This is a genomic window from Umezawaea tangerina (assembly GCF_003002815.1).
Lineage (GTDB): Bacteria > Actinomycetota > Actinomycetes > Mycobacteriales > Pseudonocardiaceae > Umezawaea > Umezawaea tangerina.
The window spans coordinates 228,204-343,546 of the sequence record NZ_PVTF01000012.1 but is presented as its reverse complement, the minus strand read 5'-3'; the positions used below and the strand labels follow the sequence as shown (position 1 = coordinate 343,546).

Annotated in this window: 93 protein-coding genes, 3 tRNA genes and 1 pseudogene (1 of these 97 only partly in view); 45 read left to right on the top strand and 52 right to left on the bottom strand. The window is 72.1% G+C overall.

Translation table 11 applies throughout. The annotated features are described in order from the left end of the window. Window positions 1-1,637, bottom strand: the 5' portion of a protein-coding gene (locus tag CLV43_RS35510) for an AfsR/SARP family transcriptional regulator (RefSeq protein ID WP_146175027.1). 1,375 nt of this gene lie to the left of the window's left edge; only the first 1,637 of its 3,012 coding nucleotides appear in the window; it begins with the start codon at window positions 1,635-1,637; its stop codon lies off the left edge, out of view. A gap of 367 nt (window positions 1,638-2,004) precedes the next feature. Between CLV43_RS35510 and CLV43_RS35505 the strand changes: the two genes are divergently transcribed. Next, window positions 2,005-3,042 (top strand): hypothetical protein, encoded by a 1,038-nt coding sequence (locus tag CLV43_RS35505; protein WP_146175026.1) that lies wholly within the window; start codon window positions 2,005-2,007, stop codon window positions 3,040-3,042. Between the two features lie 332 nt (window positions 3,043-3,374). Here the strand turns inward: CLV43_RS35505 and CLV43_RS35500 are convergent, their stop codons facing one another. Next, window positions 3,375-5,264 carry an ATP-binding protein gene (locus CLV43_RS35500; protein WP_245887196.1) on the bottom strand — a complete coding sequence of 630 codons (1,890 nt, stop codon included), beginning with the start codon at window positions 5,262-5,264 and terminating at the stop codon, window positions 3,375-3,377. A 66-nt stretch (window positions 5,265-5,330) separates the two neighbouring features. Between CLV43_RS35500 and CLV43_RS48120 the strand changes: the two genes are divergently transcribed. Then, window positions 5,331-5,507: a hypothetical protein gene (locus CLV43_RS48120; protein WP_170156157.1), complete on the top strand. Its 177-nt coding sequence runs from the start codon at window positions 5,331-5,333 to the stop codon at window positions 5,505-5,507. 346 nt (window positions 5,508-5,853) lie between these two features. Here CLV43_RS48120 and CLV43_RS35495 read toward each other — a convergent pair. Further along, a tRNA-Lys gene (locus CLV43_RS35495) sits at window positions 5,854-5,927 on the bottom strand. 321 nt (window positions 5,928-6,248) lie between these two features. On the opposite strand from CLV43_RS35495, the gene CLV43_RS35490 reads away from it, so the two are divergent. Further along, entirely contained in the window at window positions 6,249-7,379 is a 1,131-nt protein-coding gene (locus tag CLV43_RS35490; RefSeq protein WP_245887195.1) for a L,D-transpeptidase, read from the top strand. Window positions 7,380-7,460: 81 nt separating this feature from the next. On the opposite strand, the gene CLV43_RS35485 is transcribed toward CLV43_RS35490, so the two are convergent. From CLV43_RS35485 to orn, 3 genes are all read right to left on the bottom strand, one after another. Beyond that, window positions 7,461-9,098, bottom strand: coding sequence for an ABC-F family ATP-binding cassette domain-containing protein (locus tag CLV43_RS35485; protein ID WP_106192954.1), 1,638 nt, complete (start codon window positions 9,096-9,098; stop codon window positions 7,461-7,463). A 57-nt stretch (window positions 9,099-9,155) separates the two neighbouring features. Continuing rightward, window positions 9,156-9,231, bottom strand: a tRNA-His gene (locus CLV43_RS35480). Between the two features lie 64 nt (window positions 9,232-9,295). Beyond that, window positions 9,296-9,907, bottom strand: coding sequence for an oligoribonuclease (orn, locus tag CLV43_RS35475; protein WP_106192953.1), 612 nt, complete (start codon window positions 9,905-9,907; stop codon window positions 9,296-9,298). An 84-nt stretch (window positions 9,908-9,991) separates the two neighbouring features. Here orn and CLV43_RS35470 point away from each other — a divergent pair, with 84 nt between their 5' ends. Then, on the top strand, window positions 9,992-11,521 hold the full coding sequence (locus tag CLV43_RS35470) for a helicase HerA-like domain-containing protein (RefSeq protein ID WP_106192951.1): 1,530 nt from the start codon (window positions 9,992-9,994) through the stop codon (window positions 11,519-11,521). Here CLV43_RS35470 and CLV43_RS35465 read toward each other — a convergent pair. Beyond that, complete coding sequence (locus CLV43_RS35465) at window positions 11,453-12,820, bottom strand: MFS transporter (RefSeq protein WP_106192949.1); 1,368 nt, start codon at window positions 12,818-12,820, stop codon at window positions 11,453-11,455. The genes CLV43_RS35470 and CLV43_RS35465 overlap by 69 nt on opposite strands. Before the next feature lie 19 nt (window positions 12,821-12,839). Here CLV43_RS35465 and CLV43_RS35460 point away from each other — a divergent pair, with 19 nt between their 5' ends. Then, window positions 12,840-13,805, top strand: coding sequence for a GlxA family transcriptional regulator (locus CLV43_RS35460; protein WP_245887194.1), 966 nt, complete (start codon window positions 12,840-12,842; stop codon window positions 13,803-13,805). A gap of 2 nt (window positions 13,806-13,807) precedes the next feature. Here CLV43_RS35460 and CLV43_RS35455 read toward each other — a convergent pair whose 3' ends face one another. The 9 genes from CLV43_RS35455 to CLV43_RS49675 form a co-directional block, all read right to left on the bottom strand. Continuing rightward, window positions 13,808-14,401 carry a hypothetical protein gene (locus CLV43_RS35455; protein ID WP_146175025.1) on the bottom strand — a complete coding sequence of 198 codons (594 nt, stop codon included), beginning with the start codon at window positions 14,399-14,401 and terminating at the stop codon, window positions 13,808-13,810. Between the two features lie 126 nt (window positions 14,402-14,527). Then, entirely contained in the window at window positions 14,528-16,033 is a 1,506-nt protein-coding gene (locus tag CLV43_RS35450; protein WP_106193061.1) for a PH domain-containing protein, read from the bottom strand. A 17-nt stretch (window positions 16,034-16,050) separates the two neighbouring features. Beyond that, on the bottom strand, window positions 16,051-16,581 hold the full coding sequence (locus CLV43_RS35445; RefSeq protein WP_211304704.1) for a PH domain-containing protein: 531 nt from the start codon (window positions 16,579-16,581) through the stop codon (window positions 16,051-16,053). Between the two features lie 24 nt (window positions 16,582-16,605). Further along, the gene (locus tag CLV43_RS48115; protein WP_170156156.1) at window positions 16,606-16,755 is read right to left on the bottom strand and encodes a hypothetical protein; all 150 of its coding nucleotides are present in this window, start codon (window positions 16,753-16,755) and stop codon (window positions 16,606-16,608) included. A gap of 390 nt (window positions 16,756-17,145) precedes the next feature. Next, a complete protein-coding gene (locus CLV43_RS49680) occupies window positions 17,146-18,396 on the bottom strand; it encodes a helix-turn-helix domain-containing protein (RefSeq protein ID WP_245887193.1) in 1,251 nt (416 codons plus the stop codon). Window positions 18,397-18,431: 35 nt separating this feature from the next. Further along, complete coding sequence (locus tag CLV43_RS35435) at window positions 18,432-19,919, bottom strand: AMP-binding protein (protein WP_211304710.1); 1,488 nt, start codon at window positions 19,917-19,919, stop codon at window positions 18,432-18,434. Between the two features lie 50 nt (window positions 19,920-19,969). Beyond that, window positions 19,970-21,814, bottom strand: a complete 1,845-nt coding sequence (locus CLV43_RS35430) for an SDR family oxidoreductase (protein ID WP_106192940.1) — start codon at window positions 21,812-21,814, stop codon at window positions 19,970-19,972. 52 nt (window positions 21,815-21,866) lie between these two features. After that, window positions 21,867-22,361 carry a GNAT family N-acetyltransferase gene (locus tag CLV43_RS35425; RefSeq protein ID WP_106192938.1) on the bottom strand — a complete coding sequence of 165 codons (495 nt, stop codon included), beginning with the start codon at window positions 22,359-22,361 and terminating at the stop codon, window positions 21,867-21,869. Further along, on the bottom strand, window positions 22,358-22,561 hold the full coding sequence (locus tag CLV43_RS49675) for a hypothetical protein (protein ID WP_106192937.1): 204 nt from the start codon (window positions 22,559-22,561) through the stop codon (window positions 22,358-22,360). The genes CLV43_RS35425 and CLV43_RS49675 overlap by 4 nt, the downstream gene beginning before the upstream one ends. Window positions 22,562-23,038: 477 nt before the next feature. On the opposite strand from CLV43_RS49675, the gene CLV43_RS35415 reads away from it, so the two are divergent. The 4 genes from CLV43_RS35415 to CLV43_RS35400 all read left to right on the top strand — a co-directional run bounded on the left by CLV43_RS35415 (window position 23,039) and on the right by CLV43_RS35400 (window position 28,644). Beyond that, window positions 23,039-24,064 carry a tetratricopeptide repeat protein gene (locus CLV43_RS35415; protein WP_106192935.1) on the top strand — a complete coding sequence of 342 codons (1,026 nt, stop codon included), beginning with the start codon at window positions 23,039-23,041 and terminating at the stop codon, window positions 24,062-24,064. Between the two features lie 661 nt (window positions 24,065-24,725). Then, window positions 24,726-25,031 carry a hypothetical protein gene (locus tag CLV43_RS35410; RefSeq protein WP_106192934.1) on the top strand — a complete coding sequence of 102 codons (306 nt, stop codon included), beginning with the start codon at window positions 24,726-24,728 and terminating at the stop codon, window positions 25,029-25,031. A 45-nt stretch (window positions 25,032-25,076) separates the two neighbouring features. Next, complete coding sequence (secD, locus tag CLV43_RS35405) at window positions 25,077-27,365, top strand: protein translocase subunit SecD (RefSeq protein WP_106192933.1); 2,289 nt, start codon at window positions 25,077-25,079, stop codon at window positions 27,363-27,365. A 91-nt stretch (window positions 27,366-27,456) separates the two neighbouring features. Beyond that, window positions 27,457-28,644, top strand: coding sequence for a cation:proton antiporter (locus CLV43_RS35400; protein ID WP_106192931.1), 1,188 nt, complete (start codon window positions 27,457-27,459; stop codon window positions 28,642-28,644). Between the two features lie 46 nt (window positions 28,645-28,690). On the opposite strand, the gene CLV43_RS35395 is transcribed toward CLV43_RS35400, so the two are convergent. After that, window positions 28,691-30,214 (bottom strand): glycosyltransferase family 39 protein, encoded by a 1,524-nt coding sequence (locus tag CLV43_RS35395; protein ID WP_146175023.1) that lies wholly within the window; start codon window positions 30,212-30,214, stop codon window positions 28,691-28,693. A gap of 112 nt (window positions 30,215-30,326) precedes the next feature. Here CLV43_RS35395 and CLV43_RS35390 point away from each other — a divergent pair, with 112 nt between their 5' ends. Beyond that, the gene (locus tag CLV43_RS35390) at window positions 30,327-31,487 is read left to right on the top strand and encodes a lactate 2-monooxygenase (protein WP_106192928.1); all 1,161 of its coding nucleotides are present in this window, start codon (window positions 30,327-30,329) and stop codon (window positions 31,485-31,487) included. 30 nt (window positions 31,488-31,517) lie between these two features. On the opposite strand, the gene CLV43_RS35385 is transcribed toward CLV43_RS35390, so the two are convergent. The 5 genes from CLV43_RS35385 to CLV43_RS35365 form a co-directional block, all read right to left on the bottom strand. Then, complete coding sequence (locus CLV43_RS35385) at window positions 31,518-32,198, bottom strand: helix-turn-helix transcriptional regulator (RefSeq protein WP_106192926.1); 681 nt, start codon at window positions 32,196-32,198, stop codon at window positions 31,518-31,520. 72 nt (window positions 32,199-32,270) lie between these two features. Continuing rightward, window positions 32,271-33,668 (bottom strand): carbohydrate-binding protein, encoded by a 1,398-nt coding sequence (locus CLV43_RS35380; RefSeq protein ID WP_106192924.1) that lies wholly within the window; start codon window positions 33,666-33,668, stop codon window positions 32,271-32,273. Window positions 33,669-33,760: 92 nt separating this feature from the next. Then, entirely contained in the window at window positions 33,761-35,434 is a 1,674-nt protein-coding gene (locus CLV43_RS35375) for a bifunctional 3'-5' exonuclease/DNA polymerase (protein WP_106192922.1), read from the bottom strand. Between the two features lie 167 nt (window positions 35,435-35,601). Next, window positions 35,602-37,410, bottom strand: a complete 1,809-nt coding sequence (locus CLV43_RS35370) for a S9 family peptidase (RefSeq protein ID WP_106192921.1) — start codon at window positions 37,408-37,410, stop codon at window positions 35,602-35,604. After that, window positions 37,403-37,990: an ArsR/SmtB family transcription factor gene (locus tag CLV43_RS35365; RefSeq protein ID WP_106192919.1), complete on the bottom strand. Its 588-nt coding sequence runs from the start codon at window positions 37,988-37,990 to the stop codon at window positions 37,403-37,405. Before CLV43_RS35365 ends, CLV43_RS35370 begins: the two co-directional genes overlap by 8 nt. A gap of 92 nt (window positions 37,991-38,082) precedes the next feature. Between CLV43_RS35365 and CLV43_RS35360 the strand changes: the two genes are divergently transcribed. Further along, entirely contained in the window at window positions 38,083-40,683 is a 2,601-nt protein-coding gene (locus tag CLV43_RS35360; RefSeq protein WP_106192917.1) for a tetratricopeptide repeat protein, read from the top strand. A 33-nt stretch (window positions 40,684-40,716) separates the two neighbouring features. On the opposite strand, the gene CLV43_RS35355 is transcribed toward CLV43_RS35360, so the two are convergent. Then, window positions 40,717-41,334 (bottom strand): TetR/AcrR family transcriptional regulator, encoded by a 618-nt coding sequence (locus tag CLV43_RS35355; protein ID WP_106193058.1) that lies wholly within the window; start codon window positions 41,332-41,334, stop codon window positions 40,717-40,719. Between the two features lie 129 nt (window positions 41,335-41,463). On the opposite strand from CLV43_RS35355, the gene CLV43_RS35350 reads away from it, so the two are divergent. Next, window positions 41,464-42,375: an alpha/beta hydrolase gene (locus CLV43_RS35350; RefSeq protein WP_106192916.1), complete on the top strand. Its 912-nt coding sequence runs from the start codon at window positions 41,464-41,466 to the stop codon at window positions 42,373-42,375. Between the two features lie 293 nt (window positions 42,376-42,668). Here the strand turns inward: CLV43_RS35350 and CLV43_RS35345 are convergent, their stop codons facing one another. Continuing rightward, window positions 42,669-43,592, bottom strand: coding sequence for a proline dehydrogenase family protein (locus CLV43_RS35345; protein ID WP_106193056.1), 924 nt, complete (start codon window positions 43,590-43,592; stop codon window positions 42,669-42,671). A 25-nt stretch (window positions 43,593-43,617) separates the two neighbouring features. Further along, window positions 43,618-45,243, bottom strand: a complete 1,626-nt coding sequence (pruA, locus tag CLV43_RS35340) for an L-glutamate gamma-semialdehyde dehydrogenase (RefSeq protein WP_106193054.1) — start codon at window positions 45,241-45,243, stop codon at window positions 43,618-43,620. Window positions 45,244-45,355: 112 nt separating this feature from the next. Between pruA and CLV43_RS35335 the strand changes: the two genes are divergently transcribed. Continuing rightward, entirely contained in the window at window positions 45,356-46,882 is a 1,527-nt protein-coding gene (locus tag CLV43_RS35335) for a PucR family transcriptional regulator (protein ID WP_106192914.1), read from the top strand. Window positions 46,883-46,960: 78 nt separating this feature from the next. After that, a complete protein-coding gene (locus CLV43_RS35330; protein ID WP_425445790.1) occupies window positions 46,961-48,007 on the top strand; it encodes a fatty acid desaturase family protein in 1,047 nt (348 codons plus the stop codon). On the opposite strand, the gene CLV43_RS35325 is transcribed toward CLV43_RS35330, so the two are convergent. Genes CLV43_RS35325 through CLV43_RS35310 form a run of 4 tightly spaced genes read right to left on the bottom strand, consistent with a single transcriptional unit; the run spans window position 47,916 to window position 50,150 of the window. After that, the gene (locus CLV43_RS35325; RefSeq protein WP_106192912.1) at window positions 47,916-48,584 is read right to left on the bottom strand and encodes a YidC/Oxa1 family membrane protein insertase; all 669 of its coding nucleotides are present in this window, start codon (window positions 48,582-48,584) and stop codon (window positions 47,916-47,918) included. The genes CLV43_RS35330 and CLV43_RS35325 overlap by 92 nt on opposite strands. A gap of 38 nt (window positions 48,585-48,622) precedes the next feature. Beyond that, window positions 48,623-48,910 carry a DUF6412 domain-containing protein gene (locus tag CLV43_RS35320; protein ID WP_106192911.1) on the bottom strand — a complete coding sequence of 96 codons (288 nt, stop codon included), beginning with the start codon at window positions 48,908-48,910 and terminating at the stop codon, window positions 48,623-48,625. A 38-nt stretch (window positions 48,911-48,948) separates the two neighbouring features. Further along, the gene (locus CLV43_RS35315; protein ID WP_106192909.1) at window positions 48,949-49,554 is read right to left on the bottom strand and encodes a nucleoside/nucleotide kinase family protein; all 606 of its coding nucleotides are present in this window, start codon (window positions 49,552-49,554) and stop codon (window positions 48,949-48,951) included. After that, window positions 49,551-50,150: a ribonuclease FAU-1 family protein gene (locus CLV43_RS35310; protein ID WP_106192908.1), complete on the bottom strand. Its 600-nt coding sequence runs from the start codon at window positions 50,148-50,150 to the stop codon at window positions 49,551-49,553. The genes CLV43_RS35315 and CLV43_RS35310 overlap by 4 nt, the downstream gene beginning before the upstream one ends. Window positions 50,151-50,279: 129 nt before the next feature. Between CLV43_RS35310 and CLV43_RS35305 the strand changes: the two genes are divergently transcribed. Continuing rightward, window positions 50,280-50,912, top strand: coding sequence for a lytic polysaccharide monooxygenase auxiliary activity family 9 protein (locus CLV43_RS35305; RefSeq protein ID WP_245887190.1), 633 nt, complete (start codon window positions 50,280-50,282; stop codon window positions 50,910-50,912). A 64-nt stretch (window positions 50,913-50,976) separates the two neighbouring features. On the opposite strand, the gene CLV43_RS35300 is transcribed toward CLV43_RS35305, so the two are convergent. Further along, complete coding sequence (locus tag CLV43_RS35300; RefSeq protein WP_106192904.1) at window positions 50,977-52,443, bottom strand: helix-turn-helix domain-containing protein; 1,467 nt, start codon at window positions 52,441-52,443, stop codon at window positions 50,977-50,979. 136 nt (window positions 52,444-52,579) lie between these two features. Here CLV43_RS35300 and CLV43_RS35295 point away from each other — a divergent pair, with 136 nt between their 5' ends. Beyond that, a complete protein-coding gene (locus CLV43_RS35295) occupies window positions 52,580-53,962 on the top strand; it encodes an aldehyde dehydrogenase family protein (protein ID WP_106192902.1) in 1,383 nt (460 codons plus the stop codon). 7 nt (window positions 53,963-53,969) lie between these two features. On the opposite strand, the gene CLV43_RS35290 is transcribed toward CLV43_RS35295, so the two are convergent. Beyond that, window positions 53,970-55,427 (bottom strand): GAF domain-containing protein, encoded by a 1,458-nt coding sequence (locus CLV43_RS35290; RefSeq protein ID WP_106192900.1) that lies wholly within the window; start codon window positions 55,425-55,427, stop codon window positions 53,970-53,972. A gap of 145 nt (window positions 55,428-55,572) precedes the next feature. On the opposite strand from CLV43_RS35290, the gene exaC reads away from it, so the two are divergent. The 3 genes from exaC to CLV43_RS35275 all read left to right on the top strand — a co-directional run bounded on the left by exaC (window position 55,573) and on the right by CLV43_RS35275 (window position 58,393). After that, window positions 55,573-57,096, top strand: coding sequence for an acetaldehyde dehydrogenase ExaC (gene exaC / locus CLV43_RS35285; protein ID WP_106192898.1), 1,524 nt, complete (start codon window positions 55,573-55,575; stop codon window positions 57,094-57,096). Then, entirely contained in the window at window positions 57,096-57,461 is a 366-nt protein-coding gene (locus tag CLV43_RS35280) for a DUF779 domain-containing protein (RefSeq protein ID WP_425445788.1), read from the top strand. Before exaC ends, CLV43_RS35280 begins: the two co-directional genes overlap by 1 nt. Window positions 57,462-57,526: 65 nt before the next feature. Continuing rightward, window positions 57,527-58,393: a nucleoside hydrolase gene (locus CLV43_RS35275; protein ID WP_106192897.1), complete on the top strand. Its 867-nt coding sequence runs from the start codon at window positions 57,527-57,529 to the stop codon at window positions 58,391-58,393. Here CLV43_RS35275 and CLV43_RS35270 read toward each other — a convergent pair. After that, window positions 58,360-59,931: a beta-N-acetylhexosaminidase gene (locus CLV43_RS35270; RefSeq protein WP_106192895.1), complete on the bottom strand. Its 1,572-nt coding sequence runs from the start codon at window positions 59,929-59,931 to the stop codon at window positions 58,360-58,362. The two genes, CLV43_RS35275 and CLV43_RS35270, sit on opposite strands and share 34 nt — an antisense overlap. 119 nt (window positions 59,932-60,050) lie before the next feature. Continuing rightward, on the bottom strand, window positions 60,051-61,559 hold the full coding sequence (locus CLV43_RS35265) for a CYTH and CHAD domain-containing protein (protein ID WP_106192893.1): 1,509 nt from the start codon (window positions 61,557-61,559) through the stop codon (window positions 60,051-60,053). 161 nt (window positions 61,560-61,720) lie between these two features. On the opposite strand from CLV43_RS35265, the gene CLV43_RS35260 reads away from it, so the two are divergent. Beyond that, window positions 61,721-62,521 (top strand): hypothetical protein, encoded by an 801-nt coding sequence (locus CLV43_RS35260; RefSeq protein WP_245887189.1) that lies wholly within the window; start codon window positions 61,721-61,723, stop codon window positions 62,519-62,521. A 160-nt stretch (window positions 62,522-62,681) separates the two neighbouring features. Here CLV43_RS35260 and CLV43_RS35255 read toward each other — a convergent pair whose 3' ends face one another. Both CLV43_RS35255 and CLV43_RS35250 read right to left on the bottom strand, forming a co-directional pair. Beyond that, the gene (locus tag CLV43_RS35255) at window positions 62,682-63,332 is read right to left on the bottom strand and encodes an HNH endonuclease family protein (protein WP_106192890.1); all 651 of its coding nucleotides are present in this window, start codon (window positions 63,330-63,332) and stop codon (window positions 62,682-62,684) included. 78 nt (window positions 63,333-63,410) lie between these two features. Beyond that, window positions 63,411-64,358, bottom strand: a complete 948-nt coding sequence (locus CLV43_RS35250; RefSeq protein ID WP_106192888.1) for a methionyl-tRNA formyltransferase — start codon at window positions 64,356-64,358, stop codon at window positions 63,411-63,413. 94 nt (window positions 64,359-64,452) lie between these two features. On the opposite strand from CLV43_RS35250, the gene CLV43_RS35245 reads away from it, so the two are divergent. Then, window positions 64,453-66,051 (top strand): amidohydrolase, encoded by a 1,599-nt coding sequence (locus tag CLV43_RS35245; protein ID WP_211304703.1) that lies wholly within the window; start codon window positions 64,453-64,455, stop codon window positions 66,049-66,051. A gap of 141 nt (window positions 66,052-66,192) precedes the next feature. On the opposite strand, the gene CLV43_RS35240 is transcribed toward CLV43_RS35245, so the two are convergent. Further along, a complete protein-coding gene (locus CLV43_RS35240; RefSeq protein WP_106192887.1) occupies window positions 66,193-66,813 on the bottom strand; it encodes a hypothetical protein in 621 nt (206 codons plus the stop codon). 119 nt (window positions 66,814-66,932) lie between these two features. Here CLV43_RS35240 and CLV43_RS35235 point away from each other — a divergent pair, with 119 nt between their 5' ends. Then, the gene (locus CLV43_RS35235; protein WP_106192885.1) at window positions 66,933-67,481 is read left to right on the top strand and encodes a class I SAM-dependent methyltransferase; all 549 of its coding nucleotides are present in this window, start codon (window positions 66,933-66,935) and stop codon (window positions 67,479-67,481) included. A 34-nt stretch (window positions 67,482-67,515) separates the two neighbouring features. Next, entirely contained in the window at window positions 67,516-69,396 is a 1,881-nt protein-coding gene (locus CLV43_RS35230; RefSeq protein WP_106192884.1) for a Xaa-Pro dipeptidyl-peptidase, read from the top strand. On the opposite strand, the gene CLV43_RS35225 is transcribed toward CLV43_RS35230, so the two are convergent. Then, a complete protein-coding gene (locus CLV43_RS35225; protein ID WP_245887188.1) occupies window positions 69,393-70,256 on the bottom strand; it encodes an NAD(P)H-binding protein in 864 nt (287 codons plus the stop codon). The genes CLV43_RS35230 and CLV43_RS35225 overlap by 4 nt on opposite strands. A 34-nt stretch (window positions 70,257-70,290) precedes the next feature. Between CLV43_RS35225 and CLV43_RS35220 the strand changes: the two genes are divergently transcribed. Beyond that, the gene (locus tag CLV43_RS35220; protein WP_211304702.1) at window positions 70,291-70,995 is read left to right on the top strand and encodes an AraC family transcriptional regulator; all 705 of its coding nucleotides are present in this window, start codon (window positions 70,291-70,293) and stop codon (window positions 70,993-70,995) included. A 297-nt stretch (window positions 70,996-71,292) separates the two neighbouring features. Here the strand turns inward: CLV43_RS35220 and CLV43_RS35215 are convergent. Together CLV43_RS35215 and CLV43_RS35210 are read right to left on the bottom strand one after the other, a co-directional pair. Further along, window positions 71,293-71,365, bottom strand: a tRNA-Arg gene (locus CLV43_RS35215). 127 nt (window positions 71,366-71,492) lie between these two features. Further along, window positions 71,493-72,560, bottom strand: coding sequence for a LacI family DNA-binding transcriptional regulator (locus CLV43_RS35210; protein ID WP_106192880.1), 1,068 nt, complete (start codon window positions 72,558-72,560; stop codon window positions 71,493-71,495). Window positions 72,561-72,654: 94 nt separating this feature from the next. On the opposite strand from CLV43_RS35210, the gene CLV43_RS35205 reads away from it, so the two are divergent. Next, a complete protein-coding gene (locus tag CLV43_RS35205) occupies window positions 72,655-73,854 on the top strand; it encodes an MFS transporter (protein ID WP_106192879.1) in 1,200 nt (399 codons plus the stop codon). Here CLV43_RS35205 and CLV43_RS35200 read toward each other — a convergent pair. Further along, the gene (locus CLV43_RS35200) at window positions 73,820-74,425 is read right to left on the bottom strand and encodes a DUF3558 family protein (RefSeq protein ID WP_146175022.1); all 606 of its coding nucleotides are present in this window, start codon (window positions 74,423-74,425) and stop codon (window positions 73,820-73,822) included. The genes CLV43_RS35205 and CLV43_RS35200 overlap by 35 nt on opposite strands. A gap of 78 nt (window positions 74,426-74,503) precedes the next feature. Between CLV43_RS35200 and CLV43_RS35195 the strand changes: the two genes are divergently transcribed. Continuing rightward, on the top strand, window positions 74,504-76,513 hold the full coding sequence (locus CLV43_RS35195; protein ID WP_106192877.1) for a bifunctional copper resistance protein CopD/cytochrome c oxidase assembly protein: 2,010 nt from the start codon (window positions 74,504-74,506) through the stop codon (window positions 76,511-76,513). Here CLV43_RS35195 and CLV43_RS35190 read toward each other — a convergent pair. The 3 genes from CLV43_RS35190 to CLV43_RS35180 are packed head-to-tail and all read right to left on the bottom strand — an operon-like array spanning window position 76,510 to window position 78,913. Beyond that, window positions 76,510-77,334, bottom strand: a complete 825-nt coding sequence (locus tag CLV43_RS35190; protein ID WP_106192876.1) for an ABC transporter permease — start codon at window positions 77,332-77,334, stop codon at window positions 76,510-76,512. The two genes, CLV43_RS35195 and CLV43_RS35190, sit on opposite strands and share 4 nt — an antisense overlap. A 14-nt stretch (window positions 77,335-77,348) precedes the next feature. Then, entirely contained in the window at window positions 77,349-78,287 is a 939-nt protein-coding gene (locus CLV43_RS35185) for an ATP-binding cassette domain-containing protein (protein ID WP_245887187.1), read from the bottom strand. Continuing rightward, window positions 78,284-78,913: a TetR/AcrR family transcriptional regulator gene (locus CLV43_RS35180; protein WP_106192874.1), complete on the bottom strand. Its 630-nt coding sequence runs from the start codon at window positions 78,911-78,913 to the stop codon at window positions 78,284-78,286. The genes CLV43_RS35185 and CLV43_RS35180 overlap by 4 nt, the downstream gene beginning before the upstream one ends. Window positions 78,914-79,135: 222 nt before the next feature. On the opposite strand from CLV43_RS35180, the gene CLV43_RS35175 reads away from it, so the two are divergent. The 11 genes and pseudogenes from CLV43_RS35175 (at window position 79,136) to CLV43_RS49665 (ending at window position 97,431) form a co-directional block, all read left to right on the top strand. Continuing rightward, on the top strand, window positions 79,136-79,588 hold the full coding sequence (locus tag CLV43_RS35175; RefSeq protein WP_106192872.1) for a single-stranded DNA-binding protein: 453 nt from the start codon (window positions 79,136-79,138) through the stop codon (window positions 79,586-79,588). 57 nt (window positions 79,589-79,645) lie between these two features. Continuing rightward, on the top strand, window positions 79,646-79,903 hold the full coding sequence (locus CLV43_RS35170; RefSeq protein ID WP_106193042.1) for a DUF7218 family protein: 258 nt from the start codon (window positions 79,646-79,648) through the stop codon (window positions 79,901-79,903). A gap of 129 nt (window positions 79,904-80,032) precedes the next feature. Continuing rightward, entirely contained in the window at window positions 80,033-81,709 is a 1,677-nt protein-coding gene (gene ettA, locus CLV43_RS35165; protein WP_106192870.1) for an energy-dependent translational throttle protein EttA, read from the top strand. A gap of 10 nt (window positions 81,710-81,719) precedes the next feature. Further along, window positions 81,720-86,150: a hypothetical protein gene (locus CLV43_RS48110; RefSeq protein WP_106192869.1), complete on the top strand. Its 4,431-nt coding sequence runs from the start codon at window positions 81,720-81,722 to the stop codon at window positions 86,148-86,150. Between the two features lie 216 nt (window positions 86,151-86,366). Continuing rightward, window positions 86,367-91,349, top strand: coding sequence for an NAD-glutamate dehydrogenase (locus CLV43_RS35155; protein WP_106192867.1), 4,983 nt, complete (start codon window positions 86,367-86,369; stop codon window positions 91,347-91,349). 305 nt (window positions 91,350-91,654) lie between these two features. Beyond that, on the top strand, window positions 91,655-92,611 hold the full coding sequence (locus CLV43_RS35150; RefSeq protein WP_146175021.1) for a DNA glycosylase AlkZ-like family protein: 957 nt from the start codon (window positions 91,655-91,657) through the stop codon (window positions 92,609-92,611). Window positions 92,612-92,650: 39 nt separating this feature from the next. Next, window positions 92,651-93,082 carry an acyl-CoA thioesterase gene (locus CLV43_RS35145; RefSeq protein WP_106192864.1) on the top strand — a complete coding sequence of 144 codons (432 nt, stop codon included), beginning with the start codon at window positions 92,651-92,653 and terminating at the stop codon, window positions 93,080-93,082. Next, on the top strand, window positions 93,075-93,710 hold the full coding sequence (locus CLV43_RS35140) for a DUF8010 domain-containing protein (protein WP_106192863.1): 636 nt from the start codon (window positions 93,075-93,077) through the stop codon (window positions 93,708-93,710). Before CLV43_RS35145 ends, CLV43_RS35140 begins: the two co-directional genes overlap by 8 nt. Window positions 93,711-93,776: 66 nt before the next feature. Beyond that, on the top strand, window positions 93,777-96,815 hold the full coding sequence (locus tag CLV43_RS35135) for an AfsR/SARP family transcriptional regulator (protein ID WP_106193040.1): 3,039 nt from the start codon (window positions 93,777-93,779) through the stop codon (window positions 96,813-96,815). Between the two features lie 222 nt (window positions 96,816-97,037). Beyond that, window positions 97,038-97,091 (top strand): annotated as a pseudogene (locus CLV43_RS49670) (hypothetical protein); the annotation flags it as partial. 196 nt (window positions 97,092-97,287) lie between these two features. Beyond that, the gene (locus tag CLV43_RS49665) at window positions 97,288-97,431 is read left to right on the top strand and encodes a hypothetical protein (RefSeq protein WP_245887212.1); all 144 of its coding nucleotides are present in this window, start codon (window positions 97,288-97,290) and stop codon (window positions 97,429-97,431) included. A gap of 10 nt (window positions 97,432-97,441) precedes the next feature. Here the strand turns inward: CLV43_RS49665 and CLV43_RS35125 are convergent, their stop codons facing one another. The 4 genes from CLV43_RS35125 to CLV43_RS35110 all read right to left on the bottom strand — a co-directional run bounded on the left by CLV43_RS35125 (window position 97,442) and on the right by CLV43_RS35110 (window position 102,597). Beyond that, a complete protein-coding gene (locus tag CLV43_RS35125) occupies window positions 97,442-99,037 on the bottom strand; it encodes a glycoside hydrolase family 13 protein (RefSeq protein WP_106192861.1) in 1,596 nt (531 codons plus the stop codon). 71 nt (window positions 99,038-99,108) lie between these two features. Further along, window positions 99,109-99,492 carry a globin gene (locus CLV43_RS35120; RefSeq protein WP_106192859.1) on the bottom strand — a complete coding sequence of 128 codons (384 nt, stop codon included), beginning with the start codon at window positions 99,490-99,492 and terminating at the stop codon, window positions 99,109-99,111. A gap of 98 nt (window positions 99,493-99,590) precedes the next feature. After that, window positions 99,591-100,490, bottom strand: a complete 900-nt coding sequence (locus tag CLV43_RS35115; protein WP_106192858.1) for a mechanosensitive ion channel family protein — start codon at window positions 100,488-100,490, stop codon at window positions 99,591-99,593. Between the two features lie 13 nt (window positions 100,491-100,503). Further along, window positions 100,504-102,597 (bottom strand): prolyl oligopeptidase family serine peptidase, encoded by a 2,094-nt coding sequence (locus CLV43_RS35110; protein ID WP_342749837.1) that lies wholly within the window; start codon window positions 102,595-102,597, stop codon window positions 100,504-100,506. A gap of 139 nt (window positions 102,598-102,736) precedes the next feature. Between CLV43_RS35110 and CLV43_RS35105 the strand changes: the two genes are divergently transcribed. Continuing rightward, window positions 102,737-103,408: an HNH endonuclease gene (locus CLV43_RS35105; protein ID WP_211304701.1), complete on the top strand. Its 672-nt coding sequence runs from the start codon at window positions 102,737-102,739 to the stop codon at window positions 103,406-103,408. A 58-nt stretch (window positions 103,409-103,466) separates the two neighbouring features. On the opposite strand, the gene CLV43_RS35100 is transcribed toward CLV43_RS35105, so the two are convergent. Further along, window positions 103,467-104,132 carry a DUF2345 domain-containing protein gene (locus tag CLV43_RS35100; RefSeq protein WP_106192854.1) on the bottom strand — a complete coding sequence of 222 codons (666 nt, stop codon included), beginning with the start codon at window positions 104,130-104,132 and terminating at the stop codon, window positions 103,467-103,469. 265 nt (window positions 104,133-104,397) lie between these two features. Between CLV43_RS35100 and CLV43_RS35095 the strand changes: the two genes are divergently transcribed. Genes CLV43_RS35095 through CLV43_RS35085 form a run of 3 tightly spaced genes read left to right on the top strand, consistent with a single transcriptional unit; the run spans window position 104,398 to window position 106,374 of the window. Next, window positions 104,398-105,597 (top strand): MFS transporter, encoded by a 1,200-nt coding sequence (locus CLV43_RS35095; RefSeq protein WP_170156154.1) that lies wholly within the window; start codon window positions 104,398-104,400, stop codon window positions 105,595-105,597. A 38-nt stretch (window positions 105,598-105,635) separates the two neighbouring features. After that, window positions 105,636-105,893: an aa3-type cytochrome oxidase subunit CtaJ gene (gene ctaJ, locus CLV43_RS35090; protein ID WP_106192850.1), complete on the top strand. Its 258-nt coding sequence runs from the start codon at window positions 105,636-105,638 to the stop codon at window positions 105,891-105,893. Further along, on the top strand, window positions 105,880-106,374 hold the full coding sequence (locus tag CLV43_RS35085; RefSeq protein WP_106192849.1) for a DUF5130 family protein: 495 nt from the start codon (window positions 105,880-105,882) through the stop codon (window positions 106,372-106,374). The genes ctaJ and CLV43_RS35085 overlap by 14 nt, the downstream gene beginning before the upstream one ends. Before the next feature lie 152 nt (window positions 106,375-106,526). Here the strand turns inward: CLV43_RS35085 and pepN are convergent, their stop codons facing one another. After that, window positions 106,527-109,091 carry an aminopeptidase N gene (gene pepN / locus CLV43_RS35080; protein WP_106192847.1) on the bottom strand — a complete coding sequence of 855 codons (2,565 nt, stop codon included), beginning with the start codon at window positions 109,089-109,091 and terminating at the stop codon, window positions 106,527-106,529. Between the two features lie 218 nt (window positions 109,092-109,309). On the opposite strand from pepN, the gene CLV43_RS35075 reads away from it, so the two are divergent. Continuing rightward, window positions 109,310-109,924, top strand: a complete 615-nt coding sequence (locus CLV43_RS35075) for a mycothiol-dependent nitroreductase Rv2466c family protein (protein ID WP_106192845.1) — start codon at window positions 109,310-109,312, stop codon at window positions 109,922-109,924. 91 nt (window positions 109,925-110,015) lie between these two features. Here CLV43_RS35075 and CLV43_RS35070 read toward each other — a convergent pair whose 3' ends face one another. Next, window positions 110,016-110,732, bottom strand: a complete 717-nt coding sequence (locus tag CLV43_RS35070) for a 2-phosphosulfolactate phosphatase (RefSeq protein ID WP_106192844.1) — start codon at window positions 110,730-110,732, stop codon at window positions 110,016-110,018. 40 nt (window positions 110,733-110,772) lie between these two features. Here CLV43_RS35070 and CLV43_RS35065 point away from each other — a divergent pair, with 40 nt between their 5' ends. Together CLV43_RS35065 and CLV43_RS35060 are read left to right on the top strand one after the other, a co-directional pair. After that, entirely contained in the window at window positions 110,773-111,240 is a 468-nt protein-coding gene (locus tag CLV43_RS35065) for a ribose-5-phosphate isomerase (RefSeq protein ID WP_211304700.1), read from the top strand. Between the two features lies 1 nt (window position 111,241). Further along, a complete protein-coding gene (locus tag CLV43_RS35060; RefSeq protein WP_106192840.1) occupies window positions 111,242-112,051 on the top strand; it encodes an Fpg/Nei family DNA glycosylase in 810 nt (269 codons plus the stop codon). Window positions 112,052-112,211: 160 nt separating this feature from the next. Here the strand turns inward: CLV43_RS35060 and CLV43_RS35055 are convergent, their stop codons facing one another. Next, window positions 112,212-112,997, bottom strand: a complete 786-nt coding sequence (locus CLV43_RS35055) for a hypothetical protein (protein WP_106192839.1) — start codon at window positions 112,995-112,997, stop codon at window positions 112,212-112,214. 56 nt (window positions 112,998-113,053) lie between these two features. Next, the gene (locus CLV43_RS35050) at window positions 113,054-114,259 is read right to left on the bottom strand and encodes a GNAT family N-acetyltransferase (protein ID WP_106192837.1); all 1,206 of its coding nucleotides are present in this window, start codon (window positions 114,257-114,259) and stop codon (window positions 113,054-113,056) included. 93 nt (window positions 114,260-114,352) lie between these two features. On the opposite strand from CLV43_RS35050, the gene CLV43_RS35045 reads away from it, so the two are divergent. After that, complete coding sequence (locus tag CLV43_RS35045; protein WP_170156153.1) at window positions 114,353-115,072, top strand: maleylpyruvate isomerase family mycothiol-dependent enzyme; 720 nt, start codon at window positions 114,353-114,355, stop codon at window positions 115,070-115,072. Window positions 115,073-115,343: the final 271 nt, after the last annotated feature.

Genomic DNA, 115,343 nt, shown 5'->3' with positions numbered 1-115,343 from the left:
CCGAATTCTGTGGTCGGGTGCAGGCCGAGCAACCGGAACGCACGAGCCGTCGTCGGTGCCAACGCTCGATAAGACCATGAGAAGGCCGCCGGCAGCGTCACGTCCTCGTCGTCGCTGTCGGCTGATGATCCCAGAATGCCGAGGCCTTCCTGTCCCTTGAACTCCTCGACCAGATCGGCAACCGCGGTTTCCGGTCGGTGTGCAACATGCTGCGCGATGATCCGAAGTCCCAGCGGGTGGCCGTTGGTGCGGGCAGCGAGCTCCTGCAGCGCTCCGGAGAAACCGGCCGTTCGGATGTTCCCTATCTCGTTGCGAAGCAACTTGACTGACTCGGTCGGGGATAACGGCGGCACGATGATGACGTGGGCGTTGTCGCGGATCGGCAGCCCCCAGGGGCGTGTTCGGCTCGTTACGATGGTGAAGCAGTTCGTCATTGCCTGTAACAGCGGGTGCACCTGGCTGCTGTCCTTGGCATTGTCGAGGATGATCAGCAGCCGTTGTTGGCCCAGAACCTTGTGGAGTTCGAGTCTCCGATCGCTGCCGGTCGCCGGGGTGTGGTCCGGTGATGACCGCATCGAAGACAGCAGAATCCCGAGTGCGTCGTGCGGGGCAAGTGGAGTGCCAGGCCCGTGCCCGCTCAGGTCGAGGAACAGTTCGCCGTCCGGGAATCGATCGCGGCTCAGGTTCGCCCAATGGGCGGCGAGACTTGTTTTGCCAACTCCTGGCATTCCGTGCAGCACGACGACTTGGCCGTAACCGTCGTCCATGGAGTCCGCCAGTGCGTCCAGCTCGGCAAGGATGTCCTCGCGTCCCACGAACCTGCGCCCCACTCTGGGCAGCTGGTGCGGTCGTGACAGACCAGCCGCAGGTTGCTCCACAGGCGCCACGCCGGTGCCCGCCTGCCTGCGCAACACGTCCTGGTAGAGGTCGCGCAACTCGGGGCCCGGCTCGGCGCCCATCTCGTCGAACAGTCGTTCACTGAAGTGTGTGTGGAATTCCAATGCGTGCGGGTACTTGCCCAAGCCTCTGAGGGACTGCATGTGCTGGCGGGCGAAGATTTCGTCGAACTCGTGGTCCTGTCTGATCTTGCCAGTCCCGCTCATGACCTGCAGGTGTTCCTCCAGCTCCAGTTGGCTGTTGAAGAGGGTGTAGTAGGCGGGGAGCCGGTCGAAGTTCTCCATCTGGTACCGGCAGTGCTCCGCCCAGGGGCCGGACAGGTCCTCCAAAGGGCGGCCATGCCAGAGTGAAAGAGCACGGAGGAGCAGCGACTTGGCCAACGCGTGGTTCCCATTGGCCGCTGCAGCTTCTCCTTCTTCCGCAAGTTTGCGGAACAGGTGGTAGTCGATCAAAAGTGGGTCGATCTGGAGCCTGTAAGCATCGCCTTCTTTTGGCACGGTGCCACCGGATCCGGAATCCGAGAGGACCCTTCGCAGCCTGCTGATCAATACCTGGAGGTTGCCTCGCACCTTCTCGGCCGGGCTGCCGTGCCACAGGGTCTGCGCGATCCGTTCCACCAGGACGGGTTTGTCGACCTCGTACAGCAGCAGCGCCAGGAGGCCGCGCTGCTTCGCTGGCCCCAGGCTGAGATCATTCCCATCGACCCGTAATCGTGTCTTGCCCAGTATCCTGAATTCCACCAGCGCCACCCTTCGCTGGCACGGCGTGCCCTTACCGCATTCTGCGCTCAGTTTTGATGCTTTTGCAGCCGAACCGGGCGCATTGCTCCGACTTGGTGAACCGGTCCACACGATTGCCTTGGCAAGTTCTCTGCAAGTCTGTTGGCAAGTGGGGGCATCAGGCTGTGGTCCATGAGGTTTCGCATGGCCTGGTGAGGGGGAGTTCGTGGCATACGCGGAGTGGTCGCAGGTGCCGATCGGACCGGATGCGGCGCAGTGGGTGACGCGTGGTGGGTGCAGGTCGGTGTTGGCTGTGGTCCACACGGTGACCAGTGGTCAGCGGTTGTTGGAAGCAGTGGGGTTGATCGAGTCCGATTCGCAGGTGCAAATGGTATTCACCCAGGCTCCCGATGTGTTCGGCAACGGGGTGGCGGACTTCCTGCGGTCGACCGAGGGGTTGGTGCTGCCGTGGGAGCAGGCGGTGCACGAGCGGTTCGACCTCGGGTTGGCGGCGGCCTATGGTGGGCTGGGCCAGCTGCACGCGCCGTTGGTCGTGATGCCGCACGGGGCTGGGTACGGCAAGTCATATGGTGACGACGGTGCCCGATTCGCCTACGGACTGGACGCGCAGCGGTTGACGCACAACGGAAAGGTGATCGCGAGCGCGCTCGTGCTCGCGCATTACGACGAGCTCGACGTGCTTCGGAGGCAATGTCCGAGGGCGGTCGGCAACGCGGTCGTCGCGGGTGACCCGTGTTACGACCGCGTGGTCGCCAGCCTGCCGCATCGGCCCGCTTACCGGCAGGCGTTGGGGGTGGGGCTCGACGGGCGACTGCTGGTGGTCAGCTCGACCTGGGGGAGCGGCTCGTTGTTCGGGAGGTCCGCGGAGCTGCTGCCGAGGATCCTGGCTGAGCTGACCCCGCTGGGGTACACCGTCGCTGCGCTCCTGCACCCGGCGGTGTGGTTCGGGCACAGTCCACGACAGATCAAGGCCTGGTTGGCCGATTGCCGTGATGCAGGGCTTGTCCTCGTCACCCCCGATGTGGACTGGCGTGCCGCTGTGGTGGCCGCCGACCAGGTGATCGCCGACCACGGTTCGGTGGGCGTCTACGCGGCGGCGATCGGCCGTCCGCTGATCCTGACGGAGCCTTCGGTCCGTTCGGTCTCCACCGCCGGTTCGGCGCAGGACCTGTTGCAGGACAAGGCGCCGAGGCTGGTGGCGGACATACCGATCGAGGAGCAGTTCCGCGCTGCCCGGTCGGGCGCGGAGCTGCTGGCGGGTCGCATCAGTGAGAGGCTCACGTCCTGCCCCGGACGTTCCGCCGCAGAGCTCCGGCGTGCGATGTACCGACTGCTGGAGTTACCCGAGCCCGGTCGACACAGGGCTGTGACGCCTGTTCCCGTGCCGCCGAGGGAGATGTGGTGACCATGCCCGACACCGTCGTCCGCTGGGCGTCGCCGACCGCGTGGGCGGAGGACGTGAGCCTGGCCGACGTCATCGTCTGCACGCGGGATGGGGAGGGCAGGGCCGCTGAGCTGTGCGACTGGATGCTGCGGACGCACCCCGGCGCGGCCGTGGTGCTGCTCGCGCCGGTGGATGTGTCCGAGTCGTTCACGTGCTTCAGCTGGCCTGACGCCCTGCACGTCGCGGCCTGCTCGGCTCACGATTGGTTCAGCCTCGGTGTGGAACCGCCCGCGCGACAGGACCTGTGGTTGTGGTGCCAGGGTCATCGTTCGCGCGCCGCACCGTGCGGACGGCTATGCCTCGTTTCCATCGCGCGCCAGGGCGTTCGCCAAGGCCTGGAGGCGGTTCCGGACCGAGGTGGCTCGGGATGAGCCCAGATGGGTGAGCAGGTTCAAGGACTGCTCGAGGTGTTCGATCGCCAGGGTCGTGTTCCCACGTCGGTCCGCGACCTCGGCGAGCACCTCGTGCGCCTCGGCCATGCCTTGGCCCGAGCCGAGCGAGCCCATCAGGTCGAGCACCTGTTCGCCGGTGTCGCTTGCGTGGTCGACCTCGCCCGCGAGGAGTTGGACGTGGGCGTCGGCCAGGCTCACCCGCGCCTTGTTGTAGGGATCGGGGGTGTCCAGTCCGTCGAAGGTGGTGGCGGCGTCGGCCAGCGACCGTGCGGCCTCGTCGACTCGACCCAGCGCGGTGTAGGTCTTGCCCAGGTTCACCAACGTGAGGCCGAGGCTCCGGTCCGCGTGCAACACGCGGTTCTCCTCGACGAGCGCCTCGAACTCGGCCAGTGCCTCCTCGGGACGGCCGAGGTCCAGGTACAAAAGGCCCAGTGCCTCCCGCGCGTCGGCGATGCCACGGCGGTCGTCGATGGACGACGCTCGTTCGATCGACGCCCGCAGGTACCGGTCGGCGTCGTCGAAGCGCTTCAACGTCGCGGACACTCGGCCGAGGCGCTTCAACATGTCGGCCTCGGCGAAGGCGTTGCCCCACCGCCTTGCCGCCGCCACTCCGCGTTCGTCGATCCCAACTCGGTCGTTGTAGTGCTTGCGGTGCAACAACAAGGGCCACATCACGTCGCAGAGGTGCCAGGCGAGCTCCGCCCACCCCTGGCTCAGGGCGATCTGCCCGGCGCCGATCAGGTTGACCCGTTCCCGGTCCAGCCAGTCCAGCGCATCCTGCCGCGCGTCGAACACCGGCAACTCGGCGGGTTCCGCGATGAACGCGTAGGGCAGTCGTCGTCGGTGCGGCGTTACCACCATGTCGGCGATCGCAGCGGCGGCGAGGTACCACTCGAGCATCCTCCGCTGCGCCAGCTGCTGGTCCTCGGGCGCGTCGTCCGTCCCCGCCTTTTCCCGCGCGTGCAATCGCAGCAGGTCGTGGAACCGATAACGGTCCTCACCGATCTCTTCCACAAGACTCGCCTCCACCAGTTCCTCCAGCACGGCTTCCGCATCGTTGTCGAGCAGCGACGAGGCCAATTCCGGGCCGAACTCCCGACCGGGGTGCAGGGCGAGCCTCCGGTAGAGCACCGCCGTGGTGTCCGACAACGTCCGGTAGGAGAGGTCGAAGGTCGTCTGCACGGACAACTCGGCCTTCCTGGACAGCTGTGCCAAGCGGACTTGTTCGTCGCTCAGTTCGGCGACCACCCGTCGCACGGGCCATCGTGGCCGGGCCACCAACCGGGCTGCCGCCACCCGCACCGCGATCGGCAATCCGCCGCACATACCCACCAGCGTCCTGGCCGGGGCGTCCTCCTGGGCGACCCGGTCGTCTCCGACGCTTTTGGCGAGCAGTCGCACCGCCGAGGTCATCCCCAGCGGTCCGACGTCGAGTAATCGGGCTCCGTCCGCGACGAGTCCGGTCAGCCGCGTGCGACTGGTGACCAAGGCCGCGCAACCGGGAGAACTCGGTATGAGAGTGCGCACTTGGCCCGCCGAGTAGGCGTTGTCGAGCACCACCAGCACAGACCGCCCGGCCAGCAGGGAGCGGTACAGGGAGGCCTGCTCGGCAAGTTCGACCGGGACCCGTTGCGGGGAGACCCCGAGGCTCCTGAGGAACATCCCCAGCGCCTCGCCGGGAAGCACGGGTGTGGTTCCGCTGAACCCCGCGAGATCCACGTACAGCTGACCGCCGGTGAACCGGTCGTGCACGCTGTGCGCCCACTGCAGGGCGAGTGCGGTCTTGCCCATTCCACCGGGACCACTCAGCACCCCCAGCATTCGAGTTCGCTCGTCCGCGCAGCGTTGGAGTTCGGCGTGCAACAAGGAGAGTTCTGTCATCCGATCGGTGAAGTGCGCAGGCGCGGCCAACAACTGGTGCGGAATCGGGGACCTGGGTTCGGGAACACCGCTGTGGAAGTGGACGTCACCGTGGACGACACCCGCCTGAAGAATGTCGCCGACGACAACTCCGGAAACTTCGTTGGCAACTGATCCGGACCTGTCCATCGCACCCCCGCGCGTGCTCTCCCCGACCGAGCAACATCACGACGGTACCCGTGGAAGTACCGCTGACGTGGGAAAACCACCCGACTGCGGTAGGCCGATCGTGGTTTTGGCCACCGGGACAAGCGCGATCACGGCAACCGGACGACCGCTCTTGGCTGGTTCGGCCCAGTCGATCGCGGCCGTTGTGACACCGGCCGCTCGTCCGATCGCGGTAGGCAAGTCGACGGCATCAGTGCGCGGCATCCTGTTGTCGCTCTTAGCACGTAAAAGATTAAGCGCACAAAAAAGGACTGCCGGGCCACCTTAAGGTGGCCCGGCAGTCCTACCAGAGTGCGCCGCCAGGGACTCGAACCCCGGACCCGCTGATTAAGAGTCAGCTGCTCTAACCAACTGAGCTAGCGGCGCTGGCACTTCATCTTCTTGCTTGTCTGGACCGCCTTGCTCCGTCCGACGAGAAGAACATTAGCACAGCGGTTCGCGCACTTCCCAATCGGCTGGTCAGAGAGGGTTTGGTGGGGGTTGGAGGGGAGAACTTCGCGTCGGTAACGATCCGGCATCCGTGGCAACGTCCGTGCAGACCGAGGCGTCTCCTAGTACTGGGACGGCAGTGGTAGTACCTGCTTGGGCTGTGTCTCGTTGTACGGGGACCGGGTCGATGGATGGGGCGCGATGGGGATCACTGGTAGGCGTGGGGCGCTGGGGCTGGTCGCTGTCGGTGTGGTTGCGATGTTGATCACAGGGTGCTCGTCGGGGCCCGAGGTGCCGGTGCAGGCGAACGCGTCGTCGACCAGTGCGACACCTCCGCCGCCGCCGGTGACGCTCACGCTGCCGACCGCCGAGGGGGCTACGGGGGTGGCGCCGGGGTTGCCGGTGATCGCCACGGCGGCCGACGGGAAGCTGACCGAGGTGGCCCTGACGGCCTCCGACGGTGTCGTGATCCCCGGTCAGATCAGCCCGGACGGGCTGCAGTGGGCGAACAGCGTGCCGCTCGCCTACGACAAGGGGTACTCCTTGTCGGTGACGGGGCAGGGCAGCGACGGCAAGCCGGTGACGAAGGTGTCGTCGTTCACGACGGTGAAGCCGCGGACGTTGACCTACCTGGAGTCCAACCCGCAGGACGGCACGACGGTGGGCGTGGGGCAGCCGTTGGCGTTCTACTTCGACGAGCCGATCGTGGACAAGCTGTCGGCCGAGGCCGCGATCCAGATCACGACGGAGCCCAAGGTCGAGGGCGCGTTCTACTGGTTCAACGACAAGGAAGTGCACTGGCGGCCGCAGGCCTTCTGGGCCGCGGGCACCAAGGTCACCATCAACGCCAAGATCTACGGCAAGAGCATGGGCAACGGCGTGTACGGCCAGGAGGACCGGACGATCACCACGACCATCGGTGACGCGGTCGTCCACGAGGCCGACGGCGGGACGCACCAGGTCGTGACGAAGGTCAACGGGCAGGTCGTGCGGACCGTGCCGACGTCGATGGGCAACGCCGCGAACACCACGCCGGTCGGCACGTACGTGCTCACCGAGAAGCGCGACCACATGATCATGGACTCCACGACCTACGGCCTGGCGCTGGACGCGGGCGGCTACAAGACGCCGGTCGACTGGGCGACGCGCATGTCCAACAGCGGCATCTTCGTCCACTCGGCACCGTGGTCGGTCGGCGACCAGGGCGTGCGCAACGTGAGCCACGGCTGCCTGAACATGTCGCCCGAGGACGCGAAGTGGTTCTTCGACAACGCGAAGCCCGGTGACGTCGTGATCGTCACGAACTCCGGCGGCCCGCCGCTCGAGTCGTGGGACGGTTTCGGCGACTGGCAGGTCGCCTGGCCCGAGTGGGTCGCGGGCAACCGCTAGGCACAGACCTCACCCCATCCGCGCGGTGGTCGCCCAACCGGCGGCCACCGCGCGTGGCATGTCCACAGGGGACGGTAGGCGCTACCGGTCGCGGACGTGCCCGTCCTCGACGACCAGCCGCCGGGTGGTGTGCACGGCGTCGAGCATCCGCCGGTCGTGCGTGACCAGCAGCAGCGTGCCGGTGTAGCTCTCCAGTGCCGACTCCAGCTGCTCGATCGCGGGCAGGTCGAGGTGGTTGGTCGGCTCGTCGAGCACGAGCAGGTTCACGCCGCGCGCCTGGAGCAGCGCCAGCGCGGCACGGGTGCGCTCGCCGGGTGACAGCGAGGCCGCGGTGCGGAGCACGTGGGCGGCCTTGAGCCCGAACTTGGCCAGCAGGGTGCGCACGTCTGCGGGCGCCAGCTCCGGCACCTCCAGCTCGAACGCCTCCGACAGCGGACGCTCGCCCAGGAACAGGCCGCGCGCCTGGTCGATCTCGCCCACGACCACACCGGACCCCAGCGTCGCGTGGCCCTCGTCCAGCGGGACGCGGCCCAGCAGCGCGCCGAGCAGCGTCGACTTGCCCGCGCCGTTCGCGCCGGTGATCGCGACCCGGTCGGCCCAGTCGATCTGCGTGGTGACCGGGCCGAGCGTGAACGAGCCGCGCTTGACCACGGCGCTCCGCAACGCCGCGACGATGGCGCCCGCGCGCGGTGCCGGGGCGATCTCCATCCGCAGCTCCCACTCCTTGCGGGGCTCCTCGACGACCTCCAGGCGTTCGATCATCCGGTCGGTCTGCCGGGCCTTGGACGCCTGCTTCTCGGTGGCCTCGGTGCGGGACGCGCGGCCCTTCTTGTCGTTGTCGGTCTGCTTGCGGCGGGCGTTCTTCACGCCCTTCTCCATCCACGCGCGCTGCATCCGCCCACGCGCCTCCAGCGCCGCCTTGGTGTCCGCGAACTCCTCGAACTCCTCGCGGGCGTGCCTGCGGGCGACCTCGCGCTCCTCCAGGTACGCCGCGTAGCCGCCGCCGTAGGTGCGGACCTGCTGCTGGGCGAGGTCCAGCTCGACGACCCTGGTCACGGTGCGGGCGAGGAACTCGCGGTCGTGGCTGACCACGACGGTGCCCGCGCGCAGGTCGCCGACGAACCGCTCCAGCCGTTCCAGGCCGTCCAGGTCGAGGTCGTTGGTCGGCTCGTCGAGCAGGAAGATGTCGTACCGGCTGAGCAGCAGCGACGCCATGCCCGCACGGGCCGCCTGACCGCCGGACAGGGCCGTCATCGGCTGGTCGAGGCTCACGGTGAGGCCCAGGTCGGCGACGACCTCGACCGACCGCTCCTCCAGGTCCGCGCCGCCGAGCGCGAGCCAGTGCTCCAGCGCGTCGCCGTACTCGTCGTCGGAGCCGGACGTGCCCATGCTCAGCGCCTCGGTCGCCGCGTCGAGCACGCGCTGGGCGAAGTCGACGCCGGTGCGCCGGGCCAGGAACTCGCGCAGGGTCTCGCCGGGACGCCGTTCGGGCTCCTGCGGGAGGTGGCCGACCGACGCGGACGGCGGGCTGAGCCGGATGGTGCCCTGCTCGGCCGGGATCAGTCCCGCCAGCGTCTTGAGCAGCGTCGACTTGCCCGCGCCGTTCACGCCGACGAGCCCGATCACGTCACCCGGTGCGACGACCAGCTGGAGGTCGGAGAACAGCACCCGGTCACCGTGTCCGGCGGCGAGGTCCTTGGCGACGAGGGTGGCGCTCATGCGGGGGCTCCAGACGTGAAAACGCCCCCTGACCTGGTGGGTCAGGGGGCGTTCGCTTGGGGTGAGTGACGGGACTTGAACCCGCGACACCTGGGATCACAACCCAGTGCTCTGCCAGCTGAGCTACACCCACCAAGACCGTTTGACCGGCGGGAAGAAGCATAGCGTGCCGACCGGTCAGGGCTGAAATCGGGTGGTCAGCCCAGTCCGTCCGCGCGAAGCAGCTCGGCCGCCACGGCCTGGGCCTGCTCCGAGTTCGGGCCGGGAGGGGCGACGAACGCGGTGCGCCGGTAGTAGGCCAGCTCGCGGATGGACTCGCGGATGTCGGCGAGCGCCCGGTGCGCGAGGCCCTTCTCCGGCTGCGCGTAGTAGATGCGCGGGTACCAGCGCCTGCACAGCTCCTTGATCGACGACACGTCGATCATCCGGTAGTGCAGGTGGTCGTCGAGCGCGGGCATGTCGCGGGCGATGAAGCCGCGGTCCGTCGCGATCGAGTTGCCCGCCAGTGGTGCGGTGCGCGGGTCCGGCACCCACTCCTTGATGTAGGCGAGGACCAGCGCCTCGGCCTCCTCGATGGTGACCGCCGACCGGCGGACCTCCTCGGTCAGGCCGGACTTCGCGTGCATCTCGACGACCACTTCGGGCATCCCGGCGAGCGCCTGCTCGTCCGCGTGGATCACCACGTCGACGCCGTCGCCGAGCACGTTCAGGTCCGCGTCGGTGACCAGCGCGGCGATCTCGATCAAGGCGTCCTTGCCGAGCTCGAGGCCGGTCATCTCACAGTCGATCCACACCAGACGATCCATCACCCGCGAGAGCCTAGTCGCTCATGACCTTGGGCGACGGTCACGCTTCGGGTGGCGCGTCCCGCGGATGTGCCCGACCCTGGGCGGATGACGGAGCAGCAGTCCGCGGCGGCCGTGATCGCGGCCGGGTACGCCTCCGAGGGCGCGGCGGTCGAACTCGGCTCGGTCCTCGTCGACGGCGTCGTCGAGCCGACCGCGCACGTCCGGCTGCCGCTGGCGACGATGAACCGGCACGGCCTCGTCGCGGGTGCCACGGGCACCGGCAAGACGAAGACCCTCCAGCTGATGGCCGAGCAGCTGTCCGCGGCCGGGGTGCCGGTCGTGATGGCGGACGTGAAGGGCGACCTCTCGGGACTGTCGCGAGCGGGCTCGACGAGCGACCGGATCACCGGTCGTGCCACCGACACCGGTGACGACTGGCGGCCGGAGGAGTGTCCGGTCCGGTTCCTGTCGCTCGGCACCGGCGGCGCGGGCGTCCCGGTGCGCGCGACGATCACCGGCTTCGGCCCGATCCTGCTGTCGAAGGTGTTGGGGCTCAACGACACCCAGGAGTCGACGCTCGGGCTGATCTTCCACTGGGCCGACACCCGAGGCCTGCCGCTGCTGGACACCAAGGACCTCCGCTCGGTGATCACGCACCTCACGAGCGACGAGGGCAAGGACGACCTCAAGGGCATCGGCGGCGTGTCGTCCGCGACCGCCGGGGTGATCCTGCGGTCGTTGGTGAACCTGGAGGCGCAGGGCGGCGACACGTTCTTCGGCGAGCCCGAGCTGGACCCGGCGGACCTGATGCGCCAGGTCGACGGCAGGGGCGTGATCACGCTGCTGGAGCTGGCCGAGCTCCAGTCCAGGCCCGCGCTGTTCTCCACGTTCCTCATGTGGCTGCTGGCCGAGCTGTTCCAGGAGCTGCCCGAGGAGGGCGACCTGGACAAGCCGAAGCTGGTGTTCTTCTTCGACGAGGCGCACCTGCTGTTCGCCGACGCGTCGAAGGCGTTCCTGGAGCAGATCACCCGGACCGTGAAGCTCATCCGCTCCAAGGGCGTCGGCGTCTTCTTCTGCACGCAGCTGCCCACCGACATCCCGAACGACGTCCTGTCGCAGCTCGGCGCCCGCGTGCAGCACGCGTTGCGCGCGTTCACCCCGGACGACCAGAAAGCCTTGTCCCGCACGGTGAGGACGTACCCGACGTCGAAGGACTACGACCTGGAGAAGGCGCTCACCTCGTTGGGCACCGGCGAGGCGATCGTGACCGTGCTCAGCGAGAAGGGCGCGCCCACCCCGGTCGCGTGGACCAGGCTGCGCGCGCCCCGTTCGCTCATGGACACCATCGGGCAGGACGCCATCCGGCAGGCCGCGGCGTCCTCGGATCTGCACGGCAAGTACGCCGAGACGATCGACCGCGAGTCGGCCTACGAGAAGCTGTCCGCGCGGGTCGTTCCGCCGTCGGGGGAGTCGGAGGAGAAGGACGGGGAGAGGACGGCCGAGCGCCACGAGCCCGGTGTGGTGGAGAAGGTCCTCGGCAGCTCCGCGGTGAAGTCGTTCCTCCGCTCAGCGGCCAGTGCCCTCGGGCGCGAGATCACCCGCGGGCTCTTCGGCACGGCCCGCAAGCGCCGGTGACCGCTTGACCCTCAACGACAGCACCGCCGCCCCGATGCTCAGCCCGCCCGCCACGAAGAACGTCAGCGCGTAGTCGCCGAAGTGGTCGCGGGCCAGTCCCGCCGCCGTGGCCGCGATGGCCGCGCCGATCTGGTGCGACGCGAACACCCAGCCGAACACGACCGGTCCCGACTCGCCGAAGATCTCCCGGCACAGCGCGACGGTCGGCGGCACGGTCGCGACCCAGTCCAGGCCGTAGAAGATGATGAACACCAGCATGCTCGGGTGCACGGAGGCGGCGAACAGCTGCGTCAGCAGCAGGAGCGACACGCCGCGCAGGAAGTAGTACGCCGCCAGCAGGACGCGCGAGTCGACCCGGTCGGTCAGCCAGCCGGAGAAGATCGTGCCGACGATGTCGAACAGGCCGACCAGCGCGAGCAGCCCGGCGGCCGTGGTGGACGGCATGCCGTGGTCGTGCGCTGCTGGGATGAAGTGCGTGCCCACGAGCCCGTTGGTGGTCATCCCGCAGATCGCGAAGCCGCCCGCCAGGTACCAGAACGACCTCGTGCGCGCGGCCGTGCGCAGGGTGTCGACCGCGTTGCGCGCGGCGCTCCCGGCCTGCCGCGGGGGAGCGGGCACGATCTCGGTGCCGCCGTAGAGCGGGAGGCCCAGGTCGGCTGGGTGCTCCTTGAGCAGGAAGTACGCCAGCGGCACGACCAGCAGCGCCGCACCGGCGATGACCAGCGACGAGTACCGCCAGCCCGACGACTCGGCGAGCCCGGCGATGACCGGCAGGAACACCAGCTGACCGGTCGCGCCGCCCGCCGTGAGCACGCCCGTCACCAGTCCGCGGTGCTTGACGAACCAGCGGCCGGTGATGGTCGCGACGAACGCGAGCGCCATCGACCCGGTGCCCAGGCCGACCAGGACGCCCCACAGCAGGACGAGCTGCCAGCTCGCCGTCATGAACACCGTCAGCCCGCTGCCGCACGCGACCAGCAGCAGCGCCAGGCTGACCACCCGGCGGACGCCGAAGCGCGTCATCAACGCGGCCGCGAACGGCGCGGTGAGCCCGTAGAGCAGCAGGTTCACCGAGACGGCGAACGAGATCGTGGCGCGTGACCAGCCGAACTCCCGCTGCAACGGCTCGATCAGCGCCCCCGGTGCCGACCGGAACCCGGCCGCGCCGATCAGCGCGATGAACGACACGGCGGCGACTACCCATGCCCAGTGGAGTGTGCGGACCTTCCGGCCCTCGATCTGCGTCACCGGCAGAGCATCCGCCAGCCGGTCGTCCGCCACCAGTGGCCGGAAGGCCATCATGTGCAAGAATCGGGCCATGAGACGGCACGAGGTGGCGGTGCTCGCACTCGACCAGGTCACCGGCTTCGACCTGGGCACGCCCACCCAGGTCCTGGGAACCGCCCGCGACGAGCGGGAACGGCCGTACTACCGGGTCCGCGTCTGCACGCCCGGCAACCTGCCGGTGCGCAGCTCGGCCGGGTACTCCGTGCAGGGCGACCACGGCCTCGAGCTGCTGGCCGAGGTCGACACGATCATCGTGTCCGGCCAGTACCGGGCCGACGTCCTGCACCGCGACCCGCTCTCCGACGACGTCCTGCGCGCCCTGGTCGCCGCCGCGCCCACCACCCGGATCGTGTCGATCTGCACCGGCGCGTTCGTGCTCGCCGCGGCGGGGCTCCTGGACGGCCGCCGCGCCACCACGCACTGGTGGTACGCCGACGCGTTCCGGGAGATGTTCCCGCACGTCGACCTCGACCCGGACGTGCTGTTCGTCGACGAGGGCGACGTCCTCACCTCGGCGGGCGTCGGCGCGGGCATCGACCTCTGCCTGCACCTGGTGCGCAAGGACTTCGGCACCGAGGCCGCCAACCGCACCGCCCGCCGCTGCGTGGTCCCGCCCTGGCGGTCCGGCGGCCAGTCGCAGTACGTCGAACGCCCGGTCCCGCCGGTCGAGACCACCTCGACCGCCCCCGCCCGCGAATGGGCGCTGGGCAGGCTCGACGAGGCCTTGGACCTGCGCACGCTGGCCGAGCACGTCCGGATGAGCGTCCGCACCTTCACCCGCCGCTTCCGCGAGGAGACCGGCCTCAGCCCCGGCAAGTGGCTCACCCAGCAGCGCGTCGAACGCGCCCGCCACCTGCTGGAGTCCACCGACCTGCCGGTCGACGAGGTCGCCCGGCGCTCCGGCTTCGGCACGGGCGCCGCGCTGCGCCAGCAGATGAGCGCCGCGCTCGGCGTCGCCCCCAGCGTCTACCGCAACACCTTCCGCGCCAGCGCCTAGACCTAGACCTCCACGCCCTGCTCCAGGCAGGCCTGCCGGAGGCTCCAGCGGGGCGGCGGCTCGCACGTGACCGCGAAACGCAGGCGCGCGCCCGAGTGGTGGGCGTGCGAGAGGCGGCACCGGATCGTGCCGCGCCCGCCCGCCGAGGCGAACGCCCGGTGCGCCGAGGCGAGGACGCCGTCGCGCAGGTCGGTCAGCCGGGACCACGGGGCGAACGCCTCGCAGGTCTCGGTGCCGCGTTCCGCCCGCGGGTCGTCCTGCTGCCTGCCCGCCGCGACCCCGCCGTGCCGCCGCACGAGCCTGCCCACCCGCGACCGCTGCCTCCTGACCTGCCACCGCGATCCCTCGAACCCGATGGACGCCCGGCACACCCGGTCGGCCCGGTAGCCGTAGACGCGCCCGAGGTAGGCCGCGAGCCGTTCGGGTGGCATGTCGGCGGTCGGGTGGAAGGCCGTCTCGGCCGGGTCGCGGAGCACCAACGACGGCAGGGTCGCCTCGGACGTGGCGATCGCGGCCAGCGCCGCGACGCCGCTCGTCCAGTCCGGGAAGTAGTAGCCGAGCACGAGCGGTGGTCGCGAGAAAGCGCTTACCCGCATGGCCACTTCTCCCGTCCGTCGCCCCGCACGGCAACGTTTTCACGGTGGAGCAGCAGATCGTACGGTCAGCCCGCCGACCGGAATCCCAAGTGAGACGCGGCTAGGGGTGTGCTCGGGGTCACGACCTCACTCGGGGACGACGAGGAACGGGCGCAGCAGGTCCGGCACGGCCTCGTCGGCCAGCAGCAGTCCGGTCCGCGCGTCCACGTCGATCACGTGGTACACCCCGTCACCGGCCGCCGTGGTCGCCGACACCGTCGCCAACCCGGCCCTGCGCTGGAAGAACGACTGCGAGATCCGCCACCCGATGATCCCGCTCCGTTGCAGCGCCACCGTCTCCCGCACCGCGGATCCGCTGCGCGCCACCAGGTACCGGTCGGTGAGCGCGTGCCCCAGCGCCCGGTAGCGGTCCCACCCCATCAGTGCCGCGAACGGCACCAGCGCGAGCGCGGCCTGCCACGTCCACGACGGCGCGACCAGCGCGAGCACACCCGCCAGCACCAGCACCGGCAGCACCGCCCGGACGACCCGCCGCCGCAGCGCCACCAGCGGGTGCCGCAGCAACCCGGTCCTGGTGGGCGACTTCTCGATGAGCAGCACCTCGCTCGCCACCCGGTGGGCCTCGGCGATCGGCGCGGGCGGCAGGAGCAGGCTGCTCTCGCCCTTGGTGCCGAGCCCAGTGGCGACCGCGGTCGCCCGCGCGCCCCGACCGAGCCGCAGCAGCAGCGGTTCCTGCACCTCGACACCGCGCAGCCGGTCCTCGTCCACCGACACCGAGCGGGTGGTCAGCAGGCCGCGCCGCACCCGCAGCGTGCCGTCGTCCTCCCTGGTGAGCCGGTAGCCCCAGAACTGCACGACGTACACCAGCAGCGACGCGACCACGGCCAGCACCAGCACGACGCCCAGCAGGACCGCGATGGTGAGCGCGATCGGCGCGTCCATCACCCGGTCGACCACGGCGTGCAGACCGCCGAACGCCGACGGGCGCAGGTCGAACTCCTGCGCGTAGTTCATCAGCACGCCGAACGTGCCGCCGACCGCGACCAGTCCGGACAGCGTCAGCGGCGCGAAGCGCAGCCACCGCGGGTCGAACGCGGCCAGCGGCGTGCTCACCGGCGCCGCGGGGGCGTCGCCGTTCGCGACGGCCGCCGCGGTCCGCGCCGGTGCCCGGTCGAGCAGCAGCTGGCGCAGCCGTTCCGCCTCCTGCGAGGACACGGCGTCCAGCGTGACGCCGCCGTTCTCGCCCGCCTTCTCGTGCTGCCCCGTGCCGACCCGGATCGCGGACAGCCCGAACAGCCGGTGGCCGAGCTTGGCGGTGAGGTCGACGGTCCGGATGCGGTCCCTCGGCACCGCCAACCGCTTGCGCACCAGCAGTCCGGTGTGCAGCTCGACCTGGTCGTCGGTGATCCGGTAGCGGGTCGTGAACCAGCTCAGCAGGCCGAACAGCACCACGAGCACGATCACGCCGCCGCTCATGGCGATCCGCCAGACGTCGCCGCCGCCGAGCACGACCAGTCCGACGAGCACCGGGATGAGACCCAGGAGCTCGTTGAGCGGTCGGACGATCAGCATCCGCAGGTCCAGCCGGTGCCAGTCGAGGACGGGTGGTTCCTCGACGAGCTCGGGCGCCATCGGCAGTTCCGGTGGGGTCACGTCGCGTCACCGGGGGTGGCGTCGGTCGTGGTGGTCAGCTCGTCGGCCAACCGCACCGCGGCCTCGTGGTCGAGACCCTCGATGTGCACGGGGCCCGCCGCCGACGCGGTCGTCACGGTCACCGTGGACAGCCCGAGGAGTTGTTGCAGCGGCCCGCGCTTGGTGTCCACGGTCTGGATCCGCGAGACCGGCGCGATCCGCCACTCCTGGCTCAGCCAGCCGGTCAGCGTGTACACCGCGATCGGGGTGGACTCCCAGCGGTGCACCCGGAAGCGCCAGCGCGGCATCACCAGCGTGTGCGCGACCGCCAGGACGCCGGTCGTCACGGCCGCGGCCAGCTGCCACGTCGGCGGCGAGTCGACGAACAGCAGGACGACGAGCTGCGGCAGCAGCACGACCGTCCACCCGATCACGGCGTGCAGGGTCCACAACGTGATCGACTTCCGGCTTACCTGGTGCCTCGGCGCCCGCAGCCGCACCTGCTCAGTGGTCACCCCGACACTCTGCCTCAAGACCGGGCCGCCCATCGGCCCGGTCCGCGACACGAGGGGTCAGCCCGCTTGGTAGGGCGGGGTGAAGGGACCGGACGGGTCGGTGGTGACCGGGGTCGTGTCGGCGACGGCGATGCCGCCGGCGACACCGGTGACGCTGAGGCACAACACCACCGCGACCATGACCCGGCGGATCGAGTTCACAACCATCTTCGTGCTCCGTTCGATTGGCGGCGGACTTGAACGAACGCGAGGGGGCGGGCGCGGCTTCCGGGGTGCCGTCGCGCGGCAGCACCCCGACCCGGTCGCGGGGCGGCGCCACCGCGGCGGCCGTCGACGTGGCACGGGGCGTGCGACGCGGGTGCTGCCCCTCCGCCGCCCGCCCGTCCGCGTTCCCGCATGGCCGTACCGCCGATCCGCTCACCGGACGCGTCGCGCACACGTCCAAGCGGAGCATGACACATCGCGGTCACCCGTTTCATCACCCAGTTATGCCGCACTTCGGTGGGCATTCGACCCAACACCGCTGGTCCGGCGGTCGAGGCAAGCCGCTGTCCGGGTAACGACGTGCGGAAGTCGATCAAGACTTGTCGTTTCCGGTCATCCCACTGGTTGGCGCGGCGCTCCGACGGCTTCGGGGTCGAGGTCGATCCACCACACGACGGCACCCGCGCGGTCGTGCACGCCGAGGGTCCGGTAGATCCGCTGGAGGTGGTTCTGGACGGTCTTCGGCGACAGGGCGAGCCGGTCCGCGATGGTGTTCGTGCCCGCGCCCGAGACCAGCAGCTGCAACACCTCGATGCCGCGCTTGGTGAGTCCGGCGCGCAACGCCCGCGCGATCCGGCTGTCCGTCCGCTCGGCCGTCACGTGGCCGGGGCGCACCGGTTCCCGGCCCGCCGGGCCGAAGCTGAGCCGGGCGAGCCCCGCGGTCAGGTCGTGCTCGCGCATCCGCAGCAGGTCGACGCCGTCCTGCCGGTCCCGCAACCGGTGCTGCTCCAACTGGGCGCGCGCGTGCCGCAGCGCGGGCCCGAGCTGGCCCGCCCGTTCGTAGGCCGCGCTCAGCTCCCCGTGCGCCCGCACGGCCACTTCGCGTGCCCGGCAGCCCGCGGCGATCTCGGCCGCCCGGCCCAGCCGCGCGACCTGCTCGCCGACGCGGTCGCGGGCACCGCTCACCCTGGCCTGCGCCAGCAGCAGCTCGGCCTGGGCGACCGGGCGGTCCTGCCCGGCCAGCAGCTCCTCGGCGCGGCGGCACGAGCGCCGGGCCCGTTCGACCTCGCCCAGGTCCAGCCGCACGTGGGCGAGCAGCACCGTGACGCGGGCCTGCCGGACCACGTCGTCGAGCTGCCGCCACCGGTCGCGGACCTGCGCGCACAACGCCTCCGCGCGCCGCAGGTCCCGTTCGCCCGAACCCGCCCCGCGCAGGACCTTGGCCTGTTCGAACAGGATCGAGCCGATCAGCTCCGGGTCACCGCTGAGCTCGGCCGGGCCGAGCGCGCGGGCCAGCGAGCGCAGCGACCGTTCGGGGGAGTCCAGCCGCAGCTCCACGACCGCGCGCGAGTACCCGCACCACGACTGGAGCCGCACCCGCCGGTTCGCCACGGCGATCCGCCGCACCTGGTCGATGGTGTCGAGCGCTCCGGACAGCAGCCCGCGGCCGCCCAACGCGACGGACTGGGCCAGCAGGCACTCCGCGGCGCCCTCGGCGTCCTCCAGCCAGGAGTAGGCGGCAAGCGCTTTCTCCGCGAACTCCAAAGCGTCGCCCGCGCGGTCCTCGTCCAGGGCGATGCGGGCCTCCCGGAGACCGGCTCCCGGATCGGCGGCGTGCTCGGTGCGAGGCAGGGGAATCGTCATGCGTCCGCCCTTGGAACATTCGTCTTCCGTCGCCCTCAGCCAGAATACGGAGGCAGATCACCTTTCAGCACCTTGCCCGTGGCATTGCGCGGCAACGAGTCCAGGAACACGACGTCGCGGGGGACCGAGAACCGCGCCAGGTGCGCCTTCACGTGCCCGCGCACGGCGTCCTCGTCCAGCGCCCCCGGTTCGGCGCACACCACGTAGGCGGCGAGCCGTTGGCCGTACTCGTCGTCCGGCACGCCGACCACGGCGACCTCGCGCACGTCCGGCATCCCGGCCAGCAGCGACTCGACCTCGGCGGGGTAGACGTTCTCGCCGCCGGAGACGATCATCTCGTCGTCGCGGCCCGCGATGAACAGCAGACCGGTCTCGTCGCGGTAGCCCACGTCCCCGGTGGACATCAGCCCGTCGCGGACCTCCTTGCCCGCGCCGTTGGTGTAGCCCTCGAACAGCATGTCGTTGGCGACGAAGATCCGGCCCGTCGCACCCGGCGCGACGGGATCGCCGTGCTCGTCCAGGATCGCGAGCCGGGTGCCGCGCGGCGGCAGGCCGACGGTCTCCGGCCTGCGGGCCAGCTCGTCGGGGGTGGCGATGGTCACCCAGGACACCTCGGTGGAGCCGTAGAGGTTGTAGAGCACCGGGCCGAACTCGCGCAGGCACCGCGTGGTGACCGGCGGCGGCAGCGCCGATCCGCTCGACGCGATCACCCGCAGGTCCGGCGCGTCCGGGTCGGCCAGCTCCAGCACCCGTTGCAGCATCACGGGAACCACGAACAGCGCGCCGCAGCGGTGGTCGCGCAGGTCGGCCAGCAGCACCGCCGGGTCGAACCTGCGGCGCAGCACCAGGGTCGCGCCGAGGACCAGGCCGATCTGGAACGCGGCCAGCCCCCAGGTGTGGAACAGCGGCGCGGGCACGGCGACGGTCTCGCCCTGCCGCAACGGGATCCGGGACAGCAGCGCCGCGGCGGGGGACAGGCCGCCGGGCTCCGGACGGCGGGCGCCCTTCGGCGCTCCGGTCGTGCCGGAGGTCAGCACGACCAGCCGACCCCGTGGCGGACGGCGCGGCAGCGGGGTGGCCGGTGCCGCCGCGATGACGTCGTCCAGCTCGGTGTCGGTGATCCGGTCGACGTCCGGCGGCAGGTCGGTGAACTCGGCGTCCGCCACCACGACAGACACCTCCTGCTCGCGCAGCACGGTGGCGAGCTGGGCGCGGCTCAGCCCGGTGTTGAGCAGCACGGCGTGCGCGCCGATCTTGACGCAGGCCACCATGGTCTCGACGAAACCGCGGTGGTTGCGGCAGAGCACCGCGACCTTGGCGCCGGGGCGCACGCCGCGGCCGACGAGCCCGTTGGCCAGCCGCGTGGTGCGCTCGTCGACCTCGGCGTAGCTGAGCACGCCGTCGTCGTCGACGATCGCCGGTCGGTCCGGGTGCCGGGCCGCACCCGTCGCGTAGCCCCACGCCACCGTGAGGTCCCAGCGCACGTACCCGGCGAGCACGCCCGCGAGCCGGTCCGGCCGCATCGGCCGCACGACACCCGCGCGCACCAGCGTGACGAGGTCGCGCACCGGGTTCACCGCAGCCCCCGCAGCACCAGCCGGGTGATGCCCGCCGCGACCGACGCGAGCGGTGGCGTCGAGTCCTCCGGGTACACCCGGAACGCCAGGTGCGCCACCACCCTCGTGGTCCTCGGCGCGACCCGCCGGGCCAGGTCGGCGACCACGCCGAACGGGAGGTTGACCTCCTCCGGCCGCTCGACCAGCGCCCGCACGACCAGCTCGGCGGCGCGTTCGGGCGTCAGCGCGGGCAGCCTGTCGTACGCCCTGGTCGGCCCGATCATCGGCGTGCGCACCAGCGGCATCCGCACCGACGTGAACGCGACCCCGTCGGCGACCACCTCGGCGGCGGCGACCCGGCTGACCGCGTCGAGCGCGGCCTTCGACCCGAGGTAGGCGGAGAACCGCGGGGTGCCGATCTGCACGCCCATCGTGGACACGTTGACCACGTGCCCGCTTCGGCGTTCGGTCATGTGCGGCAGCAGCCCGAGGACCAGCCGCATCGGCGCGAAGTAGTTCAGCGCCATGGTCCGCTCGTAGTCGTGCAGCCGGTCCACCGACCGCAGCACCGACCGGCGGATCGACTTGCCCGCGTTGTTCACCAGCACGTCCACGTCGTGCTCGGCGAGCACCTGCTTCACCAGCGCGTCCACCGCGTCGCCCTCGGTCAGGTCGCACGGGTACCAGTGCGCCGTGCCGCCCTCGGCGCGGATCTCCTCGGCGACTTGGGCTAGCTCGTCAGCCCGACGGGCGACCAGGAGGGGAACGGCTCCGCGGCGCGCTACCGCGAGCGCGGTCGCCCGGCCGATGCCCGACGACGCGCCGGTGATCAGCACGGTGCGGCCCGCGAGCCGCGGCCCCTTGGCGGCGCGGGCCGGGTCCAGGTGCTCGCCCCAGTACCTCCACAGCACGTCGGCGTAGGTGTCGAACGCGGGCGGCTCGAGCCCGGTGACCGCGCGGGTGGCGGTCGAGTCGAAGTCCGCGGCCACGGCCAGGTGGGGCAGCACCTGAGCTGGGACGCCCAGCTCGGCGAGCACGGCGGTGCCGACCGCGCCGGTCCTGGTGGGCGGTCGGACCGGCACGGTGACCGCGATCCGCGGCGCGTGCGCGGCCCGCGCCAGCGCGTTGTAGACCTCGACGAGCGGCTGCGGCCTCGGCGAGGTGAGGTGGAAGGTCCGGCCCGGCCCGACGTCGGCGTGGATCAGCCGGTCCAGCGCGGCGACCACGAAGTCGACCGGCACCAGGTTCGTCGCGCCGAGGTCCGGACCGGGGACGGGCAGCCACGACGGGGCGTGCGCGAGGGCCGCGAGCGCGGGGAAGAAGTAGTACGGGCCGTCGACCTTGTCCATCTCGCCGGTCCGCGAGTCGCCGACCACCGCTCCCGGCCGGTAGATCCGCCACGGCACGGCCTGCGCGCGGACGATCTCCTCCGCGGCGAACTTCGTGGCGTGGTAGGGCGAGGGCAGGTGCTGGCCGAGGTCGAGGTCGTCCTCGGTGAACGGGCCCCGGTGGTCACCGGCCACCGCGATCGTCGACACGTGGTGCAGCAGGCCCGCGCCGACCCGTGCGGCGAGCTCGACGACCGCGCGGGTGCCGTCCACGTTGGCCGCCGTGTGGTCTTCCAGCGACGCGGTGAGGTCGTAGAGCGCGGCGAGGTGCACGACGTGGTCGACGTGGCCGACCTCGACCGGGCCTGCCAGCTCGCCGACGACCTCGGTGAGCTTGGCGTGCCGGGGCAGCTTGCCCACCGAGTGCGGCCTGACCAGCGCGAACACCCGTTCGCACTCGGCGCGCGCGAGCAGCACCGCGATGAGCCGCCGTCCGAGGAAACCCGTCGCTCCGGTCACGAGGTAGGTGCTCACGGCACCGATACTCGCATTACCTACCCGCGAGTAGGAAGAGGTCGGGTGGATTTCACCCCCGCAGGGGCATCTCCAGGACCTGGCCCGGCCAGTCGCCCTCGACGGTGAACGTGGCGGTCGGCGTGAACCCGGCCGACACGTAGTACGCGACCAGCGCGCCACCGCCACCGGCGTAGCAGTCGACGCGCAGCCGGTCCACGTCGCGCGCGACCGCCTCGGCGCGCGCGTGCTCCAGCAGCAGCCTGCCCGAGCCGCGACCACGACGGCTGCCGACCAACGCGGTCACGTACACCTCCGGGCCGACCACGGGCGGCACGTACTCCGGCGCGGGCCCGATGGCCAGCGCCCCCACGGCGACGCCGTCCAGTTCAGCGATGTGCAGGTCGTCCGACCAGGACTGGAGCGCCTCGACGCGCGCTGGGCTCGTCGAGAAGGGTGCATCGCCCCACTGCCCGGTGCGGCCCCGGGACACCAGCCACCGGACGGCCTCGTCGAGCAGGCCGAGCACGGTGCCGAGGTCCGCCGGGCCGCCGGGTCGGACGATCACGCTTCCGGCGTGCCGGAGGCGTTGACCACCGCGTCGCGCAGCGCGGCGCGCAGTCGGCCGACCTCCAACGGGGTCAGCACGGCCGCCTCGCCCGGCGGCACGGTGACCACCACGTGGCCCTGGCTGACGAACACGGTCATGTCGCGTCTGCGGGATGCGATGTCGCGGCAGGTGATCTGCCATTCCTTGCCAGTGCTCACGGCCCCCAACCTCCAATAGCTCGTCACGGGTGCTCGGACCAATCCGTGCGCTCGCGGGGGTGAGACGCGGGTGGGTCGGTGCCGTGACGGGACCGGAACGAAAATGTTCTTGGTTCCCGGCAGGCGGCGGTGCCGAGCCGCATCAGCGTCGCATGAAGCTCTCACTCAGTCACCTGGATGGCGGAAAAATGGCCAAATCGCAACAGATTGTGACTGTTAAAGGAGACGGATCGGTCTAGAACTAGGCCATCCGGTCGCTGTGCGTTCGGACAAAAGGAGGTTTTCGGCTACCGTTCGAGACGCGTGACGATCATCGGATGACTGAGGGTAGTTGCACCGCGAATTACCCGTTCGGGTGGACATTGATCGGACCTCTGCTGAAACCTGGCGGATCGTGTGCCGATGCGTCTTGGCTGGATCACCTGATCGTGGTGGCGAAACGGCGCTGTCACACTGGTCGGCGATCCGGGAGGTGTGATGTCCGAGTCGATCACCGCCGTGCTGGTCCGCGCCGCCGAGTTCACCGCCTCCGGCAAACCCCGCCAGGCGATCGACCTGCTCCGGCCCGCGCTGGTGGCGAACCCGCTGCACGCCGAGGCCTGGTGCAGGCTCGCCGCCGCGCACCTCGACGCGGGCGAACCCGACCCCGCGCTCGACGCCGCCAAGCGCGCCCTCGTCCTCGACGGCGACCAGGCCTGGGCCCAGCGCCTCGCCGCGCTGTCCCTCAGCGAGCTCGGCAGGCAGTCCGAGGCCGTCGTCGCCGCCCGCGAGTCCGTCCGCCGCAAACCCACCGACTGGCGCTGCCAGGTCGTCCTGTCCGAGGTCCTCGCCGCCGACCCCACCACCCGCGCCGAGGCCGTCGACGTCGCCCACCACGCCACCCGCCTCGCTCCCACCGAGGCCCGCGCCTTCCAGGTCCTCGGCGACGCCGCCCTCCGCGCCCGGAACTGGGGCACCGCCGAACGCGCCTACCGCACCGCCCTCCGCCTCGACCCCACCGACGACGACATCCGCGCCAACCTCGCCACCGTCCGCCGCAAACGCGGCGGAGGCGCCGCCGGTGCCCCAACCGCCACGTCGGGCCCACTTCCCGAGGAAGTCCTCAACGCCGCCCACGCCATCGCCTGGCAAGTGGCCTCCCGCGTCGCCGCCCTCCTGGTCTCCGGCGGCCTACTACTCCTCTTCGCCGGCATGCCCCGCCCAACCCCACTACTCGGCTGGTTCTCGGGCTTGCTGGTCCTCGGCACCCTCGCACTAGTGGGCAGAACAGTCCTGTTCGCCCGCAAAACCCAACGCCTCGCGCTCTACCGAGTCACCCGCCACCGCCCCAAACTGGCCACCGTGACTGTGCTCTTCGCAGTCACACTGCTCCTGCTCACCGCCTGGACCACCGCCCTCTTCCTCGGCGCCACCACCATGCAACCACTCGTCTTCGCCTGGATCATCTCTCTGGTAGCCGGCAGCGTCGTAGTCCTGGTCGGCCAAGGCAAACCCCGCCGCTAACCAGCTTTGTCCGACGCGCAGCGAGGATGCCTTCCCTGTCCGATGGCGCAGCCGAGGATCCGTCGTCGGGCGCAGCCCGCCAGCGCGCATCCGGCGCGGAGCGCCTGGGGCCTTGTCGGCGCCAGCCGATGCCTTGTCGAGCGAAGCTCGATGCCCTGTCCAACGGCGCAGCCGAGGATGCCCTGTCGGGCGCAGCCCGATGCTGGCGCCAGCCAGACCTACCCTGCACCCCGATCCGAAGCCGCTCTGGGCTTGACGCAGCTTGTCAAGATGGCTTTATCGTCTTGACAAGGTGTGGCAAGCCTAGAACACTCGGCGAGCGGGGTGGAGGCTCCCTAAAACCCGCGGGCCCAACGCCACACAACCTCGCGGGGCCCCAGAACACACCCACCCAGAGGTCCCCCATCGCGCAAGACCCCCCGATTCACACACTACGACGGGGGTACGACATTTCCGGGAACCCAGCCACGCCACCCCGGCCCGCCAGACCCCAGCCCCGCCAGATCGGCCCACCAACTCACAACCCCCACCACCCACACCAAACCAGGCGTCCCCCACCCGTGAAGACCCCCTAACACACACCCTACGACCGAGGTACGACATTTCCAGGAACCCGACCCCCCACCCCCGGTCTGTAACCTGACCCCCGAGGGGAGGTCCCATGTCCAAGCGCGCGCTGCTGTCCATCCTGGCCTTGATCGCCGGTTTCCTAGTCGCCGCCGCTCCCCACTCCGACGCACCGGACCTCCACTCCTCCGCCGTCACCTCCCTCGTCCAGGCCGCCCACCTCCCCGGCGCCACGACGAGATCCGGGGTCGCCCACATCACCCCCGCGGACCTCGCTCCGCGCGTCCAACCGCCTCCACCCCTGCGCCCCCTCCTCGACGCGGCCCAACGAGTCCACCGCGCCCCGGAGACCACGAGCACGACGCCTCTGGGTGATCGCGCCCCACCTGCTTCCGCGTAGTCGAGCCGTCCCCCACACCGCTCCTGCCCGGAAGGTCCTCCTGTCATGCCGCGCACTTCCGCGCGGCGAGATCTGCTTGTCCGAGGGATCGTGTCCTTCGGTGTTCTCGCCGCGTCCGCTTTCCTGCTGCTCACCAGCCAACCCCAACTGGGTCTTGATCTCCGTGGTGGTACCCAGATCGTCCTGGAGACCAAGGACTCCCCGACCACCAAGGCCGATGGCGAAGCCACCGACCGCTCGCTCGAAGTGCTCCGCCGCAGGGTCGACGAACTCGGGGTGGCCGAGCCCGTGCTGGCTCGCTCGGGTGAACGCCGCATCCTCGTGGAACTTCCCGGCGTGCAAGATCCGGCGGAAGCCGTCGAAGTGCTCGGGCGGACCGCCCAGCTCACCGTGCACCCGGTCGTGGGCGCGGGCGACGAGGCGGCCGCCGACCAGGTCGCGTTGACGAGTCCCGAAGGCGTGCCCCTGCTGCTGGGGCCCGCCGCGATGACCGGTGAGGGGATCAAGGGCGCGCAGTCCTCGATCAGCCAACGAGGCGCGGGCAACGAGGTCTCCATCGAGTTCCGCGGCGACGCGCCGGGCACCTGGCAACGCCTGACCGCGGAGGCGGCCTGCTCGCCGATCGGCACCCCCACCCGGCAGATCGCCTTCGTGCTGGACAACAAGATCGTGTCCTCACCGCAGGTCGGCACGGACGTGGCCTGCCGCACCGGGATCATCGGTGGCAGCACCCAGATCACCGGCTCGTTCACCCAGGCGGAGGCGGCTGAGCTGGCGCTGGTGATCCGGTCGGGCGCCCTGCCGGTCCCGGTCGAGGTCATCGAGCAGCGCACGGTCGGCGCCACGCTCGGCGCGGAGGCCATCGAGGCCAGCGCGTGGGCGGCGATCATCGGCATCTCGCTGACCGGGATCTTCCTGATCGTCGTCTACCGGCTCGCCGGGCTGCTGGCCGTGGGCGCGCTCGTCGGGTACGCGGCCGTGGCGTACGCGGCGCTGCTGGCGATCGGGGCGACGCTCACGTTGCCGGGGCTGGCCGGGTTCGTGCTGGCGATCGGCATGGCGGTCGACGCGAACGTGCTGGTGTTCGAACGCGCCCGTGAGGAGTACGCGGCCAGGGGTGCCCGCGCTGGGCGGATGCTCAAGGCCGTCCAAGGCGGGTTCCGCGGCGCGCTCAGCGCGGTCGCCGACTCGAACATCACGACGCTGCTCGCCGCCGGACTCCTGTTCTGGCTGGCCACGGGGCCGGTCAAGGGCTTCGGGGTCACGCTGTCGATCGGTGTGCTGGCGTCCATGTTCAGCGCGCTGGTGCTCAGCCGCGTGCTGCTGGAACTGGTGCTGGGCAGCCGGTTCGTCGAACGCAGGCCCGCGCTGAGCGGCCTGCACACGCTCGGCCGCGTGCGCACCTGGCTGGTCGCGCGCGGCGGTGAGCTGTTCCGCCGACCCGGCCGCTGGCTGGTGGCCGCCGCGGTGCTCGCGGTGCTGTGCCTGTCCGGGGTGTTCCTGCGCGGCCTCGACCTCGGCGTCGAGTTCACCGGCGGTCGGATGCTCGACTACACCGCCGCGCAGACCGTCGACCCCGGCCGGGTGCGCACCGCGCTCGCCGACGCGGGCTTCGGCGACGCCGTCGTGGCGACCTCCGGCGAGAACGGCGTGTCCGTGCGCACCGGGCCGATCGACGACGCCGCTGCGGCGCGGGTCGGTGACGTCGTGTCCACGGCGACCGGCGGGGCGCAGCAGGTCAGCAACGAGCTGATCGGCCCCAGCCTCGGCTCGGAGCTGCGGCGCAACGCGGTGATCGCGCTAGCCATCGCGGTCGCCGCGCAGCTGGGCTACCTCGCCGTCCGGTTCGACTGGCGGCTCGGCGTGGCCACCGTGGTCGCGCTGGTGACCGACGTGGTGGTGCTCGTCGGCGTGTTCGGGTGGCTCGGCAAGACCGCCGACGGCGTGTTCCTGGCCGCGCTGCTGACCGTCATCGGGTACTCGGTGAACGACTCGGTGGTGGTGTTCGACCGGGTCCGCGAGCTGGCCAGGTCGCGGGGCAAGCAGTCCTACGCGGCCGTGGTCAGCTCCGCCGTCCTGCAGACCGTGCCCCGCACCGTGAACACCGGCATCGGCGTGCTGTTCGTGCTCGCCGCGCTGCTGGTGCTCGGCGACGGCTCGTTGGCGGACTTCGCGACCGCGCTGCTCGTCGGCCTCGTCGCGGGCACCGCGTCGACCGTGGTCACCGCCGCTCCCGTCGCCATCGCCCTGCAGTCGAAGTACCCCGGAACCCGCCGCCGCGCGCCCGTGCGCGCCAAGCCGCGTTCTCGCGCCGCCAACGGCGCAGTCGTCTAGCAAGCCGAACGCCCGCGTGCCCGCGCGCGGTGCCCCCACCGGGGCGCCGCGCGCGGCACGACCACGGGCACTCGACCCTGGAGGCCACCCCATGACCTCACACGCACTGCTCGCCGTCGGTGGCGCGTTCCTCGCCGCCGGCCTCATCGCCAGAGCGGGAGTCCGGATAGGACTCCCCACCATCCCGCTGTTCATGGTCGCCGGAATCCTGTTCGGCCCCAACACACCCGGCATCGCCCTGGTGGACGACCCGGCCGAGATGGGCGTGCTCTCCGCGCTCGGACTGGTGTTCCTGCTCTTCTACCTCGGCCTCGAGTTCTCGATGGACGACCTCGTCGCGGGCGGCCGCAAGCTCGTCGTGGCCGGGTTCGGCTACCTGCTGCTCAACATCGGCGGCGGGCTGGCGTTCGGGTTCGCGCTCGACTGGGGCACCCGCGAGGCGCTGGTGATCGCGGGCGCCATCGGCATCTCGTCCTCGGCGATCGTGACGAAGCTGCTGGTCGAGGCGAACCGCCTGCGCAGCCCCGAGTCCCGGCTGATCATGGGCATCATCGTGATCGAGGACGTGTTCCTCGCCCTCTACCTCGCGATGCTGCAACCGGTCCTCAGCGGTGCCAACAGCTTCGGGTACGCGCTGCTCGACTTCGGCAAGGCGTTCGCGTTCCTGGTGGTGCTGGCCGCGATCGCCCGCTGGGGCGGCCGCGTGGTCACCCGGCTGTTCGGCTCGGCCGACGACGAGCTGCTGGTGGTGTGCTTCGTCGGCGTCGCGGTCACCGGCGCGGCGGTCGCGCACGAGCTCGGCGTGTCCGACGCGATCGGCGCGTTCATGGTCGGCATGGTGCTCGGCGGGTCCAAGGTGGCGCCGCGGATCCACCGGCTCGTGCTGCCGCTGCGCGACGCGTTCGGAGCCCTGTTCTTCTTCATCTTCGGGCTCAGCATCGACCCGAGGTCGATCGGCACGGTCGTGCTGCCCGTCCTCGCGGCCGTCGCGCTGACGATCGCGCTGAACCTGGCCGCGGGCGCCTTCGCGGCCAGGCTGCACTCGTTCGACCGGCAGGAGGCGGTGAACATCGGCCTGACCGTCCTGACCAGGGGCGAGTTCTCGCTGGTGCTGGCCGCGATGGCGGTCGCCGCCGGGCTGGACGCGCGGGTGGCGCCGTTCGTTGCCGGGTACGTGCTGCTGCTGGCTGTGGTCGGACCGCTCGCCGTGCTGCGGTCGGAGAAGCTGGCCTGGCTGCTGCCGCGGCGGCTGTTCGGCCGCGTCCCGGTCCGCGTCTAGCGCCCCCGTCCGGCCGCGCCCCGTGCGGGTGCGGCCGGGCGGACGGCTAGGCGACCATCGTGCGCAGGCCGGGCCAGATCTTCGACCACGGCTCGACCTGACCCTCGCACAGGTAGACCGACAGGCCCTTGTTGAGCTGCGGGAACCCGATCGGCACCTCGATGTCGGCGACCTTGGTGACCGTGTCGAAGTGCCCGTCGAGCATCGTCCGGTCCGGCGCCACCAGCAGGGCGGACGTCGCCGAGTCCGGTGGCGCGCCGAAGTAGTAGTAGCCCCGGTTGGGGCTGTAGGGCGCGGGCAGGCCGAGGTCGGGGCCGAACGTGTCGAGCGCGCCCGCCTGCCAGTACACGCTGGTGACGATCGCGGTGTGCTCGGCCTGCTCGGGCGGCAGCTGGTGGTAGGCCAGCGCCACCGCGCCCGCCACCGTGGGCCAGCCGAGCCTGCCGGAGTTCAGCAGGTCGTCGTCCTTCACCCATGACTCCGGGTACCAGGGCAGCGCGACGAACACCGCGAGGAACGCCGACACCAGGAACACCGGCATGGTCGGGATCCAGCGGAACCACCTGCTCACCCCGGTGCGCTCCACCTCGACCGCGCCGAACGCCCACAGCACGCCGAACAGGCCCACCACGTGGTACATGCGCAGCCCGAGCGCGAACACCAGCGCGACCAGCAGGACCACCGCCCACCCGAGGAACCGGTACTCCCGCAGGCCCGGTGAGCGCAGCACCCGCCACAGCCCGAAGAACAGCAGCGCGCCGGCCGCGATCGGCAGGGAGTTCTGCAGCAGCGTGACCACGAACCCGACCCGGCCGCCCTCGAACCGCGCCACGTCCTGGCTGACCACCCCGACCATCTCCAGGCCGGGCCAGCCGCGGTTCGCCTGCCAGATCAACCCCGGCAGTCCGGTGACCAGCGGGATCGCCGCGCCGACCCACAGCAGCGGGCGGCGCAGCAGCTCACGCGGACCGGCGACCAGCACCCCGACCAGCACGACGACCCAGAGGACCGCGATGAGGTACTTGGCCTGGATGCCCACCGCGGTCACCGCACCGGCCCACAGCAGCACCTTGTCGTCGCGTCCGCGCACCCACCGCACCAGCAGCCAGGTGACGACCGTCCACAGCAGCGGGTCGACCGTCGAGGTGGCGAGCAGCGTGCCGCCGATCAGGAAGTTCGGCGAGACCGCGAACGCCCCCGCCGCGATCAGCTGCGCCCCCGGCCCACCGCCCAGCTCCCGCGCGATCAGCGCCGTCACGACGACACCGGCCATCATCATCAGCACCGACGGCAGCCGCAGCACCACCAGCGACCCGCCGCCCAGGTCGTTCATCACGTGCGCGAGCCACGGCACCAACGGCGGCTGGTCCGCGAAGTTCACGTCCGGCCGCGACCCGGCCCCGATGAAGTACAGCTCGTCACCGAAGTAGCCCAGCCTGCTGCTGAAGATCAGCATCACCGTGCCCATGAGGCTCGCGACCACGCTGATCGGCTGCCACGCCAACGCGGGCAGCGCGCTCGCGCGCTCCTCGTCGACCTCCGCCCCCACCCCACCACCAGACCCGTCCACCCGCCGAACCTAACGACGGACCGCGCGCCACCCGTACCCCTAACCGCCTGCTGAGCACCCCTAACACGCGGGCCGGCTGGACGAGCCAGGGATGCGGTAGCAGACTGCCGGGATGACCTTCGCCGGGTATCAGAACGAGATCTACCTCCAAGGGCTCGCGGGGCAGGTGCCGCCGTTCACGACGGAGCCCGGTGCGCTCGAGGAGTCGGCGCGGGCACGGCTCGGGCCGGGGCCGTTCTGGTACGTGGCGGGTGGGGCGGGGTCCGGGGCGACGGTGCGGGCGAACCGGGAGGCGTTCGACGAGTGGCGGATCGTGCCGCGGATGCTGACCGACGCCACGACGCGGCACCTCGGCACGACCGTCCTGGGCACCGAGATGCCAGCACCGGTGCTGCTGGCACCCGTTGGCGTGCAGTCGATCCTGCACCCGGACGGCGAGCTGGCCACGGCGCGCGCGGCGGCGGAGCTGGGAGTGCCGATGATCCTGTCGAACGCCTCCTCGCACGCGCTGGAGGACGTGGCCGAGGCGAGCGCGGAGGGGCCGCGCTGGTTCCAGCTGTACTGGCCCAACGACCCGGACGTGTGCGTGAGCACGCTGGAGAGGGCCAAGAAGGCCGGGTACACGGCGCTCGTGGTCACGCTGGACACGTGGACGCTGGCGTGGCGGCCGAACGACCTCGACCGCGCCTACCTGCCGTTCCTGCGCGCGGTCGGCACCGCGATCCCGTTCTCCGACCCGGCGTTCCGGGCGAGCCTGGAGAAGTCGCCGGAGGACGACCTGCCGATGGCGATCCTGCGCTGGGTGCAGCTCTACACTGGCACCGACAAGTCGTGGGACCAGGTGGCGTTCCTGCGCGAGCACTGGGACGGGCCGATCCTGCTCAAGGGCATCCAGCACCCCGACGACGCGCGCAAGGCCGTCGACGCGGGCGTGCAGGGCGTCGTGGTGTCGAACCACGGCGGCAGGCAGGTCGACGGCGCGATCGGCTCGCTGGAGGCGCTGCCCGAGATCGCGGACGCGGTCGGCGAGCAGGTCGACGTGCTGTTCGACTCCGGCGTCCGGACCGGCGCGGACATCGTGAAGGCGCTCGCGCTGGGCGCCAAGGCGGTGCTGGTCGGCAGGCCGTACGCCTACGGGCTCGCGCACGGCGGCGAGGTGGGCGTCCGGCACGTGCTGCGCGGCCTGCTGGCCGACTTCGACCTGACGCTGGGCCTGTCCGGCCACCGCAGCCCGGCCGAGCTCAACCGCGACGCGCTGCGCCCCCGCCGCTGACGTCCGGTCCCGCCAAGGCGACGCGGCTGCCTACGGACTGAGCAGGACGCCGAGCGGCACGCCCGCCAGGTCCTTCACCTCGCGCGAGAGGTGGGCCTGGTCGGCGTAGCCGGTGCGGTGGGCGATGTCGGCGAACGGCACCCCGGCCCACGCCAGCGCCATCGCCCGGTCGAACCGCAGCACGCGGGCCAGCACCTTCGGGCCGTAGCCGAACGCGGCCAGCGACCTCCGGTGCAGCTGCCGGGCGCCGATCCCGAGCCGGTCCGCGACCTCCGGCACGCTGTGCTCACGGACCGCCGCGACGACCGCGTCGACCGCCGGGTCCGGCGGGGTCTCGCGGAGCCTGGCGCGCGCCGCGTCCGCCAGCACGGCGCAGGGGTCCTCGGCGGTGCCGAGCGCCTCCAGCAGCCGTGGGGTGTCCGGCCACAGCTCCTCCAACGGCACCCGCAGGTCGCGCAGGACGTGCGCGGGAACGCCGAACGCGGACGGGCCGACACCGGGGGCGAACCGCACCGCGAACAGGGTGTCCGGCCGGGACTCGCCGACGTGGGCCGCGGTGTCCGGACCCGCCACGAACAGCGAGTTCGTGCCGCGCGACCAGATGATGTCCGTGCAGCCGTCCGGCACGACGCGGCCGACACCCGGTGCGGACGTCGTCTTCGTCCACACCAGACCGCGGCCGCCGAGCGCGGGCCGTTCGCGGTAGCGCACCCGTCCACGGTAGCGCTGGGGAGTGGCGGGCCGCGCAGGGAAGACGTCGTCCGCGGCCCGCCACAAGCCTTGTCAGGTACCGAACCTGATCCAGTTCACGCTCACGTACGGCGAGGACTGACCGCTGGTGAACGTCACGTACACGTCGTGCGTCCCGGTCACGCCGGACATGTTCGCGGGGACGGTCCGCCAGCTCTGCCAGCCGCCGGTGTTGCCGACCGCGAAGCTGCCGACCACCGCGCCCGACGGGCTGTCCAGCCTGGCCTCGACCAGACCGCTGACACCGCTGCCCGCACCGGAGGCGACGCGGGCGGTGAACTGCGTCGCCGTGGTGCTGCCGAACCGCACCCCGGAGAAGCGCATCGAGCCGCCGTTGGCGATCTGGCCGACGTCCTGGCCGCCACCGGTGTCGCTGGTGGTCTCGACCGTGCCACCGCTGCGCGAGGTCGCGCTCTCCGCCTGGATGCTGCTGTAGGCGTCGAACCCGCTGCCGCTCGGCGGCGTCGTGGTGGTCGTCGTCGGGGTCGTGCCGCCGCCGCCCGCGGTGTAGACGGCGACGTAGTCGACGACCAGCGAGTGGCCCGACACCGTCGCGGCCGTGGGGGTCGAGCCCGCGAGGGCGTTGGGGAACGCGCCGCCGATGGCCAGGTTCAGCAGGATGAAGTAGCCCGCGTGGTTGGTCATGTTCGCCCACGTGTCCGCGGGCAGCTGGTTCTGCGTGACGCTGTGGAACTGCTGGCCGTCGACGTACCAGCGAAACGCCTGCGGGCTGGAGCTCTGGTCCCACTCGAACCGGTAGGTGTGGAACGCCGACTGGCAGCTGGAACCGGGGCACGCGCGGTTCGCGCCGAGGCCGGTGGTCTCGTTGCACGGGCCGCCGGGGTTCACGCCGCAGTGCAGCACGCCCCACACGGAGTTGATCCCGTTGACGTTCTCCATGATGTCGAACTCGCCGATGCCGGGCCAGTTCCAGTAGTTGCCGCGGTAGGGCGATCCCAGCGCCCAGAACGCGGGCCAGTAGCCGAGTGCGGCGTTGCCGGTGACGTTCGGCATCTGGATGCGCGCTTCCATCGCGACCTTGCCGCCCGACGGCGGCCGGAAGTCGCCGCGCTTGGTCTCGATGCGCGCCGACGTCCAGTTGTTCGACCCGTCGCGCAGCGCGGTGATGCGCAGGTTGCCCGCGCCGTCGAGCTTCAGGTTGTCGGTGCTGTTCGTGTAGTTCTGGACCTCACCGGTGCCCCAGTTCGCCGGACCGCCGGGGTAGGCGTGCCCCAGGTCGACGGTCCAGTTCGCCGATGAGGGCAGGGTGCCGCCGGTGCCGTTGAAGTCGTCGCTCCACGCGAGCGACCAGCCTGCCGGGGTGGTGGGGACGGAGGCGTTGGCGGTGGCCACGAGGACGACCGGGATGGCGGCGAGCATGGCCGCGGCGGCCGCGAGGAACCGTCGTCTGCGAGTCGGGGTGAGCTCCATGCGCGGGTGACCTCCTTGTCACTCGGGTGTGGTGCTGGTGCCTATGAGAGCGCTCTCACCTGAAACGTGCAAGCAGCCGATCGGCGCAACGCCTACTTCGCGTCGGCGTAGCTGGAGATCGCGACGGCCTTGAGCGGGAACCGGACCGGGGTGTCGCCGAACACCAGCCGCGAGGCCTCCGCGCCCGCCGCGGTGATCTCCGCGCGGACCGTTTCGGCGACCTCCGCCGGGCAGTGCACCAGCACCTCGTCGTGCACGAAGAACACCAGGTGGGCGCCCGGCGCGCGCTGGTTCAGCCTGCGCCGCAACGCACCCAGCAGGGCGGCCGTCCAGTCCGCCGCGCTGGCCTGCACGACGAAGTTCCGGGTGAACCTGCCCCACTCCCGCGAGGCCCGCCGCGAACGCCGTTCGGAGTCCTCGTCGCCGTCGGCGTTCCCGGTTGTCTCGCGCCACGAATCCGACGGTGCCGGACTCGTCCGGCCCAACCTCGAACGGACCATCCGACCCTGTTCGCCCGCCTGCGCGGCGGCCTCGACGTACCCGACGGCGTCCGGGAAGCGGCGGCGCAGCACCGCCAGCAGCGGCCCGGCCTCACCGCTCGTGCCGCCGTACATCGCCGACAGCATCGCGATCTTCGCCCGCCCCCGGTCGCCGTCGAACGCGTCGCCCGCCAGGTTCGTGTACAGGTCGTCGTCACCCGCGACCTCGGCCAGCTTCCGGTCGCCGGACAGCGCGGCCAGCACCCTCGGCTCCAGCTGCGCGGCGTCCGCCGCGACCAGCATCCAGCCCGGATCGGCGCGGACGGCCGTGCGCAGCGTGCGGGGGAGCTGCAGGGCCGCGCCGCCGCGGGTCGCCCACCGGCCCGACACGACACCGCCCACCACGTAGTCCGGTCGGAACCGGCCGTCCTTCACCCACTGCTCCAGCCACGACCAGCCGTGCGCCACGTAGAGCCGGGACAGCTCCTTGTACTCCATGATCGGCGCGACGGCGGGGTGGTCGACCTCCTTGACCACCCACGCCCGCGCCGAGGGGATGTCGATGCCCTCCCTGGCGAACGCCCGCACGATGTTCGCCGGGTTGTCCGGGTTCACCGCCCTGCCGTGGAACGCCTCGGTGATCCGGTCCACCAGGTCGGCCAGCCTGCGCGGCCGCGCACCCGGCAGCGGACGCGGGCCCAGCATCTCGACCAGCAGGTCCTCGTGCACGTCCGCCCGCCACGGCAGGCCGAAGTGCGTCATCTCGGCCGCCGCCAGCGCGCTCGCCGACTCGGCGGCCACCAGCAGCCGCAACCGGTCGGCGTGCGGCTGGGCGGCCAGGGTCCGCTGCTGCTCGGCGTGCACGGCGACGACGGCGTCGAGCGGGTCCGTGCCGCCCGGCAACCGTTCCTGCTCGGGCTCGAACAGGGTCGGCTGCGCCTCGCGCTTGCGCGGACCGTGGTCCTCCGGAGGCTCCAGGCCCTTGAGCCGCGCGACCGCCGCCGCCAGACCACGGGGTTCGCGGTGCCTGCCCAGGTACCCCAGCAGCAGCCCCTCGACCAGGCCGAGGTCGAGGCAGCGCTCCACCCGCACCCCGCGTTCCAGCAGGTCCGGGTACACCTCACCGGTGCTCGCCCAGATCCAGCGCGGGTGGGACGCCGCCTCCAGCTCCGCCACCGTGCCGCTCAGGTCGTCGCTTCGGAGGGCACGCCCCTCGGGCTCACCCTTGTCGGACAACGACAGCACCCTGCCACCGTTGTCACCCTCCGCAACCACCGCTACCAGCACATCTGTGATTGTGCTTCACAGGTCCGACAGTGTTGTTGGTCGCTCCTCCGGAGACTCCGGCGAGGCCGCCGGGGAGTCGGCAGTTCGACCCCGGTTTTCCGACGCCGGGGACAGCGTCGCCGACATCGAAAAACCGGGGCCGACCTACCGACGCGGCCTCGCGGCCACTACCCACCGAGGTGCTTCACCAGGAACTCGGCCGTGTCACCGATGGCCTTGACCTCGTTGGCGCGGTTGGTGAACCCGTGCCCCTCGTCGTCGTACACGTCGTACCGGACGTCGACGCCCCGCGCGCGCAACGCCTCGACGATCTGGTCGCTCTCCGCCTTCACGACACGCGGGTCGTTGGCGCCCTGGATCACGAACAGCGGCGCGGTGATCGCGTCGACGTAGGTGATCGGCGACCGCTCCAGCAGGAACTCCGCCTCGGTGTCCGGGTCGCCGACCCAGGCCGCCATCTCGGCCCGCCACGTCTCCGGGACGGACCGGGCCATGGTGAGCAGGTTGGACGGTCCCACCATGGACACGCCCGCCGCCCACAGCTCCGGCTGCCGCGACAGGCACGACAGGGTGGCGAAACCGCCGTAGGACGCGCCCCACACGCCGATGCGCTTCGGGTCGACCCAGTCCAAGGAGGCCAGGTACCTGAAGGTGTGCTCGAGGTCGAGCAGCTCGTCCCCGCCGAAGTCGCGCAGGATCAGGCTCTGGTAGGTCTTGCCGTACCCGGTGGAGCCGCGCACGTTCGGTGCGAGCACCGCGACCCCTTGCGACAGCAGGTACTGGTAGAGCCCGGCGTAGTTGTACAGCGGCCGCTCCTGCGCCTCCGGTCCACCGTGGACGGACACGACCACCCCGCGGACACCCTCGCCGCGCGGTCGGTAGAGCCACGCCGGGACCTCGCGGCCGTCGTGCGTCGGGTAGCGGACCAGCTGCGGCTCCACGAAGGTGACGGCCACCGCGGGCGCGCTGTCGGTGAGGTAGCGCAGGGTCCCCTCCGCCAGGTCCAGCGCGACCACCTCGGTGGGGCGGGTGCCGGTGGTGAGCAGGAACGTCAGCACGTCCCCGACCACCGACAGCGACGCGATCACGCCCGCGGGCAGCTCGGGCAGCACCAGCAGCTCGCCGTCCCGTCGGGCGAACAGCCGCGAGACGCCGTCCTCGTTCACCGTCCACGCCGTGGTGGTGCCGTCCGCGGCCACCTGCTCCACGTCCCACGGCGGTGTCACCAGGGCGGTGGTCGCGCCGGTCGCGGGCGAGTGCAGGCCGAGCGCGACGAACTCGCCGTCGGTGTCGTGCCGAAGGTGGAAGGCCGTCGAGTCGGGCGTCCACGGTCCCGGCAGGTGCAGGCGCCTGCCCTCGTGCTCGGTGAGGACCCGCGGTGGGGCGTCCGGGTCGGCCAGGTCGACCAGCCACAGGTCGTTGTCGCTGTTGCCGCGGAAGCCGGTCGCGAGCAGCCACCGCCCGTCCGGCGACACGGAGATCGCGTGCAGCATCGTGCCGGGCGTCGACTCGACCCGCCGGACCTCGCCGGTCTCCAGGTCCTGGACCAGCAGGTCCTGCACGGCGGGGTCGCGGTCGTTGGCCGCGTAGACGACCGCGCGGCCGTCGGGGGTGAACGGGGTGATCGCGCCGTTGTCGTACACGCTCCCGCCCAGGACGTGCTGGCGGTCCACGGTGTCGGTCAGCCGCCTCGCCTCGCCGCCCTGGGCGTCCACGAGGTACAGCTGGAACTGCTCGTTGCCCTGGAAGTCCGCCGTGTACAGCAAGGACCCGCCGTCGGGCGACCACGCGACCTGCCGCACGGCGTTGTGGGTGTACTCGGTGAGCTTGCGCGGCTCGCCGCCCGCGACCGGGACGACGTGGAGGTTGTGCTGCCCGTCCGCGTTCGCGGAGTAGGCGGCGAACCGCCCGTCCGGCGACAGCGCGACGTTGGAGCGGAACCTCTGCCTCGGTGCGAAGTCCTTCGACTCAGCCATGTTCTCCCCCTGGTAGTGGAAGTCGGAGTGGGATGGTGGACGTGGAGATGTCCACCGGCGCGGTGCCGGGTCTGCGGTTCGACACGAGGCCGCGGTCGACGTAGCGGCCGATCACGTCGTGCAGGGCCCCGTTCAGCTCGACCAGCTCGGCGGCGGTGAGGTGGAGCACCGAGGCCGTCTCGGACGCGGCCTCGCGCCACTCGTCCGGGTACTCGTCCCTGGTGCGCCACCAGTCGGCCTGCTGTTCCCGCCTGCGGGCCCAGCGCAGCTCGTCCATGGCCCGCAACGCGCTCAGGCCCTCGGGGTCGAGGTCCTTCGACCTGATCCGGGTCTCCTGCTCGACGAGCCGCCAGGGCCGCTGCCTCCCGACACCGCCCTCCGCCTCCTCGACGAAGCCGTGCCTGGCCAGCAGTCGCAGGTGGAACGAGCAGTTCGACGCGGTCGTGCCGAGCTCGGCGCCCGCCTCGGTGGCGGTGAGCGGTCCTTCCTGGGCGAGCAGCTCCATGATCCGGACGCGGAGCGGGTGGCTCAGCGCCCGGAGGTCGTGCGCGTCGGTGAGCTGACGCCTCTCGAAAGACATGTTTCGAAAGTAGTGTTGCGATACCGGATGAGTCAATGCCGAAAAGGTGTGGTTGGTGCCAATGGCCTCAGCGGGGAGTGCACTATGGCGCAGTGGAACGGAACCGCGGCGCCTCCTACCGGCTCGACCCACCACCGAACGGCTCGGCGGTCGTCGGAGCGGACACGGGACCCGGCGGCCTGCTCGACGCGCGCAACGAGGTGGTGCCGTTCCACGGCCGCATCCGCGAGCTCGGCGCGCTCACCCGCTGGCGCGAGGAGCAGACGCGGATGGCGACGCTGCTGCTGCACGGCGTCGCCGGGGTCGGGAAGTCCAGGCTGGCGGCCAAGTTCGTGGTCGAGAGCCGCGCCGCGGGGTGGACCGTGCTGGTCGCCCGGCACGGCGAGGGCGCGGCCGACCTGCGGCCCGCGGTCAGCACCGCGCGGCTGCTGGTCGTGGTCGACGACGCCGACCGCTGGCCGTGGCCCGACCTGAGGGACCTGCTGCGCGAGCCGTGGCAGCGGACCAGCGCGGAGAGCCGGGTGCTGCTGCTGTCCCGGCTCACCGGCTGGTGGTGGTCCTCGACCCGGCAGCGCGGCACCGACCTCGGCCACGTGATGTCGGACCTGCCGCTGGTAGCGCGCCCGGAGGAGCACGCCGAGTCGTTCGCGTTGGCGTGCGGGAGGTTCGCCGAGGTCCTCGGCGTCGAGCGGCCCGCGTCCGAGCCCGTGCACGCCGACACCACGTTCGACGTGCACCTGACCGCGCTGGCGACGGTGCTCGGCGCCGCCCCCGGCTCCGGCCGGTCCGACCTGGTGCGGCACCTGATGAGCCGCGACGCCGTGCCCGCCGGGTCGCCCCGGCTGGCGGAGGACTTCCTCGCGGTCGTGCTGCTGGACCACCGGATCGCCGCCGAGGAGTCCGCGAAGGGGCTCGCGACGCTCGTGCAGGCCGCCCGCCGGTGGCCGCACCTGCGCAGGCGCGCCGAGACGATGTTCACCGAGGACCCCGGACTCGCCCGCACTGCGAGCGCGTCGACGTTGCTGGCGCTGACCGAGATGTCGTCGATCCCGCTGCTGCGGGCCATCGCGCCGCACGTGTTCGAGGAGCGCCGGTTCAACGGCGACGTGCTGCCCGCCGTGCTGACCAGGCGGCTGGTCGAGCACGCCGTGGCCAACGGCGCGGACAGGCTGGAGCACGCCGAGCTGTACGGGATGCTGGCCGCGCGGGCGGCGTTGGCCGCGCTGCGCGACGAGGCGCTGACCGCCGCGCACCGGGAGGTCGCGCTGTACCGGGAGCTGGTCGCGGACGACCCCGCCGAGCACCGGCCCGCGCTCGCGGACTCGTTGGGGGACCTGGGACTGCGCTACGTCGCGGTGCGCCGCCCGGTGGAGGCGCTGGTCGCGGCGGGCGAGTCCGTGGCGCTGTGCGAGGACATCGTGGCCGACGACCCGGAGAGCACCCCGCAGCTCGCGGCCGCGTTGGAGCAGCTGTCCCTGCGCTGCGTCGCGGTGGGCAGGCGGGAGGACGCCGTCGAGGCGGTCGGCCGGGCCACCGCGCTGTACCAGGAGCTGTCCGCGCGCAGTCCCGGACTGTTCCGGTTGGACTTCGCGAAGGCCGGTCACCAGCTCGCCGTGCGGCTGTTCGACGTCGGCCGCGTCTCGGAGGCGTCCGAGGTGGCCGGTCGTGCCGTGACGGCGTGGCGCGCGGTGGCCGAGTCGGACCCGCGCTACGAGCCGGAGTTCGCCCGGATGCTGGCTCGGATCGGGATGGTGTTGCGCACCAACGACATGCGCGACGAGGCCGTCGAGGTGGTCGAGGAGTCGATCGTCGTGCTGCGCAGGCTGGTCGCGGTGAACCCGCGCGGCTTCGAGCCGGACCTTGCCGTGGCGCTGGTGTCCGGCAGCGCGCTGCTGCTGGAGTCCGACCGCAGGGCCGACGCCGTGCGGCTCGCGGAGGAGGCGGTCGCCGTGCGCCGCCGCGCCGCCGAGTCCGGCCTGCCCGACGACCTGGCCGCGCTCGCCGCCGCGCTGTGCCACCTCGTCACGACCTCCGACCGGTTCGACGACCGGCTCGCCGCCGCCGAGGAGGCCGTGGTGCTGCTGCGCCGGTCCTCGGTCCACCGCGTGGAGCTGGTCGTGGCGCTCACGTCGTTGGCCGGTGTGCTGCTGTACGACCGCCGCGACTACGAGGCGCACCGGGCCGTCGACGACGTCCTGCTCATCGTCGGGCGGCTGCCCCGGCAGCAGCTCGCGGTGGACGGTCCCCGGCTCACCCAGGCCATGATCACCCTGGCCGACGAGCTGTCCGCCGTGCGCCACCACGGCAAGGCCGTGGAGCTGGCGGAGCAGGTCGTCGCGATCTGGCGCGATCTCGCCGACCCGGCCGCCCACCTGTACGCCCTGCACCGCCTCGCCCTCGTCCTGCACGACGCGCGCCGCCACCCCGAGGCCCGCGACGTGGCGCACACCGCCGTCGTCCTCTGGCACCTGCTCCGCACCCCGGAGGACCTCACCGCCGACATCGGCTACGCCGAGGCCCTCTCCAACTACGCCAAGCTCTGCGCCGAGACCGGCACCGGCCTCGACCACGCCCTCGACGCCGCCCACCGCGCCGTCGTGGTCGCCCGCAAGGCGAACAGCTCCCCGGCGGGCCTCACCCGCGCCCTCACCGCCGTCGACCTCGTCCTGGACGCCGCCGCCCTGCCGTCGTGACCGCGTCACCGACCCGTTGTACCGCAAGGGGGTTCATAGGGTCGGTGCCACCACGGAGTCGCGGACCCTGGCCATGACGGTGGTGAGGACGGCGCGCAGCGGGGCGATGTCGCGGCGCGTCTGGGTCAGCAGGATGCCGCCCTGCAGTGCCGCGAGCAGTGCCAGGGCGAGGTCGTCGGGGTCGGTGCCCTCGCGCAGCTCGCCGCGCGCGTGCATCGCGCGCAGACCGCGTCTGAGCGGCGCCTCCCAGCTGGCGAAGGCCTGCACGAGCTGCATGCGGACGCCCTCGGAGGTCTCGGCGAGCTCGCTGGCGAGGCTGCCGAGCTCGCAGCCGCCGATGAAGTCGCGCTCGACCTGGGTCCTGATCGCGTTGCGGCACCACGTCTCCAGCTTCTCGACGCTGTCGAGGTCCGCCGGGGCGCCGGGGTCGCCGAGGCCCGCGTGGAACTCGATGACGGCCGCGACGAGCTCGGACTTGTCGGAGAAGTAGTGGTACACCTGCGAAGTGCTGACCCCGGCCTCGGCCATGACGTCCTGGATGGTCGTCCCGGCGACGCCGCGGGCCATGATCACCCGCGCCGCCGTCTCGACGATCCGGTCACGGGTCGCGCGGCCGCGGCTGGTCAGGTTCCTGGTGGTCGACTTGGTCAAGGCCATCCTCCTCGCGAGAGGCCGACGACGGTAGCACGAACTGGAATTGACATTCCATTTTGCCCTGCGCAGACTCCGCGGCAGCGGCCGACCAAGGCCGTTTCGCCTACGGGACAACGGAGAACCGCCATGCCCAGCACCGAGTCCGACGCGCTCCGCGACCTCATGACGAGGATGTCGGAGCGCACCGCAGCCAACCCGGAGATGGGGCTCCCCGAGCTGCGCGGCATCCTCGACGAGCTGTCCACCCTGGCCGCCGAGCCGACCGGGGTCACCTACGAGGAGGTGGACGCGGGCGGCCGTCCCGCCCTGTGGTGCGACCCGATCGGGGCGGCGCGGGACCGGGTCGTCCTGTACTTCCACGGCGGCGGGTTCATGGCCAACTCGGTGGGCAGCCACCGCAAGGTCGCCGCGCACCTGGCCAAGGCCGCCGGGATCCGCGCGCTCGTGCTGGAGTTCCGGCTCGCGCCGGAGAACCCGTTCCCGGCCCAGCTCGACGACGCGGTCGCGGCCTACGAGTGGTTGCTGGCCAACGGGTTCGAGGCGGGCGGCATCGCCACCGCGGGCGACTCGGCAGGCGGGAACCTGGCCACCAGCACGGCGTTGCGGCTGCGCGACGAGGGCAGGCCCGTGCCGGCCGCGGTCGTGGCGATGTCACCGTGGTACGACCTGGAGGCGACCGAGGGCACGCTCGACACGAACGAGAAGACCGACGCCTTCCTGAACCGGCAGCTCGTCCAGGGTCTGGCGGCCATGTTCCTCGGCGCCGACGGCTCCGCGAAGGACCCCCTCGCCAACCCGCTGCACGCCGACCTGGCGGGCCTGCCGCCGGTGTACCTCAGCGCGGGCGGCCACGAGGCCCTGCTCGACAACGCCGAGCGCTTCGCCGGGCTGGCCCGCGCCGCCGGGGTCGACACGACCCTGGAGGTGTCGCCGGGCATGCAGCACGTGTACCCGCTCATGGCGGGCCGCGCACCCGAGGCCGACCGGACGCTGGCCGCCGTCGCGACCTGGCTCCGCCCCCTGCTGGGCCTCGCCTGACCTGCGACGACGACGGCGGCGGGCACCGCTCCCGCGATGCCCGCCGCCAAGCCGAACCGCCGCACCCCGCGCCCGACGGGCCGCCTCACCGGGCCGGAACTGTCGGACTCCTCGCGTAGGTTGGAAATCCGGGGCCCACACCCCGCATCCAGAGGTCAGCACCCCGCGCGGACCGCCTCACCGGACCGGAACTGTCGTACCCCGCCCGTAACCTGGAGATCGGGGGGCCCAGATCCGGACAGCACGCCCACCGGCGGCTCCCGCGGGACCACCCGACCCCACCGAGGCCCTGCTCAGCCCGTGGTCACCAGCGACCGCAGGAAGAACGCCACGTTCGCGGGCCGCTCGGCCAGCCGCCGCATGAAGTAGCCGTACCACTCGTCGCCGTAGGGCAGGTACACGCGCATCGTGTTGCCCGCCGCGGCGATCCGCTTCTGCTCCTCCGGACGGATCCCGTACAGCATCTGGAACTCGTAGCTGTCCAGCGCCCGCCGCCCGGCCAGGTCCGCGGCGATCGCGATCAGCCGCGGGTCGTGCGAGGCGACCATCGGGTAGCCCTCGCCCGCCATGAGCACCTTCAGGCACCGCACGTACGACCGGTCCACGTCGGTCTTGTCCTGGTAGGCCACCGAGGCCGGTTCCTGGTAGGCGCCCTTGCACAGCCGCACCCGCGACCCGGCGTGGGCGAGGTCGCGGCAGTCCTGCTCGGTGCGCTTGAGGTAGGCCTGCAGCACCGCGCCCACCCACGGGAAGTCCACCCGCAGCTCGCGCAGGACGTCCAACGTGGAGTCGGTCGTGGTGTGGTCCTCCATGTCCAGCGTCACGGTCGTGCCCACGGCGTCGGCCGCCGCGCAGATCCGCCGGGCGTTCTCCAGCGCGATCTTCTCCCCGTCCACGGGCAGCGACCGCCCGACGGCCGACAGCTTCACCGACACCTCGGCCCGCCCCGCGTAGCCCGCGTCGTCCAACCGGGACAACAGGTCGGAGTACGCCGCCACCGTGGCGTCGGCCTGGGTCGCGCCGAGGGTGTCCTCGCCGAGGTGGTCCAGGGTCGCGAAGCGGCCGTCGGCCACGAGCGCGCCGGTGGCGCGGATCGCGGCGTCGACGTCGTCACCCGCGATGAACCGGTCCACGACCGGGCGGGTCAGCGGGGTGCGCTCGACCAGCTTGCGGGCACCGGTCGAGCGGGCGGCGGCGAGGAGCGTGGAGCGGAGCATGGTCATTCCCTCCCGTGGTGGGGGATCAGCCCTGGTGCGGGTAGCGGTAGGAGGTCGGGGCCACGAACGTCTCCTTGACGGAGCGCGGGCTGACCCAGCGGAGCAGGTTGTGGATGGAGCCCGCCTTGTCGTTGGTGCCCGACGCGCGGCCACCGCCGAACGGCTGCTGGCCGACGACCGCGCCGGTCGGCTTGTCGTTGACGTAGAAGTTGCCCGCCGCGAAGCGCAGCTCGCTCATGGCGTGGGCGACGGCGCCGCGGTCCTGCGCGATGACCGCGCCGGTCAGCGCGTACGGGGACGCGCTCTCCATCTGCCGCAGCACCTTGTCGTAGTCGGCGTCGTCGTAGACGTGCACCGACAGCACCGGGCCGAAGTACTCGGTGGTGAACACCTCGTGCGACGGGTCGGTGCCCAGCAGCACCGTCGGCTGCACGAAGAAGCCGTCGGTGTCGTCGGCCGTGCCGCCCGCGACGACCTCCAGCGAGGAGTCCGAACGCGCCGCGGTGAGCACACCGGAGAGCTTGTCGAACGAGCGCCGGTCGATGACCGCGCCCATGAAGTTGTCGAAGTCGGTCACGTCGCCGACGGTCAGCGAGGCCACGTCCGCGAGGAACGCGTCCTTCACCCGGCCCCACACCGAACGCGGCACGTACGCGCGGGACGCGGCCGAGCACTTCTGGCCCTGGTACTCGAACGCGCCGCGCACGAGCGCCGTGCGCAGGATGTCGACGTCGGCGGACGGGTGCGCGAGCACGAAGTCCTTGCCGCCGGTCTCGCCGACGATCCGCGGGTAGCTCCGGTAGGACGCGATGTTCGCGCCGACCTGGCCCCAGAGGTGCTGGAACGTGCGGGTCGAGCCGGTGAAGTGGATGCCCGCGAGGTCCGGCGCGGACAGTGCGACCTCGGACACGGCGATGCCGTCGCCGGGCAGCAGGTTGATGACGCCGGGCGGCATGCCCGCCTCTTCGAGCAGCCGCATGGTCAGCTGGGCGGCGAAGCTCTGCGTGGGGGAGGGCTTCCACAGCACCACGTTGCCCATCAGCGCGGGCGCGGTGGGCAGGTTCGCCGCGATGGCGGTGAAGTTGAACGGCGTGATCGCGTAGACGAAGCCCTCGAGCGGGCGGTGGTCGGTGCGGTTCCACACGCCGGTGGAGCTGGTGGGCTGCTCGGCCAGCAGGGTGCGGCCGAAGGCCACGTTGAAGCGCCAGAAGTCGGCCAGCTCGCACGCCGCGTCGATCTCGGCCTGGATGGCGGTCTTGGACTGGCCCAGCATCGTGACCGCGTTGATCGTGGACCGCCACGGGCCGGTCAGCAGGTCGGCCGCGCGCAGCAGGATCGCGGCGCGGTCGTCGTAGGACAGCGCGCGCCACGCGGGGGCGGCGGCGCGCGCGGCGGCCAGCGCGTCCTCGGTGTCCTGGTGGGTGGCGCTGGGGAACGTGCCGAGCACCGAGCGGTGGTTGTGCGGCTGGACGACGTCGAACCGCGCCCCGTCGCCCGACCGCTGCTCGCCGCCGATGGTCAGGGTTCCCTCGAGCGGCTCCTTGACCAGCTCGACGAGCTTGGCCTGCAGCTCCGCGCGCTCCGGCGAACCGGGGGCGTACTGCAGGACCGGCTCGTTCACCGGCGACGGAACCCTGGTCACAGCGTCCACGAGCAGCTCCTCCACAACAGCGGATGTCTTCCGCAACCGTAGGTCGCGGAGACCGCTCGGCTTTTGTCCTGACGGCTAAGATCCGGGTACCCACTTGGCCGAACGGACAAAGATGAGCCTGCAGGAAGTGCTGATCGCCCTGGGTGACCCGCTGGTGGAGCTCCAGGTGGCGCCGCGCGGGCTCGACGTCGACGTGCTGGACGTCGTGATCATGGACCCGGACGACGTGCCGGACATCCGCCCCGGTGACCTCGCGCTGGTCATCGGCGCACGTGGTCGGGCGGCGTTGCCGCTGGTCAGGGCTGCGGGCGCGCGCGGGGCGGTGGCCGTGGCGGTCAAGGTCGACGGACCCGTCCCGCAGCTCCGGCAGGCCGCCGTCGACGCGGGCGTCGCGCTCGTCGCGGTCCGCCCCGAGGTCCGCTGGGAGCACCTCGAGTCGTTGGCCAGGGCGGTGCTGACCGCCCCGGCGGACAACGGCGAGGTGCTCGGCGACCTGTTCGCGCTGGCCCAGACGATCGCCTCGCTGACCGGCGGCATCGTGAGCATCGAGGACACCTCCAGCCGGGTCCTGGCCTACTCGCGCTCCAGCGACGAGGTCGACGAGCTGCGCAGGCTGTCCATCCTCGGCAGGCAGGGACCGGAGCCGTACCTGAAGATGCTTCGCGACTGGGGCGTCTACCAGCTGCTGCGCTCCGGCGAGGAGGTCGTGCGGATCGACGAGCGCCCGGAGCTCGGCATCCGGCGCCGGATCGCCATCGGCATCCACGCCGGACCGACCCCGCTGGGCACGATCTGGGTGCAGGAGGGTGACGCACCGCTGACCGAGCAGGCCGAACGGGCCCTGCTCGGCGCTGCCCGCGTGACCGCCCTGCACCTCGTCCAACGGCGCAACGAGCCCACCGCGGCGTTCCGCGAGAACCTGCTCGCCTCCCTGTTGGACGGTCGCACGGACGCCGAGTCGGTGGCCGGGCAGATCGGCGCGGACCCCGGCAAGCCCGCCGCCGTCGTGGTGTTCTCCTCCCGCGACGAGTCCGCCGACCGCACCCAGGCCGAGCTGCGCCGGGCCGAGCTGACCGGGCTGATCTCCGTGCACGCCGCCGCGTACCGGCGCAGCGCGCTCGTCACGCAGGTCGGCGCGCGGACCTACGTGCTGCTGCCCGACCTGCCGCCAGGGGCCCAGCTCCTGGGCCTCACCAAGGAGATCGTGACGACCGCCCGCAAGCACATCGGGCTCGGCGTGCGGGCCGCGGTGGGCTCGACGGTGTCCACTTTGGATGATGTCGGCGTGTCCCGGCAGGAGGCGGACCGGGTGCTCGACGCGATGGGCCGCGACCTCGACGCCGACGTGGCGACGCTGGCCGACGTCCGGTCGCGGGTGCTCGTCAGCGAGACCCTCGCGCTGCTCGCGGCCAACCCGCGCGTGCGCGACCCGAGGCTCGACGTGCTCGACGGCGAGCTCGGCCGGTCCGTGCTGGCCTACCTCGACGCGTTCGGCGACGTGCGGTCGGCGGCCCGCGTCCTGCACGTCCACCCGAACACGCTCCGCTACCGGGTGCGCCGCGCGGCGGAGGTCTCCGGCGTCGACCTGGACGACCCGTTGCAGCGGTTGTTCGCCCAGTTGCAACTGAGGTTGGCCTGAGAGGTTCCTGTCGTGTTTTCCCAATCGGGACAGACCCCCTCTAGGCTGCGATCGGGGGCCACTCGAAAGGAAACCGGGCTGTTGACCGTCGACGCGGCAGGCAAGCGGGGCAGCGACTTCGCTGAGCTGTCCCGGACCATCAAGCAGGCGGGTCTGCTCGACCGCAGACCGCACTACTACACCTTCCGAGTCGTGGGCAACGCGCTGGTGCTCGCGCTGTCCGCGACGGCGTTCGTGCTCGTCGGCGACTCGTGGTGGCAGCTGGCCATCGCTGGTCTGCTGGGTGTGGTGTTCACCCAGCACGCGTTCCTCGGCCACGACTCGGGCCACCGGCAGATCTTCCGGAGCAAGCGGGCCAACGAGGTGGCGGGCCTGCTGTACGGCAACCTCTTCAGCGGCATCAGCTACGGCTGGTGGATCAGCAAGCACAACCGGCACCACGCCAACCCGAACCACATCGACGACGACCCGGACGTCGACATCTCGGTGCTCGCCTTCACCTCCGAGCAGTCGCTGACCAAGAAGGGGATCTTCCGCTTCATCACGAAGCACCAGGCGATCTTCTTCTTCCCGCTGCTGCTGCTCGAGGGCTTCAGCCTGCACGTCATCAGCGTGAACGCGATCCTGCGGCGCAAGATCAAGGGCTGGGGCGTGGAGGCCGCGCTGCTGTCCGTCCACATCGTCGGCTACCTCGCCGCGGTGTTCCTGGTGATGTCCCCCCTCAAGGGCGTGCTCTTCATCCTGGTCCACCAGGCGGCGTTCGGGCTCTACATGGGCGTCTCGTTCGCGCCCAACCACAAGGGCATGCCCGTGCTGACCGACGAGCACGAGTTCGACTTCCTGCGCAAGCAGGTGCTCACCTCCCGCAACGTCAACGGGAACTGGTTCACCGACCTGGCTCTCGGCGGCCTCAACTACCAGATCGAGCACCACCTCTTCCCGAGCATGCCCAGCGTGAGCCTGCGCCGGGCGCAGGTGCTCGTGCGCGAGTTCTGCGAACAGCACTCGATCTCCTACGCCCAGTGCGGCCTGTTCAGGTCGTACGGGTACGTGCTCCAGCACCTGCACGAGGCGGGTGCGCCGCTGCGCGGTGCAGCCAAGCTCGCTCGAGCAACGTCCAGCTAGTCGTCGTCAGCAGGTAGACGCCCGCGGCGAGCGGCAGGACCGCCGCCATCAGCACGGTGCCGAACGGCAGGAACCGCAGGACCCGCGCGAGCGGGACCTGCGGTGTCCCGTTCCGCTCCGCCGTCATCGCCTGCCACCGGAAGGTGCCGTAGGCGACCAGGGCGATCAGCGCGCACACGCCCAGGAACACCGGTGTGTGCTGGTAGGAGCCGTACCAGCGGGTGCCCAGCGGCGCGCCGAACAGGGTGCCGTCGAGCAGCGGGTTCGGCGTGGTGACGAGCCGGTACATGATCATGAAGAACGGTGCCTGGACGAGCATCGGCAGGAAGCCCGCGAACAGGGACGTCCCCGAGTCCCGGTAGAGCTCCGCAGTGGCTTCCTGGAGCTTGACGAGGTCCTTGCCGTGCTTCTTGCGCAGCACCTCCACCTGCGGCGCGAGCGCGGACTTGGCCTTCTCGGCGCGCACGGCGGCGCGCGTGAGCGGGTGCACGAGGAGTCGGACGGTCAGGGTGAACAGGACGATGGCGGCGGCGGGCGGGACGAGCCCGGCCAGGGCTGAGCCCAAGGCGTGGAACAAGGGAGTACTCCGTCGGAGTCGAGCGGGAAGAACCGGACCTAGGCGTGGGGAACGCCGAGTCCGGGTGCTCGGGGACGGGGTCGGCCTGCCGCGTCGGGGTCGCGCAGGCGGAGGTGTGCCGTGCGCATGGCCTTCTCGCGCAACGACAGCGAGCGGGTCCACGCGGGCGCGGTCCGCGGGACCGGCGGGTTGGCGACCAGCAGCAGGACGACGGCCAGCGCGGTGATCGCGGCCAGCAGCTCGGCCGGGTTGTGGAACAGCGCGATCGCGTAGAAGGCCGGGAACAGCACGACGAGCAGCACGTGCAGCCGCTGCCGTCTCGTCATGCCACCACTGTAACCGGAACCCCGGACCCGGTGGGGGTTCAGACGACGAGCGCGGGCCGGTCCGGGTGGTCGTAGCGCACCACGACGTCGGCCTGCGGCTTGTAGTCGGAGTACGCGGGCAGCGTCCACTCCCGGTCGGCCGCCGTCTTCCGCGCCAGCGCCCCCGGTGAGAGCCAGAGGTGCACCGACAGCTCCACCGGTAACCCGCGGTCCAGCAGCAGCGGCCCGTCGAGCAGCAGCACCCCGCCGGACCCGAGCTCCACGTACCCGGCGCGGCTGGCCCGGTCCGCGGCCGCGTCCCACAGCGACGGCAGCACCCGCCCGGTCCCGCCGGGCGCGAGCGGGGCGAGCACCTCCCGCACCAGCCCGCCCACGTCGAGCCACTCGTCGCGGAACGCCAGCGGGTCGAACCGGCCGTGCTCCAGCCGGACGGACGCGGGCCGCAGGAAGTCCCCTGTCGACACCCGCAGCACCGGTCGTCCCAGCGCCCGCAGCGGGTCGACGAGCGCGTCGGCGACCTCGCCGGGCGCCGCGGCGTCGGCCCCGTCCACGACCACGCGGGCCCGGCCGTCCCGCGGCAGCGCGTCGATCCGCGCGACCAGCTCGGCCACGAGCGTCGCGGGGGTCAGCGGTCGGATGTTCACGGGAGCGGGTAGTCCTCCCAGCCCTCCGGCAGGGTCGGCACGGGCCAGTCCGGGTCGGGCTCCCAGTCGGCCCACCTCGGGTCCCACCACGTCGTGCCCGCGGTCAGCATGGCCTCGATGTCCTCGCCCTGCCGCCGGATCCGCCCGGCCAGCTCGGGGGAGTACTTGCCCGCCACGACCTGGCGCTCGAAGTCCTCGCGGTCCTTCTCGACCCACTCGCCGTCGGCGGGCACCCAGTAGTCCAGCTCGTGGTCGAGGGTGTCGAAGCCCAGCTCGGTGCGGCGGTACGGGTCCTGGAGGTTCAGGTACCAGCCGCCGAACCTCCGTTCCTCGCCGTGCCAGTACAGGTCGACCGAGTACGCCTCGTCCGGCCGGTGCATCTGGAGCTTGCCGTTGCCGCGCCAGTGCGTGTTGCCCGCGACCTGCCAGCCGTGCGGCCAGTGGTGCTCCGGGAACCCGAAGCGGGTGCCCGGCACGACGAAGACGACCAGCAGCCCCGGCTCGTCCAGCACGACCCTCGACGGCGTCACGGCCCACGGTCTCCCGTGCAGCACCTCACGGCGCAGGGCCGTGTCCCCCGGTTGGAAATACCCCATGTGACCAGCCTAGAGGGCGGGTGGATGCGCCCGAACAGCCCTGGTGCGACAGGTCTGGACCTATCAGACTTGTGGTCCAGTCCTCTTCCGAGTGCCAGGCCGCCACCGAACACCGTCGAGGGAGATCCCGTGGAAGCGCGCAAGCTCGGGCTGGTGGCCCTGCTCTCTTCGTTGGCCGTCGCACTGCCGTTGCTCGTGACCGGCGTGGCGCAGGGCCACGGCTCGGCCCAGGGGCCGTTCAGCCGCACGTACAACTGCCGGTGGAACGAGAACCCCGAGGCGCCCACGAGCGGCGGCTGCAAGGCCGCCATCGCCGCGGGCGGCACGCAGGCCATGTACGACTGGCACGAGGTCAACATCGCCAACGCCGCGGGCAACAGCCGGTCGATCATCCCCGACGGCAAGCTGTGCAGCGCGGGCCGCGACAAGTACAAGGGCCTCGACCTGCCCCGCACCGACTGGGCGACCACGAAGCTGACCAGCGGCGCGAACATCACGTTCACGCTGAAGGCCACCGCCCCGCACAAGGGCTCGTTCGAGCTGTTCAACACCAGGAACGGCTACGACCCGCTGTCCCCGCTCAAGTGGGGTGACCTCGACGCGTCGTTCGCCAAGGTCACCGACCCGCCGCTGGTCAACGGGGTCTACCAGATCAACGTGAAGCTGCCCGCCGGCAAGTCCGGGCGGCACCTGATCTACGTCGTGTGGCAGCGCTCGGACAGCCCGGAGGCGTTCTACTCCTGCTCGGACGTCGTCTACTAGCCACCGGGCGGGGAGCCCCGCCCAAGGGCTCCCCGCACAGGGCTTCCCGGTCAGGGCTCCCAGGTCAGCCGTCCGACGCCAGGGCCCGGCGCAGCTGCCCGGCCACCAGCTCGCGCCGCACGTCGTCGCGGGGCAGCGTCCGGACGAGCCGGTGCAGCGCCTCCACGTCGTCGTGCCCGCCGTCGGTGCGGGTGAACTCCCACAGGCCCTCCGGGTCCCCGGACGCGATCACCGCCCGGCGCACGCCCGCGAGCAGGTCCTCGCGCTCGTCGCGCACGACCGGCGCCTCCGACCTCGGCAGCAGCGCGCCCCGGTACTCCGCGGCGGCCGCGGCGACGTCCCCGCGCCGCAACGCCTCCCGCACCGAGACGAAGTCGCCCCGCACCTCGGCCCGCAGCCGGTAGGGCTTGGTCAGCAGCGTCCCGGTGCCGAGCTGCGCGCGCAGCCGGTGCAGCTCCGCGCGCACGGTGGCCGGGTTGCCGCGGTCGCCGTAGAGCTTGAGCGCCAGCTGCTCCGCCGTCAGCCCCCGCGGGTGCAGCACCAGCGCGGTCAGCAGCTCGGCGTGCCGCGAGGTCAACGGGAGCTCGCGGCCGTTGAGCACGGCGGTCGGGTGCTCGACGCCGAGGAACGTCAACGACAGCAGGGGTTGCCGGGCCTGCCCGGTCGTCCGCTCCACCCGCAGCAGGTAGCCCTCGGCCAGCGGTTCCAGCACGCCTTCGCGGCCGTCCTCCAGCCGCACCCGCTCCAGGGTCGGGTCGACCCGCGGGGGCAGCAGGCCGTGCGGCTCCGCGACGAGCACCCGGCCGGTGGGGCCGAGCAGGGCGCCCGGCTCGCCGCGCAACGCGATGAGGTGCCGCATGTTGCGCGCCCGCAGGCGTTCGTCGCGCCGTTCGAGCCGCTCGCGCAGGGCGTTCTCGGCCAGCTTCGCGGCGGCCGACACCAGTGGGACCATCGCCGGGTGCATGCTGCTCAGCGGACCGCTGACGTCCACCGAGCCGATCGTGGCGCCGGTGTCCGGGTCGTGCACGGGGCTCGCCGCGCACGTCCACCCGTGGTAGGTCCGCACCAGGTGCTCGGCGGAGTGCACGACGACCGGGGTGTCCACGGCGAGGGCGATGCCCATCGCGTTGGTGCCGATCGCGTCCTCGGTCCACCGCGCGCCCTCGGCCAGCCGCACGTCCTCCGCGCTGCGCCGCACCGAGCGGGCGCCCTCGCACCACAGGACGTGCCCGTCGGCGTCTGTGATGATCATGACGTGCATCGCGTCCTCCGCGATGCCCACCAACGTCTCCCGCAGCACCGGCAGCACCGTCGACAGCGGGTGCTCGGCCCACCGGTCCGCGACCTCGTCGGGGGCGAGCACGATCGGCGCCTCGTGCCGGTTCGGGTCCACCCTGGCGGCCAGGGAACGGTGCCAGGACTCGGAGATCAGCCTGCGCGGGCCGAACTGCGCCGTCCCGCCGCCCAGCACCGCGTCGTGCACCCGGCCCAGCGCGTACGCCGTCGCGCGCTGATCCTTCCCCCAGTACATCGGTCCTCCCGCGTCCGCCGTCAGGACGACCCCCGCCGGGTCGTCGCGGCAAGCCACCGGCAATGCAACGCGAGTGCAACGTAGACCTTCCTAGCTTCCGGGGTTCCGCCGACGTTCCCCAAGCTGGAGGCCAGACATGGCGAAGTACGCGGCACCGGGCAGACCGGGCGGCGCCGTCTCGTTCCGCGACCGTTACGACCACTTCGTGGGCGGCGAGTACGTCCCGCCGACGCGCGGCAACTACTTCACCAACCCGAGTCCCGTCACGGGTGAGGTGTTCACCGCCGTCGCCAGGGGCACCGCCGAGGACGTGGACCGCGCGCTCGACGCGGCGCACGGTGCCGCGCGGGCGTGGGGCCGCACCACGGCCGCCGAGCGCGCCGCGGTGCTGACCGAGGTCGCCGACCGGATCGAGGACAGCCTGGAGGCCATCGCGGTCGCCGAGGCGTGGGACGCGGGCAGGCCGATCCGCGAGACCCTGTCCGTCGACCTGCCCGCCGCCGCGGACCACTTCCGCTACTGCGCGGGTGTCGTGCGCGCGCAGGAGGGCGGCATCTCGCAGCTGGACGGCGACCTGGTGGCGCACCACTTCCACGAGCCGCTGGGCGTCGTGGGCCTGGTGGTGCCGTGGAGCTCCCCGGTGCTCACCGCCGCGTGGCACCTGGCGCCCGCGCTGGCCGCGGGCAACACGGTGGTGCTCAAGCCGTCGGAGTACACGCCCGCGTCGATCCACGTGCTGGTGGGCCTCATCAGCGACCTGCTCCCGCCCGGCGTGCTGAACGTCGTCACGGGGTTCGACGTCGAGGCCGCGGCGCCGCTGGCCGCCAACCGCCGCGTCACGCGGACGGCCCGCCCGCCCGCACCGCGCGGCTGGACGCCCGGCGTCTACTTCGCCGACCTCGCCGAGCGCCAGGACGCCTGCTACGACCGGGCGCTGGACGCGTTCGCCCGCTCGGCGCTGACCCAGGCGTCCAGTGCGCTGGTCCAGAACGCGGGCTACGACCGGTTCCTGCTCGACGCCACCGCCCGCACCGCCGCGGCCCGCCTCGGCGACCCGCTGGACCCGGCGACCACGGTCGGCCCGCTGGTCAGCGCCGTTCACCTCGCGGACGTGCTGTCCCGCGTCGACCTCTGCGCCCGCGAAGGCGCCCGCCTCGTCGCCGGCGGCGACCGCGTCGACCTCGGCGGCGCGCTGACCGGCGGCTACTTCGTCGCGCCGACCGTGTTCGAGACCGACCACCCCGCGGGCGTCCCGCACGAGGACTTCGCGGGCCCGGTCACGCTCGTCACCCGGTTCGACGACTTCGACGACGCCGTCAAGGCCGCCAACGACGCCCCGCGCGGCGCCGCCGCCGGGGTCTGGTCGCGCGACGCGGGCGTCGCCTACCGGGCGGGCCGGGCGATCCGCGCGGGCCGGGTGTGGGTCAACAACCAGCCGCCGCACGCCGCGTTCCACGCCGAGAGCCGCGGCCTCGTGGAGGCCTACCAGCACACCAAGAACCTCGTGGTGGCCTACTGAGGGGTGCTCAGCAGTCGGCGCGGGCCCGCCGGAGCTGGCTCGCGACCAGCTCGCGGCGCAGGTCGCCGCGGGGGAGCGCGCGTTCGAGGTGGGTCAGCGCCTCGACGTCGCCCCGGCCGTCCTCGGTCCGGGTGAACTCCCACAGGCTCTCCGCGTCGCCGCGGGTGATCACCGCGCGCCGCACCCCGGCCAGCAGGTCCTCGCGCTCCTCGCACACGACCGGCGCCTCCGACTGCGGCAGCAGCGCGCCCCGGTAGCCGGTCGCCGCCGAGCCGACGTCCCCGCCGCGCAACGCCTTGCGCACCGCCGCGAAGTCGCCCCGCACGTCGGCGCGCAGCCGGTACGGCCGGGTCAGCAGCACGCCGTCACCGAGCTGGGCGCGCAGCCGGTGCAGCTCGGCGCGCACCGTCGTCGGGTTGCCGCGCTCGCCGTACAGCCGCAGCGCGAGCTGGTCGGCGGTCAGCCCGGCCGGGTGCAGCGCCAGCGCCGTGAGGATCTCGGCGTGCCGCAGCGACAGCGGCAGCTCGCGCCCGTCCAGCTCGGCCGTCGGGTGGTCGTCGCCCAGGAAGCTCAACGCCAGCAACGGGATCCGCGGCGGACCGCCCGCGCGCGGCACGCGCAGCAGGTAGCCCTCGGCCAGCGGTTCGAGCACGCCGACGCGGCCGTCGGGCAGCACCAGCCGGTCGACGTCGACCGCGATCCGGGCGGGCAGCATGCCCAGCGGCTCGGTCGCCAGCACCCGGCCGGTCGGGCTGAGCAGCGCGCCGGGCTCGCCGCGCAACGCGGTGAGGTGCCTCATGTTCCGGGCCCGCAGCCGCTCGTCCCTGGTCGCCACCTGGAGCTGCAGCTGCCCTTCGGCGAGCCGCGCCGCCGCGGACACCAGCGCGCCCATGGCCGGGTGGACAGTCCGGAGTGGACCGCTGATGTCGACCACGCCCAGCATCCGGCCGGTGTCCGGGTCGCGCACGGGGCTCGCCGCGCACGTCCACCCGTGGTAGGCCCGCACCAGGTGCTCGGCGGAGTGCACGGTGACCGGCTTGCCGAGCGCCAGCGCCGTGCCCATCGCGTTGGTGCCGCTGGCCTCCTCGCTCCACCGGGCGCCCTCGGTCAGGCGCACCCGGTCGGCCAGCCGCCGGATCTCCGACTCCCCCTCGCACCACAGGATGTTGCCGTGCGCGTCGGTGATGACCATGACGTGCATCGCCTCGTCCGCGATGCTCACCAGCGTCTCGCGCAGCATCGGCAGCACCGACGCGAGCGGGTGCGCCTCCCTCAGGTCCACGACCTCGTCCGCCGCGTACACCACGGGAGCCTCGTGCTGGTCGGGGTCGACCTTCGCCGCGAGCGAGCGGTGCCACGACTCCGAGATCACCGGACGCGGCTCGCCCGCACCGCCGCCCAGCACCGCGTCGTACACCCGGCTCAGCGCACGGGACCGCGGCTCGTGCTCGTCGACAGGGTGCATGGGGCGACCTCCCCACCCAGGATGACCCGCGGTTACCGGTTTCGGCAACCCGCGGGTTGACCCGTTCGGATGCAACGGGGCTGCAACGTGGGTCGACCTAGCTTGGTCGCACACCACGCAGCGCAACGGAGCGGGAGGCGGGACGATGGCGGAGTACGCGGCACCAGGTCAGCCGGGCAGTGTCGTGTCGTACCTGGACAGGTACGACCACTTCATCGGCGGCGAGTACGTGGCACCGGCCAAGGGCGACTACTTCGAGAACCCCACGCCCGTCACGGGCCGGGCGTTCACCGAGATCGCCAGGGGCACCGCGGACGACGTCGAGCGCGCGCTGGACGCCGCCCACGGCGCCGCGCGGGCCTGGGGCCGCACGTCGCCCGCCGAGCGCGCGAACGTGCTGAACAGGATCGCGGACCGGATGGAGCAGAACCTCGAGGCCCTCGCGGTCGCCGAGTGCTGGGAGAACGGCAAGGCCGTCCGCGAGACGCTCAACGCCGACATCCCGCTGGCGATCGACCACTTCCGCTACTTCGCGGGGGTGATCCGCGCCCAGGAGGGCGGGATCTCGCAGATCGACCAGGACCTGGTGGCCTACCACTTCCAGGAGCCGCTGGGCGTCGTCGGGCAGATCATCCCGTGGAACTTCCCCATCCTGATGGCCACCTGGAAGCTCGCCCCCGCGCTGGCGGCGGGCAACTGCGTGGTCCTCAAGCCCGCCGAGCAGACCCCGGCGTCGATCCACGTGCTGCTGAGCTTCATCGCGGACCTGCTGCCGCCGGGCGTCCTCAACGTGGTCAACGGCTTCGGCGTCGAGGCGGGCAAGCCGCTCGCGTCGAGCAGCCGCATCGCGAAGATCGCGTTCACCGGTGAGACCACCACCGGCAGGCTGATCATGCAGTACGCCAGCGAGAACATCATCCCGGTGACGCTGGAGCTGGGCGGCAAGAGCCCGAACGTGTTCTTCTCCGACGTCGCGTCCAGCCGGGACTCGTTCTACGACAAGGCGCTCGAGGGCTTCACGATGTTCGCGCTCAACCAGGGCGAGGTCTGCACCTGCCCGTCGCGCGCGCTCATCCAGAGCTCCATCTACGACAGCTTCCTGGCCGACGCCACCGAGCGCACCAAGCTGATCAAGCAGGGCAACCCGCTCGACACCGACACGATGATGGGCGCGCAGGCCAGCAACGACCAGCTGGAGAAGATCCTGTCGTACTTCGACATCGGCAGGCAGGAGGGCGCCAAGGTCGTCACCGGCGGCGAGCGCGCCGACCTCGGCGGCGACCTGTCCGGCGGCTACTACGTCCAGCCGACGATCTTCGAGGGCGACAACAAGATGCGGATCTTCCAGGAGGAGATCTTCGGCCCGGTCGTGTCGGTCACCCGGTTCGACGACTACGACGACGCCGTGAAGACGGCCAACGACACCCTCTACGGGCTCGGCGCGGCGGTGTGGTCCCGCGACGGCGGCACGGCCTACCGCGCGGGCCGCGACATCCAGGCGGGCCGGGTGTGGGTGAACAACTACCACGCCTACCCGGCGCACGCGGCGTTCGGCGGCTACAAGGACTCCGGCATCGGCCGCGAGAACCACAAGATGATGCTCGACCACTACCAGCAGACGAAGAACCTCCTGGTCAGCTACTCCCAGAACGCGCAGGGCTTCTTCTGATGGAACGCATCGCGCTCACTCCGGCGGCGGCGGACCTCATCCGCCGCCTCCGGGAGGAGAACGGCCCGCTGATGTTCCACCAGTCCGGCGGGTGCTGCGACGGCAGCGCCCCGATGTGCTACCTGGCGGGCGAGTTCCGCACCGGCGCCTCGGACGTGCACCTCGGCGACCTCGTCGTGGACGGCGAACCGGTGCCGATGTGGATGTCGGGCAAGCAGTTCGAGTACTGGCGGCACACCCACCTCACGGTCGACGTCGTGCCGGGGCGCGGCAGCGGGTTCTCCCTGGAGGCCCCGCTGGGGGTCAGGTTCCTGATCCGGTCGCGGTTGCTCACCGACGAGGAGTCGTTGGCGTTGAACAAGTAGCGGTCCTCCTCGGGGTCCCCCCGCTATCGTGGTCGTGAGCCGTCGACCACCCTGGGGGGAACTCGATGAGGCCACTGCTGCTCGCACTGGCCGCGTGCCTGCTCAGGTTCGCCATGCCCGCGTCCGCGACCTCGCCGCCCGCCGTGATCCACGACAGCGACCTGGACGTCGACGACGCCGCGACCCTGGCCTACCTGTGCGCCGAGCACCACCGCGGCCGGATCGACCTGCGCGCGGTCACGGTGACCGGCAACGGGTTCGGCTACCCCGACCGGGTCCGCAGGCACGCTCTCAGCGTGCTGCGCGAATGCGGTCTGCGGCACGTCCCTGTCGCCGAGGGCGTGCACACCGCCGTGCACGCGGCACCCGCCGAAGCGCGCGCGGACGTGGAGGACGTGCTGTCCGGCGCACTCGAGGACGGGGCGGAGCACCCGGCTCCGACGGGGGAGACGGCCACCGACCTGATCCGCCGCACGCTGGCGGAGTCGCGGGGCGGGGTCACCGTCCTGGCCACCGGCCCGCTCTCGAACCTCGCCGCGGCGCTGCCCGCGGGCGACCGGCTGATCCGGCGGATCGCGGCGGTGCACGTGATGGGCGGCGCGGTGGCCGTGCCGGGGAACCTGTTCGGCTCGGCGCTGCCGGGGTTCGACAACTCCCAGGAGCTGAACGCCTGGATGGACCCGGCGGCCGCCGCCGCGGTGTTCCGCACGCTGCCCGCCGTGCACCTGACCCCGTTGGACGCCACCGACCGGGTGCCGATCACCCAGGCCTACGTCGACCGGCTCGGCGCCGACCTGACGACGCCCAACGCCCGGATCGCGGTTCGAGCAGGTCTACCTCGACGCGCTCAACCTGCGCTGAACGGGGTGGGGACGACCCCCCCACCCCGCCCGACGGCCTACTCGACCCAGGGCACCTGGGGTGAGGGGTAGAAGTCGATCCCGGCGGCCCGCCAGCGCGGGGCCTGGGCGGCCAGGCGCTTCGAGAAGGCGTCCCAGTCGTGCGTCGACTGCGGCGACCACCCGAGCTCGGCGATCGCGGGCAGCCTGGGGAACACCATCTGCTCGACGTCGTCGGAGTCCTTGATGGTCTCCGTCCACAGTGGAGCCTCGACGCCGCGGATCGCCGACTCCGGCACGTTCTTCAGGTACGCGCCGGGGTTCCAGCCGTAGGCGTCCTTCACCTCGATGAGCGCGGCCCAGTCCTGGCCGAGCTCGGTGTTCTCGTCGTACTTCATGTCCAGGTACGCCTTGGTGGCGGGCGACAGCAGGATCTTGTTGCCCCGCGCCGCCGCGGCGGCCACGTCGGCGTTCTCGTCGGTCGTGCCCCAGTACTGGGCGACGGCGGAGGTGGGCGGGTCCGTCTTGACGAACTCGTGCCACCCCAGCGCGGTCTTGCCGTGCTTGGCGACCAGCGGGATGACCTTCTGCATGAACGTCCGGAAGTCCGGCTCGGTCGTGGAGTGCGCCTCGTCGCCGCCGATGTGCAGGAACGGGCCGGGGGTCAGCGCGGCCAGCTCGCGCAGCACGTCGTCGACGAACCGGTAGGTGACCGGCTTGTCGATGCACAGCGAGCTGAAGCCGACCTCGGTGCCGTCGTAGAGCGGCGGCGCGACGCCGTCGCAGTTCAGCTCGGCGTACGAGGCGAGCGCGGCGTTCGTGTGGCCGGGCATGTCGATCTCCGGGATCACCGTGATGCCGCGGGACCCGGCGTAGCGCACCAGCTCCTTGTACTGCTCCTGCGTGTAGTACAGGGCGCCCTTGCCCCCGCCGATCTCGATGCTGCCGCCGTAGGTGGCCAGCCGGGGCCAGCTCTTGATCTCGATGCGCCAGCCCTGGTCGTCGGCGAGGTGCAGGTGCAGGTAGTTGACCTTGTACGCGGCGATCTGGTCGACGTAGGTCTTCACCTCGTCGACGGAGAAGAAGTGCCGGGCCACGTCGAGCATCGCGCCGCGGTGGCCGAAGCGCGGGTAGTCGAGCACGCTGCCGCCGGGCACCGTCCACGGCCCGGACTGCCGGGTCTTGCTCTCGATCCTCGCCGGGAGCAGCTGGCGCAGCGTCTGGACACCGGAGAACAGGCCCGCGGCGCCCCGTGCCCGGATCACCACGCCCCACGGCGTCACGTCGAGCTGGTAGCCCTCCTTGCCGACCCTCGGGTCCGCCCCGACGAGCAGCAGGGTGATCCCGCGCGGCGTCACGCCCGAGGACACCGGCAGCCGGTAGCCGGTGGCGGGGCGCAGCAGCTCGGCCGCGTACTCGCCGACCTTGCGCGCCTCGGCCGATCCGGGCTGGGTCTGGATCCTCGCGTTCGCCGTCAACGCGTAGGCCGCGCCCGCGCGCGGGGTGACCTTGACGGGAGCGGGCACGATCTGGCGCAACGACGACTCCGGGGTCGCTTGGGCTGGTGTCGCCGCGCCGACGGCCAGCGCGGCCGTCCCCGCCAACAGCAGGGTCGCGACGACACCGGGCATCCGCCGTCCGGTCCTTCCGATAACCACGGAAAACTCCTCCTGGCCAGGCTGAACACACCGAGCGGCAGCGGCTCGACCACCGTTGCAGCCCACCCAGGAGGTGTCAAGGTCCAGACCAATCAGGACAGCTTCGGCTTGCCGACGCCGCGCCAGACCGCCGGGAAGCCGTCCTCGATCCGGGCCGCCGCCCCGCTCTCCAGGCCGTGCAGCACGCCGAACGCGAACGCGTTCTCGCCGTCCAGCTGCGCCTGCACGGCCAGCTCCCGCAGCGCGGGCCGCGCGACCACGCTGTCCTGGTGCTCGCCGAGCAGCGTCTGCACGCCCTTGACCCGCTTGCGGTAGGCCTTCGCGCGCTTGCCGAACACCGGCACGGTCGCCTCGGTCGTGTAGCGCAAGCGCTTGGCCGCCTTGCGCGACTCGTGCAGCGCCACGTCGCGCTCGGCGCCGGGACGCGTGGCCAGCACCTCGGCGGCGTGCCCGGCGAGCCTGCGGTAGGCCTTCGCCACCAGCTTCGGCAGCACGTCGGTCGCCTTCTTCGCGGCCAGCGGCGTCAGCGGGGGAGCGGTGAGCAGCGCGTCGACGGCGTCGAGCAGCGCGAAGTACCGGGGGCTCGTCAGCGTGTCGACGCTGCTCTTGAGCGCGGCCGTCTCCAGCGGGGCGAAGTGCCGGGTCAGCCTGGCCTGCACCGGGCCGAGCACCAGGTCGGGGTCCAGCTCCGCGACGGCGTGGGTGAACCGCCGGTGCAGCACCTCCAGGTCGCGCGCCTCGCCGAGCACACCGGCCAGCCACCTGAGCTCGTCGGTCAGCTCGCGGGTCGACTCGCGGTCGACGACCTTCCCGTACGCCTGCAACGCGCTGCGCAGCCGCCGGGTCGACACCCGCATCTGGTGCACGGCGTCGTCGCGGTCGCGGCGCACGGCCGGGTCGTGGTGCTTGAGCGCCTCCGCGTGCTCGTGCAGGTAGGCCAGCACGACGTCGCCCGCGGTCGCCTTGCGGCCCGTCCGGGGGCCGGGCGAGGCCGGTTCGAGCCGGTCGGACAGCAGCCGGGTCAGCTTCGCCGACGACGTCGACCGCCGCATGCCCGCGTCGAACAGCCGCCGCTCGACCACGTCCAGCAGCTTGCGGTCACCGCGCTCGCCCAGCTCCACCTCGATCTCGCGCCACGAGTCGGCCGCCGAGTCGTCGTCCACGACCTGGGCCGACACCAGGTCCTCGACGACCTCGATCAGCAGGCCGCCGTGCTCGTCGACCAGCTGCCAGCGTTCACGGGTGGTGCGGATCCGGGCGACCGGCGCCAGGTCGGTGCCGCGGACGTGGACCTGCACCAGGTTCACGAGCTCCTTCGGCGGCTTCCTCGCCTTGCCCAGCGGCAGGCGCACCTCCTCGCGGGTGTCCTCGCCGACCGGCAGCTTCAGGTGCCAACCCTCGTCCTCGCCCCCGGTGCGCCTGCGCAGCGTCACGCCGCCGCGGGCCAGCCGGAGGTCCGCGGTGTCGTAGTAGACGGCCTCCAGCTCGATCCGCTCCGGTCCGGCCTCCGCCGCCACGCCGGGGAACCCGTCGAGCGGCGGGAGGTCGCTGCCCGCCGGGGCCTCGTACTTGCGTTCGGTCTCGTGCACGGAGGTCGCCATACCCCTAGACATACACCGTCGACCGCCCGATTAGTCCTGTTGGCCGGGGTGTCACGGTGCGTGTCCACCCGTTGACCTGGACGGGGGTGGTCGTGAGCCCGTCCGCGTGGTCTTCGTGGTCTGGACCTTGGCAAACCCGATTCATGCGGTTGGCTGGGAGCGTGGCGGACCCAACTGAGAAGGAGCGGCTCGACGTAGTCGAGCCCAAGGTCGTCGTCCTCGAGAAGACCGTGGCGGTGCTGGTCGCCGAGCTCGACCGGGTCAGCAACCGCCTGCGGGTGCTCGAGATGCGGCTGTCGGGCGCGGGGTCCGGCGACAACGAGGACTTCGACGCGCTGGACGAGGACGTCGCCGACATCGTGGAGGCCCTGCGCAGGGCGTGGGACGCCGAGCAGGAGGTGCTCGCCGACTCCGTGCGCGTCCAGGTCCGCAAGGAGGTCGCCGAGTTCGACGGCCTGAAGACCCGGCGCGAGGCGAGCAAGGCGAAGATCGCCGCGGGCAGGCTCACGCGGGCGGACCACATGCGGCTCGTCCACGACGTCGACCAGCTCGACTGGCAGATCGGCGCCCAGGGCGGCAGCGCGCGGGACGCGGCGGCCAGGCTCGCGGCGGACGAGCGCGCGGCCGAGGAGGCGTGGCGCCAGGACGCGATCATCGCGGGCGAGAAGGCGCGCGAGGAGATCTGGGCGGCCGCGCGGGCCAGGATCGACCGCGCGCTGGCCGAGGACACCCGGCTGCCGGTGTGGTTCCGGATCGGGCTGGGGGAGATCACCAACCCGGACCCGGCCCCGTGGCTGCTGGCGGCGACCGGACTGGTGGCCTACCGGCTGGAGTACGGCGTGACGGACCCGGTCCGACCACTGGGTCCGATCCCGTCGGCCGAGTCGGGATCGGCCGCCTGGGTGCGCCGGACCGAGGTCTACGGCGACGTGTCCGAACAGCTCAAGGGCCTTCGCCCCTAGGGCATGGTTCCCGGATCCGTGCCTCCAGGGGCCGCGTCAGGCGCGACTCCATCGGACGAGATCCGGGGAACACGCCCCCGGAAGTTCACCCGACCGTGGCGGTCGGGCGGGCTGTCCGATGTGGACGCCGCGAGGAGCCGGGCTCCCCGCGGCGGGGCGGTCAGGGGGCGCAGGAGGTGAGCATCGACGCCAGCGCGTCGTGCTCGGCCTGGTCGATCGTGAGCTTGTAGGTCGACTTCACCGCGATCCAGTCCTTGGCGTACACGCACCAGTACGACTGCACCGGCGGCTTCCACTTCGCCGGGTCCTGGTCGCCCTTCGCCCGGTTCGTGGTGGCCGACGCGGCGATCAGCTGGATGCCGCCCAGGTCGTTGGCGAACTTCTTGCGGTCCTCGTCGACCCACGCCGACGCGCCGGACCGCCACGCCTCCGCCAGCGGCACGGTGTGGTCGATGTCGATGGCGCCCGCGTCGGTGATCGTCACGCCGTCGTAGGGGCTCACCCAGGTGCCCTCGACGGCCTTGCAGTCCTTGTCGCTCTTCACGTTCGTGCCCTGCTTCTGCAGCACGATCTCGCGCGTGTCGCAGGAGTTGCCCTGGCTCGCCCAGTGCGGGAAGCGGTCGCGGCTGTAGCCCGCCATCTTCCCCTCGGGGGCGATCTTGAGCGCCGCGAGCTGCGCCGCGGACTCCCCGGTCGCGGCCGGCGGGGTGGCGGCGGGCGGTTCCTTGTCGCGGTCCAGGTACCACGCCAGGGCCGCCAACACGATCACGATGACCAGGCTCGTCAACGCCGTGGCCTGCTTGCGGTCCATGCGCTCGGCTCTCCCGTCCTCGGTGGTCGACGGACCTATGATCAGCGATCACCGAGGACGGGCGGCGGGCAGGTCCCGTTACGGGTGGCTGGTGAGGTACCCGCCCATGGTCGCGAAGTACTGCGCGGCCCCCAGCTCGGTGCCGTCCTCGGTGCGCACGCGCTTGACCAGCAGCCCGTGGTTGCGACCCCGGCGGGAGTCGGCGCCCGCGACGATCGCGACCCCGTCGCCCTCGCGGTAGAAGATCCGGCCGGGCGTCCCGCCGTACCTGGCCGCCGACACCTCGGCCTCGACGATCTCCAGCCGCCTGCCCTTGTGGAACGCGAACGCGCTCGGGTACGGCGAGCACTGCGCGCGCACCAGCCGGTCGAGCTCCTCTGCCGACCACGTCCAGTCGATGCGCAGGTCCTCCTCCGCGCGCTTGTGGAAGAAGCTCGCCTTGGAGCGGTCCTGCTTGGTGAAGTCGGTCCGGCCGGACGCGATCTCGGCGAGCCCGTCCACGGTGATCGGCCCGAACAGCTCCAGCGTCTTGTGGAACAGGTCCGCCGTGGTGTCGCGCGGCCCGACGGGCACCGAGCGCTGCAGGACGATGTCGCCGGCGTCGAGGGTGTCGTCCATCATGTGCGCGGTGACGCCGACCTCCTTCTCGTCGTTGATCAGCGCCCAGATCAGCGGGGAGAAGCCCGCGTAGGCGGGCAGCAGCGAGTCGTGCACGTTCAGCGTGCCGTGCTTGGGGAGGGTGAAGACGTGCGGCGGGATCCAGGTGCGCCAGTTCGTCGCGACGATGACGTCCGGCTCGACCTCCTTGAGCCGCCGCACCAGCTCCTCGTCGTCCGGCTTGTTGCGGATCAGCGTCTCCACGCCGTGCTCCGCGGCCAGGTCGGCGACCGAGTCGCTCCAGATCTTCTCGTAGGCGTGGTCGCTCTTCGGGTGGGTGACGACCATGACGACGTCGTGCTCGGAGTCCAGCAACGCCCGCAGGGTCCGGTGCCCCCAGGTTTGGTAACCGAACATGACAACCCGCATGGTTGGTCCCTCTCTCGTCCGGCACTGAAGCCGAGGCTAACCTAAGTAACCTGAGGCTAACCGAACTCACCGTGCGTGCGTAACCTGGCGGCTTGTGATCCTCGATCTGTTGCTGGTGCGCGGCCGAATCCTCACGATGGACCCGGCGAGGCCGGTCGCGACGTCCCTGGGTGTCTGGCGCGGACGGGTGGTCGGGCTCGACGAGGAGGTCGACGGCCTCGGCGCCGCCCGTGTGGTGGACCTCGACGGAGCCGTTGTCCTACCCGGTTTCCTCGACGCGCACACCCACCTCGCGTGGGCGGGCCGGGCGAGCGTCACCCTCGACGTGTCCGCCTGCCGCCGCGTCGACGAGGTCGTCGCCCTGCTGCGCGGCGCCACCCCGACCGGCGGCTGGCTGGAGGTCTCCGGCTACGACCACCGCGTGCTGGACCGCCCGCTGACCGCGGCCGACCTCGACCGGGTGTCCCGCGAGTTCCGCGTCTACGTCCAGGACCGCTCGGGGCACGCGTGCGTCGTCAACAGCGCCCTGCTCTCCGAGCTCCCCGCCCACGTCCTCGCGCCCGGCGCCACGGGCGTCTCGTTCGCCGCCGACGGCACCCCCGACGGCGGCCTGGCCGAGAGCGCGCAGACCGCCGTGCGCGCGTTGCGGCTGCCCTACCCCGTCGAGGAGATCGCGGGCCACGTGACGCTGGGCGCGCGGCAGTGCCTCGAACAGGGCGTGACCTTCGCCGCCGAGGCGGGCGTCGGCGGCGGCCTGATCGGCACGAGCCCCCTGGAAGTCGCGGCCTACCAGCGGAACCGGCTCCCGATCCGGGTCCAGCTGATGGTCTCCGCCGACCTCCTGCACCCCGTCGCGGGCCACGCCGACGACCGGGTCGCCAGGTCCGTCGACCTCGGTCTGCACACCGGGTTCGGCGGCGACCACCTGTCCATCGGCGCGCTCAAGGTCTTCACCGACGGCGGCATGATGGCCCGCACGGCCGCGCTCACCGAGCCCTACGAGGGCACGGCCAACCGCGGCCAGCTCCAGGACGACCCGGCGCACATGACCGCCGCGATCCTCGACGGCCACGCCGCGGGCTGGCAGCTGGCCGTGCACGCCATCGGCGACCGCGCCGTCGACTTCGCCCTGGACGCGCTGGAGGAGGCCGGGCGCCGATTCCCCCGCCAGGACACCCGGCACCGCGTCGAGCACTGCGGCCTGGTCCGCCCCGACCAGCTCGACCGCATCGCCGCTCTCGGCGTCATCCCCGTCGTGCAGCCCACCTTCCTGTGGGCCAGCGGCGACGACTACTCCGCGATCATGGGACCCACCCGCACCCCGTGGATGTACCGCGGCAAGGCGTTCCTGGACCGCGGGATCACCGTCGTGGGCAGCTCCGACCGCCCTGTCACCGAGGGCGCCCCGCTGCGCGCCATCCAGTTCATGGTCGAGCGCGCCTCGTCCGGCGGCGCCCCCATCGGCCCGGACGAGGCGATCACGGTCGACCAGGCGCTGGCCGCCTACACCAGGGACGCCGCCTACGCCTGCCGCGTCGAGGACAGGCTCGGCACCATCGCGCCCGGCAAGCTCGCCGACCTCGTCGTCCTCGCCGACGACCCGCACACCGTGGCGGTCTCCGACATCAACGCCATCCCGATCCTCGCCACCGTCGTCGACGGCGCCCTCTCCCACAACCCGGCCGGGTTGTAGCCCCGGCCCTGAGGCGGACGGCCGGGTGCGGCATCCCCGTCCCGCACCCGGCCACCCGACAGGCGCCGCCCGCGCAGCGCGCCCGCCCACCCCCAGCATCCCGCCGGACCGCCCCGGCACCCACCTGTTTTCGGCCTGCCGTCAGGCGCTCAGCTTCCAGTGCGTGACGTAGCCCGCGGACTCCGCCGCGATCAGCGCGTCCAGCTTCGCGATGTTCGTCCGCTTCCCCAGCCGGTACACCGCCCCGCGCCGGGCGTCCATCACCATCGGCACCCCGCCCGGCAGCGTCTCGTCGATCGTCTGCTGCACGATCCGCAGCGCCACCGTCGCCGCCTCCCGCGTCAGCTCCGGCTCCTTGACGTACACCAGCACCGCCGCCGTCGTCCCGTCCGCCAGCCGCAGCCCCAGGTGCGGCCGCACCTTCAGCGTCAGGTCGCCCGCGTGCCACCGAGCCGACCCCACCGGCACGCCCGTCGCCCGCGTCCGGCGCAGCCACGGCAGGAACCCGTCGGCCAGCTCCTCGAACGCCCTGAGCTGACCGTTGCGGTTCGCCGACAGCACGGCCCCGCGGATCTCGGCCTCGGGGTCGGGGGAGCTGATCGCCCGTCGCATCGCGTCCCGCATGGGGTTGTAGAACCCGCACATCCGCAGGTCCTCCGCGAGGTACATGCTCCGCTGCTCGGTGAGGATGTTGATGCGGCCGCGCTGGCCGCTCATCACGTACTCGGTGAAGGACAACGCGGTCACGCTGATGGTGTTCATGAACAGTCGCTCCCCTCGACGATCGAACGTCTGCCCCTGACGTTACCCAGGGGGTACGACAAAAAACGGGCGGTGCGAACGCCGCTCCGACTACGCCGTTCGGTCGCTAGGGTGCCGGGATGACCTACGACGACGACCCGTTCCACCACCTCGTCGCCGCCGAGCTCGTCAAGGGCCTGCCGGACGCTCCGGGAGTGCTCCTCGACGTGGCCACCGGCACCGGCATCGCGGCCCTGCTCGCCCAGGGGCTCCGCCCGCGCAGGACGATCGGCCTGGACATATCGGCGGGGATGCTCGCGCTGGCGCGGGCCAAGGATCCACAAGGGACGGTCGAGTGGGTCGAGGCGCCCGCCGTTCCGGCACCGCTGCCGGACGGGTCGGTCGACGTCGTCCTGTGCTCCTCGGCCGTCCACCTGATCGGACCGGGGCTGTTCCCCGACTGGGGTCGGCTGCTGCGTCCCGGTGGGCTGGCCGCGTTAAGCGTCCCCAGTGACGAAACGTTCCGGCACTCGGTCGCCCTCGTTCCGAAGGTCCCCCTCCCGGGCACCACCGCCGAGGCCGCCGCGCTGGCCGACGGGTTCGCCGACGTGCGGGTCCTCCCGTTCGAGACCGACGACGGCCGCAGGCGGGCCGCGTTCCTCGTGTGGGCATCAGACTTTCGGCTCTGACGGGACCCTCCGCGACCTTCGTACTGTCCGGAGCATGGCGCGTCGTGCATCGTTCGCAGGAGTGGTCGCGGGGGTTCTGGGATTGCTGGCGGGGGTGACGCCCGCGACGGCCGCGCCGCAGGCGTTCACGGTCCGCGACGGCGTGACGCAGCCGGTGTTCGCGCTGGCGGACGCCGTGCGCGAGACCGTGTACGTGGACATCGGGATGGACCTCGACGGCGACGGCGCGACCGACCGGGTCACCGCCGACATCATCAGGCCGTCGACCACCGCGCGGGTGCCGGTGATCATGGACGCCAGCCCGTACTACCAGACGGCGGGCCGCGGCAACGAGGGCGAGCTGAAGACCTACGACTCCGCGGGCACGGCGGTCAAGTTCCCGCTGTTCTACGACAACTACTTCGTGCCGCGCGGGTACGCCGTGGTGCTGGTCGACTTCGCGGGCACCTCGCGCTCCCGCGGCTGCCTCGACACCGGAGGCCGGGCCGAGGTGGCGTCCGGCAAGTCGGTGGTCGACTGGCTGAACGGCCGGGCGGCGGGCTACACGGCCGTCACCGGCGGCACGCCGGTCACCGCGAGCTGGGCGACCGGCGCCACCGGGATGATCGGCAAGTCGTGGGACGGCACCATCACCCAGGGCGTCGCGGCGACCGGCGTCGAGGGGCTGCGCACGATCGTGCCGATCGCGGCGATCAGCTCCTGGTACGACTGGTTCCGCTCCGACGGCGTGTCGTTCTCCGGGTTCGGCTCGCCGACGAGCCTCGCGTCCGGCCACGAGAACGCGAACGCGCGGTCCAAGTGCGGCGCGGTCCGCACCGAGATGACCAACGGTGCCCTGAGCAACGGCGACGTGACGCCGATGTGGGTGCAGCGCGACTTCGTCCGCAACGCGGGCAACGTGAAGGCGAGCGTGTTCGCCGTGCACGGCCAGGCCGACCTGAACGTGAAGACGCTGAACTACGGCCAGTGGTGGAACGCGCTGCCCGCGGGCACGCCGCGCAAGCTGTGGCTCTCCCAGACCGGCCACGTCGACCCGTTCGACTTCCGCCGCGCCGAGTGGGTCGACACCCTGCACCGCTGGTTCGACCGCTACCTGCTCGACATCCCCAACGGCATCGACACCGAGCCGCAGGCGAGCATCGAGCGCACGCCGGACAACTGGACGCAGGACGCCACGTGGCCGCCCGCGGGCACCGCGCCGCAGACGCTCTACCCGACCACGGCGGGAGCGCTGGGAACGACGGCGGGGACCGGCTCGGCCGCGTTCACCGACACCGGCCGCGAGTCGGCCAGCACCTGGGTCGCCTCGCCCGACACGACCGCCTCCGGCCGGGTGCTGTTCCGCACCGGCGCGCTCGCCGCCGACCTCCGGATCTCCGGCATCAGCACGATCACGGTCAAGGCGAGCCCGTCGACGACCACCGCGCACCTCTCGGCGTTCCTGGTCGACTACGGGCCCGCCACGATCCGCAGCGGCGAGGGCATCCGGACGCTGGGCACCGAGTCGTGCTGGGGCGAGAGCCGCACCGGCGACGACGCCTGCTACCTCGACACGGAGACCACCAGCACGTCGGTCAACGCGGAGATCATCTCCCGCGGCTGGGCCGACCTGGCCAACTACGGCTCGCTGACCACGCCGTCGACGCTGCGCGCGGGATCGTCGTACTCGATGACGTTCCGACTGTCCACAACGGACCACGTCGTCAGGCAGGGCCACCGGCTCGGCCTGGTCGTCGGCGGCACCGACAGCAGCCAGATCAGCGCCCCCTCGCGCCTGCCGAAGGTGACGCTCGACCTGGCCGGGACGTCGGTCCGGCTGCCGGTGGTGGGCGCGCTGCCCAAGGCGTCCGCGCAGCTGACCGTCGGCCCGGTCGGCACCCTGGCCCCGGCGGCGACCGGCAGGCTCGACGGCTAGCCGAACGCTTCCACGTGGTCGCGGACCCAGTCGGAGAACCGGGTCGGCGGGCGGCCGAGGACCCGTTCGACGTCGTCGGTGACGACGGCGTTGTGGCCCTCGCGCACCCACGCGGTGCCGATGGCGATGGACCTGGCGGCGGAGGAGCCCATGCCGGAGCTGGCGAACTGCTCCGGTGACACCTCGACGGTCTCCACCGGGCGGCCGAGCACCCGGCTCAGCTCGGCGGCCTGGTCCGGCACGCTCAGCAGCTCCGGGCCGGTGAGGGTGTGGACCCGTCCGTCGTGGCGCGGGTCGGTCAGCGCCTCGACCGCCACCGCGGCCACGTCGCGCGGGTCCACGACGCCCTGCTTGCCGTCACCCGTCAGGTTGGAGATCCGTTCGCCCGCCGCGAACCGCAGCACGTTCGACGCGAAGCTGGACGGCCGCAGGACCGTCCAGCCCATACCGCTGGCCCGCACCGCCTCCTCGCCCTCCAGGTGCCACTCGCCGATGACCTCGCCGTCGGCGGTGGTCTCGCCGGTGCCGATCGCGGACAGCTTCACCACCCGCGCCACGCCGGCCTCCCGTGCCGCGGCCAGCAGGGCGAGGTCGTGCCGGGAGGTGGCCGTGGTGGGCGCGGTCAGCAGGAACACCGCCTCCACGCCCTCCACCGCGCGGCGCAGCGACTCGGGGTCGTCGAAGTCGGCCCGGACGCCGTGCGGGCCGGAAGGGGTGCGGGACATGGCGCGCAGCGGGACACCGCGTCCGGTCAGCTGCCGGACGACCTCGCCGCCGATGGTGCCGGTGGCACCGGTGATCAGGATCATGCGGCCGACGCTGCCGGACTCCGGGCCCTCGCCGATAGGAAGTTCCGGCACACACCCCGCCGCCGGATCCGCCTACCGTGGACCGGTGAGCTTCGTCGAACAGCAGGTCCGGTTGCCGGCGGCGTTCCGGCCGTGGGCCGCCCGGATGAGCGTCGCCACGCCCGTGCCGGGCACCGCGCGCACCGTGCTCGCCGAACCCGACCACGCGACAACCCTGAGCCTGCGCGAGGACGCCTTCGTGGTGATCGGACCGCGCACCCGCGCCAGGTACCACGAACCCAAGCGCTTCCGGTCCTGCCTCACGATCCGCCTCCGCCCCGGCCTCGCCGGAGCCCTGCTGGGCCTCCCGGTGCGCGACCTGGTCGACCGCGTCGTCCCGCTGCGCGACCTCTGGCCCGGCGACGACCTGACCGACGTCGCCGCCGTCGAACGCGCCCTGGCCGCCCGTGAGCTCCCCGACGACCGCCTCGTGCGCGCCGCCGTCGCCCTGCTCCGCTCCAAGCCCGTCCACGCCACCGCGCGCGAGCTGAACGTCAGCGAACGCCACCTGCGCACCGTCTTCACCGAGAACGTCGGCGTCTCCCCGAAGCACTTCGCCCGCCTCGACCGCGTCCGCACCGTCCTCGGCAAGGCCCACCACGGCCACCTGGCCGACCTGGCCGCCGAGACCGGCTACTACGACCAGTCCCACATGACCGCCGAGTTCCACGCCGTCATGGGCGTCCCGCCCGCCAGGTTCGTCGCGGGCGACCTCCCCGCGCCCTCGGGCTGCTCGGGATTCACGCACTGAGCCCGCGAACCGTTGCGGCCGTTGGACTGTTCGGAGCAACGGGGGTCGAAAGTCGTCACGACCACCCATGTCGATCCTTGGCGGACCGTCGTCGGAAAAGGTGAAAGACCGACCGTTCGGCGACCGCTGCGTGAGCCGCCGCGTACCTTCGGTGACAGTCTCTCGTTTGCGTCGCGCGGGCGTGGCCGCATGTGACCGGAAATCCGTCCACATGCGACCACCAGACCCGCTACGACCGATCCGGGACCGGGCGACCTTCGACCATGCCCGGCCGTTCCGAATCGATCTGACCAGCAGCGCCCCCGGCAGGATTCGAACCTGCGACCTCGGGATTAGAAGTCCCTCGCTCTCTCCACTGAGCTACGGAGGCTAGAGGGGATGCCGACCACGTGCCGTAGCAGCGTAGCCGTCCCCACCGTGCTCATCGCCGGAACACGTTTGACCGTTTCCGTTCGGAGCCCCGAATCTTGGTCAAGAACGGCCGAAAGTGACGCAGATCACTTCGGCGGGCAGGTGGAGGCCCGTACAACGAGTTCCACCGGCACTCTGGTCGGCCCTCCCGGGCTCTCGCCGTCGAGCAGGCGCAGCGCCAGCTCGCCGGCTCTGCGCCCCTTCTCGGCCAACGGCTGCCGCACCGTCGTCAACGGCGGGTCGGCGTGCTTGGCGTCCGGCACGTCGTCGAAACCGGTGACGGACACGTCGGCGGGAGTCGCCAGCCCGGCGTCGCTCACGGCGCGCAGGGCACCGAAGGCGAGCTCGTCGGACGCGCACAGGAGGGCCGTGGGTCTGGGGTCCTGCTCCAGGAGCCATCTCGTGCCGGTGCGGCCGAGCTCGCGTCTGCTCGCGCCCGCCTCCCACGTCGGCACGTCCGTGACGCCCGCGGCGGCCAGCACGTCGAGGAAGCCCGCCAGTCGGTCCCTGGTGACCCGGAACGAGGCCTCGGCGCGCCCGTCGACCGGACCGGACCTGCCGCCGGGGTGCAGTGCGAAGGTGAGCACGCCGAACCGGCGGTGGCCGAGCGAGAGCAGGTGCTCGGCGGCCGACCTGGCGCCGGCGGCGTCGTCGACCTCGACGCGCGCGGTGCCCGCCAGCACGGGCTGGTCGATCACCAGCAGCGGCAGGCCGCGGGCGCGCACGGCGGCGAGCGCGGGCGCGTCGTCGGGCAGCGAGTAGGCCACGAACACGTCCGCCTGCGCCCTGGCCACGGTCTCCGGGCGCGGGCCGCCGGTCTCGTTGCCCGGCATCAGCACGAGGCAGTGGTCACGGCCGTCCACAGTGGACGCCAGGCCGTCGAGCACGACGCTGGTCGCCGGGTCGGAGAACGCGGCGGTCAGCGGCTGGCCGAGCATGAACGCGACGGCGGCGCTGGACCTGGTCGCGAGGCTGCGGGCCACCGGGTCGGGGCCGGCGTAGCCGAGCTCGAGCGCGGCGGCCAGGATCCGCTCCCGCAGCGCGGAGGACAGCTGATCGGGGCGGTTGTAGGCGTTCGACACCGTCGCGCGCGACACCCCGACGACACCGGCGACGGTGTCGAGGGTCGGCTTGCGCGGTCGGGCGAGGTCCACGGGTCAGAGAGTAACCAGTGACACCGACGATCGGGGTGGACGGATCTGAAGCGCTTCAGTCATCCTGGGGCGGGACCTACGGAGGAGGACCGCCATGCCAGCCCCCCGACTCGCCGTGTTCATCGTCTTCGTCTTCAACGGCGCGGTCTTCGGATCGTGGGCCGCCCGCGTACCCGCGCTCGCCGCGCAGGTGGGGGCGAGCGCGGGCACCCTCGGCCTGGCGCTGCTCGGCGCCAGCACCGGGCTCGCGCTGACCGCCCCGTTCGCCGCCCGCGCCTGCGCCGCCTTCGGAGCGCGCCGGGTGGTGCTGGCCAGCGGCGTCGCGAGCGCGTTCGTGCTGCCCGTCCTGGCCCTCGCCGCGTCGCCGGTGCAGCTCGGCCTGGCGCTGTTCCTGCTGGGGTCGAGCATCGCCGCGCTGGACGTGTCCATGAACATCGCCGCGGTCTCGGTCATCCGCGAGCTGGACCGGCCGCTGATGCCGCAGTTCCACGCGGGCTTCAGCTTCGGCGGTCTGCTCGGCTCGCTCGGCGCCGCGCTGGCCGCCTGGGGCGGGTGGACGCCGCTGCCGCACTTCCTGCTCGCCGCGGCCCTCAGCCTCGTCGTGCTGGCGCTGTGCTGCCGCGCGGTGCCCGGCGGTTCCGGTGAGCGGCACCGCGAGCAGGCCGCAGGCCCCAACCCGACCGTGCTGCGCCGTCCGGTCCTGTGGCTGCTGGCGGGCATCGCGTTCTGCTCCGCCATCGCCGAGGGCGCGTCGGCCGACTGGTCCGCGCTGTTCCTGGTGCGGGAGCGGGGGATGGGCGAGGCCGCCGCGGCCGCCGCCTACGCCGTGTTCTCCGTCACGATGGCCTGCGCGCGCCTCGCGGGCGAGCCCGCGCAACGCCGCTGGGGACCGTACGGCCTGCTCACGCGGGGCGCGGTCGTCGCGGCGGTCGGCCTGGCCTCGGCCGTGCTCATCCCGGTGCCCGCCACCGGTTACCTGGGGTTCGCCCTCGCCGGACTGGGGCTGGCGTTCGCCTTCCCGGTGATCATGGACCTGGCCGGGGACGCGGGCCGCCGCGCCGACGGCACCGGTGGCGAACGGGAGCTGGGGCTGGTCACGACCGTGGCGTACACCGGTTTCCTGGCCGGACCGCCGATCGTCGGAGGGCTGGCCCAGCTCAGCTCGCTCACCGCGTCGCTCGGCTTCGTGACCTGCGTGTGCGTGCTGATCGTGCCGACGGTGTGGTTCGCCGCCCGCTCCCGCCGCCGCGAACTGGCCGCTACGCGACCGGAATCCGCGCCAGCGCGGCCTTGAGCAGCGGGGCCATCGCGACGACCATCTGGTCCGGCACGCCACCGGCCTGCGACATCGCGACCAGGATGCTGCGGTTCGCGTTGACCGCGATCGTGGCCGTGCAGACCTCCTCCGGCCCGCTCAGCTGGCAGAACCACCACGTCGAGTGCCCCTCGACGACCTGCTCCTTGCCGTTCTTCTGCCGGTCCCGCACCTGCTCGTAGCGCTGGTACAGCGCGGTCACGACGGTCCGGCCGCCGGTGGTGCCGTCCTCCAGCAGGTACTGGCACGACTCCGGGATCGTGTCGTCCTGCCTGCGCGGCTCCCGCTTGAACGGGCCGATGAACTTCAGGTCGTTGGCGTCGAGCATCTTGCACGGGTCGACCCCCGCGACCGTGCGCGGCTTGGCGATCTTCGGCGCGGGCCCGCCCGCCGTCGACGGCGCCGGTGACGAGGGCGCGGCCGACGTGGACCGCGAGGTCGCCGGGGGACCGCTGGGGTCCGGCAGCGCCGTGCCGTTGATCGAGTAGCTGCAGCCCGCGAGGGCCAAGGCGGCCAGCAGCACCGGGAGCGCACGAGAAGAGCGGGTCACGGGGCGAAACCGTAGTGGGTGCGATCACCGCACGTCCGGGGTTGGTCACCGGGGTGACAGGCGGCCTAGGCTCGGGACGTGCCATCCGAAGCCCTCGCCGACGTCGAGTCCCCGCCGAACCCCCGCAGGCAGCGGACGGGCCTCGTGCCCCTGCTGGTGGTCGGGACCGGGATCGCCGCGCTGCTCGCGGCCGGTCTGACGTCCGCGACGGGCAACGACCGGGTCGGTCTGATCGTCGTCCGGGTGCTCACCGAGTCCGCCGCGGTGGTGACCATCGGGTCGCTGCTGCTGGCCGCGTTCCTGGTGCCACCGCAGGCTTCCGGGATGTTGGCGGCCGACGGGTACGCGGCGCTGCGCACGGCCGGGTGGTCGTCGCTGCTGTGGACGCTGGGGGCCGTGCTGGCCGTGCCGTTCACCGCGGCAGACGCGTTCGGGCAGCCGGTGGCGGGCCTGTTCAACCCGGCGGAGCTGCTCCAGGTCGTCGGCCTGATCGAGCAGGCGCGCGCGTGGGTGATCACCGCGGTGATCGTGGCGCTGATCGCGCTGGGCACGACCCTGGTCCTGTCCTGGGGCTGGACGGCGGTGCTGTTCTTCCTGGCGCTGTTCGCGCTGGTCCCGGTCGCGGTCACCGGCCACTCCTCCGGCGGCGGCTCGCACGACATGGCCACCAACAGCCTGCTGTTCCACCTCGTCGCGGCGGCGGTGTGGGTCGGCGGGCTCATCGCGCTGCTCGCGCACGGCCGCAGGCGGGGATCGGACCTGGCGCTGGCCACGACCAGGTTCTCCGCGATCGCGCTGGTCTGCTGGATCGTGATGGCGGTGTCCGGCGTGATCAACGCGCTGGTGCGGCTACCGCTGCGCGACCTGTTCACCACGGACTACGGCCTGCTCGTGACGGCCAAGACCGCGGCTCTGCTGCTGCTGGGCGGAATCGGCTACCTGCAACGCGTCCGGGGCGTCCGGGGCGTCGTGGAGACCGGCTCCGGCCGGGCGCTGCTCCGGCTGGCGGGCGTCGAGGTCCTGCTGATGTTCGCCACGCTCGGCCTGGCCGCCGGGCTGAGCCGCACCCCGCCGCCGACCGACGGCAGGGCGCTGCCCAGCACCGTCGAGCTGCGCATCGGCTACGACCTCGCGGGCGCGCCCACGGCGTTCCGGCTGTTCTTCGACTGGCGGTTCGACCTGATCTTCGGCACGGCCGCCGTCGCCCTCGCGGCGCTCTACCTGCTCGGCGTCCGCAGGCTGCGCAAGCGCGGCGACTCCTGGCCGGTGGGCCGCACGGTCGCCTGGGTGCTGGGCTGCTTCACGGTCCTGTTCGCCACCTCGTCCGGGGTCGGCCGGTACGCGCCCGCGATGTTCAGCGTGCACATGGAAGCCCACATGCTGCTGTCCATGCTGGCGCCGATCCTGCTGGTGCTCGGCGGACCCGTGACGCTCGCGCTGCGCGCCCTGCCGACGGCGGGCAAGGACGGGCCCCCCGGACCGCGCGAGTGGCTGCTGGCGTTCGTGCAGTCGCCGGTCGCGAAGGTGCTGACCAACCCGTTCGTCGCGCTGTTCCTGTTCGTGGGGTCGTTCTACGGCCTGTACTTCTCCGGCCTGTTCGACAGCGCGCTGCCCCTGCACTGGGCGCACCTGGCGATGAACGCCCACTTCATCCTGGTCGGCTACGTCTTCTACTGGCCGGTGATCGGCATCGACCCGGCGCCCAACCGGCTGCCCCCGCTGGGGCGGCTGGGACTGCTGTTCGCGTCGATCCCGTTCCACGCGTTCTTCGGCATCGTGCTGATGAGCTCGCAGACCGTCATCGGCGAGCTCTACTACCGCTCGATGGGCCTGCCGTGGGTGACCTCGCAGCTGGACGACCAGCGGCTCGGCGGCGGTATCGCGTGGGCGGCGGGCGAGGTGCCGCTGCTGGTCGTGATGGTGGCGCTGCTGGTGCAGTGGGCCAGGTCCGACAACCGCGACGCCCGCCGGCTGGACCGGCGGGCGGACGGTGACGGCGACGCGGACCTGGCCGCCTACAACGCGATGCTGAAGAAGATGTCCGGGGGCAAGGTCGGCACCACCGAGGCCGCCGACAAGACCGACTAGAGCGGCTTGCGGAAGCCCTTGACCGCGAACGCCCCGCCGACCGCGGCGATGACCAGACTGGTCGCGATCGCGGCCACCGCGCCGGTGACCGGCTGGGCGAGCGCGAGCCCGCGGGCCGCGTCCACGGCGTGCGTCAACGGGTTGACGTTGGCGATCGCCTGCAACCAGCCCGGCAGGCCGGTGATCGGCACGTAGGCGCTGGAGGCGAACATCAGCGGGAAGATCGCCAGGAAGCCGACGGTCTGCATCAGCTCCGCGTTGCGCAGCCAGGCGGCGATGGCCAGGAACACCCAGCCGAGGCCCCAGCCGACGACCAGCGCGAGCGCCAGCGCGGCGGCCACCCCGAAGAACCCGCCCGCGGGGGAGAACCCGAAGATCAGCACCGCGAACGTGATCATGACCAGCAGCTGGAACGCCGTGCGCACCAGGTCGGACAGGCTGCGGGCGATCAGCACCGAGCTGAGCCGGATCGGCAGCGACCGGAACCGGGCCAGCACGCCGTTCTTCATGTCGGTGACGAGCCCGACGCCCGCCTGGAGCGCGGACTGCATGGCCGTGTTGACCAGGATCGCGGGCATCAGGAAGTCGATGTAGGCCACGCCTTGGGGGAAGCCCGGCGTGTTGGCGATGCTGCTGAAGATCTGGCTGAACAGCGTCAGCATGATCAGCGGTTGCAGGACGCTGAAGACCACCATGCGGGGGTCGCTGACGACCGCGCGCAGGGATCTCTGCGTGAGCACCAGGACCTGGGTCCCGAAACCGCTGCCGCGCCAGGCCGTGCTCGGCGCCTCGACGGGCGCGTGGGTGAGTGTCGTGGTCATGGGCCAACTCCTGTTCAGGCGGCCTGGTGGGCGGCGAGGGTGAGGTACACGTCGTCGAGCGTCGGTTCGCCGAGCGCCAGCTCGCTGGCCTCGACACCGACCTCGTCCAGCGCGCGCACCACGACGGCCAGCTCGCGCGAGGCCGTCACGGGCGCGGTGAGGGTGTTGTGCTCGGCGTCGAGCACGGGCTGGAGACCGGCTTGCTCCAGCGACCGCATGGCCGTGGGCACGTCCGCGGCGGTCGCGAGCGTCACCGTGACGCTGCGCTGGCCGACCTGGGCCTTCAGCTCGGAGCTGGTGCCCGAGGCGACGACCCGGCCCGCGGACAGGACGGTGATCGAGTCGGCCAGCCGGTCGGCCTCGTCGAGGTACTGGGTGGTCAGCAGGACCGTGGTGCCGTCGGAGACCAGCTTCTCCACGATCTCCCACATGCTCAGCCTGCTCGACGGGTCGAGCCCGGTGGTCGGCTCGTCGAGGAAGATCACATCGGGGCGGCCGACCAGGCCCGCGGCGAGGTCCAGCCGCCTGCGCATGCCGCCGGAGTAGGTGCGGGACGGCCGCTTCGCCGCGTCCGCGAGGTCGAACAGCTCCATCAGCTCGGCGGCCCTGGCGCGCGCCTCCCGCGGCGTCGCGCCGAGCAGCCGGGCGATCAGGACCAGGTTGTCGGTGCCGGACAGCTGCTCGTCCACGGCGGCGAACTGGCCGGTCAGGCCGATCCGGCTGCGCACCTCGTGGCCGTGCGTCGCCACGTCGAACCCGGCGACGCTCGCCCTGCCAGAGTCGTGCGGCAGCAGCGTGGTCAGGACGTTGACCAGCGTGGTCTTGCCCGCGCCGTTGTGGCCGAGCAGGCCGAGCACGGTGCCCTTCGGCACGGCGACGCTCACCCCGTCGAGCGCTTTCACGTCGCCGAACGCCTTGCCGACGTCGTGCGCCTCGATCATCAGGTCGTTCACTTGTCTCCCCCGTTCCGGATGGTCCCGTGCAGGAACAGCTCGACGAGCTGCTCCGGTTCCGCCACGCCCTCGCCGAACCCCTGCTGCTGCATCCGGTTCGTGAAGACGATCCCCATGAGCAGCCGGGCGGCCAGCTCGGGCTCGACCCGCAGCCGCTCGGCGTCCGGCTCGAACAGCCCGGCGATCCGCCCCATTACCTGCAACATCCCCTCGGGCGGGCCCTTGCGCTCCTGCTTGTGGCCCTCGCCGTCGTGCGGGTCGAAGCCGGTGTCCCGCAGCGCGCTCATCAGCGACCACATGCGGTCGAGGTAGCCGGTGACCGCCCGCACGCCGCCGATCAGCCGCTGCTCGATCGGGTCGGTCGCCGGGATCCGGTCGATCAGCCCGATCTCGGTGTCCGGCTCCATCGCGCTCTTGAGCGCGCAGCCCAGGAGCTCCTGCTTGTCCTTGAAGGCCCGGAAGACCGTGCCCTCCGCGACGTCGGCCGCCTTGGCGATCTGGTTGGTGGTGACGTTCGCGCCGTGCACGAGCAGCAGCGGGATGGTGGCCTGGACGAGCGCCTCGCGGCGGTCCTCCAGGCTCATCGCCGGTGCTCGGCGACGACGGGGAGCGGCTTCCTCTGGCATGCCGCCAATGTATGAGTGAGCGCTCACTCATGTCAAGGAGTGAGTACTCACTCATTTCTTGTGACGGCTAGCACACGGGTCCGACGATTCCGCTCCCAAGATCACGAGCTGTCCACAGGCGGGGTGGTTGTCCACAGATCCGGGATCGGTGCTTCCGCGCCGGACCCGCGGGTCGGAGGCTGGTCGAAGCGGATCGGACCAGGGGAATGCGGAGGCAGTGCGATGGGTTGGAACGAGACGGCGATCACGGTGACGGGCACCGTGGTCAGCGAGGTCACGCACAAGCGGCTCGCGTCGGGGTTCAGCCGCGCCGCCTTCCGGGTGCTCTCGGTGGAGCGGCGCTACAACTCCGACCTGGGGGAGTACGTCGACGGCGACAAGCTCTTCCTGAACGTGACCTGCTGGCGACAACTCGCCGACGGGGTCGGCAGAGCGCTGGTGAAGGGCGACCCGGTGGTGGTCACCGGGAAGCTCCGCAACCGCGACTACGACCTGGACGGGGAGCGGCGCAACATCTCCGAGATCGAGGCGACGGCCGTGGGGCCGAACCTGAGGTGGGCGAAGGTCGAGATCGAGCACGTCGGACCGGCCGCCGCCGAGGTGCCGGTTCCGGGCATCGTGGCGCCCCGCAAGGAGGACGAGCGGGCGCGGGAGGTGGTGGACGTGCCGTTCTGACGGTGTGGGTTGGGTGTGCCGCCGCTCGGGGTAGTCCCCCGTGCGGAGGTGGTCGAGATGCCCAACCCGAGCATCAAGGACGAGGAGCTGTACCGGAAGCTGCGCGACGAGGGCAACTCCGCCGAGAAGGCGGCCCGGATCGCCAACGCGAGTGCGAGGGAGGGAAGGTCGGAGGTCGGCGCCAGGGGTGGCCGCGCCGCCAGTTACGAGGAGTGGACCGTGGAGGACCTGCGCGAGCGGGCGTCGGAACTTGACATCGACGGCCGGTCGAGCATGACCAAGGACGAGCTGGTCAACGCGTTGCGCAACCACTGATCACGTGCCCCGACCGGGCTATGTGGCAGGTGTGGGTGACCCTCGTCCGAGTTAACTCTTCAGTGTCGAAAGACGCGCTGCTGGCAACCGCGGTTCTAGCCGGATCGGCACCGCTCTACGATCGCGACCATGGCCGAGTTCATTTACACCATGAAGAAGGTGCGCAAGGCGCACGGGGACAAGGTCATCCTTGATGACGTCACGATCATGTTCCTCCCCGGTGCCAAGATCGGCGTCGTCGGCCCCAATGGGGCGGGCAAGTCGAGCGTCCTCAAGATCATGGCCGGTCTGGACACGCCGGGTAACGGCGAGGCGTACCTGGCCCCCGGCTACACGGTGGGCATCCTCCAGCAGGAGCCCCCGCTGAACGAGGAGAAGACGGTCCTCGGCAACGTCGAGGAGGGCCTCGGCGAGATCAAGGTGAAGCTCGACCGCTACAACGAGATCGCCGAGAAGATGGCCACCGACTACTCCGACGAGCTGATGGAGGAGATGGGGTCGCTCCAGGAGGACCTCGACCACGCCAACGCGTGGGACATCGACTCCCAGCTCGACCAGGCGATGGACGCGCTGCGCTGCCCGCCGCCGGACGCGGACGTGACCAAGCTGTCCGGTGGTGAGCGCCGCCGGGTCGCGCTGTGCAAGCTGCTGCTGAGCAAGCCCGACCTGCTGCTGCTCGACGAGCCCACCAACCACCTGGACGCGGAGAGCGTCCTGTGGCTGGAGCAGCACCTGGCCGGCTACCAGGGCGCCGTCCTCGCCGTCACGCACGACAGGTACTTCCTCGACAACCTCGCCGAGTGGATCCTCGAGATCGACCGCGGCAAGACCCACCCGTACGAGGGCAACTACTCGACCTACCTGGAGAAGAAGGCCGAGCGCCTGGCCATCTCCGGCAAGAAGGACCAGAAGCTGCAGAAGCGGCTCAAGGACGAGCTGGAGTGGGTCCGGTCGGGCGCCAAGGCCCGCCAGGCCAAGTCCAAGGCCCGCCTCGACCGGTACGAGGAGATGGCGGCCGAGGCGGAGAAGACCCGCAAGCTCGACTTCGAGGAGATCCAGATCCCGCCGGGCCCGCGCCTGGGCAGCGTGGTGGTCGAGGTCAACGAGCTGAAGAAGGGCTTCGGCGACCGGGTCCTCATCGACGACCTGACGTTCGACCTGCCCCGCAACGGCATCGTCGGCGTGATCGGCCCGAACGGCGTCGGCAAGACCACGCTGTTCAAGACGATCGTCGGGCTCGAGGAGCCGGACGAGGGCAAGGTCAAGGTCGGCGAGACGGTCAAGCTGTCCTACGTCGACCAGAACCGCTCGGGCATCGACCCGAAGAAGACCGTGTGGGAGACCGTCTCCGGCGGCCTCGACTACATCCACGTCGGCAACGTCGAGATGCCGTCGCGGGCCTACGTCAGCGCGTTCGGCTTCAAGGGCCCGGACCAGCAGAAGCCCGCGGGGGTGCTCTCCGGTGGCGAGCGCAACCGGCTGAACCTGGCGATGACCCTCCAGCAGGGTGGCAACCTGATCCTGCTGGACGAACCGACGAACGACCTGGACGTCGAGACGCTGGGCTCGATGGAGAACGCGCTGGAGCAGTTCCCCGGCTGCGCCGTCGTGATCTCGCACGACCGGTGGTTCCTGGACCGCGTGGCGACCCACATCCTGGCCTGGGAGGGCACGGACGAGGACCCGTCCAAGTGGTACTGGTTCGAGGGCAACTTCGAGGGGTACGAGAAGAACAAGCTGACGCGCCTGGGCGCCGAGGCGGCCCGCCCCCACCGGGTGACCTACCGCAAGCTGACGAGGGACTGAGCCGGGACGCATGGCGGCGAGAGGCGAAGCGCAGGCGGACGTCGAGGTGAGCACGCTGGTCGTGCCCGCCTGGCGGCTGCGTTGGCGGGCACCGGAGCTTGCTCTGGTGCTCGGTGAGCGCGCGGTCGCGCTCGCCTCGACCCGCCGTGACGAGATCGACCGGTTGCGGGCGGAGTCGCTGGTCGTGTTCGCCAGCAACCGGATGGGCCGCGGTGTCCGCATCGCCGACCGCGCGCTGGACGCGCTGAAGGCCGCGGAGACCGCGGGCGAGCAGGAGACGGCCTGGCGCCTGCGCATCGAGCTGGCGGCGTGCGCGACCGCCGTCGGAGCCCCGTTGACGGGCTTCGGCGCGGTCCGCCCGGTGCTGGCCGCGGACGGCGTCCCGCACGCCCTCCGCGCCGCCGCGCTCGTGCAGGCCAGCGACTGCCTGGTGACCATCGGCCGCGGCCCGCAGCTGGGCATGGCGCTGAGCGAGGCCGACCAGCTGTACGTGGCCGACACGCTGCTCGACGCCGACACCAGGCTGCTGCAACGCGGCCTGCTGCACGCCTCCGCGGCCGCGCAGCACCGCCGCTGGGGCGACCTGCAGGCCGCCACCGACGCGGCGGGCAAGGGGCTCGAGCTGCTGGCCGAGCTGACCGACCCGTCGGTCGACAGCGGGCAGGTCCGGGGCAGGTTGACCCTGGAGCTGGTCTGCGCGCTGATGGACTCCAACCGGCTCGGCGAGGCCTCCGAGATCGGCTCGCCGCTGCTCGACCTGCCGGTGCGGGCGCCGTCCGCCGCGGACGTCGGCTGGCTGCGGCTGGCGCTGGCGACCAGGGTGCACCTGCCCGCGGGCCGGGTGGACGTCGCGCGCGGCATGCTGCGCGACACGGCCGACAGCGCCCAGCGCCACCAGCTGGACACGCTGCTGGCGGAGAGCCTGCTGGCGCTGGCCCACGTGCACGAGGTCTCCGGCGAGCTGGCCGAGGCGCTGACCGACCTGCGTTCGGCCCACGCCGCCGAACGCCGCCGGGCTCGCGCGGTCTACGCCGTGCGCGCCCGTCTGGCCGCCGAGTTCTCCGGGGCGCACCGCCACCCGGTCGGCCCGCACGAGCAGCTGGGCAGCCTCCTGCGGCCCGGCGACGGGCGTGCCGCGGCGGCGCAGGGCGCGATGCGCGGCAGCCAACCGCCTGCCGACGCCGTGCTGGCCCCCGAGCTGAAGCAGCAGCTGCGCCAGTGGCGTCCGACACAGACCACGCGGACCGAGGGGCAACGGGTCAAGCGCACCCTCCGCGCGGCCGAAGACATGACGGTGGAAGGCATCTCGGCGGCACGCGCCCACGCCGCGGACCGCTGGCGGCTGGTGCAGCCGTTCGGCGAGGCGATCCCCCCGGCGGAGTCGGACGCCCCCGAGGCCCCCACCTCCGGTGGCCGCAGGCGGGCCGAGGACCGACCGGACGCGTCGACCGACTCCGCCGGCGCCGCTCCGGCGGGCGACGGGGCCGTTCCGGCCGCCGGGCTCATCGCCGCCGCGGGCGCGATGCGCAGCGGTCGTCGCCGGGCCGCTCGGGAAGCCGCCGAGGAAGACGCACCAGCCCTGCCGACCCCGCAGGAGGAACCGGCGGCCCAGACGCCGTCGGAGCCCGCGCCCGACCAGGAGCCGGACCAGGAGGTCGCGAACGTCCTGGAGACCCTGGAAGCCGCGGGCCTGCTGGACAAGCGCCGCAGCGGCGGCCGCAGGCGGGCACCGGACGCCGAGGACGACGCCACCCAGGACCCCCAGGCCGCGGCCGAGGAGCCGGGCGCCAAGCGGCCCGAGCAGCCCGCGGCGGAGGCACCGGCCCCCAAGTGGCGGGTGGAGCCCCCGCAACGGCCGCGCCCGCCCGAGCAGCCTCCCCAACCGCCTCCGGCGAACCTGTTCGACGCCCCCACGATGGTGCAGCCCGCCGTCGGCGCCGACGGCCTCCCCGTCGCCCGCCCGAACCCCGGCCTGGGCGCCGCCTTCGTGAAGGGTCCGGTGATCCCACCGGCCCGCAGCCCGCAGTCCCCCCAGGAACCGCAACCCCGCCACCCCGGTTCAGGCCTGGAACCGCCGCGTCCGCCGGAACCCCCGCGTTCCGCCGCCCCGAACGACCCCGCCGCCCTGACTGACCCCGGTGCTCCGATCGACCCCGGCGCACCGGCCGCCCAGGGCCCCGGCACCGAGTTCCCTCCCAGGCTCGACGGCTCGTCGGCCACCGGCACCCCCACCTCAGGAGCCCACTCCCCGGACGCCCTGCCGGAGTCGGCCCGCTGGACCAACCGCAACGCGGGCGCGGGCGCCCCGCCCGGCTTCCCCACCACACCGGGCCTCCCCGACAGCGGACCGCTCCCCGGCCAACCGCCCAGGCCCGGCTCCGACATCCCGTGGGCCGAGTCCGCCTTCGGCGCGCAGTCCCCCCAGGGCCTCGCGGGCCCGCAGGGACCGAATGCCGCCGACTCCGGCCAGTGGGCCGACGGCGGGCACACCGGTGCCCACGGCTCGCCCACGAACCGCTCCGACTCCGCCCCGTCCGCCCCAGCCGACGGCGCCTTCGGCCCGCACTCGCCCCAGACTCCCGCGACCCCGTCGCGCCCTGGCTCCGATCGGTCCGGCACCGACTCCGGCCAGTGGCCAACCGCAGGCGCTTCCGGTGGGCCGGCGTCGAACAGCGGTGCCGACTCCTGGGCTGACAACGCTTTCGCCGCGCAGGGACCCGCCGGTCCGCCCGGCCCTGAGCCCGACCAGTGGTCCACCGGCCCGTCCTCCCGGAACCAGCCCGGCATGCCGGGTTCGTCTGGTGGCACGCCCTCTCCCGGCGACGGGGGTTCGGCCGGTGCGGGTTCCGGTGGAACCGGGTCTTGGGGCGATGGCGGGTTCGGTGCTCAGCCGCCCCAGGGCTTCCCCGGCATGCCGGGTCCGTCCACTGACGCTGGTTCGGCTGGTGCGGGGTCCGGTGGTGCTGGTTCCTGGGCGGATGGTGGCTTTGGCGCGCAGTCGTCGCAGGGCCAACCCGGCATGCCCGGCTCGTCCGGTGACGCTGGTTCTGCCGGCGCGGGTCGGGCTGCCGACTCCGGTCGGTGGGATGACGAGGGCCCCGGCTCGGAGTCGCGGCCGGGCGCCGCGGACCAAGGCCGTGGGGTCGACGGTTCGCCGACGCGGACGCCCGGTGCTGTGCCGGGGGCCGAGTCCGTGCGCTGGACCAACCGGCCGTCCGCCTCCGAGTCGTCGCAAGGACCCGCCGGTGTTCCGCCCGGTCTGTGGACCGACGGGATCGCGGGTCTGGAGGCGTTCGGGGCCGGGTTGTCCGACGGCGGGCCGGGGTCGGAGTCCGCGCGGTGGCTCAACCGCGCCTCGGCCGTCGAACCGCCGCGCGGCGGCGCCGCGACCAACACGCCCCGGTGGTCCGACAGCGACCCGGACCCCGTCCGGCAGGCCGACACCCCGCCCACCACCGGTCGTGCGCCCGGTGCCCCGTTCCCGCCCGGCTTCGGCGGTTCGTCCGGCGTGTGGCCGGGACCGGACACCAGTCGGGTGTCCGACAGCCCGTCCGGCGCGGTGACCGGTGCCGCGAGCAGCCACACGGAGATCGGCGGGCAGGCCGCGGGGACCGGTGACCCGGATCCCGACTTCGCCGCCCGCTCCGACTTCGATACCGGCCACCAGGCCGATCGGGCGTTCGGTGCCGACGCGCCCGCCCGTTCCGGATTCGACTCCACCGAGCCAGTGGGCACGTCCACTCCGGAACCGCTGTACGGGACCGAGTCGGCGCGCGTGCCCGACCCGGTCAACCCGACCCCGGAACCCGAGCGGGAACCCGACCAGGTCCCGGCCGTCCCGGATCCCGACGACATCCCGGACATCCCGATCCCGGACCCGATCCCGCGCCCGCCGACGAGCAGCGGGTTCGACCTCGGGCGGTCGCGGTTCCTCAGTTCCGCGGACGTCGAGGACGACCTGCCCGAGGTGCCCGCGCCGCCCCGGCGCCCCCCGGTCGAGGAGCCCGAACCGGTTCCCGAGGAGCCGGTGGACCCGTTCGTCACCGCCGTCGTGGTGGGTGACCGGACCATCGAGGTGCCCAGCGCCGCCCGCGCGTCGCGCAGGCACAAGAGTGATCTCAGTCTCGCCGAGCTGCTGACCGAGGCCCTGGTCGCCTACGAGACCGGGCGCCGTTCGGACCCCGAGGCCGACCAGACGGCGAGCGAGGAGATCGCGGACTGGATCTCGTCGTCCGAGACGCCCGCCGAACCGATCTCACCCGACCGGCTGGAGCGGGCGGGCCACCGCGCCGCGGAGCCCGCCCCGGAGCCGACGGACTCGGAGAAGACCACGTACCTGACCCCGGTGCGCGACGTCGAGTCGACGGCCCTCATCTGGGAGCCCGGACCGGACGGCGAGCCGGAGCCGCCCTACGACCGGTGGACGCTTCCCGAATCATGAGAATGTGATTTGAGGTTTTAATAAGGTTTCCCGCCGGTAACAAAGCCGGAGTGACGATAAAGACGGGAAAAGCCGTTTTACCCGGCTTTCCGGAAAGTCACCCAGGTTGTTCGATTCAGTAACCGGGGCATTGCCACCCCGTTCCGACGTGCCATCTACTGTGGTGGCCGGACCCGGTACACAGAGGTGCCGGATAGCTTGGAGAGTCGCCTGAACATGACCTCGACTGGAGCCCCGTCCCGTTCCGAGCTCGACGCCGGCCGTGCCGAGCCAGGCGAAAGCCGCTCGGCCAGCCCCGAGCAGGTTCGGGATGAATTGATCGAACGGGCTGCCGCCGCCGCGCCGGAACTCGCCGATCTCATCCGTTTGTACTACCGCCACGTGCCCGCCGAGGAAGTCAACGACGACGACCCCGTGGACCTGCTGGGCGCGGTGCGGTCCAACCACCAGCTCGCCGAGTCGCGGGTGCCCGGCCGCCCGGCCGTGCGCATCCTCAACCCGACCCGCACGCACGACGGGTGGACCTGTCCGGTCACCGTCGTGCAGGTCGTCACCGACGACATGCCGTACCTGGTCGACTCGGTCGCCTCCGAGCTGACCCGCGGCGGTGTGCAGGTCCAGCGGGTGGTGCACCCGATCGTCGTGGTCCGCCGCGACCCGGTGACTGGTGAGCTGCACGAGGTCCTGCCGCTCGCGGACCCGTCGGCCCCGCCCGCGGACACGATCGCCGAGTCGTGGATGAACATCGAGGTCGACCTGATCACGGACCCCGACCGGGCCCGCGAGCTGGAGACCAGGCTGCACACGGTGCTCAACGACGTCCGCGAGGTCGTCGAGGACACCGACAAGATGACGGCCACCGCCCGGCAGCTCGCCGACCAGCTGGACGCCGACCCGCCGCGGCTGTCGCACGACGAGACGAGCGACGGCGCGAAGCTGCTGCGCTGGCTCGCCGACGACCACTTCACCTTCCTGGGCTACCGCCAGTACGAGCTGATCCGCGACGACCCGGCCACCGACGGCGAACCGGCGCTGCGCGCGGTCCTCGCCTCCGGGCTCGGCGTGCTGCGCCAGGACAGCCTCGCGGCGCGCAGCCTGACCGCCGGGCCGGACGCGGGCGCGCAGGCGCTGTCCCCCGAGCTGCTGGTGCTGACCCAGGCCAGCGCCCAGTCGAGCGTCCACCGCTCGGTGTACCCGTACTACGTGGGCGTGAAGACGTTCGACGCCGACGGCCAGGTCACCGGCGAGCACCGGTTCCTCGGCGTGTTCGGCACGACCGCGCTGCACGAGGACGTGCTCGACATCCCGGTCATCGAGCGCCGGGTGCGCGACGTGATCCACCGCGCGGGCTTCCCGCTGCACTCGTACTCGGGCCAGCGGATGCTCGAGGTGGTCCAGAACTACCCGCGCACCGAGCTGTTCTCGGTCGACGCGGACACGCTCTACGCGACCGTCGCGGGGGTGATCGCGCTCGCCGAACGCCGCAGGCTGCGGCTGTTCCTGCGCCGCGACCCGTACGGCCGCTTCTACTCGTGCCTGGTGTACCTGCCGCGCGACCGCTACACGACGACGTCGCGGCTGGCCATGCAGGAGGTGCTGCTCGACGCGCTGGGCGGCGTCAACCTGGAGTACAGCGCCCGCATAGGGGAGTCCGCCCTGGCGCGGGTGCACTTCATGGTGCACACCGACCCGGCCCGCACGGTCGAGGTCGACGCGGTCGACCTGCAGAACCGGCTCGCCGAGGCCGTGCGCAGCTGGGACGACCGGATGGTCGACGCCGTGCTGGCCGAGCAGAGCGACGGCGGTCAGAGCGGCGGCCTGGGCACCGAGTCGGCCAACGAGCAGGGCCAGCGGTTCGCCGCGGCCTTCCCGGAGGCCTACAAGGAGGACTTCTCCGCCGCGGACGGCCTCGCCGACTTCCGCCGGATCGAGGCCCTCCGGCCGGGCGACCTGGACATGGTCTTCTACGTGCCGCAGGACGCCGAGGCGGGGGAGCGGCGGTTCAAGCTGTTCCTCGCGGGCGACCGGATCACGTTGTCGCAGGTCCTGCCGATGCTCCAGCGCATGGGTGTCGTCGTGGTCGACGAGCGCCCGTACGACCTCACCCGCGAGGACGGCGTGCTGTGCTGGATCTACGACTTCGGCCTGCGCATCGAGTCGAAGATCCTGGACCGGCTGAACAGCTCCGACCTGGACACCGTGCAGACCCGGTTCCAGGAGGCGTTCGCGGCCGCGTGGCGCGGTGAGGCGGAGGTCGACGGCTTCAACACGCTGGTGCTCCAGGCCGGCCTGACCTGGCAGCAGGCCGCGATGCTGCGCGCGTACGCGAAGTACCTGCGCCAGGCGGGCACGCCCTACAGCCAGGACTACATCGAGGACGTCGTCCTCGGGCACACCGAGGTCGCGAGCGAGCTCGTGCGCCTCTTCGAGGCCCGCTTCGACCCGGCGCTGGACGACGCGAGCCGCGACGCCCGCACCGAGTCGCTGGTCGGCAACCTGGCGAAGCTGATCGACGACGTGACGAGCCTGGACGCGGACCGCATCCTGCGCAGCCTGCTCACGCTCGTGCAGGCCACGCTGCGGACGAACTACTTCTTCCGCGACGCCGACGGCGACGCCCGGCCGTACCTGGCCGTGAAGCTGAACCCGCAGGCCATCCCGGAGCTGCCGCAGCCGCGGCCGCGGTTCGAGATCTTCGTGTACTCGCCCCGCATCGAGGGCGTGCACCTGCGCTTCGGCGCGGTCGCGCGCGGCGGGCTGCGCTGGTCGGACCGGCGCGAGGACTTCCGCACGGAGGTCCTCGGCCTGGTCAAGGCGCAGGCCGTGAAGAACGCGGTCATCGTGCCGGTCGGCGCCAAGGGCGGGTTCGTCGTCAAGCGCCCGCCCGCCGCGTCGGGTGACGCCGGTCTGGACCGCGAGGCGTTCCTGGCCGAGGGCATCGCCTGCTACCGCCAGTTCATCTCCGGTCTGCTGGACCTGACCGACAACCTCGACTCGGGCAAGGTCATCCCCGCGCCGCAGGTCGTCCGGCACGACGGCGACGACACCTACCTGGTGGTCGCGGCGGACAAGGGCACCGCCCAGTTCTCCGACATCGCCAACGAGGTCGCCATCTCCTACGGCTTCTGGCTCGGCGACGCGTTCGCCTCCGGCGGCTCGGTCGGCTACGACCACAAGGCCATGGGCATCACCGCCAAGGGCGCGTGGGAGAGCGTGAAGCGCAACTTCCGCGAGCTGGACGTGAACACCCAGTCCGAGGAGTTCACCGTCGTCGGCGTCGGCGACATGTCCGGTGACGTGTTCGGCAACGGCATGCTGCTGTCCGAGCACATCCGCCTGGTCGCGGCGTTCGACCACCGGCACATCTTCATCGACCCCACCCCGGTCGCGGCGCCGTCGTTCGCCGAGCGCAAGCGGCTCTTCGAGCTGCCCCGCTCGTCGTGGGCGGACTACGACCTCGGCCTGGTCAGCGCAGGCGGCGGGGTGTGGCCGCGCACGGCCAAGTCCATCCCGATCAGCGCCGAGGCGCGGGCGGCGCTCGGCATCGACGACGGCGTCGAGAAGCTGTCGCCGCACGAGCTGATGAAGGCGATCCTGCTGTCGCCGGTCGACCTGCTGTGGAACGGCGGCATCGGCACGTACGTGAAGGCGGCGACCGAGACGCACTCCGAGGTCGGCGACAAGGCCAACGACGCCCTGCGCGTCAACGGCGCCGACCTGCGGGTGAAGGTCGTCGGCGAGGGCGGCAACCTCGGCCTCACCCAGCGCGGCCGGATCGAGTTCGCCCGCAAGGGCGGCAAGGTCAACACCGACGCCCTGGACAACTCGGCCGGTGTCGACTGCTCCGACCACGAGGTCAACATCAAGATCCTGCTGGACCAGCTCGTCCGCGAGGGCAAGTTCGACCAGGAGCAGCGCAACGAGCTGCTCGGGCAGATGACCGACGAGGTCGGCGAGCTCGTGCTGGCGGACAACTACTCGCAGAACGCCGTGATGGGCGTCAGCCGGGCGCACGCCGAGCCGATGCTGTCGGTGCACGCGCGCCTGGTCGCCGACCTGGAGAAGCGCACCGGTCTCGACCGCGAGCTGGAGGCGCTGCCCAGCGCCGCCGAGTTCCGCGCGATGGAGAAGGCGGGCCGCGGCCTCACCTCGCCCGAGCTGTGCACGCTGCTCGCGCACGTGAAGCTCGCGCTCAAGGAGGACGTGCTCGCCAGCGACCTGCCGGAGATCGACGCGTTCGCCCGCAAGCTGCCGGGGTACTTCCCCAGCGAGCTGCGCGAGCGCTTCGACGACGTGATCCCCGCGCACCCGCTGCGCAAGCAGATCACGACGACCGTGCTCGTCAACGAGGTCATCGACGGCGCGGGCATCTCCTACCCGTTCCGCCTGACCGAGGAGATCAGCGCGTCCCCGACCGACGCGGTCCGCGCGTTCGCCGTGGTCACCGAGATCTTCGGCCTCAAGGAGCACTGGGAGGAGATCCGCTCCCTGGACAACGTGCTCGCCACCAGCGTCGCCGACGAGATGATCCTCGAGTCGCGCCGCCTGCTCGACCGCGCGTCGCGCTGGCTGCTCTCCAACCGCCCGCAGCCGCTCCAGGTCGGGTCCACGATCTCCCGGTTCGCCGGGGTCGTCGCCGAGCTGGCGGGCAAGGTCCCGGACCTGCTGCAGGGCCGGGAACGCACCTCGCTTGACCTGCACGTCGCCCGCCTCGTCAACGCGGGTGTCTCGCAGGACCTGGCGTGCCGGGTCGCCTCGCAGCTGTTCACCTACAGCCTGCTCGACATCACCGAGATCGCCGAGCTCGCCGAACGCGAGGCCGGTGACGGCACCGGTCTCCTCCCGGAGCGCTCGCACCTGGAGACCGCCGAGCTGTACCACGCGCTGTCCGAACACCTGGACATGGACCACATGCTCAGCTCGGTCAGCGCACTGGAGCGCGGCAACCGCTGGCACGCCCTCGCCAGGCTCGCCCTGCGCGACGACTTCTACTCCTCGCTGCGCGCCATCACGCTCGACGTGCTGCGCATCAGCGACCCCGGCGACAGCCCGGAGGAGAAGATCGCCACCTGGGAGCAGATGAACGCCTCCCGCCTCACCCGCGCCCGCGCGGCCCTCGAGGAGATCAACCAGGCCAACCGCCTCGACCTCGCCACCTTGTCCGTGGCAGCCCGCCAGATCCGCAGCATGGTCCTCTGACGGCAGGCCGAAAGTCCTTGGGGTGTCAGGGTTCCCGCCGGAACCCTGACACCCCGAGCCTTTTCCGCGCACCCCACCAAGGGCCTCCCGAGAACCAGGACCCCCCGAACCGCACGCTACCGACGGGCACCGACAACAACGGCCCTCACCACCCCACCGAAAACCACCCACCCGAAACTGTCGTACCCCCTGCGTAGGGTGTGCGTCGGGGGGTCCTCACAACCGGGGTACCCCCGCTCCCGCACACTCCAAGACCACCAGCGCACCCCGAACCACACCTGAAGTCGGCCCCCGTGACCATCCCGATGACCCCAGCGCAAGCCCTGGCCACGCGGATGAGCGCGCAACGCCTCGTCGCCCCCGCGACCGACCTGCGTGACGTCCTTGCCCTGCAAGCACAAGACGTCCCCGCCCTCACGACCGCCGCCCGCAACCGCGGCCTGTCCACGGACGGCATCCGCACCTGGGCGATGCGCGGCACGCTGCACCTCCTCCACCCGGCCGACGCGGCCTGGGTCGTGCGCCTCCTCGGCCCCACCTCCATCGCGGCGGGCAAACGGCGACGGGAACAGCTGGGTCTGGACGACGGTCTCTGCGCGCGGGCCCTGGAGGCGCTGCGGGAGATCCTGGTCGAACCCAAGGACCGCCCGGCCACCGTGCGAGCACTGGCCGAGGTGGGAATCGTGCTGGACCCCAAGAGCCAGGCGCCCGCGCACCTGCTGGCGTTCGCGGCGAACTCCGGGGTGGTCCACCGCGGCCTCGACGACACCTACCACCTCCTGCCGAAGACCGACCCGCAGAGCGACACCAAGAGCGCCACGGAGACCGGCACCACGAACGGCCTCCCCGACCTCTTCCGCCGCTACCTCACCGCCTACGGCCCGGCCACCCTCCCCGACTTCGCCGCCTGGAGCGGCCTGTCCCTCCGTCGCGTCCGCCAGGAGATCGACCCCGACGACTACGCGGACACCGGCTTCGGCCTGGTCCACAAAGGCACCGAACCCGTCGAACCGCAGCGCCGGATCAAGCTCCTCGGCCACTTCGACACCTACCTCCTCGGCTACCGCGACCGCACCCTCGCCCTGCCCGCCGAACACACCGCGAAGATCCAGACCGGTGGCGGTTTCCTCACCCCGCACGTGCTGCTGGACGGCCTGGTCGTGGGCACGTGGCGGGAGGAGGGCGGTGAGCCGGTGATCACCCCGTTCGTCCCGGCGCGGGCCGCCGAACTCCGGCGTCTGGTCGGCGAGGACACTCGATAGGCTGGGCGGATTCCACAGACTTGCAGGAGGCGCGTTCCGTTGGGTGTGTTCGTCACGGGGGTACGTCCGCGGTGGTCGGACATGGACGCGTTCGGTCACGTCAACCACGCCAACACGGTGACGCTGCTCGAAGAGGCGCGCATCGACCTGCTGTTCACCGAGGCCGCGCGGCACGGGGTGACGGACATGACGAACGGCATGGTGGTGGCGCGGCTGGTGGTGGACTACCTGACGCCGATCGTGTTCACCGGCGGTGAGATCGTGGTGGAGATGTCGGTGCGCGAGCTGCGGTCGGCGTCGTTCCTGCTCGACTACACGGTGCGCAACCAGCGCGGCGACGACAGCGTCGTCGTGACCAAGGCGGAGACCCTGATGGTCCCCTACAACGTGACGGCCGCCCGGCCGAGGCGTCTCGACGAAGCCGAACGCGACTTCCTCGCGGGCTGGCGTGCCGGAGGTAACGGTGCCTGAACTCGTGTTCGCCGACCCCGCGGAGCGGGACGACCTCGGTGCTTTCGTCGCCCGCGCGGTGCGGTTGGAGTCGCAGGCCGTGGTGCGGCTGCGCAACCGGGCCGAGGGCGAGCTGGTCGACGCGTGGGTGGCGACGCCGTTCGACGCGCTGGCCACCCGCACGGTCGCGGGCCGGGTGGAGCCGTCGGACGTGACGGTGTCGGGCAGCGACCTGCTGATGGGGCTGGCCGTCGTGCGCAGCGCCACGGTCGACCCCGGCCCGGCCAAGGACCTGATGTGGCGGTCCGCCCTGCCCCCGACGACCGGGTGGCTGCCGGTGGACCGGCTGCCCGGCAGCGTCGTGTCCGGTCTCGCGGACGAGGGCGTGGCGGTGGCGCGGGAGAACGCGGGCCCGCACGGCACGCCGCCCGCGTCGCTGCTCGACCAGACGGTGATCACCGTCAGCGGGTCGGGACTGGACGTGAAGGTGCCGCTGCGGTGCCTGTTCGCGTTGTCCGGCATGGGTTTCCTCGGCACGTCCGAGGAGGACGAGGTGCGCGTGACGGCCACGGACTCGTGGCTGCGCATCGACGCCCGGTTCGGCGCGATCGTCCGCCGCAGGCACTCCATGCTCCCGCTGCTCGTGTGAGCGCGGGCCACCCGGTCGGCGGAACGGCTACGGTGGTGATCGGTGCACGGCCCGCTGGGGGAGCACATGGAGTTTCGGGTCCTCGGACCGGTGGAGGCGTACCGCTCCGGTACCGCCGTGCCGGTCGGCGGGCCCAAGCCGCGCACGCTGCTGGCGCTGCTGGCCGTGCACGCGGGCCGGGTGGTGTCGCAGGAACAGCTGGTCGACGCCGTCTGGGGTGACGACCCGCCGGAGCAGACCCGTGCCGCCGTCTACACCTACGTGTCCACGCTGCGCCGGGCGTTCGGCGACGACGCCGACGTGCTGGGCCGCAGCGGCGGCGGTTACCTGCTCGACGCCGCGTCGGACCTGGTCGACCTGCACGTGTTCACCGCCGAGGTCGGCGCCGGCCGTCGGGCGCTGGCCGAGGGTGACATCGAGGAGGCCGCCGCGCGCTTCACCGCCGCGCTGTCGGTGTGGCGCGGACCGGCCCTCGGCGGCGCTCAAGGAGCGTGGGCCGAGGCCGAGCGGTCCCGGCTGGAGGAGCTGCGGCTGGCCGCCCTGGAGGACCGGGTGGACGCGGACCTGGCGATCGGCCGCGGTGACGCGCTGGTCCCCGAGCTGAGCGCCGCCGTCACCGCGCACCCGTTGCGCGAACGCCTGCGCAGCCAGCTCATGCTGGCGCTCTACCAGTCGGGCAGGCAGGCGGACGCCCTCGCCTGTTACCAGGAGGGCCGCCGGGTCCTGCTGGACGAGCTGGGCCTGGAACCGGGGCAGGCGCTGCGGTCGACGCACGACCGGATCCTGCGCGCCGACGACGGGCCCACCGCCCCTGCCGCGTCGAGGCCGGACGCCGCGGAGCCGCCGGTCGTGCCGCACCGGCCGAGCCAGCTGCCGTTCGACATCGCCGACTTCACCGGCCGGTCGGCCGAGGTCGCCGAGCTGACCGGGCACCTGTCGGCGGAGGGCACCGCGGTCCGGCTGTGCGCGATCTCCGGCAAGCCGGGTGCGGGCAAGTCGACGTTGGCCATGCACGTCGCGCACGCCGTCCGCGCGCACTTCCCGGACGGCCAGCTCTACGCCACGCTGCGCGGTGTCCAGGCCGTGCGGGCCGACCCCGCCGAAGTGCTCGCGGGGTTCCTGCGCGCGCTCGGCGTGGCCGACGCGGCGATCCCGGCCGACCTGGACGAACGCGCCCGCCTCTACCGCACGCTGCTGGCCGACCGGCGGGTCCTGGTGGTCCTGGACAACGCCGCCGACGAGCGCCAGGTCCGCCCGCTGCTGCCCGGCGGCGCGGCCTGCGCGGTGCTCGTGACCAGCCGGGAACGGCTCGGGGCGCTCGGTGGCGCCTCCCAGCTGGACCTGAGCGTCCTCGACGACGCGGCGGCGTTCGAGCTGCTGGACCGGGTCATCGGCGACGGCCGGGCCGCGGCCGAGCCGGACGCCGCGCACGACCTCGTGCGGCTGTGCGGACGGCTGCCGCTGGCCGTGCGCATCGCGGGCGCGCGCCTGGCCGCCCGGCCGCACTGGAAGCTCTCCCGGTTGGCCGAACGGCTGCGCGTGCAGCGCCGGGTGCTCCAGGAGCTGACGATGGGCGACCTGGAGGTCCGCGGCAGCCTCGCGCTGAGCTACGACGGCCTGGCCGAGCGGGAACGGGCCGCGCTGCGCCGGATCGGGCTGCTCGACGTGTCCACGTTCGGCGGCTGGCTGGTCGCCCCGCTGATCGACTGCTCGCCCGAGGACGGCGAGGAGGTCGTCGAACGGCTCGTCGACGCGCAGCTGCTCGACGTCGTGACCAGCGACGAGAGCGGCGCGCTCCGCTACCAGCTGCACGACCTGACCCGCGCGTTCGCCCGCGAGCGCGGGGAGGCCGAGGAGTCCGGCGCCGAGGTCAGGGCGGCGTGCACGCGCGCGGCCGAGTGCTGGCTGGCCCTCGTCGAGACCGCGGGTCAACGGATGCCGCACGCCACCCTGGAGGTCTCCGCCCAGCCGAGCACGTCGTCCTACCTGGGGCAGGACCTCACCGACGAGCTGCTGACCGACCCGGAGGCCTGGTTCGACGCCGAGCAGACCGACCTGGTCGGCGTGGTCGAGCGGATCAGCGAGCTGGACCTCACCGACATCGCGACCCGGCTCGCCGCGGCCCTGTGCTCGTCGCGGTTCTCGGTGCGCAACCTGTTCGGCCAGTGGTGGCGCACCCACTCCGCCGCGCTGGAGGCCGCCCGCCGGGTCGGCGACCGCGACGGCGAGGCCCGGCTGCTCGCGGGGCTCGGCTGGCTGCGCTACGAGCAGGACCGCTTCGACGAGGCCGCCCTGTACTACGAGCAGGCGCTGGAGGCGTACGCGCACACCTCCGACGCGCACGGCCAGGCGTCGGCGCGGCTGGCGTTGAGCACCGTGCAGCGCGAGCACGGCCTGCTGGCGAAGTCCCGCGAGTCCCTCGACCTCGCACTGGCCGAGCTGCGCGCCCTCGGCGAGCCGCACGCCGTCGCCCAGGCCGTGCACGAGCTCGGCCGGGTGCTGACCGAACAGGGCGAGCTGGACGCCGCCCTGGAGGCGTGCGAGCGGACCCTGGCGACCTACGAGTCGTTCGGCGACCGCCGCGGCACCGCCATCGCGCACCGCTCGCTCGCGATCGTGCACCGCGCCGCGGGCAGGTACGACGAGGCCGCCCGCCGCGGCGAGGTGGCCGTCGACACCCTGCGCCGCCTCGGCGACCGGCTGATGTCGGCCTACGCCGTGCAGGCGCTGGCGAAGGTCCGCATCCGCCAGGGCCGCGGCGACGCCGTCCGCAGCGACCTGCTGGAGTGCCTGGCGACGTGCAACGACATGCAGGACGGCTTCGGCCAGGCGTTGCTGCTGCGCACCCTGGGCGAGCTCGAGCTGGCCGTGGGCAGGCCCGAGGTCGCGCACCGCTACCTCGAACGCTCCCTGCAGTGGTGGACCGCGCTCGGCCTGCCGGTCTGGCGCGCCCGCACGCTCCGCGACCTCGCCACCGTCCAGGCCGCGCTCGGCGAGGCCGACGCCTCGGACCGCACGTGGGCCGAGGCGTTGTCGATCTTCGAACGCCACGGCTGCCGCGAGGCCCGCGAACCCCGCCCCGACACCGTCCTGCACCCGGCGTGACCCGACGCGGTGGACACGCGGCGCCGCGCGCGTGAACACTCGCGCGACGACCACCGTGGGGAACGGCGCGACCGGTCGGGAGTCGTGACGAGGTACCGGCTTTTCGGGAGGACGGGCCTTCGGGTCTCCGAACTGTTCCTGGGCGCCACGGGGTTCGCTACCGACGACGCCCACCGCCTGACCGCGGACCTCAACGCCGCGGGCAACCACCGCAAGAACCTGATGCGCTCACTGGACAACAGCCTCCGGCGGCTGCGCGTCGACCACGTCGACGTGTACTGGGTGCACGTGCGGGACCGGCACACGCCGATCGAGGAGACCGTGCGCGAGGTGGCCGCCGGCGTCTCCGCCACCCCGGCGCAGGTGGCGATCGCCTGGTACCTGGCCAAGTCCCGGTCCGTGCACCCGATCATCGGCGCCGGCACGGTCGAGCGCCGGCACGGTCGAGCAGCTGGCCGACGACCTGGGCGCCGTGGACGTGCTGCCACCGGAGGCCGTGCTGCGCCTGGACTCCGCGACCGGCTTCTCCGTCGGCTTCCCGGCGGAGTTCATCGAGCAGTGCGAGCGGCACCCGATGGTCTTCGGCGAGGACCACCCGCGCCTGGACGGCCGCTGAGCACCCGCCGTCAGACCAGCCACACCGAGGTGTCCGGGGGCAGCTGCGCGCCGTCCATGGGACCGCTGGAGATCAGGATCTCGCCGGGCGGCAACGGGACCGACGCGCCGGAGGTGTTGAGGGCGCAGATGAGCCCCCCGCCCTTGCGGCGGAACGCGAAGCAGCCGGGAGGGGCGCCGTACCACTCCAGCTCGTCACCCGAGATCGCCTGCTGCGTCTTGCGCAGCTCCAAGGCGTGCCGGTAGAGCGACAGCATCGAACCGGGGTCTTCGAGCTGCGCCTCGGCCGTCAGGTGGTTCCACTCGTTGGGTACCGGCAGCCACGTGTGCGCGTTCTGCGAGAACCCGAACGGCGGGACGTCGCCCTCCCACGGGATCGGCACGCGGCAGCCGTCCCGCCCGCGCTCGGTGTGCCCGGAGCGCTCCCAGGTCGGGTCCTGCAGCGCCCACTCGGGCAGCTCGACGTTCGGCAGGCCCAGCTCCTCGCCGTTGTACAGGTACACGACGCCGGGCAGCGCCAGCTCCACCAGGATCATCGCCCGCGCCCGCTTCTCGCCGAGCGCCCCGCCGCCGTAGCGGGTCACGTGCCGCACCACGTCGTGGTTCGACAGCGTCCACGTGGGCGGTGTGCCCAGCGGCTGGACGGCGCCCAGGGAGTGGTCGATCGCCGACCGCACCTGGTCGGCGTCGAACCCGGCCTCGACCAGCCGGAAGTTGAACGCCAGGTGCAGCTCGTCGGGCCGGATGTAGCGGGCGAACCGCTCGTCGTCGGTCACCCAGACCTCGCCGACGGCCATCCGGCCGGGGTAGGAGTCCAGGACCTTGCGGATCATCCGGTGGATCTCGTGCACGCCGTCGTCGTCGAACCGGGGGTCGCGGACGTCATCCCTGAGCACCCCGGACGTGCCGAGCGAGCGCGGGTCCATGTTCGGCAGGTCGAAGGGCTTCGCCATGCCGTGCGCCACGTCGATGCGGAAGCCGTCGACCCCGCGGTCGAGCCAGAACCGCAGCGTCTGCTCCAGGTCGGCGTGGACCTCCGGGTTGTCCCAGTTCAGGTCCGGCTGCTGCGGGGCGAACAGGTGCAGGTACCACTGGCCGTCGCGGACGCGGGTCCACGCGGGCCCGCCGAAGATGCTCGTCCAGTTGTTCGGCGGCTGCGAGCCGTCGTAGCCCGAGCCGTCGCGGAAGACGTAGCGCGAGCGCTCACGGCTGCCGGGTCCCGCGGCGAGCGCCGCCTGGAACCAGTCGTGCCGGTCGCTGGTGTGGTTCGGGACCAGGTCGATGGTGATCCGCATGTTGTGCGAGTGCGCGTCGGCGACCAGCGCGTCGAACGCGGCCAGGTCGCCGAACATCGGGTCCACGTCCCTGGGGTGCGACACGTCGTAGCCGTGGTCGGCCATCGGCGAGCGGTAGAACGGCGTCAGCCACAGCGCGTCGACGCCCAGCAGCTCCAGGTAGCCGAGCCGGGAGCGGATGCCGTCCAGGTCGCCGATGCCGTCGTTGTTCGAGTCGGCGAAGGAGCGGACGTACACCTGGTAGAACACCGCGTCGCGCCACCAGGCGGACTCGTCGGCGATCTCTGGTTGGAGGTCGGAGGATCGTCGCACGAGTGTTCATCCTGCCATTCGGGGTGGCGTGGGTCTCCCCATCCGGGGGCCGGGCGCGGTGGTGGAGGGGGTCAGACCCAGGCGTTCATGAGGCTGTTCGCGGCCATCTCCAGGTAGGCCCAGAGCTGCGCGCGGTGCTCGGGCGCCAGGTCCTCCTCGTCGACGGCGATCTTCATGCAGCGCAGCCAGGCGTCGCGTTCGACCGGGCCGATGGAGAACGGCTGGTGCCGCATCCGAAGCCTCGGGTGGCCGCGCTGGTCGGAGTAGGTGTGCGGACCGCCCCAGTACTGCATGAGGAACATCCGGAAGCGCTCCTCGGCGGGGCCGAGGTCCTCCTCCGGGTACAGCGGTCGCAGCACCTCGTCGGTCGCCACCTCCTGGTAGAAGCGCGCGACGATGCGGTGGAAGGTGTCGTACCCGCCCACCGCTTCGTAGAAGTTCTCCGGAGTGGCCACTCGTCCATCCTGACTCACGCACCGGCCCGCGCGCTCGTCGGGGGGCCGGTGTCGGGGCCACCAAAGGAAGCCCCGGCGGCCCCAACAGCGCAAACCGGCTACGACTTGACCGTGGTCACGCCCGACTTCTCCAAGGCGGGCATGAGTTTCGCGCGCAACGCCCGCTGCACCGACCACTGGCGGCCGGGCCGCACCTTCACCGTGACGCGCATGGTGATCCCGTCCACGGTGACCTTCTCCACACCGAGCACCTGCGGCTTGTCGATGACGTCCTTGGACAGCGGCTCCTCCTCGGTCGCCTCCAGGGACACGCGCTCCAGCACCTCGCTGGCGTCGGCCAGGTTCGAGCCGTAGGCCAGCGGCAGGTCGACGACCGCGACCGCGAAACCCTGGCTGGAGTTGCCGACGCGCAGGATCTCGCCGTTGCGGACGTACCAGACCGTGCCGTTGCCGTCGCGGATCGTGGTGATCCGCAGGCCCACCGCCTCCACGGTGCCGGTCGCGGGACCGAGGTCCACGACGTCGCCGACGCCGTACTGGTCCTCCAGCATCATGAACATCCCGGACAGGAAGTCCTTCACCAGGTTCTGCGCGCCGAAGCCGATCGCCACGCCGAGGATGCCCGCAGACGTCAGGATCGGCGCCACGTTCATGCCCAGCTCGGTGAGCACCTGGATGAACGCGATGCCGAAGACGCCCATGGTGGTCACGGACTTCAGCACCGAGCCGATGGTCTTGGCGCGCTGGTCCCGGCGTTCCGACACCAGCGCGCCCAGGGCCTGCGGAGCGCGTTCCCGCAGGGGGCGCAGCAGCGACGGCTTGCGGTCGGCCTCGCCTCCCCTGGTGAGCCGGTCGATCAGGCGCCGGATGAGCCAGCGGACCACGATCGCGATCAGCAGGATCAGCGCGATGCGCAGCCCCGCCTGGGCGAGCTTCGGCCCGTTCTCCACCCACCAGTCGATGGCCAGCGCCTGCTTGGCGTCATCCAGTCCCTGCACGAACGTCGTCCTCCTACAAGTTCAGCCCCGTCGCGTGGGCGAGGAAGGTCACCTGGTCCACGGCCAAGCCCACCGCGCGGCCGACCGAACGGCCCGCGTGCCCCACCTCGGTCTCCCGGCGGACCAGCACCGGGCGCTTCGTCGCGTCGGACGCGCTGGCGTGCTGCAGTGCCGCGCACATCTTCCGGGCGTGGTTGGGGTCCACTCGGCTGTCCGACTCGAACACCGTGAACAGCACCGAAGGGTACTCAACTTCCGGGCGCACTTGGTGGTACGGGGAGTAGGACGAAAGCCACGTGAACTCTTCGGCCACCGCGGCCGTGCCGTACTCCTCGGCCCACAGCCTGCCCAGCAGGAAGTTCTCGTACCGCACCATGTCCAGCAGCGGGGCCGAGCACACCACGGCCGCGTACAGCTCCGGTCGCTGGGTCAGCGCGGCGCCGACGAGCAGGCCGCCGTTGGAGCCGCCCATGATCGCCAACTGCTGCGGGGTGGTCCACCCGTCGCGCACCAGCCGCTCGGCCGCGGCGTGGAAGTCGTCGAACACGTTCTGCTTGTGCTCGCGCATCCCGGCGCGGTGCCACTGCTCGCCCTCCTCGTCGCCGCCGCGCAGCGACGCGTGCACCCACACGCCGCCCGCCTCGACCCATGCCAGCGTCGTCGCGCTGTAGCCGGGGCCGCGGCCGACGGCGAACCCGCCGTAGCCCGACAGCAGCGTCGGCCGGGGCTCGTCGGGGCTGCGTTCGCCGGACACCACGAACATCCGCACGGTGGTGCCGTCCATGGAGGTGTACTCCAGCTGCTGCGTGACCACATCCGGCAGCTCGACCGCGCCCGGCGCGGCCTCGTGCACCTCGGTCGTGCCGCGCGACAGGGAGTAGCGCAACACCGACATCGGCGTGACGAAGTCGGAGTAGCCGAACCACACGTCGTCGGCGGGACCGTCGTCCACAATGGACATGCCGTGCACGGAGCCGGTGCTGGGCAACGGGATCGGGCCGCGGTGCTCGCCGGTGACCGGGTCGTGCAGGTGCAGCTCGGACACCGCGTGCCGGGTCCGCAGCACGACCAGCGCGCCGTCCAGCCACTTCGCGCCGTCGAGCACCGAGTCGTCCTGCTCGGCGACCACGTCCACCCAGTGCTCCGGGGTCGGGGTGACCGGATCCGTCGCGCACAGCCGGAACCGCGGCGCGTCCAGCGACGTGTGGAGGTAGAGCCTGCCGTCGCGGGCGACCCACGCCGTGCACTGGGCACCGGCGTCGGCGTCGACCACCGGGCGCAGCTCCGCGTCGCCGTGCAGGTCCGCGATCCACACCGAGTCGCGGCGGACCGTGCCGGGCTTGCCGCTCACGACCAGCCACCGGCCGCCGGGCGACACGCTGAGCCCGTAGTAGTAGGTGTGGTCCAGGCCGTCGCCGTGCACCCGCACGTCGGTCGCCGGGTCCGCGCCCACCCGGTGCCGCCACACGCGGCGGTGGAACAGCCGCTCGTCCTCCGGCAGGTCCGCGGGGTCGAGCTGGCGGACGTAGTAGAACTCCTCGCCGCCGGGCAGCCAGCCGACGGGGGAGTAGCGGCAGCGGTCGATCGGGCCCTCGACGAGCTCGCCGGAGTCGACGTCGAGCACGTGCAGCAGCGACTGCTCGTTCCCGCCGACCGACACCTGGTAGGCCAGCAGGGTGCCCTCGTCGCTGGGCGACCACGCGTCCAGCGTCGTGCGCCCGGACGGGTCCAGCGCGCTCACGTCGAGCAGCACGCGCTCGGTGCCGTCGGCCTCGCGCACGTGCAGCACCGGGTGGTCCTGGTCCGGGCCGCGGCGGGTGAAGAACGCCCGGCCCGCCCGCCACGTCGGCGTGGACACCGAGCCGGTCCGCGTCAGCTCCCGCAGGCGCCCGCCGAGCGCCTCGCGGCCGGGCAGCGCGTCCAGCCACGACCGGGCCAGGACGTCCTGCGCGGCCGACCACTCGGCCGTACGGGGGTCCGCGGCGTCCTCCAGCCAGCGGTAGGGGTCCGCCACCGGTCGGCCGTGCAGGTGCTCGACGAGGTCGAGCCGAACGGCGGCCGGGTAGGTCATCGTCGCAGGCAGAGCTGCGGAAGGAACCTCAGTCACCCCGCGAAGCGTAGCGTTGGTTGAAAACCATCACCGTTAGGCCCGCGTTCGCCCACATTTCGATCTCAGGTGTGCTGGGACACGTGCCTTTTGGGGGTGATCTGTGGTCTGCTATGGCTGTACCGGTGGAGGTGGTCGCGTGCCAGACCGACAACCGACCCCGATCGGCGCCCTGACTACGGCCGGGGTAGCGCCGAGGGTCCCTGCTGGCCAAAAACAGGCCATCGTCCGCTCCGTGTCGGACGACGGGGACCGCAATGGGGAGGGTACCGGTCACGCACCGGTCGTGTTCCCCTGGGGTAGAAGAAAAGTGCTCCTGCTCAACGCCACGTTCGAGCCCCTCACCGCGCTGTCGCTGCGCCGCGCGGTCGTGCTCGTCGTCTGCGGCAAGGCCGAGGTCGTCCACGGGGATCCCGCGGGATCCATGGTCCACTCGTCGTCGGCCGAGGTCATAGTGCCGTCCGTGATCCGGCTCAGTACCTACGTGCGCGTCCCCTACCGGGGGCGCGTTCCGTTGACCAGGGCCGGGTTGATGCACCGGGACCGCTTCCGGTGCGCGTACTGCGGCGGTCGGGCCGAGACGATCGACCACGTCGTCCCGCGCAGCCGGGGTGGGCCCCACACCTGGCAGAACTGCGTCGCGTGCTGCGCGAAGTGCAACCACCGCAAGGCGGACAAGCTGCTGTCCGAGCTGGGGTGGCGGCTCCGCGTCGTGCCGAACGCGCCCAGGGGGCCGCACTGGCGGTTGCTGGCAGGCGTCACCGAGGCCGATCCGCTCTGGTTGCCCTACCTCGGCGAGCCCGCTGCCTAGTCCGGCGGGCTCGCGCCTGCGGTGCTGAGGGTGGCCGTGCTCGCGGGCGGTCCGGTCCTCAGGCCGCCAGCGCGAGCTCGTCGCGGCGCGCCGTGATGCGCACCGAGCCGTCCGCGGTGATGCGCACGGAGTCCTCGTGCGCGGTGATCCGCACGGAGTCCTCGTGCGCGGTGATCCGCACGGAGTCCTCGTGTGCGGTGATCCGAACGGAGTCGCTCGCGGTGATCCGCACCGAGTCGTCGTGCGCGGTGATGCGCACGGAGTCCGCCTGAGCCGTGATGCGGACGGAGTCGTCGTGCGCGGTGATGCGCACCGAGTCCTCCCGCGCGGTGATCCGGACCGAGTCGAGCGCCGTGATCCGGACCGAGTCCTCCCGTGCCGTGATCCGCACGGAGTCACGCGCGGTGATGCGCACCGAGTCGCGGGCGGTGATCCGGACGGAGTCGCGGGCCGTGATCCGCACCGAACCGGACGAAGCGGTGATCCGCACGGAGTCCAGCGCCGTGATGCGCACCGACTCGCCCTGTGCGGTGATCCGAACCGAATCCGCGGCCGCCGTGATCCGAACGGAGTCGCGTCGCGTGATCCGAACGGAGTCGTCCATGGTGATCCGAACGGACGCAACAGCCTGATCGCGCCGCTGAACAGTGGTAACGCTGTGCGCTACCTGGCCGTACTTCGAAAGGGTGACGGAGGGGGCCTGGACAGCGGGGATCGTGTACATGTGGTGTCCTCCTGGACGCGCTGAAGCTCGAATTATGGTCGATAGAGGAAATGCAAGACCCGTATAGGTGAAAAGCTAGAAGCCGAGTGGCCCGATGACAAGACGCCAAACCGGCCGCCGCGCGCCGCCGTACGGTCGCAGACCGTCCGGTCGTAGCCGTTGACCCGCGTGAACGGCCTTCGTTGGTGCGATTGTCACCGTCTGGACACGGTGCGTAGCTTCAGGGGAGTTCCCTCGCCGCCGAGGTCGGAAACGAGGTCGTGCCGTGGTCGACGCGCTCCGGGCGACGGGTGTGCGGACGCCGGAGTTCCGGCGGCTGACCGGTGCCTGGGCGACGTCGTTGGTGGGGGACGGGGTGCGCACGGTCGCGCTCCCGCTCTACACCGCGATCAGCACCCGCAGCCCGCTGGCGGCCTCCGCGGTGGCCGTCGCGATGGCGCTGCCGTGGCTGCTGGTCGCGCTGCCCGCCGGTGTCCTGGTCGACCGGTGGCCGCCCCGCCGGGTGGTCGCCGTCGCGCACGCGTTCCGGGCCGTGGTCACGGCGCTGCTCGCCCTCGCGGTGTACACCGACCGGGCGGGCGTGGCCCTGCTGTGCGGGTGCGCGTTCCTGCTCACCGCCGCGGAGACGTTCGCCGACACGGCGTCGCAGGTGCTGCTGGTCGAGCTGGCCGGGCCGGCCGAGCTGGAGCAGGCCAACGGCCGGTTCGTGACCGTCGAGACGGTCGGCATGGACCTGGTCGGCCCGCTCGCCGCGAGCGCCCTGTTCTGGTGGCAGCCCGCCGCCTGCTTCGCCCTGGACGCGCTGACGTTCGTGGTGGCCGCGTACTTCGTGTTCCGGCTGCCCGAGGTCGCGCCCGACCGCCCGCCGCGCACGAACCTGCGCGCCCAGCTCGCCGAGGGCGCGGGCTTCCTCTTCCGGTCGCCCGAGCTGCGGGTGCTCGTGGTCGCCGTGGGCGTGACGGCGGTCTGCGCGTCGGCGGTCAACGCCATGTTCGCCCTGTACGCGGTCACCGAGCTCGGCCTGCCGCCGTCGGCGGTGCCGTGGCTTGTGGTGGTGCTCTCCCTCGGCGCGCTCGCGGGCGCCCGCACGAGCCCGGCGCTGGCCGCCCGGTTCGGCGTCGGCCCCGTCATGGTCGGCGCGCTGGTGCTGCTGGGGGCCGCGTTCGCCCTGTACGGGGCCGTGCCGCTGGTCTCGGTCGGCGTGGTCGCCGTGCTCCTGTTCGGCGTCGCGTCGGCGGGCTGGAACGTCCTGTCCGCCACCCGCAGGCAGCGCCTGACCCCGGTCCCGCTGATGGGCCGCGTCTCCAGCGCGTACCGCGTCCTCACCTGGGGGCTGTCGCCGGTCGGCGCCGCCGTCGCGGGCCCGCTGGCCGTGTCCACGTCGCTCGGCGCGGTCTACCTGGTGGCGGGCGCGGCGACCGTGATCACCGCCACCGTCCTCGCGCGCCCGCTCATGCGCACCTGAGGGCGCCGCCACGTGGGCGATCGGTTACCGTAGCCGCCGTGACCATCGTGGAGACCGTGCTCGTCTTCGCGCTGATCCCGCTGGCCATCTACGGCGTGATCACGCTACTGACGCTGAGGCCTAAGGCCACCCGCATCACCCGGTACCGCCCTGGGCAGGAGTGGGGCTACGCACCGGTGTGGTGGAGCGGAAACCCGGCCGGGGTCAGCTCGACCCACCAGACGTCCGACGCGGCCCCGGCCGGCGAGGGCGTCCCCGCACGCACTGCCAGGGGAGGTGCCCGTGGCAACTGGTGACGTCGTCGTAGCCCGCCGCGCGCAGGAAGACCCGTCCGACCTGGCCGTCGGCGAGGTGATCACCAACAGCGGCAGGCTGTCCGTCGCGCGCATGTACGAGCCGCACGCGCCCGCCGTGCCGTTCACCCCGAGCCAGCTCGCGAGCCTCGACGAGGCCCTCACCCTGTCCAGCCGCGAGACCGGCCTGGACTTCAGCGTGTACCTCGGCGACCTCGCGGACGACACCCGCGCCACCGCCGAGGAGATGCACTCCACCGTCGGCGCGCGCGCCTCGCACGCGGTCCTCATCGCGGTCTCGCCCGGCCAGCGCGTCGTCGAGATCGTCACCGGCGAGGAGTCCCGCCGCCGCATCCCCGACCGCGGCGCGAAGCTCGCGGTCATGAGCATGGTCGCCTCCTTCAAGGAGGGCGACCTCGCCGGTGGCCTCATCGGCGGCCTGCGCATGCTCACCGACCAGGCGGGCTCCGCCCCCAAGGCCTGACCAGTCCCACGACGCACCGGAGGCCGCACCCCGACACGGGTGCGGCCTCCGGTCGTTCCGGACGAGAACCGTACTGGGCGTAACCGGAGAACTGGGAAAAACGTCCGGTACCGGCGGGGTGGGAGGCCGTGCGTTCCCACCCCGCCGAGCCGTCAGGACCGGTCGAACTCCTGTGCCGCCAGTGCGCGCACGATGCCCGCGCGGCCTTCCGACACGAGCCTGCGCAGAGCCGGCGGGTGGTCCGCCGAGGCGAGCCACTCGTCGGACGCGGTCACCGTCTCGGGTGTGATGGACCACGCCGGGAAGAGTCCGACGACCATCGACTGGGCGCGTTCGCTGGAGCGCCGTTCCCACACCCCGGTCACGTCGGCGAAGTACCGCTCGACGTACGGGGCGAGCAGCGCCTTCTGGGACGCGTGCGGGATGCCGGCGATGATGGCCTCGCTGACCGCGTTCGGCAGCTCGTCGTCGTTGACCGCCCGGTCCCACGCCTCGTCCTTGGCCTCGACCGTCGGGCGCAGCGCCCGCGAGGACTCGGCGCGCCGACGACCGGTGGCGGTGGGGTCGCGCTCCTCCTCGGCGGCGATCTCGTCGAGACCGGCCGCGCCGTGCGCGACGAGCGCCTGGAGCAGCCGCCAGCGCAGGTCGGTGTCGACCTCCAGGCCCTCCAGCACGTCCGAGCCGTCGTACCAGCCGCGCACCACGGCCAGCGCCTCGTCGTCGAGCACCGAGCCCGCCAGCGCGTTCGCGAACGCCAGCTGGTGGTCGGAGCCCGGCTCGGCGGCGCGCACCAGCTCCAGGGTCTTGGTAGTGAACCGGCGCCAGCCCTCGTCGCGCCACGAGGCGTCGGCGTAGGACGACAGCGCGGTCTGCGCCTGCAGCAGCAGCCGCTGCACCACGCCGACCTCGGTCTCCGAGTGCAGCCCGCCCAGCACGAGGTTCACGAAGTCGCGGGCCTTCAGCTCGGCCTCGCGGGTCATCTCCCACACCGCGGACCAGCACAGCGTGCGCGGCAGCGGCTCGGCGATGTCGGAGATCCGGTCGACCAGCGTCGTGAGCGAGTCCGGGTCGAGCCGCATCGTGCAGTAGGTGAGGTCGTCGTCGTTGACCAGCACCAGCTTGCCGCGCGGGAGCCCCACCAGGTCGGGCACCTCGGTGCGCTCACCGGTGATGTCCAGCTCCACCCGCCGCGTGCGCACCAGCTTGCCGCTGCCGTCGTCGTCGTACACGCCGACCGCGATCCGGTGCGTGCGCAGCTCGCCGGCGCCCGGCCGGGCCCCGCTCTGCAGCACGGCGAAGTCGGCGAAGTTGCCGTTGGTGTCCACGGAGAACTTGGGGCGCAACGGGTTCAGGCCCGTCGTCTCCAGCCACTGCGCGCTCCACCACGACAGGTCGCGGCTCGACGCCTCCTCCAGCGCGCCGAGCAGGTCGGCCAGGGTCGCGTTGCCCCACGCGTGCTTGGCGAAGTACACCCGCAGCCCGGCCAGGAAGTTGTCCAGCCCCACGTAGGCCACCAGCTGCTTGAGCACCGAGGCGCCCTTGGCGTAGGTGATGCCGTCGAAGTTGACCTCGACCGCCTGCAGGTCCGGGATGTCCGCCGCGACCGGGTGCGTCGAGGGCAGCTGGTCCTGCCGGTAGGCCCACGACTTCTCGATCTTCGCGAACGTCGTCCACGCGTGCTTGTACTCGGTGGCCTCGGCCTGCGCGAGCACCGACGCCCAGGTGGCGAACGACTCGTTCAGCCACAGGTCGTCCCACCAGCGCATCGTCACGAGGTCGCCGAACCACATGTGCGCCATCTCGTGCAGCACGGTCTCGGAGCGGCGCTCGTAGAGGTAGCGGGTCACGCGGCTGCGGAAGACGTAGTCCTCCAGGAAGGTCACGCAGCCCGCGTTCTCCATCGCGCCCGCGTTGAACTCCGGCACGAAGCACTGGTCGTACTTGCCGAACGGGTACTTGACGCCGAACGCCTCGTGGTAGAACCCGAAACCCTGCTTGGTCTCGGTGAACAGCCGCTCGGCGTCCATGTGCGGCGCGAGCGAGGCGCGGCAGTACAGGCCGAGGGGAATCGTGGAGTCGCCGTCGGTGAACTCGTCGCGCCACTCCGCGTACGGGCCCGCGACCAGCGCGACCAGGTACGTCGACATCGGCTTGGTCGTGCCGAAGGTGTGCTTGTCAGCGCCGCCCGCGGCGTCCTCTGTGGACTCGATCGCGGAGTTGGAGATGACCTTCCAGTCCGACGGCGACGTCACGGTGAGGTCGTAGACGGCCTTCAGGTCGGGCTGGTCGAAGCAGCCGAACATCCGCTTGGCGTCGGCCGTCTCGAACTGCGAGTACAGGTAGACGCTGCCGTCGACCGGGTCGACGAAGCGGTGCAGGCCCTCGCCGGTGTTCATGTACCGGCAGTCGGCCTCGATCGTCAGCTCGTTGGTCTCCGCGAGGTCGGGCAGCGGGATGCCGTCCTCCTCGCGGTAGCCGGAGACGTCCAGCTCCACACCGTTGAGGACGGCCCGGTGCACGGTGGCGGCCACGATGTCGATCCAGGTGGACGCCCCCGCCGCCAGGCTGCGGAACGCAACCGTCGACGTCGAGCGGAACGTCTCCGACCCCGGCTTGCCGCCGCCGTCGGTCAGGTCCAGCTCGATCCGGTAGGAGTCGACTTCCAGCAGCGCCGCGCGCTGCTGGGCCTGGTCGCGAGTGAGGTTGGGTGCCGCCACTGGTCACCTCGTCTGCCGGCGTCCCCGTGCTCGACACCGACGTCGTCGGAATGGGAAGTCGCCGTGTCCGTGACACGACCTCACGCATCCAATCACGTGACGCCGCCGCAAGTGGACTCCAGGATCGGGAAGAGGCGCCGGTCGGCGTTTGTTGGTCTGTTCGGGGCGTGCCTTCGTGGCGCCCCGCACCCACCGTGAACAAGAATTGGGGCTTGCACATGTCGTCAGAGGCCAAGGCGAAGGTCGACTTCTACTTCGACCCGGTCTGTCCGTTCGCGTGGATCACGTCCCGCTGGATCCTCGAGGTCGAGAAGGTCCGCGACATCGACCTGAGCTTCCACGTGATGAGCCTCGCCGTCCTCAACGAGGGCCGCGACCTGCCGGCGGAGTACCGCCAGATGCTCGACAAGGCCTGGGGCCCGGTCCGCGTGGCCATCGCCGCGGAGAAGGCGCACGGCAACAAGGTGCTGCTGCCGCTGTACACCGCGCTCGGCACCCGCTTCCACAACGAGGCGAACAAGGACTACGAGGGCGCGATCAAGGCCGCTCTCGAGGAGGCCGGTCTGCCCGCCGAGCTGGCCGAGGCGGCCACGTCGACGGAGTACGACGAGGAGCTCAAGGCCAGCCACCACCGCGGCATGGACCCGGTCGGCATGGACGTCGGCACGCCGACCATCCACATCGACGGCGTCGCCTTCTTCGGCCCCGTGCTGACCAAGATCCCGAAGGGGGAGGAGGCCGGCAAGGTCTTCGACGGCGCCCGCCTGCTGGCCGACTACCCGTACTTCTTCGAGCTCAAGCGCACCCGCACGGGCGACCTCGACTTCACCTGAGTCCCCGACGCGGAACGCCCCCGTGGTGCGACACGCCAGGGGGCGTTCCGCGTGTCAGGTGTCACAGCGCAGGCGGGTGGGGTCCGGCGGCTCACCCCCGCAGCACGCCGTCCACCAGCCGCGGCGCCGCCTCGCTCACGTCCACCAGCGTCGCCATCTCCACGTCCCCCGCGTGCCCCGCCCCGATCAGCTCCCGCCCCGACACCGACTCCGCCACGACCTCCTCCAGCCTCGGCGCCATGCTCCGGAACGCGTCCGCCGCCACCTGCGCCTCCACCGACGCCCCGCCCGCCCCCTGCTCCAGCAGCGCCGCCAGGATCGCCCCGGCCCCCATGAAGTCCTCCACGCACGGTCGCAGCGGCCCGAAGAACTGCTCCGACTTGGTCGTGTTGATGTCGATCCCCCACCGCTCGCCAGCGGGGATCAGGCCGATGGGCCGCCCGTCCGCGATCTCCAGCGCCACCCGCGCCACCGCGCCCGCGTTGCGCAGGCACCCCGCCAGCACGGCCGCCCCGGTGCTGTCCGCCAACGTGCACAGCGTCGCCCCGTTCGGCGAGGGCAGGTCCAGCACCTGACCTGGGGGGACGCCGGTGAGCGACGACGGCCGCAGCGACCAGGTGGGATCGGCCGACTCCCGGTCGAGCCACCGGACGGGTCTGACCTCCGAGCCCCTGCCGACGACCACGTCGACCGAAGTGGTGAACGACAGCACGTCGACCACCACGAGCACGGCGCACAGCCCGCCCAGCGCCGTCACGCCCTCGCCACCCCATTCGAGCCGCAGCCCGAACCCCTCTTGACCGAACATGCTGCAAGCTTGCCGGCACGGGATGGCAGACTCCCCGGACGTGCGCGTTTACCTTGGATCCGACCACGCGGGCTTCGAGCTGAAGTCCCACCTCGTCCAGCACCTCACGGCCACCGGCTACGAGGTGGTCGACGTCGGCCCGGCTGTGTACGACGCCGAGGACGACTACCCGGCTTTCTGCGTCGCGACCGCGACCAGCGTCGTCGCCGACAAGGGCAGCCTCGGCCTGGTGATCGGCGGTTCCGGCAACGGCGAGCAGATCGCCGCGAACAAGGTGCCCGGTGCCCGTGCCGCGTTGGCGTGGAGCGTCGAGACCGCGAAGCTGTGCCGCCAGCACAACGACGCCCAGCTGATCGGCGTCGGCGCGCGGATGCACACGGAGGAGGAGGCGGTCGCGATCGTCGAGGCCTTCCTCACCACCCCGTTCTCGGAGGAGGAGCGGCACGCCCGCCGCATCGGCATCCTCGCCGAGTACGAGGACACGCACGTCGTCCCGCCGCTGCCCTGACATGCCCGAAGGCCACACGCTGCACCGGCTCGCGAAGCTGCACCACCGCAGGTTCGCCGGGTCGCCGGTGGAGGTGTCCAGTCCGCAGGGGAGGTTCGCCTCGTCGGCGTCCCTTGTGGACGGTCGGGTGCTCAGGCGCGCCGAGGCGCACGGCAAGCACCTGTTCCACGTCTACGGCCCGGACGCCACGGTGCACGTCCACCTGGGGTTGTACGGGACCTTCGACGAGCACGTGCTGCCCGCCACGGCCCCGGTCGGGCAGGTGCGGATGCGGATCGTCGGCAAGTCGCACTGGGCCGACCTGCGCGGGCCCACGGCGTGCGAGGTGCTGACCGACGTCGAGGTCGCCGCCGTGCACGCGCGGCTGGGCCCGGACCCGCTGCGCCGCGACGCCGACCCGGACCGGGTGTTCACCAGGATCTCCCGGTCGCGCACGCCGATCGCCGTGCTGCTGCTGGACCAGAAGGTGCTGTCCGGTGTCGGCAACGTCTACCGCGCGGAGGTCCTGTTCCGGCACGGCGTGCACCCGCTCGCGGCGGGCACGGCGATCGGCCGCGAGCTGTGGGACCTGATGTGGGCGGACCTGGTGTTCCTGATGCGCGACGGGGTGAAGGTCGGCCGCATCGACACCGTCCGGCCGGAGCACCTGCCCGAGGCGACCGGGCGGGCGCCGCGGCAGGACCGGCACGGCGGCGAGGTCTACGTCTACCGCCGCACCGGGATGCCCTGCCTGGTCTGCGGGACGCCGGTCGCGATGAGCGACCTGGCGGGCCGCAACCTGTACTGGTGCCCGACCTGCCAACCGGTGTAGGGCGGGCCCCGCACCACCTCGGCGAGATCCGGGAACTCGGCGCGGGCGGCGGCGACCACCTCGTACGGCCCGGACTCGTCGGTCGGCGGCCACCGGAAGTGGCGAGGGCAGGCGGAAGGCGAGATCCGACCCGCGGACGGCCCAGGACGTCCACTGTGGACTAGAAGTCGAAACCGCCCATGTCGAAACCACCGGCGTCGAACCCGTCGCTGCCCGCGTCGAAGCCGCCGCTGTCGAAGCCGCCACCGTCGTCGAAGCCGCCGCCGTCCCCGCCGCCGTCACCCGCGTCGATGCCGTCCTGGTAGCCGTCGGCGTAGGCGGAGCCCATCGCGTCGCCGGAGTACCCGTGCATGCCGGAGAACATCGCGTCGAACAGCAGGAACGACCCGAGGCCCCAGGCGCCCGCGACGAGCGCGGGCTTCCACCACGGCTCGCTGTACCAGCCCTGCGGCACCGGGCGACCTGCGACGACACCACCGGGGTAGTAGTGCGGGGTGCGCGAACCGGGCTTCGGCGAGGCCGCGTACTCGTGGCCCTCGACCGTCACGTCGCGCTCCTCCGACACCGAGCCCGCCCGGCTCTGGCCGGTGAGGTCGGGCAGCTCCGGACCGGGGTCCATGTCCATGGCCACACGGGCCGCGCGCACGTAGTACAGGCCCTCCATGGCGGTCTGCGTGACCTGCCTCGCCTGCTCCTTCGTCTGCGCCTGCTCCATCTGCGACCCGGCGGCGGTGAACCGCTCCGACGCGTCCGCCATCGCCTGCCGGGACGCGGTGTCGGTGCCGTTCAGGCTCATCACCTGGCCACCGAGCCGTTCGACCCAGCGCCTGGCCTCGGACTTCGCGTCCTCCAGCTCGCGCCGCTTGGTGTCCCCGGCGGACTTGACCAGGTAGAGGATGCCACCGATGATCGCGAGCACCACCACGACCAACACGACTGTGCCCACCGGATGCCTCCTGAGGTAGATACCCCCTCAACGATGACGCTCCGTCAACGGTTCCCTCAGAACACTTCAGGGCAGTGCGGCTCCACGTCGCCGAGGAACGCGTGCGACAGCGCCCGCACGGCACCCGGCGTCCGCTCGCGCACGTGCTGCGCGGCCGCCAGGCTGGTCAGCCGGGTGCCGCCGAGGAACGCCGCCCCGAGCGCGGCGACGTCGAGCACCACGTCCGGTTCGTCGGCGACCCGGCGCACGGCCGCCTCGCCCGACTTCACGGTGAACCGCCAGCGGTCGGCGTTCCACGGGCACAGGCCGTCGGTGACGTCGAGCACGACGTCCACATCGGACAGGTACCGCCGCTGGACCAGCGCGCGGTCGAGGTCCACCAGCCGCACCCACAGCGAGTCGCGGTCGACCCGCCTGGCCAGCCGGGGGTTGGCGAGCAGGTGCAGCACCGGGTCGCCCGAGCCGGTGAAGTAGCGCAGCTCGGCCACCAGGTCCACGTCGAGCAGGTACCGGTAGAGCGCGGCGAACGCCCGGTCGTCGGCCGCGGTGATCTCGCGGACGTTGAGCTCGTGCGCCGGGCCGAGGTCACCCCTGGCGTGCCGCACCCGGTAGACCGCGTACCCGTTGGGGTGCAAGGCGTAGCGGTACCGCGTCAGCCCGCCGCGGTGCTTCTCGCCGTCGGCGAGGTGGTAGGCCCACTCGGCGTCCGTGCGGCTCAGGAAGCCGGTGCGGGTCGGTGCGACCCGGTCGTAGAGCGCGCGGATGACCGGCATGGCCTCCTCGCGGGGCACCTCGCGCACCCGGTCGGTGCCGACGTCGACGCCGGGGTGGAACGCGGCGCCCCTGGTCAGCCGGAGGTCGCTGAACTGCGCGGCCAGGCCGTAGCCGTAGCGGCCGTAGATCGTCGCCTCGGACGCCCAGAGCGCCGCGAACGCCTCGCGGCCCTGCTCGTGCAGGCCGTGCAGCTGGGCGCGCATCAGCCCGCCGAGCACACCGCGCCTGCGGTGCCCCGGCTTGACACCGACGGACGTGACGGTGGCTACCGGCACGGGGCCGCCGGGCACGGTCATCTCCCGCCCGACCACGGCCGCGGAGCCGACCATCTCGGCACCGTCGAACATCCCGTGCACCCGGCCGAGGTCGAACAGCGGGCGCTCGAGATCGTGGTCCGAGTCGTCCGGGTCCGCGAGGAAGGCCTCCTCGACGACCCGGCCGAACTCCGGGTAGTCCTCGTCGGTCAGCGTGCGGATCGTCAGGGCCATGGCCCGAAGTCATACGCCCCCGCGACCTCGGCCGCGACGGATTTTCCGGTGGAGGTCTGGTCACCGGACGGCTCCTCCGCGACACTGCCCCTCGTGGACCCCCATGCGCTGGCGGGCGCGCTCCGGGCCGACGCGGAGGCCTTCGCCGCGGCCGCCGGACTAGTGCCCCGCGACCGCCCCGTGCCCCGGTGTCCGGGGATGGCCGTCGACGGGCTCGTCCGGCACCTCGGTGGTGTCCACCGGCTGGTGGCTCGCTGGATCACCGCCGGCCGCAGGCCCACGACGTGGGACGACTGCCCCGAGGACACCGACCTCCTCGACTGGTACCGGATCGGGGTCGCCGCGCTGCTGGCCGTGCTCGACCCGGCGCGCGCGGCCGAGCCCGCGGCGACGTGGTGCGCGGGGGACCGGACGCTGGGCTTCTGGTTGCGGCGCATGGCGCACGAGACCGCGGTGCACCGGGTCGACGCGCAGGCCGCGTCCGGGATGGCGGCACCGCTGGACGCGCGGCTCGCCGCCGACGGCGTGGACGAGGTGCTCCGGCTCTGGCTCGGCACCCACCAGCCGCCGCGCGCGCACGCGGACGGCCGTGCGGTCGCGCTGCGCGTGCCCGGTCGCGAGTGGACGGTCGCGCTGCACCCCGGCGTCGTGGACTTCTGCGACGGCGCGGACCCCGACACCGTGGTCACCGGGTCGTCCTCGGCGGTCGACCTGTGGCTGTGGGGCCGCGCGGGTGAAGAGGACCTGTCGATCGAGGGCGACCCCGCCGCGGCGCGGGCGCTGCGCGCCGCGGTCGCCGCCGTGACCGGGTAGGGGAGGGGCGATGCGGGGGCCTGCCTGGCGGATCGTCCTGCGGTGCCTGGTGACGTTCACCTTCGGCGTCCTGCTGGTGCTGCTGGCGATCAGGTTCGGCGAGGAGCTGTGGCGGGCGGTGCAGCGCTGATCTCGCCCACCAGGCAGAACTCGTCGCCCTCCGGGGCGCGCACCACCTGGGGGATGCCGGACTCGTCCGTCTCGCCACCGAGCAGCGCCGCTCAGTAGCGGACGAGCCGCGCGGGCTCGTGGCTGTCGACCACGACCTGCC

Bases quoted from the DNA above. Each gene is read 5' to 3' on its own strand.
- CLV43_RS35295 (WP_106192902.1), top strand. From the start codon at position 52,580: ATGGCGAAGTACGCGGCACCGGGCAGACCGGGCGGCGCCGTCTCGTTC.
- ettA (WP_106192870.1), top strand. From the start codon at position 80,033: ATGGCCGAGTTCATTTACACCATGAAGAAGGTGCGCAAGGCGCACGGG.
- CLV43_RS35415 (WP_106192935.1), top strand. From the start codon at position 23,039: ATGTCCGAGTCGATCACCGCCGTGCTGGTCCGCGCCGCCGAGTTCACC.
- CLV43_RS35485 (WP_106192954.1), bottom strand. From the start codon at position 9,098: ATGAGCGCCACCCTCGTCGCCAAGGACCTCGCCGCCGGACACGGTGAC.
- CLV43_RS35500 (WP_245887196.1), bottom strand. From the start codon at position 5,264: ATGGGCAAGACCGCACTCGCCCTGCAGTGGGCGCACAGCGTGCACGAC.
- CLV43_RS35135 (WP_106193040.1), top strand. From the start codon at position 93,777: ATGGAGTTTCGGGTCCTCGGACCGGTGGAGGCGTACCGCTCCGGTACC.
- CLV43_RS35175 (WP_106192872.1), top strand. From the start codon at position 79,136: ATGGGTTGGAACGAGACGGCGATCACGGTGACGGGCACCGTGGTCAGC.
- CLV43_RS35205 (WP_106192879.1), top strand. From the start codon at position 72,655: ATGCCAGCCCCCCGACTCGCCGTGTTCATCGTCTTCGTCTTCAACGGC.
- CLV43_RS35300 (WP_106192904.1), bottom strand. From the start codon at position 52,443: ATGTACTGGGGGAAGGATCAGCGCGCGACGGCGTACGCGCTGGGCCGG.
- CLV43_RS48115 (WP_170156156.1), bottom strand. From the start codon at position 16,755: ATGGTTGTGAACTCGATCCGCCGGGTCATGGTCGCGGTGGTGTTGTGC.
- CLV43_RS35365 (WP_106192919.1), bottom strand. From the start codon at position 37,990: ATGTCTTTCGAGAGGCGTCAGCTCACCGACGCGCACGACCTCCGGGCG.
- CLV43_RS35370 (WP_106192921.1), bottom strand. From the start codon at position 37,410: ATGGCTGAGTCGAAGGACTTCGCACCGAGGCAGAGGTTCCGCTCCAAC.
- CLV43_RS35310 (WP_106192908.1), bottom strand. From the start codon at position 50,150: ATGGGGTATTTCCAACCGGGGGACACGGCCCTGCGCCGTGAGGTGCTG.
- CLV43_RS35150 (WP_146175021.1), top strand. From the start codon at position 91,655: ATGACCCCAGCGCAAGCCCTGGCCACGCGGATGAGCGCGCAACGCCTC.
- CLV43_RS35190 (WP_106192876.1), bottom strand. From the start codon at position 77,334: ATGACCACGACACTCACCCACGCGCCCGTCGAGGCGCCGAGCACGGCC.
- CLV43_RS48110 (WP_106192869.1), top strand. From the start codon at position 81,720: ATGGCGGCGAGAGGCGAAGCGCAGGCGGACGTCGAGGTGAGCACGCTG.
- CLV43_RS35290 (WP_106192900.1), bottom strand. From the start codon at position 55,427: ATGCACCCTGTCGACGAGCACGAGCCGCGGTCCCGTGCGCTGAGCCGG.
- CLV43_RS35465 (WP_106192949.1), bottom strand. From the start codon at position 12,820: ATGGCCTTCCGGCCACTGGTGGCGGACGACCGGCTGGCGGATGCTCTG.
- CLV43_RS35400 (WP_106192931.1), top strand. From the start codon at position 27,457: ATGACCTCACACGCACTGCTCGCCGTCGGTGGCGCGTTCCTCGCCGCC.
- CLV43_RS35280 (WP_425445788.1), top strand. From the start codon at position 57,096: ATGGAACGCATCGCGCTCACTCCGGCGGCGGCGGACCTCATCCGCCGC.
- CLV43_RS35335 (WP_106192914.1), top strand. From the start codon at position 45,356: ATGAGCCTGCAGGAAGTGCTGATCGCCCTGGGTGACCCGCTGGTGGAG.
- CLV43_RS35460 (WP_245887194.1), top strand. From the start codon at position 12,840: ATGAGACGGCACGAGGTGGCGGTGCTCGCACTCGACCAGGTCACCGGC.
- CLV43_RS35075 (WP_106192845.1), top strand. From the start codon at position 109,310: ATGTCGTCAGAGGCCAAGGCGAAGGTCGACTTCTACTTCGACCCGGTC.
- CLV43_RS35060 (WP_106192840.1), top strand. From the start codon at position 111,242: ATGCCCGAAGGCCACACGCTGCACCGGCTCGCGAAGCTGCACCACCGC.
- CLV43_RS35170 (WP_106193042.1), top strand. From the start codon at position 79,646: ATGCCCAACCCGAGCATCAAGGACGAGGAGCTGTACCGGAAGCTGCGC.
- CLV43_RS35240 (WP_106192887.1), bottom strand. From the start codon at position 66,813: ATGAACACCATCAGCGTGACCGCGTTGTCCTTCACCGAGTACGTGATG.
- CLV43_RS35435 (WP_211304710.1), bottom strand. From the start codon at position 19,919: ATGCGGCCGGACCGGCTCGCGGGCGTGCTCGCCGGGTACGTGCGCTGG.
- CLV43_RS35235 (WP_106192885.1), top strand. From the start codon at position 66,933: ATGACCTACGACGACGACCCGTTCCACCACCTCGTCGCCGCCGAGCTC.
- CLV43_RS35505 (WP_146175026.1), top strand. From the start codon at position 2,005: ATGGTATTCACCCAGGCTCCCGATGTGTTCGGCAACGGGGTGGCGGAC.
- CLV43_RS35050 (WP_106192837.1), bottom strand. From the start codon at position 114,259: ATGGCCCTGACGATCCGCACGCTGACCGACGAGGACTACCCGGAGTTC.
- CLV43_RS35270 (WP_106192895.1), bottom strand. From the start codon at position 59,931: ATGCCCGGTGTCGTCGCGACCCTGCTGTTGGCGGGGACGGCCGCGCTG.
- CLV43_RS35155 (WP_106192867.1), top strand. From the start codon at position 86,367: ATGACCTCGACTGGAGCCCCGTCCCGTTCCGAGCTCGACGCCGGCCGT.
- CLV43_RS35275 (WP_106192897.1), top strand. From the start codon at position 57,527: ATGAGGCCACTGCTGCTCGCACTGGCCGCGTGCCTGCTCAGGTTCGCC.
- CLV43_RS35265 (WP_106192893.1), bottom strand. From the start codon at position 61,559: ATGGCGACCTCCGTGCACGAGACCGAACGCAAGTACGAGGCCCCGGCG.
- CLV43_RS35380 (WP_106192924.1), bottom strand. From the start codon at position 33,668: ATGGAGCTCACCCCGACTCGCAGACGACGGTTCCTCGCGGCCGCCGCG.
- CLV43_RS35100 (WP_106192854.1), bottom strand. From the start codon at position 104,132: ATGTACACGATCCCCGCTGTCCAGGCCCCCTCCGTCACCCTTTCGAAG.
- CLV43_RS35250 (WP_106192888.1), bottom strand. From the start codon at position 64,358: ATGCGGGTTGTCATGTTCGGTTACCAAACCTGGGGGCACCGGACCCTG.
- CLV43_RS35255 (WP_106192890.1), bottom strand. From the start codon at position 63,332: ATGGACCGCAAGCAGGCCACGGCGTTGACGAGCCTGGTCATCGTGATC.
- CLV43_RS35070 (WP_106192844.1), bottom strand. From the start codon at position 110,732: ATGTTCGGTCAAGAGGGGTTCGGGCTGCGGCTCGAATGGGGTGGCGAG.
- CLV43_RS35455 (WP_146175025.1), bottom strand. From the start codon at position 14,401: ATGCGGGTAAGCGCTTTCTCGCGACCACCGCTCGTGCTCGGCTACTAC.
- CLV43_RS35445 (WP_211304704.1), bottom strand. From the start codon at position 16,581: ATGGGCGGCCCGGTCTTGAGGCAGAGTGTCGGGGTGACCACTGAGCAG.
- CLV43_RS35390 (WP_106192928.1), top strand. From the start codon at position 30,327: ATGACCTTCGCCGGGTATCAGAACGAGATCTACCTCCAAGGGCTCGCG.
- CLV43_RS35490 (WP_245887195.1), top strand. From the start codon at position 6,249: ATGTTGATCACAGGGTGCTCGTCGGGGCCCGAGGTGCCGGTGCAGGCG.
- CLV43_RS35470 (WP_106192951.1), top strand. From the start codon at position 9,992: ATGACGGAGCAGCAGTCCGCGGCGGCCGTGATCGCGGCCGGGTACGCC.
- exaC (WP_106192898.1), top strand. From the start codon at position 55,573: ATGGCGGAGTACGCGGCACCAGGTCAGCCGGGCAGTGTCGTGTCGTAC.
- CLV43_RS35410 (WP_106192934.1), top strand. From the start codon at position 24,726: ATGTCCAAGCGCGCGCTGCTGTCCATCCTGGCCTTGATCGCCGGTTTC.
- CLV43_RS35230 (WP_106192884.1), top strand. From the start codon at position 67,516: ATGGCGCGTCGTGCATCGTTCGCAGGAGTGGTCGCGGGGGTTCTGGGA.
- CLV43_RS35345 (WP_106193056.1), bottom strand. From the start codon at position 43,592: ATGCTCCGCTCCACGCTCCTCGCCGCCGCCCGCTCGACCGGTGCCCGC.
- secD (WP_106192933.1), top strand. From the start codon at position 25,077: ATGCCGCGCACTTCCGCGCGGCGAGATCTGCTTGTCCGAGGGATCGTG.
- CLV43_RS35180 (WP_106192874.1), bottom strand. From the start codon at position 78,913: ATGCCAGAGGAAGCCGCTCCCCGTCGTCGCCGAGCACCGGCGATGAGC.
- CLV43_RS35450 (WP_106193061.1), bottom strand. From the start codon at position 16,033: ATGGCGCCCGAGCTCGTCGAGGAACCACCCGTCCTCGACTGGCACCGG.
- CLV43_RS49680 (WP_245887193.1), bottom strand. From the start codon at position 18,396: ATGACGATTCCCCTGCCTCGCACCGAGCACGCCGCCGATCCGGGAGCC.
- CLV43_RS35320 (WP_106192911.1), bottom strand. From the start codon at position 48,910: ATGACGAGACGGCAGCGGCTGCACGTGCTGCTCGTCGTGCTGTTCCCG.
- CLV43_RS35350 (WP_106192916.1), top strand. From the start codon at position 41,464: ATGCCCAGCACCGAGTCCGACGCGCTCCGCGACCTCATGACGAGGATG.